This is a genomic window from Lentzea cavernae (assembly GCF_014653695.1).
GTDB lineage: Bacteria > Actinomycetota > Actinomycetes > Mycobacteriales > Pseudonocardiaceae > Lentzea > Lentzea cavernae.
Genome location: NZ_BNAR01000014.1, coordinates 137,406 through 250,921, shown reverse-complemented (window position 1 = coordinate 250,921; position 113,516 = coordinate 137,406). Strand labels below are relative to the sequence as shown.

Genomic DNA, 113,516 nt, shown 5'->3' with positions numbered 1-113,516 from the left:
GTGCCAGTTCGCGGTCCACCAGGTCTGGGGCGCGCAGGCGGGCGTCCACCGATTCCGCCCTTGCCGAGGTGACCACCAGGGCGAGGTTGGGGCGGGAGATGGCCGTGCGCAGCATGTCCAGGACGACGGTCGCGACCGGTGGTGGCGCTGTGGGCAGCAGGGAGTCGATGTCGGTGAGGAGCAGGACGGTGGGCTGCTCGGGGACGCCCGCGATGGCGTCGCCCAGTTGTTTCGCCATGGCGCCCGGTTCCAGGACGGCGATGCTCGGGGCGGCCAGTTCGACGACCCTGGCGTCGGTGGCGCGGGCGACGGCGCGGACCAGCGTCGCCTTGCCGACGCCTTCCGGGCCGCTGATCATGGCCGCGAGGCGGGCGGAGGCGCCGAGCTTCGTGAGGAGTTCGGGCTGGCGGAACATCAGCTCCAGCCACTCGGTCAGCCTGCGGGCCTGTTCGCGCTGGCCCACGAGGTCCGCGACGGGTAGCGCCTCGTGCTTCTCCTGCACGACGACGGGGGTCATCTCGGCGGCGGGGGCCTGGGCCGAGCGCCAGCCCACGACGCTCGACGGCTGCACGGCCACTGGGCCCGCCGGGTCGGTCGAGGTGATGGTGATGAGCTCGTTGGTCCACGTCATGCCGATGGCGTTGGACAGCTTGCGGCGCGTCTCGGAGACGTTCGCGCCGGGCGGCGGCGCGAGGTCCTGGGGCAGCAGCGAGACGTTGTCGCCGACGGTGAGGACCTTGCCGGTCAACGCCATGCGCACGTGCTCCGGCGTGAGAGCGGTGGTGGCGAGGCGGGAGCCCGCGACGGTGATCGAGCGGGCGGCCGTCACCTGGACCGGGGCCACGACGATCTCGGAACCCTCGACGACGCCGAGGTTGGTCAGCGTCACGTCGTCCACCAGGACCACGCCCGGCGGCTGCTCGCCCGAGGCGGCCAGCGCGGCGCTCACGCGGGCGCCGGTCAGCCTCACCGCGTCCCAGGCGCGCAGGCCCAGGGCGTCGAGCACCTCGGGGTGGAGGCGGACGACACCGCGCCGGGTGTCCAGAGCGGACGGGGACAGGCGAGCCGTCAGCGTGATCACGCCGACGACTCTAGTTCCTCCCGGCGAGCCCGCCGGTTTGCCTGATCCGGGTAGAAGCGAACGGGCCGGACACGATGAACGTGTCCGGCCCGCGGTGTCGTCGAGCGATCAGCGCTTCGGTTGGCGCCGAAGGCCCAGCTGCCGCCACGAACGACGGCGCCCGTTGGTGCCGGGCGCGCCGTCCACCGCCGTCGTGGAGGTGGGAACGTCACGCCGCGGGCGGCGCACCGCGCGCATGGCGGCGCCGGCGACGCGACCGCGCAACGGCTGGCGCAGGCCGAGCCGCCGAGCGGCGACCCCGTGCGCGCGCTTGATCGCGCGGCGGTCCGCACCGGTGACGGTCCAGGCCTCCGGGTGCTTCGACAGCCACAGGTACCGGCGCACCGAGTAAGGCAGGTGCGCGAGGTACACGACCATCGCGATGATCAGCGCCACCAGCGGGTAGGTGATGATCGCCGCGGCCAGCAGGCCGACGGCGACCAGCAGAGGCGCCACCGCGCGCGGCGGCACCTTCACCGTCTTCACGGACAACGTGGGGATCCGCGACACCAGCAGCATCGCGACCAGGACGGTCCACGCGCCGACGACGTAGGGGTTGTTCCACCAGCCGTCGGACCGGACCTGCTCCTCGATGATCAGGGGCAGCAGCAGCAACAGGCCGCCTGCCGGAGCGGGGACGCCGACGAAGAACTCCTTCGCGAACGGCGGTTGTTCCTTCTCCAGCAACGTGTTGAAGCGGGCCAGGCGGACCACCATGCAGACCGCGTAGATCAGCGCGATGACCCAGCCCGCGCGGTTGCCCTCGAACTTCCAGAGGTAGATCGCGAGGGCGGGCGCGACGCCGAACGAGATGGCGTCCGCCAGCGAGTCGAGTTCCGCGCCCATCTTCGACGTCGCGTCCAGCAGGCGGGCGATGCGGCCGTCGAGGCCGTCGAAGACGGCGGCCGCCGCGATCGACGCGATGGCCGCGCCCCACATGCCGACGTTCGCGAAGTGCACGGCGGACAGGCCCGAGCACATGGCGAGGACCGTGATCGCGTTCGGCAGCAGGCGAACGCCGGGCCCGCTGGGTGCCACTTACGCCTCCGGGAGTTCGGCGAGAACGGTCTCGCCGCCGATGGTGCGCTGGCCGGCCTCGACCAGGACACGGCTGCCGCGCGGCACGTAGAGGTCCACGCGCGAGCCGAAGCGGATCAGGCCGTAGGTCTGGCCGGCGGCGACCTTCTCGCCCTCGGCGACCTCGCACACGATGCGGCGGGCGACCAGGCCGGCGATCTGCACGACCACCAGGTCGTGGCCGTCGACGGTGCGCAGCCACACGGTGTTGCGCTCGTTCTCCTCGGAGGCCTTGTCGAGGTCGGCCGAGAGGAACTTGCCGGGGTGGTACGAGACCTGGACGACCTCGCCGTCCGCGGGCACGCGCTGCACGTGCACGTCGAACACGGAGAGGAAGACGCTGACGCGCGTCATCGGCTGGGAGCCGAGGCCGAGCTCGGCCGGCGGGACGGCGTCGACCACGTGCGAGACGGTGCCGTCGGCCGGGGCCACGGCGAGGTTCGGACGGGTCGGCGTCACGCGCTTCGGCTCGCGGAAGAACCACGCCACCCACGCCGTGACCAGCGCGAGGACGACGCCCAGGCGCTTGAAGCGCAACCGGACGAGGAGGGTCGCGATCGCCGCACCGGCGACGAACGGGCGCCCTGCCGGGTGCATCGGCGGCACCATGCCGCGCGCGAGTTCGAGGAAGTGGGAGACGGGCTTCTCGCTGCTCATCGTGTCTGTGGGTTCCGTAGCGTCGGGGGATTGTCGGGCGGCACAACGCTACGGCAACACCCCAAACCGCCCACCGGGACTGCCGGAGAAGACAAGTGGCCGGTGGGCCCGTGCATCCCCCGACGAATGCGCGGGCCCACCGGCACCTGCGGATAGTGTAATCCCCGTCACATGGGGTGAACAACGTCGCTGGGTGAGCGTTCCGTCACAGTGTGTCGACGCCCAGGGCCTGCAGCCGGAACCGCACCTCGGGCACGCGGTTAGCGTCGCGCACGGCGGGCGCCACCAGGTCCTCCGGGTGGACCGCAGCTCCGTCCGGCATCCGCAGGACGAACAGCCCGCCCCAGTTGAGTTCCAGCGTCGCGCGGTTAGCCGTCACGAGCTGGTCAGCCACCATGCACCCGAGCAGTTCCGTCACGGCGTCGACGGCGGCGTCGTGCACCGCCTCGGAGGTCAGCGACCCGTCCACCGGGCGTCCCGTGAGGTCGTGCAGTCTGCCGTGTTCCAGCGCCGTCAGCACGGCTCCGAGGGTGTCGCCGATCTTGCTGACCCTGCCCGCGTGCCGCAGCCCGTCGGCCTGGCGGCGCACGAGCAGGGGGCCGGTCAGTCCTGCGAGCTGCTCCCAGGTGATCGGCGGCCCCTGCACGTCGACCAGCGCCGCGACCGCCTCGGGCGGCGTGCCGTCCAGCAACGCCCAGGCGGACCGCTCGTCCACGGCCTCGGCGACACCGAGCGCCGGGAAGAGCCGCGCGATCGTCGCCACCCGCTCGCGGATCGGCGGGTGGCTGTCGAACACCGACGACGGCTCCTGCGCGGCCAGCAGGGGCTCGATCTCGCGCAGCTGGTGCACGCGCCGCGGGTGGTCGAGGTAGGCGCGGAACCCCTCCAGCAACGGCGGGGTGCGCCCGGCGAGCACCGCCAGCGAGACGTACCAGCGCAGGTAGTCGTTCCAGGCCTCGCCGAGCGGACCGGTCCGCAGCAACGAGCGCGTCGTCGCCTCCCGTCCGGCCGCCGCCACCGACACCTCGTCGGCGAACTGCTCGTGCTTGCGGCTCTCCGAGGCCGCGACCAGCGCGTACAGCCGGGCCCACGCGTAGAGGACGCCGGTCGCGTCGAACCGCCCGGCGCCGAGACCGAGGGCGACCTTCGCGCGGAACGTGAACGCGGAGACCCTGGTGTGCCCGCCGCCGTAGTGGCCCAGCTCGTGCGCCAGCACCGACCTCAGCTCGCCGATGCTCATGCCCGCCACGAACGGCAGGCCGAGCTCCAGGTAGCGCGTGCCGTGGCGTTCCCACACGCCCGCGTTGGGCTCGCTGACCAGGCGGATGTCGTCGGGGCCGCGCGTGCCGGCGATGCGCGCCAGCTCGTCGGTGTGCCGCCAGAGCTCGGGGTGCGTCGCGCGCGTCAGCGCGATGCCGCTGGGCTTCGGGCTCGTCCACGCCGCGATCGCCATCGCCACCAGCGGGGGCCCGCCCAGCACGAGCGCCAGCGCGCTCAGGACCAGCCCGCCCTCGACGTCGTCGCGCTGGAAGAGCGTGAACGCCAGCCCTCCCAGGCCGGCGAACAACACCACCGCGAGCACGAAGAACCCGCCGAGCACCACGAGCGCGAGTGCCGCTCTCATCTCCTGCTTCCCCCAGGTCGTCCGGAACTACTGCAGGTATCTCACGGTGACCTCGGATCCCGCAGCCAGTTCGGTGACCTCCTCCGGAACCTCGATCAGGCAGTTGGACAGCGCGAGCGCCGACAGCAGGTGCGATCCCGGCCCGCCGACCGGCGTCACGACCTGGCCGGACGACGGGTCGTGCAGGCCGCGCCGGAACTGCGTCTTGCCCGCGGGGGACGTCAGGCCGCTCGTGATCGCCGCACGCGCGGTGGGGCGTTCCGGCCGCAGGTGGCCCATCGACGCCAGCAGCGCCGGCCGCACGAACACCTCGAACGACACCTGCGCGCTCACGGGGTTGCCCGGCAGCGACAGCACCGGCACGCCCTCGTACCGGCCGGAGCCCTGCGGCCCGCCCGGCTGCATCGCGACCTTGGTGAACTGCACGTCGTGGTCCGCCAACGCGTCCTTGACCACCTCGTACGCGCCCGCGCTCACCCCGCCGGACGTCACGATCACGTCCACCGCGCCCAGGTACGGCTTCAACGCGTGGTGGAACGCCTCGACGTCGTCGGGCACGAACCGCAGCTGCGTGGCGACGCAGCCCGCGTCCCGCACGGAGGAGGCGAGCATCATGCCGTTCGACTCGTAGATCTGGCCCATCTCGAGCGGCCTGCCCGGTTCGACCAGCTCCGAGCCCGTCGACAGGACCAGCACGCGCGAACGGCGGCGCACCGGCAGTTCGGGGAGCCCCAGCGCGGAGGCGAGGCCGAGCGTGGACGGGCGCAGCACCGTGCCCGCGGCCAGCACCGCGTCGCCCTTCTGCACGTCGTCGCCGCCGGTGCGGATGTTCTGGCCGGGCACGACGGCCCGGTCGATCGTCACGGTCTCCGTGCCGCCGTCGGTCCACTCGACCTGGACCACCGCGTCCGCGCCCACCGGCACGGGGGCGCCGGTCATGATCCGCTGCACGGTGCCGGGCTCCAGCGGGTTCAGCTCCGTGCGGCCCGCGGGGATGTCGTCGGCCACGCGCAGGCGGACCGGGAGCTCACCGGCCAGGTCGGCGGCGAGCACCGCGTACCCGTCCATCGCGGAGTTGTCGAACGGCGGCAGGGCCAGCGGCGCGATGACGTCGGCGGCGAGCACGAGCCCGAGGCACTCCTCGAGCGGGAGCTGCAGCACGGGCATCAGCCCGACGAGCTCCGCGACGCGCTGGCGGTGTTCGGCGACAGTGGTGGGGGACACGACTGCATACTGCCAACGTCGCGGTGACCGTGACGACCGCTGTGCCCCGTTCGCTCCCGGAGGTGTTGTTCGTGCAGGTCAGGACCAGGCACACGCCCACGTTCGGCGTGGCGAGACTCGTCCTCGCACCCGGCGAGGCGGTGCTGGTCGACCCGCTGACCATCGCGGCGACGAACTACGGGCTCTCGGTCGTGGTCAAGGGCCTGGTCGCGCTGTGCACGGCCGGCGCGGAGGGCGGCTGGATCGACACGGCGCCGGTGCTGCCCGGCGACCTGCACCAGGTCGAGCTCGACGGGAACCACGGCTGGTGCGTGGCCCGGCACAGCTGGATCGCGTCGAGCAGCACGGTGGCGATGAACCCGGAGGCGCCGCCGATGAAGGCGATCTTCGGGGGCGCCGAGGGCTTCATGAACTACGCGCACGGCAAGGGCGCCGTGGTGCTCGCCTGCTACGGCGCGCTCGACCTCGTGACGCTGGAAGCCGGAGAAGCGGTGACCATCAGCAGCGATCACGTCGTGGCGTTCGCGGACACCGTGCAATGCCGTCTTCGGCCGTCGGTGCCCGATGGCGTGCAATCCATTCAGACGGGTGAGGGCCTGGTGTTCGACTTCGCCGGTCCCGGCGCCGTGCTGACGCAGACGCGCGGACCGCGGCGGCTCACCACCTGGTTGCGCGCCAACGGAGTCAGCCCGTTCATGACTCCGTAAGGAGGTATCCGCGTGAGATTTCTTCTTTTAGCGTTGCGTACTGCGCTTTGCGTGAGTGCGTGATCTGAAGGAGGACGTCTTGGCTCTCGGTACCGTCAAGTGGTTCAACTCCGAAAAGGGATACGGCTTCATCGCAACCGATGGCGGGCCCGACGTGTTCGTGCACTACTCGGCGATCCAGATGGAAGGCTTCCGGACGCTCTCAGAAGGCGACCGGGTGGAGTTCGAGGTGCAGGCCGGCCGGGACGGGCGCAGTCAGGCGTCGGACGTGCGCCGGGCCGGTTAGCGACATCCTGATCACAGCTTTGACCAACCCCGGGCAGGCCGATCCGGCCGGACGTTAGGCTGCCTCGCGTGTCGGAGGACCTGAGCGGACGGCGAATCGCGCATTACCGGATCGACGGAGTGCTCGGCCGTGGTGGCATGAGCGTGACGTACCGGGCAACGGACGTGAGGTTGGGCCGGAAAGTCGCGCTCAAGGTCATCGGTGAGCACCTGGCGCCCGACGCGGAGTTCCGCGAGCGGTTCGTGGACGAGGCGCGCAACACCTCGGCGATCGACCACGCGAACATCGTGCCGCTGTACGACTTCGACGAGGTCGACGGCCTGCTCTACATCGCGATGCGGCTCGTGGACGGCCAGGACCTGTCCGGGCACATCAAGGAGGGCCCGCTCACGCCCGCGCGCACGTTGTCGCTGCTCGCCCAGGTGGCCGAGGCGCTCGACATGCTGCACGGCAAGGGCCTCGTGCACCTCGACGTGAAGCCGGCCAACGTGCTGGTCACGCAGAAGGAGGGCGTGCGCGAGCACGTCTACGTCGCCGACTTCGGCCTGACCCGCCGCGGCGCCACCGGCCACCGCACCCGAACGGGTGATTTCCTCGGCTCGCCGACCTACGCGGCGCCGGAACACCTGCGCGGCGAGCCCGTCGACGGCCGCACCGACCAGTACGCGCTCGCGTGCATGCTCTTCGCCTGCCTGTCGGGGCGCCCGCCGTTCCAGGGCGGCGTGCAGGAGGTCATCGCGGGCCACCTGGGCAACGCCGTTCCCTCGCTGTCGCAGGTCGTGGCGTTGCCGCCGGCCATCGACGAGGTGATCCGCAAGGGCACCTCGAAGGACCCGGCGCAGCGGTTCGCGAGCTGCGCCGAGCTCATCGCCGCCGCCCGCGTCGCTCTCGCCGGGGTCGCGCAGGGCTCGGCTCCCGCTCAACTCGGGCCGCAGTCCGGCTCGTTCCCCGCCCAGTCGCCGGTGTCCGGGCCGATGCCCGCGCAGCAGGGGCAGTACCAGGGCGGCGGGTACCAGCAGCCGTTGCAGGACCCGGTCCGCCTGCGCCCGCCGAACCAGGTGGGCGTGAGCGCGTTCACGTCCGGCAAGAAGGAGCGGCCCGCGTGGTTCGCGCCGGTCATCGCGGCCGTCGTGGCGATCGTGGTGATCATCGTCGTGGTGGTGATCCTGTCGCCGGGCGACGAACCCGCACGCCAGCCCAAGACGAGCTCCGCGCCGTCGCTGAACATCGGCGACGAGCCGACCTCGCGCAAGCCGCTGCCGACCTCCGTGCCGGTGCGCACGACTCGCTGAGAGTCGTCTGGCAGTCGCCCGGGTTCGCTTGCACTCGTCGTGTCCGAGTGCTAAACACGAACTAGCACTCGGCACGTTCGAGTGCCAAAGCAGTGAGGCTGGGACGGTGAGGCCCTCTCGTCGATCAGACGGGGGAGTCGTCCGTCGCGGGCACCAACCTGGCCACTGCACCGTGTTCCGCTGTGGGCGTGCGCCCGCAGTGGCCCAGAATCCACAAAGGCGGAGGAACACACCGCAATGGCCAAGATGATTGCGTTCGACGAGGAAGCCCGTCGCGGACTCGAGCGCGGGATGAACATCCTCGCTGACGCCGTCAAGGTGACGCTCGGCCCCAAGGGCCGCAACGTCGTGCTCGAGAAGAAGTGGGGCGCGCCGACCATCACCAACGATGGCGTCTCCATCGCGAAGGAGATCGAGCTCGAGGACCCGTGGGAGAAGATCGGGGCCGAGCTCGTCAAGGAGGTCGCGAAGAAGACCGACGACGTCGCGGGTGACGGCACCACCACCGCGACCGTGCTCGCCCAGGCACTGGTCCGCGAGGGCCTGCGCAACGTGGCCGCGGGCGCGAACCCGCTCGGCCTCAAGCGCGGCATCGAGCAGGCCGTCGATGCCATCGCCGAGCAGCTGCTGAAGAACGCCAAGGAGATCGAGACGAAGGAGCAGATCGCTGCTACCGCGTCCATCTCCGCCGCTGACCCCACGATCGGCGAGCTCATCGCCGAGGCGATGGACAAGGTCGGCAAGGAAGGCGTCATCACCGTCGAGGAGAGCAACACCCTCGGTCTCGAGCTCGAGCTCACCGAAGGCATGCGCTTCGACAAGGGTTACATCTCCGGTTACTTCGTGACCGACCCCGAGCGCCAGGAAGCGACCCTCGAGGACCCGTACATCCTGCTGTTCGGCTCCAAGATCTCCACGGTCAAGGACCTGCTCCCCCTCCTCGAGAAGGTCATGCAGGGCGGCAAGCCGCTGCTGATCATCTCGGAGGACGTCGAGGGCGAGGCCCTGGCGACCCTGGTCGTCAACAAGATCCGCGGCACCTTCAAGTCCGTCGCCGTCAAGGCGCCCGGCTTCGGCGACCGCCGCAAGGCCATCCTCCAGGACATCGCCACCCTCACCGGTGGCCAGGTCATCACCGAGGACGTCGGCCTGAAGCTGGAGAACGCCGACATCTCGCTGCTGGGCAAGGCCCGCAAGGTCGTCGTCACGAAGGACGAGACGACCATCGTCGAGGGTGCCGGTGACGCGGAGCAGATCCAGGGCCGCGTCAACCAGATCCGCGCCGAGATCGAGAAGTCGGACTCCGACTACGACCGCGAGAAGCTCCAGGAGCGCCTCGCCAAGCTCGCCGGCGGCGTCGCCGTCATCAAGGCGGGCGCGGCCACCGAGGTCGAGCTCAAGGAGCGCAAGCACCGCATCGAAGACGCGGTCCGCAACGCCAAGGCCGCCGTCGAGGAGGGCATCGTCGCCGGTGGTGGCGTCGCGCTGCTCCAGGCCGCCGAGGCCGCCTTCGCGGGCCTGAAGCTCACGGGCGACGAGGCCACCGGTGCCAACATCGTCAAGGTCGCCGTCGAGGCTCCCCTCAAGCAGATCGCGGTCAACGCCGGTCTCGAGGGTGGCGTCGTGGTCGAGCGCGTCAAGTCCCTCCCCTCTGGCGAGGGCCTGGACGCCGCGACCGGCGAGTACAAGGACCTGATCAAGGCCGGCATCATCGACCCGGCCAAGGTCACGCGCTCCGCGCTGCAGAACGCCGCGTCCATCGCCGCCCTGTTCCTGACGACGGAAGCCGTCGTCGCGGACAAGCCGGAGAAGAATGCGGCCCCGGCCGCGCCGGACGCCGGCGGCATGGACTTCTGAGTCCTACCGCTCCGCTCCACCTCCGAAAGGCCCGGCTCGCCACGGCGAGCCGGGCCTTTCGGCGTCTCCAGGGCGCGCGGTGGGTGGTGGGCCGAGCCGTGGTGGGCGGTGAGCGAGCCGGGGTGGGCGAGAGGGCCGGTGGGGGTGGCGGAGGAGGTACCGGTTGCGAGCCCAGGGCCACTTGAGGCGGGTGGGGGGCTCGCTCGTGCTGTGGGGTGGCCGGCGCTGGGTGAGGGGGTGCGGGAAGGCGGCCGGGGGGGAGATGAGAGGAGATACGCGCGAGGTGGGCGGCGCAACCGGGAGGATGCGGCCGACGTGGGGTGCGATGGTGGGGCGTGGCGCCCCAGACAGGGCGCACAGCGAGGTGAGAGCGGCGTGCGGCGCTCGCGGCAATTGGGCACGGCGAAGGTGCGATGCGGCGAGCCGGGGACGTGGCCTGGTGGGGCGCGGTGAATGGGGGCGCGGCGAAGCGTTGTGCGCGCGGCGAGGCGGGAACGTGGCCTGGCGGGGCGAAGCCGCCCTCCGCCCAACGCAATGGCGAAGCCGAGCCGTGTGAACCTCTTCCGCCCGGTCAAGCGGTGGTGAAGCAACCACGACGGCGATTGGGGCTTGACTTTGGGTGCGAGGCCTTGAACTTGACCACTCGGCCGGGCTTCACAATCCCGGCTTTTCCAGGCCGAGGAAGGCCTCGCAAGGGCCCCGAAGTCAAGCCCCAATCGCAATCGTCGCGAAGCGGCGATGAATCGACCCGGCTCGTCACAACACGCGCAACCACCTGCACAACCGCCGGTAAAACCCCAGAACCCCAGTAAATCCGCCGAACTCCACCAAACAAATCCGCCGAACGAAAACGTAAAAGAATCAAAGCATGATCGTGGGCGTCACAACAGTCCGCCCAGGCTCCCCACGAGAATTCACCAAATGCACCAGAATCTGCGTGGTCCCAGCCGGCACATCAGGCAACACAAACCGCCCACCATCATCAGCCCGAGTGCAAGAAGACTGGTGATCGGCCACCCGGACCTCCACCTCGTGCTCCCCGGCCGGCACCAGCCACCCGTCGATCCGGTGCCGGGACCCGGTCGAGGTGAAGTTCACCATCAACGTCAGGTTGTCCACGGTGAACGTGATCGTGCCGGTCTGCCCCCCGCGCACCCCGGCGAACGATCCGGCGCGTTCCCACCGGGCCACCTCCACGTCCAGCGATTCCAGGGCGATCGCGAACTTCACGCGGTCCACCAGGTCGGCGGGCGGCGGGTCCAGTTCGTCGACGAGCCTGTTCAGTTCCGAGAGGACTGCGGTGTCCTCGGGGCCCCTGCGGTCGTCGCGCGGGTCGATCTCGTTCACCGCGATCCTCCTTCCGTCTCCAGGTAGTTGCGCAGCAGTGTCAGACACCGTCCCCTGGTCGGACCGATGCTGCCGTGGGGCATGGCCAGTGCCTCGGCGACTGCCCTGTACTCCGCGCGGCCCGCGAGCACGGTGAGTCGGAGCAGTTCCTGGCACCTCGTGGTGAGGCGGCCGAACGCGAGCCACAGGCGGCGGTCGCGGTCGTCCATCAGCGTCACGTCCTCGGGCAGGCCGGTGTCGGACTCGAGCTGTTCGGCGTATTCGTCGGACAGGTGCGTTTCACGCTTGTTGGGTGTCCAAGTTCGGCGCGCTTCACGCCTCGTCGTGACCACCAGGTAGCCGACCAGGGCTTTGGGCTCGTTGATGTTCTCGATGTTCTTCAAGAACGCGAGCCACACGGTCTGCACGACGTCCTCGGCCGCGGCGCGGTCGAGGCCCTGACCGCGCGCCACGTGCCACAGCAGCGGGGTCAGTTCGTCGACCAGGACGTTCAGCGCGTCCCGGTTGCCCTCACGTGCCGCCTCCACGCACACCGCATGACGTTCGGTGCCTTCAAGCCCGTCCCACGGCGGACGGTCATCCGCCGTGTGCAGCTCGTCCATGCAGCACCTCCGATCGGCCGCCCTTGTCAGCGCCGTCCGCCAACTCATGAAGGGCTAACTGGGCGGTAGATACAAAATTCACTCGATTGGAGCAGCACTACCGCCAGGATGTCTCTCATCTTCCTCCGGGCACGCCAGCGGCCCGTGATTCCCCCTCCGGGTCACGGGCCGCCAGTGGTGGGAGCCGCGCCGGCCGGCACCCCTCGAACCGGCTGACGCGGACTCCACGCCTGAACAAAGCGCTCGTTGTGAAAGAGCGGTGTCCAGGCGAGCAGATACGCGTCTGACGCACGAACACGCGCCGAGGCTCCCGATTCACGAAAGCACACGTTATGGTCTAGACCATGCCGATTCTCGAAGTGATCGCACTGGACGCGAAGGACGCCGAGGCCGCTCAGGCGGGCGGCGCCGACCGGCTCGAACTGGTCGCCGACATGGCCTCCGACGGCCTCACGCCGTCGATCTCCACCTTCAAGGAGGTCCAGCAGTCCGTCGACATCCCGATCCGCGTGATGCTCAGGGACGCCAACGGGTTCGCGCCCGCCAACCTCAAGCACCTGCGCCGCCAGGCGTGGGAGCTCAGGGAAGCCGGCGCCACGGAGTTCGTGCTCGGCTTCCTCGACGCGGGCGGCGAGATCGACGAGGGCGTGACGCTCAACCTCGTCGCCGAGCTCGAGGGCTGCGCCTGGACCTTCCACCGCGCGCTCGACAACTCCAACGACGTCTTCCGGTCCTGGGAGGTCGTTAAGACCCTCGGCTGCGACACCGTGCTCGCGGCGGGCAGCGTCAAGGGCGTCGAGGACGGAATCGGCAACCTGAAGGAACTGGCCGCCCAGGCGCCGCCCGCGCTGCTCGTCGGTGGTGGTCTGCAGGCCCGTCACGTGCCGGAACTGCTGGCAGTGGGCGTGAAGGGTTTTCACGTCGGCAGCGCGGTCCGTCCGTCCGGGTGGGACTCGGCGGTCGATGCCGCGATCGTTAGGGAATGGGTCAATCGTCTGGTCTAGACCCTTGACCGAGACCGTTCTACAGTCACGTTGCTTCATGTGAAATAGCTGTTGCAACATACGCAACGTGAAGGGCGCGACGATGCGGTTGAAGACACTCGCGGCGGTGCTGGGCGTGGGCGCGGTGGTCGCCTGCGCACCGGTGCAGTCGGGACCGACGAACTCGGGCACGGACGAGCAGACCGGGCAGCTGCGGGTGTGGCTGTTCGACGAGGTCAACCGGGCCCCCAAGGAAGCCGTGGTCAAGGAGGCGATCTCCGAGTTCCAGGGCAAGCACGCCGGCGTGACCGTCGACGTGCAGTACATCCAGGTGTCCAGCCGGGCTGAGCGCTTCAAGGCCGCGTTCAGCGACCCGAAGAGCGCGCCGGACGTCGCCGAGTTCGGCAACACCGACCTCGCGGGCTACGTGTCCGCGGGCGGCTTCTCCGAGCTCGACCTGGGCAAGTGGGACGAGTCCAAGGACCTGGTCCCGACGATCCTCGACACGGCCAAGGTCGACGGCAAGACGTACGGCGTGCCGTGGTTCGTGGGCGTGCGCGCGTTGTACTACCGCACCGACGTGTTCACCGAGCTCGGCCTCAAGCCGCCGACGACGTTGGACGAGATCGCGACGACGGCCCGTGAGATCAGGCAGAAGAAGCCGGAGCTCATCGGCATCTCGGCCGGTGGCAAGTACCTGTTCGCCGCGCTGCCCTTCATCTGGGCGCAGGGCGGGGACCTCGCGAAGTCCGACGGCGGCAAGTTCACCGCCACGATCGACAGCGCCGAGGCCAAGGCCGGTATTGCCAAGTACACCGAGCTGATCAAGGACGACATCTGCCCGCCCGCCACCTGCGCGGGCAACGGCGGTGACGCGAGCGTCGAGGCGTTCCGCGCGGGCAAGGCCGCGATGACCATCGGTGGCGACTTCAACCGCAAGTCCGTGGACGCGTCGAGTGCGGCCGGCAAGTACGGCGTCGTCCCGCTGCCCGGCAAGGACAAGGGCTCGGTCGCGCCCGCGTTCGCCGGCGGCAACCTGCTCGGCGTCATGAAGGGCACGCAGCGCAAGACGCTCGCCAACGAGTTCACGCAGCTGCTCGCCTCGAAGAAGTACCAGCAGAAGATGTACACGGCGATGGGCAACCTGCCGACGTTCGCCGACGTGCAGAAGCAGGTCGCGGACTCCGACAAGTTCCTGGAGCCGTTCACCAAGACGCTGCAGTCCGGCACGAAGTTCGTCCCCGTCACGCCGGCGTGGGCGAAGATCGAGGCGCAGACCGTGGTGCCGACGATGCTCCAGGAGATCGTCACCGGCGCGAAGAACGTCGACACAGCGACTGCCGACGCCGCCAAGACCATGAACGCGGCCTTCACGTCGTGAGTGTGACCGCCAAAGGCCAGGGGCGGACCGCGTTCGCCTACCTGGCTCCAGCGCTGCTGATCCTCGGGGGCCTGCTGGCCTACCCGATCTACCAGCTGGTGCTCATCTCGCTCTACGACTACGGCCAGGAACAGGTCAGCGGCGGCGCGCCACTGGAGTTCCTCGGTCTCGGGAACTACCAGAAGCTGCTGGGGGACCAGCAGTTCTGGACGGTGTTCGGGCAGACCGTCGCGTTCGCGGCGGTCTGCGTGGTCGGCACGTTGCTTGTGGGCGCGTTCCTCGCAATCCTCGCCACCCGCGTGCGCACGTGGGTGCGCATGACGTTGTTCCTGGCGGCGCTCGGCGCGTGGTCCACGCCCGCCGTCGCCGGGTCGACGATCTGGCTCTTCCTGTTCGACGCGAACTTCGGGTTCGTGAACGAGGTCCTGGGCATCCAGGGCTTCTCCTGGACGTTCGACAAGTGGACGGCGTTCGGACTCGTTGCCGCACAGGTGATCTGGTGCTCGTTCCCGTTCGTCATGGTGACGCTCTTCGCGGGCATCAAGGCGATCCCGGGCGAGGTGCTGGAGGCCGCCGCGCTGGACGGCGCGTCGGCGTTCCGCACGGCGTGGAGCGTCACGCTCCCGTTGCTGAAGCCGATCATCCTCGTGGTGACGATCCAGTCGATCATCTGGGACTTCAAGGTCTTCACGCAGATCTACGTGATGACGAACGGCGGCGGCATCGCCGGGCGCAACCTCGTGCTCAACGTCTACGCCTACCAGCAGGCGTTCGCGGCGTCGGAGTACGGCCTCGGCGCGACCATCGGCGTCGTGATGACCGTGCTGCTGCTGGGAATCACGATGTTCTACCTGCGTGCGCTCAAGAAGTCGGGGGAGGTCCTGTGAGGCGCTGGCTGACCGAGGGCTTCGTCCTCATCGTCGCCGCGGTGGTGGCGTTCCCGCTGTTCTGGATGGTGCTGAGCGCCTTCAAGCCGGAGGACGAGATCATCTCGGCCGATCCGGTGCCGTGGACGACGCGGCCGACGCTCGACAGCTTCACGCGGGCGCTGACCGTCGCGAACTTCGGGCGATACTTCATGAACAGCATCATCGTCGCGTTGATCGTGGTCGCCCTGAGCATCCTGATCTCGTTCCTCGCGGCGACCGCGCTCACCCGCTTCCGGTTCCGCAGCCGCACGACGTTGCTGATCATGCTGCTGGTCGTGCAGATGGTGCCGGTCGAGGCGTTGACCGTGCCGCTGTTCTTCCTGATGCGGTCCGTGGGTGACAGCGTTCCGGTCTTCGGCCTGAACCACCTGGGCTCGCTCGTGCTGGTGCACCTGGCCTTCAGCCTGCCGTTCGCGATCTGGATGCTGCGGGGCTTCGTCGCCGCGGTGCCGGTGGAGCTGGAGGAGGCCGCCACCCTGGACGGCGCCTCGCGGTTCCGGTTCCTGTGGCAGGTGCTGTTCCCGCTCGTCGCGCCCGGCCTGGTGGCGACGAGCGTGCTGTCGTTCATCCACGCCTGGAACGACTTCCTGTTCGCCAAGACGTTCATCATCTCGGCCGTGGAGAACCAGACCCTGCCTCTGGCGCTCCAGGTGTTCGTCAAACCCGACCAGAACGATTGGGGCGCGATCATGGCGGGCTCCACCCTGATGACCATCCCTGTACTGATCTTCTTCGTGCTCGTGCAACGCCGGCTCGTGTCCGGCCTCGCGGGGGCGGTGAAGGGATGAACCTCCTCCCTCGTCCGGTGTCCTACGTGGACGGTGGGCGGCTCTGCGAGTACCAGGGCTGGGAGACCGTCCTCGTCGACGGTCCTCCCGGCGGCTACCGGCTGCTGTCGTCCGACGACGGCGTGCTGATCGAGGCGAACGACGCGGCCGGCGAGATGAACGCGCTGCAGACGTTGCGGCAACTCCTGGGCGCACAGGCGTTCCGGGCCGCGGGGGACAAACCCGCGGTCATCCCGGCCTGCGAGGTCGTCGACCACCCGCGCTTCCCGTGGCGTGGCGTGATGCTCGACGTCTCACGGCACTTCCTGCCCAAGCGGGAGGTGCTGCGCTACGTCGAGCTGCTGTCCGTGCACAAGCTCAACGTCCTGCACCTGCACCTCACCGACGACCAGGGCTGGCGCTTCGAGGTCAAGCGGTACCCGAAGCTCACCGAGGTCGGGTCGTGGCGGGAGGACTCGCGGTTCGGCGACCGGCGCTCCGCGGGCATGAAGGGCCGTCCGCACGGCGGTTTCTACACGCAGGACGACCTGCGGGAGATCGTCGAGTACGCACGGGCGCGGCACATCACGGTGATCCCGGAGATCGACGTCCCGGGCCACTCGCAGGCGGCGATCGCGGCCCACCCGGAACTGGGCGTGCACGGCGGCGGTGTCTGGACCGACTGGGGCGTCAACGAACGCGTGCTCAACACCGACGAGTCCACAGTGGACTTCTACCGGAACGTGTTCGACGAACTGATGGACGTCTTCCCGGCGGAGGTCATCGGACTCGGCGGCGACGAGGCGCCCGGTCACGAAGACGGCGTGCTGGTCCGGGCCATCGCGGAACACATCGCGAGCAGGGGACGGCGGCCGTACGGGTGGGACGAGGTCTTGGACGCACGTCCGCTGCCTTCGAACGCTGTCGTCGCGTCCTGGCGCGGGGTCGAGAACGGTGTCACGGCGCTCGGCGCGGGCCACGACGTGGTCATGTGCCCCGAGCAGCACGTCTACCTGGACTACCGGCAGTCGGAGTCGCTCGACGAGCCGATTCCGGTGGGCACGGTGACGACGCTGGAGGACGTCTACGCGTGGGACCCGGTGCCCGAAGGGCTCACGGGCGAGGAACCAGGGCGGTTGCTGGGCGCGCAGGCGAACATCTGGACCGAGCACCTCGACTCGGCCCGGCGGGTGGACTACGCGGCGTTCCCGAGGCTGGCCGCGTTCGCCGAGGTCGTGTGGTCCCCGGCGGAGAAGGATCCCGGTTTCGTGCAACGGCTGCGGGAGCACCACCTGCCGAGGCTCGACGCCCTCGGGGTGGAGTACCGGCCCCTCAGCGGACCCCACCCGTGGCAACGACTACCCGGCGTTCCCGGTTTTCCACGGTGATCACATCGCGGCGTCTTCCTCGGGCATGAGGAGCCAGGCGGCGACGTAGAGGACCGCTCCGGTGCCGAACCCGAGCAGCGTCGCCGCCACGAGGATGATCCGCAGGATCGCGGCGTCCACGCCGATCATCTTGGCGGCGCCACCGCAGACGCCGGCGAGCATCTTGTCGCTGCGGCTCCTGCGGAGCTTCTTGACCTGGGCTGTCGCGTCGTTGAGCACGTTGTTCGTCATGCACCAAGAATCGCGATTTCACGCCCGGCGCACATCAGTGACGACCCCGAATCCAACCCTGATCCCGGACCCCGGGGTCAGTCGAGGCAGAACTCGTTGCCCTCGACGTCCTGCATGACGATGCAGGACTCGTTCTCCTCGTCGGCCTCCATCACGCGCACGCACACCGCGCCGATCGCTTCCAGCCGGACGCGCTCGGCCTGCAACGCGGACAGGCGCTCCACACCCACGAGTCCGGTGCCCGCCCGCACGTCGACGTGCACCCGGTTCTTGACGGTCTTGCCCTCGGGAACGCGCTGGAAGTAGAACCGCGGGCCCTCGCCGGACGGGTCGGCGCAGGCGGACCACGACCCGTCGCTCTCGGGCAGGGCGTCGTACCCGAGCACCTGGCTCCAGAACTCGGCGACGCGCACGGGTTCCGCGCAGTCGAACGTGACCTGGATCTTCCTCAGCGAGCCCATCGGCCCAGGCTAGTCGTACCCTGAGCCCCATGGAGTCCCCCGGGGAACTGGCGTCAGGGCTCGACCGCGCGGGGTACCTGCCGGACGGCGGGGTGGCCACGGCGGCGTTCCTCGCGGTCCGCATGGGCCGGCCGTTGTTCCTCGAGGGCGAACCCGGCACCGGCAAGACCTCGCTCGCGCTGGCCCTCGCCAAGGCGATGGACGTCCCGCTGATCAGACTGCAGTGCCACGAGGGCATCGACGCCACCCAGGCGCTGTACGACTGGGACTACCCGCGCCAGCTCATGCACCTGCGCGTCCTGGAGACGCGCGGCGAGGTGGACGAGGCCTCCCTCTACACACGACGGTTCCTGCTGGCCAGGCCGCTGCTGCAGGCGCTGGAGAACGCGCCGTGCGTGCTGCTCGTCGACGAGATCGACAGGGCGGACGACGAGTTCGAGGCGTTCCTGCTGGAGGTGCTGTCGGAGAACGCCGTGAGCATCCCGGAGTTCGGGGAGATCAGGGCCACGACACCGCCGCTGACCGTGCTGACCTCGAACCGGACCCGCGAGGTGCACGACGCGCTGAAGCGCCGCTGCCTCTACCACTGGCTGGAGCACCCCTCGCTCGACCGCGAGGTCGCGATCCTGCGCCGCACCCTGCCCGGCCTCGACGACCGGCTCGCGGTCAAGGTCGCGGAGGCCGTTCAGCAGATGCGCGGCCTGGACCTGCTCAAACCACCGGGCGTCGCGGAGTCGCTGGACTGGGCGCGGGCGCTGCAGGCCCTGGGGCGTGCGGAGCCGGACGCGGAGACCCTCGGCGCGGTCCTGAAGTACCGGGAGGACGCAGAACGCGTGATCGGGAGCACAATCGTCAGGTGACGGCAGCCTGCGTGGAGTTCACGAGCGTCCTGCGGGGCGCCGGACTTCAGTGCGGGCCCGACCGCGTCCAGGCGTTCCTGCGGGCCACCGAGCACGTCGACCTGTACTGGGCCGGGCGCCTCACGCTGTGCGCCGACCCGGACGACCTGCCGCGCTACGACGCCGTCTACCGGGCGTACTTCGGCGGCACCCCGCCCCGTCCACGCGCGACGGTCGAACTCGACTCGATGACCGTCGGCGTCGCCGCGTCCGACCTGGAAGTGCTGAAGCACAAGGACGTCTCCGAGTTCAACGCGGCGCCGCTGATCGCCAGGCTGAACCCCCTGCCGCCGCGCAGGCGGTCGCGCAGGCTGCGCAAGGCCCGTCGCGGGCGGATGGACCTGGCCCGCACCGTGCGCGCGATGATCGAGACCGGCGGCGAGATCGCGTTGCCGCGCCATCGCCGCAGGGGCTCCAAACCACGCCGGCTCGTGCTGTTGATCGACGTGTCCGGCTCGATGGCGGCCTACTCGGACGCGTTGCTGCGGTTCGCGCACGTCGTCGCGCACGCCATGCCCGCCGAGGTCCGCACGATCGGCACCCGGCTGACCCGCGTGACCCGTCAGCTGCGGGAACGCGACCCGGAACGCGCCGTGAAGGCCGCCGGGCGGGCGATCCCCGACTACGAGGGCGGCACCCGGCTCGGTGACGCGCTGCGGCGGTTCAACCAGCAGTGGCGGCAACGGGGTGCGGTGGTCGTGCTGTTCAGCGACGGCTGGGAACGCGGCGACCCGACCCTGCTGGCGACCGAGATGGCGCGGCTGCGGCGGGTGAGCCACAAGGTCATCTGGGCCAACCCGCACGCGGGCAAACCGGGCTACCGGCCTGTGCAGAGCGGTGTGGTGGCGGCGCTCCCGCACGTCGACGTGATGGTCGCCGGGCACAGCGTGCAGGCTTTGGAAGAACTGCTGAAGGAGGTGCGCCGTGCGTGATGTCCTCTACGACCTCGCCGGACGGGTGGCGAACGGGGAGACGGTCGGGGTCGGCACGGTGGTCGCGACCTTCAGCTCGGCGCCGCGGCCGGCGGGTGCGGCGATGCTCGTGACGCAGGACGGCGAGGCGGTCGGCAGCGTGTCCGGCGGCTGCGTCGAGGGCGCTGTCTACGACCTGGCGCAGTCGTTGGACAGCCCGGTCCTGCAGCGGTACGGGGTGAGTGACGACGACGCGTTCGCGGTGGGGCTGACCTGCGGCGGGATCATCGACATCTACGTCGAGAAGATCAGCGCCGAGACGTTCCCGCAGCTCGCCGAGGTCGTCGAGACGGTCCGCGCCGAGGAGCCCGTGGCCGTTGCGACGGTCATCGAGCACCCGGACGGCATCGGCCGGCGCATGGTCGTCTGGCCCGACCGCCGCGACGGCAGTCTCGGGAGCGCGCGGATCGACGACGCCGTCGCGGACGACGCGCGCGGCATGCTCGCCTCGGGGCGCAGCGGGGTGCTCCAGTACGGACCGGACGGGCAGCGGCGCGGCGAGGGCATGAGCGTCTTCGTGAACTCCTTCGAACCACCGCCGCGCATGCTCGTGTTCGGAGCGATCGACTTCGCCGCCGCGATGGCCCGGCTCGGCGCGTTCCTCGGCTACCGCGTGACCGTGTGCGACGCACGGCCGGTGTTCGCGACGCGCAGCCGTTTCCCGGAGGCGGACGAGGTCGTCGTCGCCTGGCCGCACAAGTACCTCCAGGCCGAAGCGTCCAAGCTCGACGAACGCACGGTGATCGCGGTCCTCACCCACGACCCGAAGTTCGACGTGCCGCTGCTGGAAGTCGCGTTGCGACTGAAGGTCGGTTACGTCGGGGCGATGGGATCGCGCCGCACGCACGAAGATCGCCTGCAGCGGTTGCGGGAGGCGGGGCTGACCGAGTCAGAACTGGGGGCTTTGGCCTCGCCGATCGGCCTGGACCTGGGCGCGCGGACGCCGGAGGAGACGGCGGTGTCGATCGCGGCCGAGATCATCTCCTTGCGGTGGAAGGGATCCGGCAGGCGTCTGGTCGATCTTGGTGAACCGATTCATCACTGATCGGGTTGTTGAACTCGCAAACAGGGAGCAAGCTGACGTGACCCTCGTCACCTCAAAGGCCCACCACCCTGGGAGGGTTCAATGCACATCTCGGTCAACGTCGACGGAGTGACATACGCCGACGAGGTCGAACCCCGCCTCCTGCTCGTGCACTACCTACGTGAGCGATTGGGCAAGACCGGCACCGTCGTCGGTTGCGACACCGGCAACTGCGGCGCCTGCACGGTCCACCTCGACGGCCACAGCGTGAAGTCGTGCCAGATGCTGGCCGTGCAGGCCAACGGGCACGACGTCACCACGATCGAAGGCCTCGCCCGCGACGGCAAGCTGCATCCGGTGCAGGAGGCGTTCCACTCGAACCACGCGTTGCAGTGCGGTTTCTGCACGCCCGGCATGATCATGCAGGCCATCGACCTGCTCGCCGACGAGTCCGATCCCGACGACGAGACCGTGCGCAAGGGTCTCGAGGGCAACCTCTGCCGCTGCACGGGTTACCAGAACATCGTGCGCGCGGTGCAGGACGCCGCCCAGCGGATGAAACCCGGCGCGGGCCCCGTGCAGGAGCAGCACAGCGACGAGCACGTCACGTCGAAGCAGCCGGTAGGTGGCGAATGACCGCCACAGCCGAGCCGGAGGTCGGGAAGGCCCGGCTCCGCAAGGAGGACGCGCGCCTGATCACCGGCCAGACCAGGTGGACGGACAACCTGCAGCTGACCGGCATGCTGCACATGGCCGTGCTGCGCAGTCCCGTCGCGCACGCCCGCATCACGAACATCGACGTCAGCCGCGCGACGTCGATGCCCGGTGTCGCGGTGGTGCTGACCGGTGAGGACCTCGCCGCCGAGCAGGGCTCCCTGCCCTGCGCCTGGCCGATCACCGAGGACATGAAGTCGCCGCCCGCGCCCGCGCTGGCCGTCGACCAGGTCAACTTCGCCGGCGAGGCCGTCGCCCTCGTGATCGCCGACAGCGCCTACCACGCCGCGGACGCGCTGGAGGCGATCGACGTCGACTACGAGGACCTCCCGGTCGTGCTCGACCTGGAAGTAGCCTTGCGGGACAACGACCTCGTGCACCCGGACCTCGGCACGAACAAGAGCGCGACGTGGATCTTCGACTCCGCCGAGGCGGGCGCGGGGACCGACGTCGAGGCCGAGATCGCGGCCGCCGAGGTCGTGATCGAGCGGACGTTCCGGCAGCAGCGGCTGATCCCGGCGTTCATGGAACCGCGGTCGGTCGTCGTGGACTCGAGCGCGGGCATGTTCACGGTTTGGTCGGCGACGCAGATCCCGCACATCCTGCGGTGGATGCTGTCGGCCGTCACGGGCATCTCCGAGAGCAAGCTCCGCGTGATCGCGCCGGACGTCGGTGGTGGGTTCGGCGGCAAGCTCCAGGTCACGCCGGAGGAGCTGCTGTGCCTGCTGGTCGCCCGCAGGATGGGCCGCCCGGTCAAGTGGACGGAGACGCGCACCGAGTCGATGCTGTCCGCGCACCACGGCCGCGACCAGCTGCAGAAGATCACGCTGGCCGCCCGCCGCGACGGCACCGTGACCGGCCTCAAGGTCGAGCTGCTCGCCGACATGGGCGCCTACCTGCGCCTGGTCACGCCGGGTGTGCCGATCCTGGGCGCGTTCATGTTCAACTCGATCTACAAGTTCGCCGCCTACCGGTTCGTGTGCACGAACGTCTTCACGAACAAGGTGCCGACCGACGCCTATCGCGGTGCCGGACGGCCCGAGGCCACGTTCGCGATCGAGCGGATGATGGACGAACTCGCGGTCGAGCTGGACATCGAGCCGATGAAGATCCGCGAGAAGAACTGGATCAAGCACGAGGAGTTCCCGTTCACCACGGTCGCCGGGCTCACCTACGACTCCGGCAACTACGAGGCCGCCACGGCTCGTGCGATGGAGTTGTTCGGGTACGACGACATGCGTGAGGAGCAGGCCCGTCGTCGTGCGGACGGTTCCACCGTGCAGCTCGGCATCGGGATCTCCACGTACACCGAGATGTGCGGCCTCGCGCCGTCACGGGTGCTGGGCGCGTTGCGTTACGGCGCGGGCGGGTGGGAGACCGCGTCGATCCGCATGCTGCCCACCGGCAAGGTCGAGGTGATCACCGGGACCTCGCCGCACGGGCAGGGCCACGAGACGGTGTGGTCGCAGATCGTCGCCGACCGGCTCGGGGTCCCGTTCGAGGACATCGAGGTGCTGCACGGCGACACGGCGACGTCGCACAAGGGCATGGACAGCTACGGGTCGCGTTCGCTGGCGGTCGGTGGCACGGCCCTGGTGCAGGCCGCGGACAAGGTGCTCGCGAAGGCGCGGACGCTGGCCGCGCACATGATGGAGTGCGACGAGGCGGACGTGGAGTTCGCTTCCGGCTCGTTCTCCGTCCGTGGCACGTCGACGGTGCGTGCGCTGGGTGACGTGGTGCTGGCCGCGCACGTCGCGCACGACCTGCCCGAGGGCATGGAACCCGGCATGGACGCCGACGCCACGTTCGACCCGGACAACTTCTCGTACCCGCACGGAACCCATTTGTGTGCAACCGAAGTCGACACCGAGACGGGCATGGTCAAGATCGTGCGGTACGTGGCCGTGGACGACGTCGGCACGGTCGTGAACCCGTTGATCGTCGACGGTCAGGTGCACGGTGGACTCGCTCAGGGCATCGCGCAGGCGTTGTACGAAGAGGCCACGCACGACGAGATGGGCACGCTGACGTCGGCGACGTTCGCCGACTACCTCGTGCCTTCGGCGGCCGACCTGCCCGCGTTCCTCACCGACCGCACGACGACCCCGGCGACGTCGAACCCGTTGGGCGCCAAGGGAGTCGGCGAGGCGGGCACGATCGCCTCGACACCGGCGGTGGTGAACAGCGTGCTGGACGCCGTGCGGCACCTGGGCGTGCGGGACATCGAGATGCCGATGTCGCCGGAACGCGTGTGGACCGCGTTGCAGGGCCGTCCGGACGAAGGTGCCGGCGAAGTGGCCGCGGGCGGGCTCGGTTCTATCGACGCGCAGGGAGGACAGTCGTGATCCCGGCGGAGTTCAAGTACCTGTTCCCGTCCAGTGTGGACGAAGCCGTGCGGATGCTCGCGGAGGAGGGCGAGGACGCCAAGGTCATCGCGGGCGGGCAGTCGCTCGTGCCGGTGCTGCGGATGCGACTGGCCGCACCGACGGCGTTGATCGACATCGGTGGGCTGACCGAGCTGACGGGCGTGCGCGACGACGGCGACTCGTTGCTGATCGGTGCCATGACCACGCATTACGAGGTGCAGCGCGATCACCTGGTCCACGACCACGCGTTGTTGTTGAAGCTGGTCACGGACACCATCGCGGACCCGCAGATCCGGCACCGCGGCACGTTCGGCGGCTCGCTGTGCCACGCGGACCCGGCAGGCGACCTGCTGGCACCCGCGCTGGCGCTGGACGCCGTGATGATCATCGCCGGTCCTGGTGGACGGCGTGAGGTGCCCGCGTCGGAGTTCTTCGTCGACTACTTCACGACGGCGCTGGCCCCCGACGAGATCCTGCTCGACGTCCGGGTGCCGAAGCACACGGGCTGGAGCGCGCACTACGAGAAGCTCAACCGGGTCGCGCAGGCGTGGTCGATCGTCGCCGTCGCGGCGGCCGTGCAGGTGCGTGACGGCGCCATCTCCGCCGCCCGTGTGGGCCTCACGAACGTGGGGTCCGGGCCGGTGCGGGCGGTGGACGTGGAAGCCGCCCTGGTCGGGCAGGAGCCCTCGGCCTCGGTGATCTCCGAGGCGGCTCTGCGGGCGTCCACGGGTGACGGCTACAAGGACAACCTGGCGCGAGTGCTGACCGGACGTGCGTTGACGGCGGCGGTCGCGGGATGAAGTTGACGCATTCGTTCCCGTCACCGGCGCCCGCCGAGGAGGTGTGGGAGGCGCTGCTCGACCCCGAACGGGTGGCGCCGTGCCTGCCCGGCGCCACGCTGACCTCGGTGGACGGCAAGACGTTCAGCGGGGAGGTGAAGGTCAAGCTCGGCCCGGTGCAGCTGCTGTACCGGGGCAGCGGCGAGTTCGTCGAGGTCGACCCGGTGCTGCGCCGCGCCGTCATGAAGGCCGCGGGCAAGGACACCCGCGGCAACGGCACGGCGTCGGCCCTGGTGACCTTCCAGGTGGGGGACGAGGTGGTGGTCGAGACCGACCTGGCGATCACGGGCCGTCCGGCCCAACTCGGTCGCGGCCTGATCTCCGAGGTCAGCGGCAAGCTCGTCGGCCAGTTCGCGGAATGCCTGGCGAGCACGCTGAGATCAGTGGATCCTGACGAGGTGGCGCAACAGCAGCATCTCCGAGTGGTCCCCGACGAGCCGATCGACCTGATCGACACGGCAGGCGTGCCGGTGTTGAAGCGCGTGCTGCCGATCGCGGCCGCAGCGCTGGCGGTCGTGCTCTTCGTGGTCGTGCGACGCAGGCGGCAGCGCTGAGGCGTGGGGTCCGGTGGCCGGCATTCGTGCTGGCCACCGGCCTTTTGCTGTCCGCGTGCACCGGCTCGCCCGTGGTGGTCACCTCGGCGACCCCCGTGCCCGCGCCCAGCTCCTCAGGCCCGCCACCACCGCGTTCGTTCGTGCTGACCGCCGGTGGTGACGTCCTGATCCACCCGGCGCTGACCGACCAGGCCGTCGCCGACGGGGGACCGGCCGGCCGCGACTTCCTGCCGTTGTTCTCGGGCATCCGCGACACCCTGAAGGCCGATCTCTCCCTGTGCCACCTCGAGGTGCCGCTGGGCCCCAAGGAGGGCCCGTTCTTCGGCTACCCGGCCTTCCTGGCACCGCCGGAGGTGGCGAAGGGCCTGGTCGACGTGGGCTACGACTCGTGCTCGACCGCCTCGAACCACACGCTGGACCGCGGTGCCTCGGCCATCACCACGACGCTGGACGCGATGGACGCCGTCGGCCTGAAGCACACCGGCTCGTTCCGCACGCAGGAGGAGGCGGCGGCACCGCTGATCCTCGACGCCGGTGGCGTTCGCGTCGCCCAGCTGTCCTTCACCTACGGCTTCAACGGCATCCCGCTGCCCCAGCCGTGGCGCGCGAACCAGATCAACGCCGACAAGATCCTCGCCGACGCCCGCGCCGCCCGTGCCGCCGGCGCCGAGGTCGTCGTGCTGTCCGTGCAGTGGGGCAACGAGTACCAGCACGAGGCCACCGCGGACCAGAAGGCCCTGGCCCGGCAGCTGCTCGCCGACCCGGCCCTGGACCTGATCATCGGGACGCACGTGCACGTGGTGCAGCCGTTCGAGAAGATCGGCGGCAAGTGGGTCGCCTACGGGCTGGGCAACGAGGTCGCCCGGCACGCCGAGCCCCGCGGCGTGACCGAGGAGGGGGCGATCGCCCGGTTCAAGTTCGAGCAGGGGCCCTCCGGGTGGTCCGTCGTGGAGGCCTCCTACACGCCCACGCTGGTGGAGCTGGGGCCGCCGATCCGGCTGGTCGACCTGACTCGGGTGCCGGCGTCCGCGCGGCGGACCGAGGCGATCAACCGGACCGAGGGGATCGTGTTCAGCATGGGGGCGGCCGAGCAGGGGTTGAAGCGCGGCAAGCCCTAGATCGCTTGAAGGTGTGTAATTGCGTCCGGGATTGGAGCTCCTCCATGTGCGACGGTGGAGGAGACGGAAGGAGACGCGGTGACCGCACTACCTGATAGGCCTCCGAGGCGTCTGCTTGCTGTTGCAGCGGGTCCGATGACCGTTGCTCAGTACGCCGCGCTCGGAGAAACCGAAGACGGCTATACAGAATTGGTGAACGGCCGTCTGATCATGTCCCCCAGCCCCATCCCCGAACACAACGTGGCCCACTTCAGGTTGGCCACACAGCTCTCCAGCCAACTGCCCGTTGACCTCGAGGTGATCCAGGACATGGATGTGAACCTGGAACTGGTCGACCCAGGTAGACCCGGCTTCGTTCGACGCCCGGATCTGATCGTCGTGCGACGCAGTGGCCTCAAGCGGCGAAAAGCTGAGGGCGGTCTCCTCAGGGCTTCAGAAGTCGTGCTCGCCGTGGAGGTGCTTTCGCCGAGTTCGCGGAACATCGACTACCGCGCCAAGCGTGACGAATACGCGTGGGCGGGCATTCCGTTCTACTGGATCATCGACCTCGACGAGCCGGTCTCACTGGCCCCGATGCACCTGGCCGGAGAGTTCGGCTATCAGGAGGGGCCCGCCGAAACCAGGATCTACGAGGCGGTCGAGCCGTTCCCGTTGAAGATCCAGGTGGATCGACTCATCGACTGAGTTCGCTCAGCACCCTGTCGTACCGATTAATCCAGGACTCCGTGATCACATCGTTCACGAACTCCTCGACGCGGTCCGGCACGGGTGCCTTGGTGAGCACCGGCAGGTACCCGTCCACGGGCGTGAGCGAGTCGCTCGTGACGTCCCCGTCCAGCAGCTGCAACGTGGCCAGCCCGCACGCGTAGTCGAGCTCGGGCAACGCGGCGGCGAGGGCCACCCCGGCCGCCATCCCGACTGAGGTCTCCAACGCCGACGACACCACGCACGGCAGCCCGCACGCCTCGGCCACCTCCAGCGCCTTCCTCACCCCGCCCAGCGGCGCCACCTTGATCACCGCGATGTCCGCGGCACCGGACACGGCCACCTTCAGCGGGTCGTCGGCCTTGCGGATCGACTCGTCCGCCGCGATCGGCACGTTCACCCTGCGCCGCACCGCCGCGAGCTCGTCCAGGGTGTGACACGGCTGTTCCACGTACTGGAGTCCGCCGGCGGCCTTGTCCATGGCCCTGATCGCCGCGACGGCCGTGTCGACGTCCCACAGCATGTTCGCGTCGACCCGCACGAACCCGTTCGGCCCCAGCGCGTCCCGCACCGCTTCCAGGCGGGCGCAGTCCTCCGCCAGCGTCGACTCGGCGACCTTCACCTTGGCCGTCGAACAGCCGGAGCGCGCCACGATCTCGTGCGCCCGCTCGGCGCTGACCACCGGCACGGTGCAGTTGACCGGGACCCGCGACCGGACCGGCGCCGGCCAGCCGTCGTTCGCCGCCTCCAGGGCGCACGCGAGCCAGGCCGCGGCCTCGGCGTCGTCGTACTCCTCGAACGGGCAGAACTCGCCCCACCCGGCAGGTCCTTCGAACAGCAGACCGGTCCGCCGGGTGATGCCGCGGAACCGGGCTCGCATCGGGATGGAGTAGATGTGCACGACCCGATTCAAGCGCACTGCTGCAGCTCCAGCGAACGCCCGCCCCCGCGCAGGTTCACCGAGCCGACGGGCTGCACCCCGAGCAACGTGCACACGATCTGCTGAACAGCCGCAGCGCTGAGCTGCGAGACGTCGGTCGACAGGTTCACGTCGAGACCGTTCGCGACGCGGTCGATCGTGGCGGGCGCGGCGTCGAACGGCACCTCGGTGGACAGGCCGCGGTTCTGCTCGGCGCCGGTCGGGCCCTGGGCGAGCAGGCCGACGACGTCGAACCCGCTCAGGCTGCCCTCCGGCCTGCCGACCGGGACCACCCGGCCGTTGGACTGGACCCAGAAGAGCGACGGCGAGGTGTTCTCGACGGGGCCGCTGGGGGCTTCCAGGCCGGGGATCGGGTCGGTCGGGCGGATGCCGCACGCGGTGAGCACGACGAGGACGAGCGCCGCCAGCCCGAGCTCGCGCAACGCCCTGGGCGCACGCTTGCGCTCGGGTTCCAGCCTGCGCCCTTGCTCGGGTTTCGGTGCACGCTCGCGTTCAGGGCTCAACGCACGCTTGCGCTCGAGTTTCTGTGCACGCTCGTGCTCGGGTTCCAGCGCACGCCTGCGCGCAAGCCCCAGTTCATGCTCGCGTCGAAGACCCGGCCCGCGCTCGCGCTCAGGTCCCAGTGCACGCTCGCGCTCAAGTCCTGTTCCGCACTCGCGTCGAAGTCCCAGCCCATGCGCACGCAACGCCCTCGGCGCAAGCTCGCGCAGGGGTCCCCTCCCAGGGGTCCCCCTGATTCCATTCTCCCAGGCAGCACCGACAGTTCCCGGCCTCACGCCTCACCGCCCAACGGCAGCCGCAGCGTGAACAACGCCCCACCCCCAGGCCGGTTCGCCGCCACCAGCGTCCCCCCGTGCAGCCGCGCGTTCTCCCACGCGATCGCCAGCCCCAGCCCCGACCCCTCCGACCGCCCCCGAGCGGAGTCGGCCTTGTAGAACCGCGCGAACACGTGCGGGAGCACCTCGTCGGACAAGCCGGGCCCCGAGTCGGCGACCTCGATCACCAGCGACGACTCCGACACCGACAGCACCAGCGACACCGGCGGCGAGCCGTGCCGCAGGGCGTTGCCGACCAGGTTCGCCACGATCACGTCCAGCCGCCGCGGGTCCAGGCGGGCCCGCACGCCGTCGGGCAGGGAGGCGGAGACCTCGGAGAAGCCGCGCATCCGCAGGCAGGTGCGCACCACGTCGGCCACGTCGACGTCGTCGAGCGCCAGGGCCGCCGTGCCCGAGTCGAAGCGGGTGACCTCGATCAGGTCGTTCACCAGCCTGGTCAGGTTCAGGGTCTCCCGGTTCACCAGTCGCGCGGCCTGTCCTGCCACGCCGGGCAGGGAGGCGGTCTCGGCGTCGAGGACGTCGGTCACGGCCGTCATCGCGGCCAGGGGCGTGCGCAGTTCGTGCGACACGTCCGCCACGAACCGCCGGGCGTCCGACTCCATCCGCCGCAGCTCGCCGACGTGGTGTTCGAGCGCGGTGGCCGTGCTGTTGAACGTCGACGCGACGGACGCCAGTTCGTCGCGCCCGCGCACCGGCACGCGGGCGGACAGCTCGCCCTGGCCGAGCTTCCACGCCGCCAGCTGCAGCTCCCGCACGGGGCGCAGCACGCCGCGGGCGGCCAGGAAACCCAGTCCCAGGGCCAGGACCAGCACCGCGCCGCCGATGAGCCACGCGTTGCGCGCGAGCTCGTCGACGAACTCGATCTCCGACGTGAACGGCCGCAGCACGTACACCTCGATGCCCGACGGGCCGCCTGAGGTCACCCGCACCTGCATGCCGACCACGAGCCACACGGCGCCCGCGTACGACACGCGCTGCCAGCCGACGCGTCCGGACGAGACGAGGGAGCGCAGTTCGGCGGTGATCACGGACGGGTCCATGCCGCCCGCGGACAGCCCGTTGCCATACGCCCTGGCCGAGCCCTCACGCCCGGAGGTCCGGGCGGCGATGCGTTCCAGGGTGGCGGCGTCCACGGCGCGCGCGGGCAGCGGGTAGAGCTGTTCGACGCGGTTCGTCGTCTCGATGACGGCGTTGTCCTGGGCGCGCTGCACGATCGCGTCGCGCGCCCGCACGTACCCGGCGCCGGCGACGGCCGCGGCGGTCACGATCGTGAGCAGGGTGAACGCGAGCAGCAGCCGCAGGCGGAGCGTCACAGCGGACCGAAGCGGTAGCCGAAGCCGCGCACGGTCTGCACGTACACGGGTGCGGCGGCGTCATCCTCGATCTTCGAACGCAGCCGTTGCACGCACGCGTCGACCAGCCGCGAGTCGCCGAGATAACCCTGGTCCCACACCGATCCCAGCAACTGCTGGCGCGACATCACCCTGCCCGGTGAGGAGGAGAGCTCCAGCAGCAGCCGAAGTTCGGTGGGCGCCAACGAGACCGGCTTGCCGAACCGCGTCACCACGAGGCCGTCGCGGTCGATCGTCAGGTCGCCGTGGCGCTCGGCCACCACCTCGGTGACCGGGGCGGACGACCGGCGCAGCACGGCCCGGATGCGGGCCTCCAGCACGCGCGCCTGCGCCGGCTTGGCCACGTAGTCGTCCGCGCCCGCCTCCAGGCCGGCCACCACGTCGATGTCGTCGTTGCGCGCGGTCAGCATGATGATCGGCAGGTCACCGGAGGCGCGGATGCGGCGGCACACCTCGAACCCGTCCACGCCCGGCAGCATCAGGTCCAGCACCACGACGTCGGGCGTGACGCTGCCCAGCAGATCGAGGCCTTCCTCGCCCGTGCGCACCGCGTCCACGGTGTGTCCCTGGTAGGTCAGGGCGAGCGACAGTCCCTCGCGGACCGCCTCGTCGTCCTCGATCAGCAGTACGCGCGGCATGTCCTCCAGCCTTCCGGACGGGTCTCATGGGGACGTTCGTGCGACGTCATCGTTGCGTAACGACCGTCCGTGCGCAGTTGTTGCACGGCCATCACGCCACGCGGACACGGGTTCGACAGCCTCGGCGACATGCGAAAAGCCCTACTGGCGACGACCTTCGCGGCCGTGGCGATGATCGCCACCGTCACCCCGGCACTGGCGATCAGAGGGGGAGCCGAAGCCCCGGCGCCCTACCCGTTCTCGGGGTCGCTCCAACGCCCCGACTCACCCCGCGCGGACGGACACACCTGCGGCGTCACGCTCGTCGCACCGCAATGGGCGGTCACGGCGGGCCACTGCACCGTCAACAACCCCAGCCGCGCCCAGGTCGGCAGGCCGAAGGGCTGGTCGGTCCGGCTCGGCTCGCTCGATGCGGGCAGCGGCGGCGAGGTGATCGAGGTCGAGCGGTTCGTCACGTACTCGCCGTCCCCGGTCCACGAAGGCGACATCGGCCTGCTGAAGCTGAAGAAGCGCGCGAGGACCCAGCCCGTCGCGCTGCCGTCGGCCAGGCCCGCCGACGGCACGGCGACGCGGATCCTCGGCTGGGGCATGACGTGCGCCGACCGCGAACCGCGGTGCTACCCGCAGAAGCTGCGCGAGGCGGACACGGTGGTCCAGTCCGCCGCGCTGTGCGAGCGCAGCGGGATCTACGTCGAGCGCGAGTTGTGCGTCGGCGCACCGGACGGCAGCGTCGCCGCGACGAACATGGACTCGGGCGGTCCCGGACTCGTCCGCGAGGGCGACCGCTGGGTGATCGCCGGTGTCGTCAGCGGCAGCAACGGCGACGACCAACCCGTTCTGTACACGGACGTCCACCACTTCAAGGGCTGGATCGACGACGTCGTCACCGGCCGGATCAACCCGCCGGACACCCCCGTCCCGAACCTCGAAGGCGCCGCGTCACTGGGAGGCGCGTGCTCCGCGTCGGTCGTGAAGACCGGCAGGACGAAGAACGACGACCCGGCACTGCTGCTCACCAACGGCCACTGCGTTCCCGAACGCCCCGCGCCCGGCCAGACGCTGCGGGACGTCGCGGTCGACCTCCCGGTGACCATCGGCGACCGCCAGGGCTACCAGCAGGCCAGGGCCAGGACGACCAAGCTGCTCCACGCGACCATGACCGGCACCGACACGGCGCTCTTCCAGCTCGACCAGACCTACGCGCAGCTCAGGGCCAAGGGCGTCAAGGTCTTCACGCTCTCGGACCGGTCCGCCAGGCCGGGAGAGCGCGTCGACGTCATCTCGTCGGGCAACGGCAACCGCTTCAGCTGCACGATCGAGGCCGTCGTCCCGCACCTGCGCGAAGAGGGCTACACGCAGGACAACGCCTACCGCTACGACCCGCAGTGCACGCCGTCGCACGGCGGCTCGGGCTCACCGATCGTGCTGAAGGACGGCGTCACGGTCGTCGGCGTGCACAGCACCGGCAACGACAGCGGCGAGCAGTGCACGGCGAACAACCCCTGCGAGGTCGCGGCGGACGGCACGGTGACGGTGCGCCAGGGCGCCCGCTACGGCCAGCAGGTCAGGCACCTGGCAGCGCGTACCTAGTCCAGGGCGGCGGTGTGGCGGAGCTGCTCGGGAGTCGGATCGGAGACGAGGACGCGCAACGCGTCCGCGAACTGGTCGAAGCGCCGGTCGAACTCGGCCAGCTCGCGCGACGGCTCCGCGACCAGCGCCGCCCGCCCCGCCCTGGGCGGCGCGGTCGCCAGCGCGTCACGAACGGGCTGGGCCCGGCGCAACGCCACGAGCAACGTCCAGAGCCGTTGCTCGACCAGCGCCACCTGCACCGGGTCGCCCGTCACGCGCAGGAAGTCGGAACGGGCCGCCGTGGCCCGGCGCTGCTGCGCCGGGCAGGTGAAGTCGGCGGACCGGACGACCTGCGCGTCCGGCGCCGATCTCGCGAGCGACTCCTCCGAGCGGAACCGCCTGACGGGCACGGTCCCCGCCGGGTCCCACATCCACCAGGACGTCATCCGACCAGGTCGTCCGCGTCGACGATCTTGTAGGCGTAGCCCTGCTCGGCCAGGAACCGCTGCCGGTGCGCGGCGTAGTCGGCGTCGAGCGTGTCGCGCGCGACGACCGAGTAGAAGTGCGCCTGCCGGCCGTCGCCCTTGGGCCGCAGGATCCGGCCGAGGCGCTGGGCCTCCTCCTGGCGCGACCCGAACGTGCCGGACACCTGGATGGCGACGGACGCCTCGGGCAGGTCGATGGAGAAGTTCGCGACCTTCGACACGACGAGCGTGCGCAGCTCACCCCTGCGGAACCTGTCGAACAGCTCCTCGCGTTCCTTGTTCTTCGTCGATCCCTTGATCACCGGCGCGTCCAGCTCCTCACCGAGCTCGTCGAGCTGGTCCAGATAAGCACCGATCACCAGCGTCGGCTCGCCGGGATGCCGCTCCAGCACCCGCTTGACCACCGGGATCTTCGTCCTGGCCGTCGAGCAGAGCTTGTAGCGCTCCTCGGGCTCCGCCGTCGCGTACTGCAGCCGCTCGTTGTCCGTCAGCGTCACCCGGACCTCGGTGCACTCGGCGGGCGCGATCCAGCCCTGCGCCTCGATGTCGCGCCACGGCACGTCGTAGCGCTTCGGGCCGATCAGCGAGAAGACGTCGCCCTCCTGGCCGTCCTCGCGGACCAGCGTGGCCGTGAGGCCGAGCCGGCGGCGCGACTGGAGGTCGGCGGTCATCCGGAACACCGGCGCGGGCAGCAGGTGGACCTCGTCGTAGACGATCAGGCCCCAGTCGCGCGAGTCGAACAGCTCCAGGTGCTTGTACTCGCCCTTCGACTTGCGGGTGATCACCTGGTAGGTCGCGATCGTGACCGGCCGGATCTCCTTGCGCTCACCCGAGTACTCGCCGATCTCCTCCTCGGTGAGCGAGGTGCGCGCGATCAGCTCCCGCTTCCACTGCCGGCCCGCCACGGTGTTCGTGACCAGGATCAGCGTGGTCGCCTGGGCCTCGGCCATCGCCGCCGCCCCGACCAGCGTCTTGCCGGCGCCGCAGGGCAGCACGACGACGCCCGAGCCACCGGCCCAGAACGTCTGCGCGGCCAGGCGCTGGTAGTCGCGCAGCTTCCAGCCGTTCTCCTCGAGCTCGATCGGGTGCGCCTCGCCGTCGACGTACCCGGCGTGGTCCTCGGCCGGCCACCCGACCTTGAGCAGCAGCTGCTTGAGCCGCCCGCGCTCGCTGGGGTGCACGACGACGGTGTCGTCGTCGATCCGCGCCCCCATCATCGGCGCGATCTTCTTGTTGCGCAGCACCTCTTCGAGCACCGCGCGGTCGTTGGAGTGCAGCACCAGCCCGTGCGCGGGGTTGTTGGCGAGCACCAGCCGGCCGAACCGGCCCATCGTGTCGACCACGTCCACCAGCAGCGGCTGCGGCACCGGGTAGCGGCTGAACCGCACCAGGGCGTCGACCACCTGCTCGGCGTCGTGCCCGGCCGCCCGCGCGTTCCACAACGCGAGCGGCGTCACGCGGTACGTGTGCACGTGCTCTGGAGCCCGCTCCAGCTCGGCGAACGGCGCGATGGACGTGCGCGCGTCGTCGGCGAGCGGGTGGTCGACCTCGAGCAGCAGCGTCTTGTCCGACTGGACGATCAAAGGGCCATCGGTCACGCCGACAAGTCTCCCTGACGACGCCAAATGCGTTCGACCTGCGTCAACTGGCGACCGCAAGTGTGAGTCGACACACGCAGCCAACACGACGTGTCGTACGTTCTCGGCCATGAGCACCGAGTCGACTGATCCCGTCGAGCCCCCGGCCGTGGTGAGCCCGGCTCCGGACGAGGCCGAGACCGACGAGTCGCCCAAGAAGAACAACTGGCTGAAGTTCGTCATCGTCGGCGTGCTGGCCGTCGTGCTGGTCGGTGGTGGCGTGTGGGCGCTGACGTCGCTCAACAGCACCGGTGCCGGCGACTGCGTGAGCGCCTCGCCGAAGGACGCGGACAAGCCGGACGGCGAGTGGAACCTCTCGTCGGAGGGCTGCAACGACGCCGCCGCCACGCACCGGGTCGCCGTGGTGCTCAAGAGCGCCGAGGACCAGTGCCCCGCCGAGGGCCTGTACGAGCCGGTCAAGTCGGGTGACGAGACCCTGTGCCTCATGCCCAACCTCATCGAGGGCAAGTGCTACAACTCGGGCGACGACGGCGTGTTCAAGCAGGAGGCCTGCACGCCCGAGTCCCCGGTGAAGATCGTCAAGAAGGTCGACGGGCTGCCCGAGGAGGGCACGGTGTGCCCCGAGACCGCGGGCGAGTGGCGCTTCAGCGAGCCCGCCTCCGTCTACTGCATGGGTGTCCCAGAAGGATCCTGACCAGAAGGATCCTGATCGGGTGAACTCGGTTGAGTTGAACCCCGTCTGACGCCGATACCCAGGCCATGAAGAAGGTCGGCCTGGGTTTCGCCGTTGTCCTCGCCCTCGTGCTGCTCGGTGGATTCGTCCTGAACCAGCTCGGCGACGTGGCCAAGACCGCGAAGGCCGGCGACTGCGCGCGGATCTCCGGCGCGCTCGACAGCCCGAAGTACCAGGCCCTCGACTGCGGTTCGGAGCAGGCGAACGTCAAGATCGCCAAGGTCCTCGACTGGAACGAGAAGACCTGCCCGTCCGGCGGCATGGACTACTCGACGTACACGGGTGAATCCACCCTGTGCCTGATGCCGAACTTCGTCGAGGGCGGCTGCTACGGCCAGGACACCGACGCGGGCATCGCGAAGGTCGACTGCGCCACCAAGGACTCGGTGAAGGTCGCCAAGGTGTTCACCGGCAAGGCCGACCGCGCCGCCTGCGGGGCCACGCGCGCCGCGGTCTTCCCGGAACCCGCGATCACCTTCTGCCTCGAGCGCGGCGACCAGAAGCAGTGACCGGTCGCACCGCGACCCTCCAGGGGATCCAAGTCACCGTAACGTTTCCGTAAAGCCCGAGCGCTTTGCTGCGCCGCGTGGCACTCTCTGCTCCGGCTGTGTCGGGGGGCATGGGCCATCTGGGGTATTTCGGAAATGAGAGAACCGCATGAGCACGACTGAATCCGCTTCGCCCGCGTCCGCGCCGGAGCCCACGCAGGAGCCCGCGCCGAAGAAGTCGAGCATCGGCAAGCGGATCCTGACCTACGTCGTCGGCCTGGTCGTCGTCGGCGCCGCTTTCTACGCGTTCAACTACTTCACCAGCGACGTCGCGCAGGCGAAGGTCGGTGACTGCGCTTCGGTCACCGGCACGTCGACCAGCCCGGAGTACAAGGCCGTCGACTGCGGTGCCGCCGACGTGAACTACGTGATCGGCAAGACCGGTGGCACCGGCGAGGTGTGCGGCAACGGCTACGACGAGTACACGCAGACGCAGCGCCGCGGCCCGAAGACGAAGCTGTGCCTCGCGCCGCTTCTCGCCGAGGGCAAGTGCTACGCCGAGAACGTCGGCGGTGTCGGCGCGAAGGCCGTCGAGTGCAACGAGTCGGCCGCGTTCAAGGTGACCAAGGTCGTCAAGGACGCCGCCGCACCGCAGTGCGCGGAGGGCGAGGAACCGCAGTCCTTCCCCGAGGCGAAGCTCCAGTACTGCTTCGGCGCTCCCGCCTAGCGGGGTCTGGCCACGGAAACCGGAGTCGTGTCCCACGGCTCCGGTTTCGCTGTCTTTCGCGTGACTCTTCCGAGAGGAATCCCCAGTGACCGACCCCAATCAGCCACAGCAGCCAGGGCCCTACGGGCCGCCTCCCGGTGGTCAGCCGCAGCAGCCCTACGGTCAGCCGAACCCCTACGGGCAGCCGCCCCAGCAGGGGTATCCGGGCCAGCCGGGAGATCCGTACGCCCAGCCCGGTCAGTACGCCCAGCCCGGCCCGTACGGACAACCGGGTCAGTACGGCCAGCCGGGACAGCCCGGTGACCCGTACGCCCAGCAGAGCCCCTACGGCCCGCCGTCCGGCCAGATGCCCGGCCAGCCCCTGGGCCAGCCGATGCCCTACGGCCCGCCGCCCAAGAAGAGCGGCGCCGGCAAGGTCATCGGCTCGATCGTCACCATCGTCGTGCTCGTCGGCGTCGGCATCCTGGTGAAGGCCCTGATCAGCGGTGGTCTGAGCAGCATCACCGAGCCGTCGGCCAAGCCGGGCGAGTGCGCGAGCGTCACCGGCACGACGTTCAAGCCGAACTACAAGAAGGTCGACTGCAACGCGCCCGAGGCGAACTACATCATCGCCAAGGCCATGAAGTCGACGACGGAGGCGTGCCCGAGCGAGGACTACGCCGAGTACACCGAGTCCGGCCGGCGCAGCTCGTCGCTGAAGCTCTGCCTCGTGGAGAAGCTCGAAGAGGGCAAGTGCTACGAGGAAGAGCTCGTGAAGATGAACATGGAGGGAATGAAGGTCGTCGACTGCTCCAAGGGCGACAACCAGTTCGCCGTCCAGAAGGTCCTGAAGATCGAAAAGGTCGTCAAGGCGGCCACCGCGGAGTGCGGTGAGGCGACCGCCATTTCGTACAACGAACCTTCACCGGGCATCACTTACTGCGTATCGGCGCTCGGCGGACGGTAACCGAAAACCGGAAATGGGCGGGCCGAACTCCGGCCCGCCCATTTCCCATGCCCGAATGCAACTAATTCGTGGTGCCCGGTGGCAGCAACTGCTGCACGTCCAGACGCCCTGAAAGCACGTCCTCGGTGTCCATCATGTCGGCGACGCGCTGGAGCCGGATCGGGTTCAGCGACAGCGGGAACGTGCCCACGGACACGAGCGCGGCCGTCGGCTGGTCGACGTCGGCGTAGCTGGTCAGCGAGTCCTGCACGCTCAGCTTGTTGGCCTGCGCGCGCTGCTGGGCGTCGCGCAGCACGTCCCGGAACACCTTCAGCGTCTTCGGGTTCGTCTCGGCGAACTTCTTCGACGACGCGTACCCGGACATCGGGAAGTCCAGTGTCGGGCCGCGCGCGGTGTCGGTGAGGATCTTCGCACCGATCTTGCGCTGCGCCTTCGTGATGAAGGGCTCGATCATGAAGGCCGCGTCCACCGTGCCGGACGTCAGCGCGCCCTCCATCTCGGCGAACGGCATCGACCTGAACTTGATCTTCTGCTTCTCGACCGCGGCGGTGTCCAGCACGGCACGCGTGGTCAGCGCGCCGATGTCGGCCTCGCTGGGCACGGCGATGGTCGGCGACTGCTTCTTGCCGGGGTCGTCGTAGTCCGACGTGGCGGAGGTGACCAGCGCCATCGAGTTCGGACCGGCCTGGTAGGCCTCGCCCTGCAGCTGCAGTTCGGTGCCCTCGGCGACCGCGCGGAAGAGGCTCACGTGGGTCGCCCACGTGAGGTCCAGCGTGGCGTCGAGCTGCTTGATGGCCTCGGCCTCGCTCGGCTGGTTGACCAGCGTGACCTGCAGGCCGGCCTTCTCGAACAACTTCTCGGTCAGCGCGATCCGCAGCGGGGCCACGTCCACGACCTGGAGCACGCCGATGCGGATGACGTTGCGTTCCATGTCCGCGGCGCCGCCGTTCGACGAGCCTCCGAACAGGCCGCAGCTCGCGGTCAGAACACACGTGGTGAGCACTGCGGCAAGCCGCAGAGCTTTGGCTCGGGTAGCCATGGCACCTCTCGCCGGTAGGCCTTGGGTAACTTCGATTTGATCAGTGAGTGTCACCACAGACCAGGCCGTCCGCAGCCCCAACAGGGCGTTCGGACGGACGCGGGGCGTGCCGACAACCGGGGATGTTAACCACCTGAACGTATGAAACGACACCCCATCTCGATACGGTGAGTGCTTCTGGAGACTTCCCCAAGGGTGGGGGTGACCATTACCCTTCCGGCTCGGGTGGCACAGGTCGTAGTAGACCTACGTGTCTTCAGACGGGGTAGGGCGCCTCACCGGGCGAACGACCTCTGTGCTGCAATTCGGCCCGTTTGACGAGTCCATGCTCGGTCCTGGGGAGAGACCGGGACACTGCTGCTGGAAGAGGAAGCCCAGAGTGGCCCGACGTGAGAGAGGTCCCAGCCAGTTTGGCGTGGGTGACACCACACGCTCCGAAAGGCCCGAATCGGGTGACGGACTGGCTGCGCTGGGTAACGGACCGATGGACGTGACACCGAACCCGGTGAAGCACGACAACGGTGCCGGAACCGGTTCAGGATCTGCCCGATCCGCGGGGTGGCGCCTGCGCAACTGGCGGTTGCGCACGAAGCTGCTCGCCGTTCTGCTCATCCCGACGGTCTGCGCGCTCGCCCTGGGTGGTCTGCGCGTGCGCACCGACCTCCAGGCCGCGACGGAGTTCAACAACCTCGCGAACCAGATCCGCCTCGAGACCGCTGTCGCGGACCTGGTGCAGCAGCTGCAGCGCGAACGCGACCTGTCGGTCAGCTACGTCGCCTCGAACAAGAAGGTCGACCGGGTCGTCCTGGAGCGCCAGCTGCGCCGCGTGAACGACACCAGCGAGGCGTTCCGCAACAAGATCTCCGAACTCAGCTCCGACCTGAACCCCGCCGCCGTGGAGCGGTTCCAGGTCGCGTTCAACCAGCTCGAACGCCTGAACAGCCTCCGCAACTCGGTGCGCGACACCCAGTACCCCGCCGAGGCCGTCCAGCGCACCTACTCGGAGTCCGTCGAGACGCTCATCAACCTCGGTGAGCAGACGATCTCCGAGATCAACGACCCCGAACTGGTGCGACTGCACCTGACCACGAACGCCATCGCGCGCATCAAGGAGCAGGAGTCGCTCAAGCGGGCGATCCTCCTGGACGTCTTCCAGCGCAAGGCGTTCACGCCGTCCCAGCTGCGGTCCCTGCAGGCAGCGGACGCCGAGCTCGAAGCGGCCCGCAACGACTTCCGCAAGTCCGCGACGCCCGACCAGGCCAAGATCTACGACGACACCGTCACCGGCCTGATCGTCGACAACGCGAACGACATGCAGGAATCGGCGATCAACCAGCAGGCGGGCGCGAAGGACTTCACGCAGGTCACGCCCGAGAAGTGGGACATCGCCGCCACGCTGACGGTCAACCTGACCCGTGACGTCGAGAACCTGCTGGTCGAGCAGCTGCAGACCAAGACCGACGACCTCGCCGGCGACACCCGCACCAGGGCGTACGTCGAGTCCGGCGTCGTGCTCGCGATCCTCGCGCTCGCGCTGCTCATGGCGCTGTTCGTCGCCCGCTCGATCCTCAACCCGCTGCGCACGCTGCGCCGCACCGCCCTCGACGTCGCCGACCACGGTCTCCCGGACGCGGTCGAGCGGATCCTCGCGGACCCGGACCCGGAGAACGCGGCGAAGAACGCCGTCGAGCCGGTGCCGGTGCACACGCGGGAAGAGGTCGGCCAGGTGGCGCGCGCGTTCGACGCGGTGCACGGTGAAGCGGTGCGACTGGCCGCCCAGCAGGCCCTCCTGCGTGACAACGTCAACGCGATGTTCGTCAACCTGTCCCGCAGGTCGCAGGCCCTGGTCGAGCGCCAGCTGAACCTGATCGACCGGCTGGAGCAGGACGAGCAGGACCCGGACCAGCTGGCCTCGCTGTTCGAGCTCGACCACCTCGCGACCCGCATGCGCCGCAACTCGGAGAACCTCCTGGTCCTCTCGGGCACCGACCTCTCGCGTCGCCTGACCCGGCCCGTCCCGGCCGCCGAGGTCCTCGGCGCCGCGGTCTCCGAGGTCGAGCAGTACGCCCGCGTGCAGGTCGGCCAGACCCCGGACCTCACGGTCCAGGGCCGCGCGGTCAACGACCTCGTGCACCTCATCGCCGAGCTGCTGGACAACGCCACGGCGTTCTCCGACCCGGTCACCAAGGTCACCGTTCGCACGGCCAAGACCCGCAAGGGCGAGCTGGCGATCGAGATCCAGGACCGCGGCGTGGGCATGGGCGACCAGGAGATCATCGACGCGAACGACCGCCTGGCGGACCCGCCGGACGTCGACGTCGCCGTCTCCCGCCGGATGGGTCTGTACGTGGTCGCGCGGCTCGCCAAGCGCCACGACATCAAGGTCCGCCTGCGCGGCAACGAGGACATCGAGGGCGGCACGACGGCACTGGTGATCGTGCCGGAGACGCTCATCGCGATCCCCGGCCAGGCACCGGTCTCGACCCCGCCCTCCGGTTCCGGTGGGCTCGCCTCCGCGTTCGGCATGTCGCCGTCCGCGTCGATCCCGGCCATGCCGCCGGTCTCGTCGCCGATGTCGCCCATGTCACCGATGTCGCCGGCCGAGCACACGACGGAGATCGGGACCACCGCGACGAGGGCCAGCGGCATCGCGGGCGCCTTCGGCGGTGCCACCGGTGTCCAGCCGCGGGTCGACGAGTCGAGCCCGAGCATCCCGGTCAACTTCGTGCCGAGCTCGATCACCGACACCGGTGCGGGCGCGACCGCGATCCCCGTCTACAGCGACCCGCCGATCGAGGACGTGACGCCGTCCGAGCGGTGGCGCCGCGACCAGCTCGCGGCGGTGGAGCCGGAGAGCTCGTTCGAGTCGACCCTCTTCACGGCCTACGAGGACCGCAACGAGGAAGCCGGCGAGATCTCCTTCGAGCCGGGCTACGAGACCACGCAGTTCGTGCCGATCCCGCCGATCGAGGACGAGCCCGCCTCGTCCAACGGCGTGTCGCGGGCCTCGGTCGACGAGGGCCGGCTCGACATCGGGATGGGCCACCGCAACGGCACCTCGGACGCCTCGCGCAAGAAGCTCGAGCACGACCTGGACGCCCCGACGGAACGCCTGCCGATCTACGAGGCGGTCCTGTCGCAGTGGTTCCAGGCCGTGGGCAGCGAAACGTCCGCATCGGCCGCTCAGCCGGTCCCTGCGGGCTCAGAGGACGACGCACCGGCCGCCACCAACGGACACGTCGAGTCGAGGCTCGGCGGGACCGGCAAGGGCTCGGTCGAGTACATCGACGAGCCGCCGACCGTCCCGCCGCTCTCGGACGGGCCGGAACCGGAGCTCCCCACCCGATCTCGCAAGCCTGTTCCGGCGGTGGCACCCACCACCACGTCGGCCGCTGGTCTTCCGGTGCGCACGCCGCGCTCGAAGGTCCAGCCGGCGGTCGAGGAAGTACCCGCACCCGCCGAGCAGGAGCGAGTTGTGGAACCCGAGCCCGTTGTGGAGGAGACTCCAGCGGCGGCACCTACTTCCGAATCGGCTTGGCAATCGCCTGCCGATGAGGGATGGCATGCGGCTCAGGCGTTGTTGAACAAGGCGCCGGAGACGAAGACCACGGCAGGATTGCCGAAACGGACACCGAAGGCTCAGCTCGTGCCAGGATCAGCTGCACCCAAGCAGCCGTCCCTGTCCACGACGGCACAGCGCCCGCCGCTGCCGCCCCGCACCGCTGACGCGGTGCGCGGACGGATGTCGAGCCTGCAGAGTGGTGTCAAGCGAGGCCGGCACGCATTGATCGAGGCATACGCTGGTGACCAGTCGAGCCGGCAGAACGAGGAGCAGGAGTGACGACCGCAGCGCAGCCAGGCAGCTTTGGTTGGCTTATCACCGACTTCGTGCGGAGGGTGCCCGGTGTGGCACATTCCGTTGTGGTGTCCGCGGACGGGCTGTTGCTCGCGGGATCCCAGGGCTTGCCCCGGGACCGCGCAGAGCAGCTCTCCGCGGTCGCGTCCGGACTGGTCAGCCTCACCCAGGGTGCTGCCCGCTGCTTCGAAGCAGGCGGGGTCAACCAGACGGTCGTCGAGATGGAGCGGGGCTACCTGTTCCTCATGTCGATCAGTGACGGTTCTTGCCTTGCCGTCCTTGCGGCACCCAACTGCGACATCGGCCTCGTGGCCTACGAGATGACGCTGTTGGTGGAGAGAGTCGGTCAACAACTCACCCCTGAGCTGCGCGCGCAGCTTCAGGGCGTGGTCCGTCGCTAGACCTCATCTGAAGTTCAGGGGTGAGAACCAATGGCTGGTAGATCTGGCGCTAGAGGCCGGGGCTTCGGTAGAAACTTCAACTACCAGGAGTGGGCTTCTGGTGGGTTCCAGTTCGACGAGCCTGACGCGATACCCCAAGAACCAGAGGAAGCTGAGGACGCACCCCTCGATGAGCGGGTTACAGGGCAAGGGCTAGGCGATATGTCTCAGCGTGAGGTGGACGACTCGTCGTCGTATCCGTACGACGACGTGCCGAACCGATTCGACATCGACGGGTACGGCTCCGGGCTGTTCGGTGGCCCGGGAGCCGACCTCTTCGGCCAGCACGAGATGCCGGACGCGGTGCCGGAACAACTGCCGTACACCACCGGCTCGCACCCGGTGTACAGCACTGGCGGGCAACCGGCGTACAACACCGGCGGGCAACCGGAGTACAGCACCGGTGCGCAGCCTCAAGTGCGCCCGGAGGAGAATGCTTCGGCGGACTCGGGTTCACTGGTGCGGCCTTACACGCGTACCGGTGGACGCACACGACCTGATTACGACCTTGCTATCGAGGCGCTGATCTCCACCAGCGAAAAGGGCCTCGAACGGGATGCGGCAGTTCTTCCCGAGCACAGGTCGATCTGCGGGCTGTGTGTGGACACGCGGTCGGTGGCCGAGGTCGCGGCACTCCTACGCTTGCCTCTTGGCGTCGTGCGGGTGCTGATCGGCGACATGGCAAGCATGGGTTTGGTTTTGATTCACCAGGGCGGTCTGGTCGTGGGGGACCGGCCTTCCATGGATTTCCTGGAGAGGGTGCTCAGTGGGCTTCGCAGGCTCTAGTCCCCAGGGCGCCGAGGGCGCACGGAAGCCGACGACGTCTGCCAAGATCGTGGTGGCGGGTGGCTTCGGTGTGGGCAAGACGACGTTCGTCGGCTCGGTGTCCGAGATCGTCCCGTTGACCACCGAGGCGGTGATGACCGAGGCCAGCGCGGGGGTGGACGACCTCTCCGCCACGCCCAACAAGGTCACCACGACCGTCGCGATGGACTTCGGCCGCGTGTCGCTCGACAGCGACCTGATCCTGTACCTCTTCGGTACACCGGGTCAGCACCGGTTCTGGTTCATGTGGGACGACCTCGTACGGGGTGCCATCGGCGCCATCGTGCTGGTCGACACCCGCCGCCTGGCCGACGCGTTCGCCTCGATCGACTTCTTCGACGACCGGCAGCTGCCGTACGTCGTCGGCGTCAACTGCTTCGACGGCCTCCTGCACCACAGGCTGGAGGACGTGCGCGAAGCGCTGACGATCGACGAGTCGGTGCCGATCGTGACGTGCGACGCGCGCAACAGGCAGTCGACGAAGCAGACGCTCATCACGCTGGTGGAGCACGCGATGCGCCAGTGGATGTCCGTCCGCGCGGGCTGAACTCCTTCCGCCGGAGTACAACCGCATCACGGCTGAACGAGGCGAGCGCCACCTTCGGGTCGGCGCTCGCCTCGTCGTCGTGTCCGCCGGCCGCTAGCCGATGTGCAGGCCTACACCGATGCCGATGAAGAGGCCGTCGAGCAGGCCGTGATGGTGGTGGTGCCAGTCGTCGTCCCAGTCGTGCCAGTGGTGTCCGACGCCGAGGCCGAGACCGATGTCCCGTTCGTCGGTGGCGCCGGACTGGACGACTTCGGCTTGCGCGCGGTCGGTGTCCTGGACCGTGTCGGCCGACGCCGTGCCGGACGAGAACGGCAGGGCGAAAGCCAGGGCTGTGAAGACGGCGGCTACCTGGAGCGCCGGCCTTGAGCTGACCATTGTGGGAGTCCTCCTCGGTCGATGCGGACGTCTTCGGGGACGTCCACACCAACCGACGCTAGGTCGCGACACGGCCACGCAAGGGTGATCGGCTGCCCCGGAAGGGGGATGACCGACTGTCAGTCCTCGTCCACCAAAGCGGCGGAGGTGACGCGGTGGAGGGGGAACCTGAGCACCTCTCCGTAACTGTGGTCGTATCCCTCGAGCACGCCACCGCCGACCACGTGCGGCTCGATCACGCGCTGTGCCGCCGTGCCGTGGGAGTCGACGAACCCGACGAGCACCCTGCGGCGCGCCCGTGCGGCCTGCTGGAGCAGCGACAGGGTGGCCGACGGACCGGCGCCCAGGTTGCCGGGGACGGCGACGCGTTCACCCCTTGGTGTCGCGGCGGCGCGATCTCCCGCCCTGACCAGCCGGACGAATTCACCCAGCCGTTCGTCGGCGGGCACTGCGGGTGACACCGGCTTGCGGGCGGTGCGCTGCCTCGGGGTGGTCCGGCGGCCGCCCGGTCGCAGGTCGAGGACCTGGCCGTCCGGGCCCTCCGCGGCCGGGGCGAACCCCGCCGAGCGCAGCCCGTCCAGCACGTCCGCCAGCGGCAACGGGCTGACGACGACGGTCGGGGCGATCCGGCGCAGCTCCAGCCGCGCGGCCTCGGGGTGTGCGAGGACCTCGCTGATCAGCACCGGGTCGTCGCAGCGCAGGAACGAGCCCGCGGCCCCGCCGCGCAGCCTGCCGTGGCGGCGCGCGGCGTCGTCGATCAGGTAGGACAGCGACTGCGGCACGGGCGTGCGCGAGCGGATCTTGAAGAGTTCCTGCAGCTCGTCGGCGGTGCGCCCGGCGTCGAGGGCGCGGCGGACGGTGGCCTCGCTGATCCGGTAGACCGTGGCGCTGCCGGCCGACTCGACGTTCGCGACCAGCGCCATCTCGTCCGCGAGGTCCGGTTCGAGACGGCCGGGGGCGACGACGGTGAGGTCGGCCTGCACCAGCACGTGGTCGAGCGGCGCGGGCAGGGCGTCGCCGAGCGTCTTGGCGGCGTGACCGGGCCCCTCGTCGAGCAGCACGCGGCCCGCGGTGGTGATCGCGCCGAGGGCCAGCACGCCGACCGCCGTGCCCTCCTCGACGGTCCAGCGCACCAGTTCGTCGCGCTGCCGCCCGCCCCGGCGCGGTGCGCGCCAGCCGAGCAGGGCGGCCAGGTCGGCGGGGTTGGAGATCGCGGTGCCCTTGGGGAACGCGGCCAGGGTGTCGAGGACCCACCGGCGGTCGCGCGGGGCCTGGGCGCGGCGGATCTCGTCCGCGAGCGGGGTGAAGAGCTTGTCCTTCTCGTCGCGGCGGCCGATCAGTGCGGGCAGCCGCGGCAGCTCCAGCCAGGCGTGCGCGACCGTGGCCCAGCGGACCTCGGCGGTCGCGGCGAGCCAGACGTCGGCCTTGGTCGTCGGCACCCACTCCGGTTCGGTGGCCTCGGTGTTCGCGACCAGGTCGGCGCCGACCACGAGCTCGATCAGCAGGGCGGCGCGCTGCTCGTCGACGCCCAGGTCCTTGGCGACCTTGCGCAGGTCGCGGACGCCCAGGCCGCCCGTCCGCAGCACCGGCGGCGGTTCGGCGGACCAGCTCGTGATCAGGTTCTCGACGTGCCGGACGAGCTCCAGCGCCTCACCGCCGCCGGTGGCGTCGATGCCGTTCTGGGGCAGGACGGCGGTCTTGGGCTTCGGCTCGGTGACCTGGATCGGGCCGAGCGGGCGTTCGCCGCGCAGTGCGAGGCCGATCTCGCGGGGCAACTCGACCGTGCCGGGGTCGCGCCGCAGCAGCAGACCGCGGGCGAGCAGGCGCTGGACCGGGGTCTCGGCCTTCTCGAGCGGCACGACCCTGGAGGCGTCCTTGGTGTCGCCGATGGGAGGGCCGGCGGCGAGCTTCTGCAGGACCCGCTGCTCGCCCTCGGTGATGCCCCCGAGGTCGTAGGTCTGCCCCGTCCTGCGGCCCAGTCCGCCGGGGTGGGCGCCGAACGCCTCCCTGGTGACGGGCGGGACCGACAGCGCGTCGTCGTCGCCCCACGCCAGTGCGAAGGACCTGAGCCTCGCGACCGCCTGCTTGAGCGGCCGTGGCTTCACGTCCGGCCCGAGGACCTGCGTGAGTGTGGCCAACGCCACGGGCTCGGAGTCGCCGCCCTGCACCACCAGCGCTTCGAGCACGGCGAGCGTGAACGTGTCGAGGTCCTCGCAGGCGCGCGCGATCGACGCCCTGGTGCCGACCCGTGTCGCGAGAACGGACATATCAGCAGGTGGGGGCGTCGCCAGGTCAGGACGCGCGCGCAGCAGCGCGACGAGAGCAGCGTCGTCCTGGGCGCGCAGCCAGTCGGCGAGAGTGGTGCCGGACATTCTCACCACGGTATATGGGCCGCTGGAGATCTCGTCGTCCTCTGTCACACTTGTCGCGTCATCTGGCACCACCGAGGAGGAGAACGTGGCGAAAGGACGCCCTGGACGGGTCGACCCGCACTGGCCGGAGGGCGCGGACGGCAGCCATCCCGTCACGGAACTGACCAGTGACCTGCAGGGTGCGCTCTCGCCGTTCGGCACGGTGACGTTCCCGCTGCCGTCGGAGGACCTCCCGTACAAGCACCCGGTGACCGAGATCAACAAGTCCTGAGTGGATTGTCAGGCCGGTCTTAAGACTCGCCGAGTCGGGTGAGTACCGCAAAGGGCCCGGGGATAGGCTCGTTTCCCGCTTGTACTTCGTGGGAGGACGACGATGCCGGTCCCCGGCCCTGGTTACTCGATCACCGTTCGTCTGGAGGCGCCGCCGTCAGCGAGCGCCGCGGGTGACCTCACCTCGGCCGTCGGCCGCGCCGGTGGCGTGATCACGGCGTTCGACGTCGTGGAGTCGCACAACGACCGCGTCGTCATCGACCTCACGTGCAACGCGCTCTCCGCGAACCACGCCAAGGACATCACCGACACGCTGGAGACGTTGCCCGGCATCGTCGTCCGCAAGGTGTCGGACCGCACGTTCCTCGTGCACCTCGGCGGCAAGATCGAGATCGCGTCGAAGGTGCCGCTGCGCAACCGCGACGACCTGTCCCGCGCGTACACGCCCGGTGTGGCCCGTGTGTGCGAGGCCATCGCCAAGAACCCGGACGACGCGCGCCGCCTGACCATCAAGCGCAACACCGTCGCCGTCGTCACCGACGGTTCGGCCGTGCTCGGTCTGGGCAACCTCGGCCCCGCCGCCGCCCTGCCCGTGATGGAGGGCAAGGCCGCGCTGTTCAAGAAGTTCGCCGGCGTCGACGCCTGGCCGGTCTGCCTGGACACCCAGGACACCGAGGAGATCATCCGCGCGGTCGAGCTCATCGCTCCCGTGTACGGCGGCATCAACCTCGAGGACATCTCCGCGCCGCGCTGCTTCGAGATCGAGGCCCGCCTGCGCGAGAAGCTCGACATCCCCGTGTTCCACGACGACCAGCACGGCACGGCGATCGTCGTCGTCGCCGCCCTGCGCAACGCTTTGCGCGTCGTGAAGAAGGACATCAAGGACTGCCGCATCACGGTCTGCGGAGTCGGCGCGGCCGGGTCCGCGATCATCCGCCTGCTGCAGGCCCAGGAGCCCGGCGACATCATCGCCGTGGACGTCGACGGAATCGTGCACCGCGATCGTCCCGGCCTGGACTCGAACCTGAAGTCGATCGCCGCGTCCACGAACAAGGACAACCAGGCCGGTCGCCTGCACGACGCCCTGGTCGGCTCGGACGTGTTCATCGGCGTCTCGGCCCCGAACCTCTTCGGCGCGGAGCAGGTCGCGACGATGGCCAAGGACGCCATCGTGTTCGCGCTGGCCAACCCGGACCCGGAGATCGACCCGATGGAGGCCCAGCAGCACGCCGCCGTCGTCGCGACGGGCCGTTCGGACTTCCCGAACCAGATCAACAACGTGCTGGCGTTCCCCGGCGTCTTCCGCGGCCTGCTGGACGCGCACGCCCGCACCATCACCGACGCGATGCTCCTGGCCGCCGCGCAGGCCATCGCCGACGTGGTGGACGGGGACCGGTTGAACGCGTCGTTCATCGTGCCGTCGGTCTTCGACAACACCGTCGCCCCGGCCGTGGCCGAAGCAGTCCGCAAGGCCGCCACTTCCTAGGGATTTCGGCACGGGCTCTCCGGCGGGGCCGGGCATACGATCGCCGTATGACCAAGCAGTTCACCCACCTGGACTCCCACGGTGCGGCCCGGATGGTCGACGTCTCCGGCAAGGAGCAGACCACCCGGACCGCCGTGGCCACCGGGATCCTGCACACGACCGCGGAAGTGGTCGAGTTGCTGGGCGCCGACGGCCTGCCCAAGGGCGACGCCCTGGCCACGGCCAGGATCGCGGGCATCATGGCCGCGAAGCGCACCTGGGAACTCGTGCCCCTGTGCCACCCGATCGCACTGTCGTCGGTGGTGGTGGACCTGGCGCTGGCCGCGGACTCCGTCCTGATCACCGCCACCGTCCGCACCACCGACCGCACGGGCGTCGAGATGGAAGCCCTCACAGCGGTCTCCGTCGCCGGCCTCACCCTGCACGACATGGTGAAGTCCGTCGACCCGGCCGCGTCGCTGGACGCGGTGCGCGTGGAGCGCAAGGAAGGCGGCAAGTCCGGCCTGTGGGAACGCCCGTGACCGGCTTCAAGGCCGTCGTGGTCACCGCTTCCAACCGCGCCGCCGCCGGTGTCTACGAGGACCGCAGTGGTCCGATCATCGTCTCGTGGCTGGCCGAACGGGGCTTCTCGGTCTCGTCGCCGGTCGTGGTGCCGGACGGGGAGCCTGTGCGCGAGGCCCTGGTCGCCGCCGTTTCCTCCGGTGCGGATCTCGTGTTGACCACCGGTGGTACCGGGATCAACCCGACCGACGGGACCCCTGAGGCGACCCGTGCCGTGGTGGACTACGAGGTGCCCGGGCTGGCCGACGTCATCCGGATGTCCGGGTGGCCGCGGGTTCCCGGCTCGGTGTTGTCCCGTGGTGTGGCCGGGGTGGCGGGGAGGACGTTGATCGTGAACCTGCCGGGGTCGACCGGTGGGGTGCGGGACGGGCTCGAGGTGTTGTCGTCCGTTGTGGAGCATGCGCTCGACCAACTGCGTGGAGGTGACCATCGATGAGCGTGGTGCTGCGGGCCGTCGTTACTTCGGAGCCGTTGTCGGTGGAGGAGCACGCTGAGCTGGTTTCGTCTGACCGGGCCGGTGCGGTGGTCACCTTTTCCGGGGTGGTGCGGGATCACGACGGTGGGCGGTCGGTGCTCGAGTTGGAGTACCACTCGCATCCGTCTGCTTCCGATGTGGTGGCTGAGGTTGTGGCTTCTCTTGCTGAGAAGTACTCCGGGGTGCACGGGATCGCTGTTTCGCACCGGGTTGGGCCGTTGAAGATCGGGGATGTGGCGTTGGCCTGTGCGGTCGCCGCTGAGCATCGGGGGGAAGCGTTTTCCCTTTGTGCTGACCTGGTGGATGAGGTCAAGGCTCGGTTGCCGGTGTGGAAGCGGCAGGTTTTTGCCGGGGGCGACGACGAGTGGGTCAACTGCCCCTGATGGGTCGAGTTGCGTTGACCTGTTCCGGTTCCAGCGGGGTTGGTCGCGTTCCTGGGGCCGGGTCGCCTTGCGAGGGTGCTTGCGCAGGTCGTGACGAATCACAGGCTGGCGATTGGGGCTTGACCTTGAGCCTCTGGCGGGGCGCTGAGACGGCCGGAAAAGCCGGGCTGAAAAGCGCCCGGCCGTGCCCGATGAGGGGTAGCACCCCGCCCCTCAAGGTCAAGCCCCAATCGCAGGACCGGGGTGCACCGCTACCCAGAGCTTTACGTTCGGACGGCTCGCTGCGCATCGCGACGCCAGGTTTCGTCCGAGGTTGCCTTTGCGTTGTCGGCTGACCGGTTGGCACCGCGCGGGTGCGGCTGCGATGGCTGGTGCCGGTTCCAGCGGAGGGGTCGCCTGCCGTGGGAGAGGTCGGCTTGGGTGGGTGGTCGCCTGCCGTGCTGGCATCCATCGGCCCGGCCCGGCCCGGCCCGGCCCGGCCCGTCCTCTTGCCCGACGCCGCCGCCCCTACCCCGGAAATGCAGGCAGGGACCTCACCGTCGGGGGGTAACGGTGAGATCCCTGGTCCTGGTCAGCCCACGTGTACAAGGGCTGGCGATCATGCGGCCTGTCCGGCCTGAGCGTCAGCTCAGATCTGGATCTTGTGGCCCGGGAAGATGAGGTCCGGGTTCGTGAGGAAGTCCTTGTTCTTCGCCACGATGGCCTGGTAGCCGCCTTCGACCTTGTTGGCGTCCGCGATCTTCGACAGGGTGTCGCCCGCCTTGATCTCGTAGTTGCCGTTCGGGTTCGACTTCGACGCTGCCGCGACGGGGGCCTGCTGCACGGGGGCGGCGGCCTGGCGCTGCTGCGGCTGGGCCTTGCGCTGCTGCTGGGGGGCCGGAGCGGCCTTCGGGGCCACGCCCGTGTAGTTGCCGATCCGCTTGCTGCAGGACGGCCAGGCGTTGGGGCCCTGGCCCGCGAGCACTCGCTCAGCGACGGCGATCTGTTGCTCGCGGGACGCGTTGGCGGGGTTGCCCACGCCGCCGTAGCCGTTCCACGTCTGCTGAGTGAACTGCAGACCGCCGTAGAACCCGTTGCCGGTGTTGGCGGCCCAGTTGCCACTGGCCTCGCACTGCGCGAGTGCGTCCCAGTCCATTCCCTGGGCGTTGGCGGTGCCAACGGCCAGGCCCAGCGGGGCGCCGGCGATGATGCCGACAGCCGCGACCTTGGCGATAGTGCGAGCGGCGGAACTCTGCTTGCCCTGCTTGCCACGGTTGAAAGCCATGTGCCTCTCGGTCCACCACACCTGCTGCCAGGAACTCGGGTTCGGGGCCCGGTGCGTTCCTGCGTCCCAGTCCGGCGGTTTCTCTCGCTCGGGGTTGTTCCGGAGTACCCGTCGGACTGGGTTCGGTGCTGGGTGCTCCGGTGGTGCTCTTGGCTGGTTCGGGCCAGCCGAGGAGCGACCGTACGTAACCGCCGAGGCCGAAAACAAATGTTTCGAGCTGTGATGCGCATCGCAGTAACGGTTTGGTTTGTTGTCCAGAAGCTACAAAAGCGCAGCTCATAGGCTTCGTTATCGGTCCGTTTCCAATCCGAGATCGACCGAGATCTATCACGGAAAGTGAGGCGTGGCTCACGCGTGTTAAGCCATCGGAGGGCCTCGGTCCACGCCTGAGCGGCGCCCCGGAACGTGCGCCGGCGGACCGCGAACCGGGGCGGAGCGGACGCTGTTCGATGATGTCGGCATGAGCAGGGAGTCCCGCCTGGAGGCGTTGCACCGCGCGTTGCTCGAGAAGGCCGGTCAGCCGGTGCTGTTCGGGGATCTCGTCCTCGCGGTGTGGGGTGAGGAGCCGCCGTCGGGGCCGCTGCCGGCGTTGCGCAGCCTCGTGCGCAGGCTGCGGCAGTCCGTCGACGACGAGATCGTCACCGACGCCTCCGGCTACCGGCTCGTCGTGCGACCGCCTGGCCCGCAGCAGCTCCCCGCGGACCTGCCGGACTTCGTCGGGCGCGAGGAAGAACTCGCCGCGCTCTCCGCCTCGAACGCTCCGGTGCTCGCGATCACCGGTCCGCCCGGCATCGGCAAGACGGCGCTCGCGATCAGGCTCGCGCACCGGGTCCGCGACCGCTTCCCGGACGGCCAGTTGCACGTCAACCTGCGCGGATTCGCCTCGGGACCGGCCGTCACCGTGGAACAGGCGCTCGGCCGCTTCCTGCGCGCGCTCGGCGTGCCGCCCACGAAGATCCCGCTCGACCTCGGCGAGCAGATCGAGCTCTACCGTTCCAAGCTGCGTGGTCGCCGCGTCCTCGTGGTGCTCGACAACGCCACCGGACTCAGCCCGCTCGTACCGGACGTCGACGGCTGCACAGCCATCGTGACCAGCCGCAACGAGCTCGCGAACCAGGTCGGGCTGGGCGTGCTGACCGAGGACGAGGCAGGCACGCTCCTCGACCGGTGGCAGATCGACGGTTCGCCGCAGGACCGCGCCGAGCTGATCAAGCTCTGCGCGCACCTGCCGCTCGCGCTCAGGATCGCGGGCGCGCAAGTCGTCGACCGGCACCTGTCCGACTACCTCGCCGACCTGCGCGGCGAGGGCAGGCTCGACGCGCTGGAGATCGAGGGCGACGCGGCGGTGCGGGCGACCTTCGACCTGTCCTACCGGGCCCTTCCAGAGCGCGCACAGCACCTGTTCCGGTTGCTCGGCCAGGTTCCCGGCGCGGACTTCGGCGTCGAGGCGGCCACGGCACTGCTGGGCGAAGACGCCGCGGAGCCTCTAGGGAACCTCGTCCACGCCAACCTCGTGCAGCGCGCGCAGGACCGGCACGGCCTCCACGACCTCCTGCGCCTCTACGCGCTCGGCCTCGGCGCACCCGAGCCGAGACGGCTGTACGAGTACTACCTGGCCAACGTGGACGCGGCAGGCCGGCGGCTCAACCCCGAGGTGTTCCGGATGGAGCTGCCGCGACTGCCGGACGACCTTCCCCGGCACGACATGAGCGACGAGCCGGACGCACTCGCCTGGCTGGACACCGAGCGGGCCAACGTCGTCGCGGCCGTGCTCGCGGCGACCGGCCGGCCGATCGCCTGGCAGCTGGCCGACGCGATGCGCTCCTACTTCCTGCACCACGCCGGGAACGCGGTCGAGTGGCTCACCACCGCCCAGGCGGGGTTGCGGACAGCGCAGCACCTCGGTGACGTCAGCGCGGAGGCGAGCATGCACGGATCGATCGGCCTCGCGCACTGGCGATCCGGCCGGTTCACCGAAGCGCTGCCCGAGTACGCACGAGCGGTCGCACTGGCCCGGCGGCAGAACGACCTGAACTCCCTGCAGTCGTACGTCGGCAACTTCGGCATCGTCCACTGGGAGCTGGGCAACCTCGCCGAGGCCGCCGAGGCCATGCGGGAGGCGCTGTCCATCACCGGCAACCCCAACACGTTGCACAACCTGAGCGCGGTTCTCGACGAACTGGGTCCGCTCGACCTCGCGCTGTCCTACGGCGAGCAGGCGCTGGAGATCTCACGCGCGCAGGGCATGACCGCGGGCGTGTTCTTCTGCTTGCGGAACCTTGCCAACACGCACCACTTCATCGGTGACCTCGACCGGATGGAGCGCAGCCTGGAGGAGGCGATGGCGCTCGCCACCGCGGAGCTCGAGCACCTCAACGCGAGCACCCTCGGAAACCGGGCGCTCCTGCGGATCGACCAAGGGCGTCTCGCCGAGGCGGAGAGCGACGCCAGGCAGGCGATCGAACTCGCCCTTGCCAGGGAGGAGGAGATGAACCAGGCGGACGGCCACATGATCCTCGGCATCGTGCTCGAACGACAGGGACGACTCGCGGAGGCCGTCGCCGTGCACGAGAGGGCGTTGGCGATCTGCCGCAACGCGGGATTCGCCAGGGGTGAGGTGCCGTCGCTCGTCGGGCTGGCGGCGGATCACCGCGCGATGGGAGATCTGGCCACCGCGCTCCGATACGCCACGGAGGCCGACGAACGGGCCGAGCGCGCACAGCTGCGCGTCAGGCGGGTCGACGCGCTGGTCGAGCTGATGGAGATCCATGCGGCCGCCGGTGACGTGGCCGAGGCCGAGCGGTATCGGCTGGAGGCGTTGGACCTCGCCCGTGTGACCGGGCGCAAGGCGTGGGAGCGGCGGCTGAGCGAGGGCCCGGCACGGTGATCACATCAGGATCGAAGCGGCGGAAGCCGGCTCAGCCGCCCGCGAACGGCGGCAGCACGTCCAGCTGAGAGCCCGCGGGTACGCGCGTAGACGTGTCGCGCACCGCGACCCCGTCCAGCAGGAAGCTCGACGCCGCGAGGACCTTGCCGAGCTTCGAGCCGTGCCGTTCGCCGATGGCCGAGACCACCAGGGCGACGGTGGGCTCGGAGGAGTCGAGCAGCAGGTACTCGTCGGCCACCCCGGCCGCGGCCCGCGCACCCGCGAAGTAACGGATGTTCACGGCGGTGCTCACTGTCATCCTCCGATGGCGCTCATGGGGCGGTCGGGCTGGGAGAAGCCCGCGTCGTTGATGCCGTGACCGGCCGCCTTGGTCCACATGTTCGCGCGCCAGGCGTCGGCGATCGCGGTGTCGGGGGAGCCGTCGCGCAGCAGTGCGCGCAGGTCGGTCTCGCCGTTGCTGAACAGGCAGTTGCGGATCTGGCCGTCCGAGGTGAGCCGGGTGCGGTCGCAGGCGGCGCAGAACGGCCTGGTCACCGACGCGATCACGCCGACGACCGCCGGGCCGCCGTCGACCAGCCAGCGCTCGGCCGGAGCGCCACCGCGCGGAACCTCCGACGGGGTCAGCGTGAAGGCGGACGAGAGCTTCGTGAGGATCTCGTCGGCCGTGATCATGTCCGTGCGCGTCCAGCCGTGCTGCGCGTCCAGCGGCATCTGTTCGATGAACCGCAGCTGGTAGCCTTTCTCGACGCAGAACCGCAGCAGCGGGACGGCCTCGTCCTCGTTCATGCCGCGCATCAGCACCGAGTTGACCTTCACCGGCTCGAGCCCGGCCTCGCGGGCGGCGTCGAGGCCGTCGAGCACGTCCGTGATGCGGTCGCGCCTGGTCAGCGTCGCGAACTTCTCCGGGTCGAGGGTGTCGAGCGAGATGTTGATCCGGTTCAGGCCGGCGTCCTTCAACGACCGCGCGCGCCGGGCGAGCCCGATGCCGTTCGAGGTCATGGACATGCGCGGGCGCGGCTCGAGCTCGGCCGTCGCGGCGATGACCTGCTCCAGGCCCCGGCGCAGCAGCGGCTCGCCGCCGGTGAACCTGATGTCCGTGACGCCCAGGTCGACCACGGCGATGCGCATGAGCCTGATCAGCTCGGCGTCGGTGAGCAGCTCGTCCTTCTGCAGCCAGTCGAGGCCCTCGGCGGGCATGCAGTACGTGCAGCGCAGGTTGCAGCGGTCGGTCAGCGAGACCCGCAGGTCCTTCGCCACCCGTCCGAACCTGTCGACGAGCAGGGGCGAGTCCGGACGTGCGGAGGCGTCCGGAGTGCCGCGCACGATCGGGATGCCCAACTCCACAGCTGTCACCTTGTTCAGCTTAATGAACAACTCGTTGTAGATGCCTCCATAGACGAGCTTTCTCACGTTCCGCCCGTTTGGAGCACCATCACAAGGAATTGTCTTACTGGCTAAGATGTTCCACATGGAACCAGAAGCGCTGGAGCGGTTCACCTGGTACATGCGGGAGCAGAGCGCCCTCACCGTCATGTTCCACGCGCGGGTGGCCGAGCAGATGGGCCTGTCCGCGACCGACGAGAAGTGCCTCGATCTCGCCATGCGGGCGGACGGGCCGCTCACCGCGGGCCGGATCGCCGAACTCTCCGGCCTCTCCACCGGTGCCGTCACGGGCGTGATCGACCGCCTCGAGCGTGCCGGATATGTCCGTCGTGTCCGCGACCCGCACGACCGCCGCAAGGTCCTGGTCGAGGTCACGGTGGGGGACGTCGACAAGTTCGGCGCGCCGTTCGAGAAGGCCCGCGACAGCCTCGTCGAGGTGCTCGGGCACTTCGACGGCGCCGAACTCCAGGTGATCGAGCGTTATCTCCAGCTCCAGATCGAGACGTTTCGCAAGCGCGTGATCGATACTTAGACCCATGTGGCACTACTTGATGGACATGGACGGCGTCCTCGTGCACGAGGAGCACCTGATCCCGGGAGCGGACGAGTTCGTCGCGGAGCTGCGTGCGTCCGAGACGCCGTTCCTCGTGCTCACGAACAACTCCATCTACACGCCACGGGACCTGCGGGCACGCCTGCATCGCACCGGCCTGGACATCCCGGAGAAGTCCATCTGGACGTCCGCGCTGGCCACGGCCAAGTTCCTCGACTCGCAGCGCCCGAACGGCTCGGCGTTCGTCATCGGCGAGGCCGGCCTCACCACCGCGCTGCACGAGATCGGCTACGTGCTGACCGACCGCGACCCGGACTACGTGGTGCTCGGCGAGACCCGCACCTACAGCTTCACCGCTATCACCAAGGCCATCCGCCTGGTCGAGGAGGGCGCGAAGTTCATCGCGACCAACCCGGACGCCACCGGCCCGTCGCGCGAGGGCTCGCTGCCCGCGACCGGCGCCGTCGCTGCGCTGATCGAGCGCGCCACCGGACGTGAGCCCTATTACGTCGGCAAGCCGAACCCGTTGATGATGCGCTCGGCCCTGCGCACCCTCGGCTCGCACTCCGAGCAGGCGCTGATGATCGGCGACCGCATGGACACCGACGTGCGCTCGGGCCTGGAAGCGGGACTGTCGACCATCCTCGTGCTGTCCGGGGTCTTCAGCGCCGAGAGCGCGGAGATGTTCCCGTACCGCCCGACGCGCGTGCTGAAGTCGATCGCGGAGCTCGTCGGTCACTCAGCGGACCCGTTCGGCGACTGGACTGACCACTGACGCGGGAGGGTTCATCACCTATCGTCGCGGAGGTGGACACGGATCGACGCCCGATGTACGTCGTGGGTGACGTGCACGGGCACCTCTCGGAACTGATCAGAGCCCTGCACGTCGCCGAACTGTGCGACGAGGAAGGGCACTGGACCGGCGGCGAGAGCGAACTGTGGTTCCTCGGCGACTTCGTCGACCGCGGGCCCGACGGCGTGGGCGTGATCGACCTGGTCATGCGCCTCGGCGAGGAGGCGGCGGAGGCGGGCGGCACGGTCAGCTCGCTGATCGGCAACCACGAGGTGCTGCTGCTCGGCATGTACCGGTTCGGCGACGACCAGGTGCCCGACAGCCTCGGCCCGCGGTCGTTCGCGCGCAGCTGGCTGCTCAACGGCGGCCTGCGCAGCGACCAGGACAGGCTGACCGACGAGCACGTCGAGTGGCTCACGTCGCGGCCGGTGCTGAAGCTGCGCGACGACCACCTGCTGATGCACTCCGACACCGTGGCCTACCTCGAATGGGGGGCCTCGATCGAAGAGGTCAACGAGTCCGTCCGGCAGGTGCTCAAGGGCGACGACCTCGTCGACTGGTGGGAGTGCTGGCGCAAGATGACGACGCGCTACGCGTTCCGCGGTCCGCAGGGCCCGGAAATCGCGGACGAGCTGCTCGCGACCCTCGGCGGCAGCCGGATCGTGCACGGCCACAGCGTCATCGCCGACCAGCTCGGGGTGCCGCCGGACCAGATCGACGGGCCTCTCGTCTACGCCGACGACAAGGTGCTGGCGATCGACGCGGGCCTCTACAGCGGCGGTCCGTGCCTGGTCGTGCCCTTGCCATACGCGCAAGCCTGACTACCGTCTGGGGGATGACCTCCAGCTACTCCTCGGGAACGTCCGCCGCCCCGCTACTGGGCGACACGATCCACGCGAACCTCGCGGCGACCGTCGCGAGGTTCGGCGACCGCGAGGCGCTCGTCGACAAGGCAGCGGACCGGCGGTGGACGTACGCGGAGCTCGCGCAGGAGGTCGACCGCGCCGCCGCCGGGCTGCACTCGCTCGGCGTGCGCAAGGGCGACCGGGTCGGGATCTGGGCGCCGAACTGCGCGGAGTGGGTGTTCGTGCAGTACGCGACGGCCCGGATCGGCGCGATCCTGGTCAACGTCAACCCGGCGTACCGGGTGCACGAGCTGGAGTACGTGCTGAACCAGGCGGGCATCCACACGCTGGTGTCCGCGCGGTCGTTCAAGACCTCGGACTACGCGGGGATGATCGACGAGGTCCGGCCGCGCTGCCCCGAACTGCGGAACGTCGTGTTCGTCGACGATCCACAGTGGACCGGAGACGAGCTCCCGGACGTGGAGCTCGACCGCGACGACCCGATCAACATCCAGTACACGTCCGGCACCACGGGCTTCCCCAAGGGCGCGACGCTCTCGCACCACAACATCCTCAACAACGGCTACTTCGTCGGCGAGCTGGTCAACTACACCGAGAACGACCGCATCTGCGTGGTGCCGCCGTTCTACCACTGCTTCGGCATGGTCATGGGCAACCTCGCCGCCACCAGCCACGGCGCGTGCGTCGTGATCCCGGCCCCGGCGTTCGATCCGGCGAAAACCCTTGCGGCCGTTCAGGAAGAACGCTGCACCTCGCTCTACGGCGTGCCGACGATGTTCATCGCGATGCTCGACCTGATCGACGGCTACGACCTGTCGTCGTTGCGCACCGGCATCATGGCGGGCTCGCCGTGTCCGGTCGAGGTCATGAAGCAGGTCGTCGAACGCATGGGCATGAGCGAGGTCTCCATCTGCTACGGCATGACCGAAACCTCCCCCGTGTCAACGCAAACGCGCGTGGACGACTCCCTCGACCGTCGCGTCGGGACGGTCGGCCGCGTCGGCCCGCACCTCGAGGTGAAGATCGTCGACCCGGAGACCGGCCGCACGGTGCCGCGCGGCGAGCCGGGGGAGCTGTGCACGCGCGGCTACTCCGTGATGCTCGGCTACTGGAACGAGCCGGAGAAGACCGCCGAAGCCGTCGACAGCGCCGGCTGGATGCACACCGGCGACCTCGCGGTGATGGACGCCGACGACTACGTCAACATCACCGGCCGCATCAAGGACATGGTGATCCGCGGCGGCGAGAACATCTACCCGCGCGAGATCGAGGAGTTCCTCTACACCCACCCGGACGTGCTCGACGCCCAGGTCGTCGGCGTGCCCGACGCCAAGTACGGCGAGGAGCTGGTGGCGTGGGTGCGCCTGCGCGACGGCTCGACGGAGCTGACCGCCGAGGCCGTGCGCGAGTTCTGCACGGGCAAGCTCGCGCACTACAAGATCCCGCGGTACGTGCACGTGGTGGACGAGTTCCCGATGACGGTCACCGGCAAGATCCGCAAGGTGGAGATGCGGGCGAAGTCCGTGGAGCTGCTGAATTTGGACGACAGCACGAAGCACGCCTAGGTGCTGTCCTGCAAGTTCGTTCGGTGACAGGCGCGGGCGAGCGACTCGGAGACGGCGCCGCGCTGGTGGCCACCGCGGTCGAGCACGCGCGTGTCGCAGGCTGCGAGTGGCTGCACGTCGACTTCGACGACCACCTGACCGGCTTCTACTTCGAGTCCTGCGGTTCCACCCCGACGAAGGCCGATCTCATCTCCCTCTGACGCAGGGCCGAAGGACCTATTGCGGGCGCGCTACTGCGGGCGGAGCATCAGTGCACTCCGCCGAAAGGAGGCGCGCATGCTCACCGCCACCAGGACCACGACGATGCTCCCCGTCGAAGACCCCGAGCGCGCTGGCCGCTTCTACGCCGACGTGCTCGGCCTCAAGCCCCTCACCACGACCGCCGACGGCACGCGGATCTTCGCCCTCGGCCAGGGCGACTCGCTGGGGCTGAGGCCTGCGGAGAAGGGTGCGCAGTCCGGTCACACGGCCATCAGCTTCGAGGTGCCGGACATCGAGGGCGAGATCAGGGAGCTCGAGGACAGGGGCGTGCGCTTCGAGGACTACGACCTGCCCGACTTCAAGACCACGAACCACGTCGCGGACATGGGCGGGGAACGCGCGGCGTGGTTCCTCGACACCGAGGGCAACGTCCTGTGCCTGCACGAGCTGTCGGACGGCGAAGCCTGAAGGCTCGTGCCACCCCGGTCTCCCGCGCCTCGCCCGGCGGGACGCGGGAGACCCTCACGGAACCTCGACGATCTCCTTGCCCAGCGGCACCAGCGAGACCTTCACGAGCTTGAAGTTCGCGACGCCCAGCGGGATGCCGATGATCGTGACGCAGAGCGCGATGCCGGTGATGACGTGGCCGATCGCGAGCCACACACCGGCCACGACGATCCAGATGACGTTGCCCAGCAGCGAACCGGTGCCCGCGCCCGGCTTGTCCACGACATCGCGGCCGAACGGCCAGAGCGCGTAGTTCGCGATGCGGAACGACGCGATGCCCCACGGGATCGTGATGATCAGGATGCAGCAGATGACGCCGGCGACCGCGTAGCCGACGGCCATCCAGAAACCGGCGAGCACCAGCCAGATCACGTTCAGGATGAGGCGCATGCCTCCAATCTAAGCTGATCGCATGAAGTGGGGTGTGATCGCAACAGGCGGAATCGCGCAGGCCGTGACCGCTGACATGCTGAAAGTCGAGGGCGTCACAGTTCTCGCGGTGTCCTCCCGCGACGTCACGAAGGCGCAAGCGTTTGCCGACCGGTTCGGCATCGAGCGCGCGTACGGCGACTACCGCGACCTGCTCGCCGACCCCGACGTCGACGTGGTCTACGTCGCCACGCCGCACGGGCAGCACCACGAGGTCACGCTCGCGGCGCTCGACGCCGGCAAGCACGTGCTGTGCGAGAAGGCCTTCGCGCTCACGGTCGCGGACGCCGAGGAGATGGTCGAACGGGCGCGGTCGAAGAACCTCTTCCTCATGGAGGCCATGTGGACGCGGTTCAACCCGTTGATCCGCAAGGTGCACGAGGCCGTGGCCGCCGGTGAGATCGGCGAGGTGCGGATGATCCGCGCGGACTTCGGTTTCGCGCACACCTTCAGCCACGAGGACCGCCTGTGGGCCAAGGAGGCCGGCGGCGGGGCGACGCTCGACCTCGGTGTCTACCCGGTCGCGTTCACGCACCAGATGCTCGGCGTCCCGGCGCACGTCCACGCGCACGGCAGCCTCGCACCGACCGAAGTGGACGCTGACGCGGGCATCTTCCTGGCCTACGACAACGGTGCCCACGCGTTGCTGAGCTGCTCGCTCGTCGCGAACACCGGGTGCAGGGCGGAGATCGTCGGTACCAAGGGCCGCATCGACATCGCCGACCCGATGTTCAACGCCACGAAGGCCACCATCAACGGCGTCGAGCACACCATCGAGGACGAGGGTTACACCCACCAGATCCGCGCGGTCGAGGAGTACGTCACCGCCGGGGTCACTCAAAGCCCGTTGATCACCTGGGACAACACCCTGGAAGTCTTGCGCACGCTGGAGGAAGTGCTGCGCCAGCTCGGCGTCTCCTACCCGGAAACCGTCAGGTAGATCAGCGCCACGTTCAGCACGACGACCGCGAACGCCACCAGCCAGGCGGCGAACGTGACGGAGCGCCGGTTCGCGTACGTACCCATCACGGACCGGCGCGCGGTCAGCCAGACCAGCGGCACCAGCGCGAACGGGATGCCGAACGACAGCACGACCTGCGACAGCACCAGCGCGAACGTCGGGTCGACCCCGAACGCCAGGATCGCCAGCGCGGGCACCAGCGTGATCAAACGCCTGGCGAGCAACGGGATCCGCACCCGCAGCAGGCCGTCCATCACCACCGCGCCGGCGTAACAACCGACGGCGGTGGACGCGAAACCCGACGCCAGCAGGCCGAGTGCGAACAGCAGCGCGATCCCGCCGCCCAGCGTGGAGCCGACGGCCGCGTGCGCGCCCTCCAGGGTGTCCACGCCTTCCTTGCCCTGCAAGGCGGAAGCCGCGAGCAGCAGCATCGCCATGTTGACCGCGCCCGCGAGCACCATCGCGACCACGACGTCGACCTTCGTCGCGCCGAGCACCGACGGGTTCTTCCCGTGCCGGTCCCGCGCCAGCGCGGAGTGCAGGTAGACCGCGTGCGGCATCACGGTCGCCCCGAGCATGCCCGCCGCGAGCAGCACGCTGTCCGCGCCGTCGAAGCGGGGCACCAGACCGGAGGCGGCGCCGGAAACCGACGGTGGCGCGACGAAGAGCCCTGCCATGAACCCGACCGCGATCACGACCAGCATGGTGGTGATCACGCGCTCGAACGGCTTCTGCCCGCGCTTGTCCTGCACCAGCAACAGGATCGTCGACACCACGCCGGTGATCACGCCGCCGAGCAGCAGCGGCAGGTCGAAGAGCAGGTGCAGCGCGATCGCCCCGCCGAGCACCTCGGCCAGGTCTGTCGCCATCGCGACGACCTCGGCCTGCCCCCAGTAGGCGAGCCGCAGCGGCCGCGGCAGGTGCTCGCGCACCGCCTCCGGCAACGACCTGCCGGTCACCAGGCCGAGCTTCGCCGACAGGTACTGCACGAGTCCCGCCATGACGTTCGCGACGACGAGCACCCAGACCAGCAGGTACCCGTACGTCGCGCCCGCCGCGGTGTTGGTGGCCACGTTGCCGGGGTCGACGTACGCGATCGCGGCGACGAACGCCGGACCGAGCAACGCCGCACCCGCGCGCAGACGCGCCGACACAGCGACCACCAGGACACCTCCCCTTGTTGCAGGATTATTGCAACAAGGGGCTCCAGGGCCTAACTCATGCGTTCATCGTCACTCTCGCGACCCGCACGACGGCGTCCATCGCGCCGTCCAGGTCCCCGCTCGGCATCAGCAGGTGGCTCAGGGCGAGACGCACGGTCGTCTCCGCCGTGAGCCGCACGTGCCTGCCGGGGAAGTGCCGGCTCAGGTGCTGCTCGACGACCTCGGTCGCGTGGAAGAGGATCGGATGGCCGCGGATCGTGATGAACGGCAACAGGTCCTCGGCGTTCTGCCCGGTCAGCACGGCCGAGACCAGCCGGTCCTTCTCGGTCTGCTCGAAGGTGAAGCGGAACGCCGACCGCATCGCCTCCCACGGGTCGGGGTCGTCCTGCAGCCGGGTCGCGATCCCGGTCAGGTACTCCTCCGTCTTGTGGACCGCGACGGCCTGGACGAGCCCCTCCTTGTTGCCGAACTCGTTGTAGACGGTCTGTCTGCTCACCCCGGCGCGACTGGCGACCTCGATCATGCGCAGCCCGTGGAAGCCCCGGGCCGCCAACAGGTCGGCGGCCGCGTCCAATAAGAGCTCGGTGATGTCGCTCACCACTTCACCTTTACACAGTTATGGCTTTTGTAAAGACGTAGAGTCGTGTTCTGTGCCGTTCACCGTGGGCTTCGACCTGGACATGACCCTCATCGACCCGCGACCGGGCATGGCCGCCGTCCTGAACGAGGTGGGCGCCCGCACCGGGCACGACCTCGACGGCGAGCACTTCGCGGCGAACCTCGGCCCGCCCCTCGACATGATCTACCGCGACATGGGCGTGCCCGAGGAGGAGATCCCGGAGCTGGTCTCGCTCTTCCGCGCGCTGTACCCGGACGTCGTGATCCCGGCGACGGTCGCGCTGCCGGGAGCCGCCGCCGCGCTGCAGGCCGTGCGCGAGCTGGGCGGCCAGACCATGATCGTGACCGGCAAGTACCGCAAGAACGCCGCGCTGCACCTGGACGCGCTGGGCTGGGAGGTCGACCACCTCTACGGCGAGCTGTGGTCGACGGGCAAGGCCGAGTCGCTCAAGCTGCACGGCGCCGCCGTCTACGTGGGCGACCACGTCGGTGACATGCGCGGGGCCGAGGCGGCGGGAGCGCTGGGCGTCGGCGTCGTCACCGGGCCGTGCTCCCGCGCCGAGCTGACCGAGGCGGGCGCGGCCGTCGTCCTGGAGGACCTGCGGGAGTTCCCGCAGTGGCTCAGGACCTCTTCTGCCGCGACTTCCTGACCACCGCGATGATCCCGAGCCCGAGGCCTGCGGCCGGCAGGTAGGTGGCCGCGACGTTCAGCCACACGGGCAGGTCGCCGTGGCCCAGCGCGAAGAGCACGAAGACCGCGATGATCGCCAGTACGCCCACGGCGAACAGGCCGATGGCCAGCGGCATCAACTTCGGAGCGGTCATGTGACCAGCGTAGTCGCGCTAACGGAGGTGCCTTCGCCAAGGTCTTCTGGCTACTCTGGTGGGACGCGTCCTGGGTACGCCCTGGGCGCGTTCGTCGTGCAAGAGCTGAGGGAATGGTGAGCGCGGTGCCGACCGGCAAGGTCAAGTGGTACGACACGGAGAAGGGCTTCGGCTTCGTCACGCAGGACGGTGGCGAGGACGTCTACGTCCGCAAAGCGGCGTTGCCTCCCGGCGTCGACGGCCTCAAGGCCGGCCAGCGCATCGAGTTCGGCATGGCGGAAGGCCGCCGCGGCCCGCAGGCGCTGTCCGTGCGCCTGGTCGACCCGGCTCCCTCCGTCGCGGAGGCGCGCCGCCGTCCCGCCGAGGAGCTGCACGGCCTGATCGAGGAAGTGATCCGGCTCCTCGAGAACAAGGTCCAGCCCGACCTGCGCCGCGGCCGCTACCCGTCCGACAAGAAGACGATGAAGCTCGTCGCCGAGGCCGTCCGCGTGGTGGCGCGGGACCTCGATCCGTAAAAGGATCGGCGTCATGTCTGACGCGGATCGGATCGTCGAGTTCGTCTACGAGGTCGGCCAGCTCAAGCGCCTGCCCAGAGCGGGGTGGCTCTTCGCCGGGGTGCAGAACCCCGAATCGGTGGCCGCCCACTCGTTCCGGGTGGGCGTGCTGGCGTTCGCGCTCGCCATGCAGGAGGGCGCGAACCCGGACAGGGCGGCGACCCTGGGCCTGTTCCACGACGTGCCGGAGGCGCGCATCGGCGACATCCCGTACGTCGGCAAGCTCTACCTCGACGTGAAGGTGCCGCCGGAGGCCGTGGCGCGCGACCAGGTCCGGCACCTGCCCGCGCCGCTGGCCGCGCACATCGAGGCACTGGTGGCCGAGCACGAGGCCGCCAAGGACATCGACCACACGCCCGAGGCGCGCTGCTCGCGTGACGCGGACAAGCTCGAGTTGTTGTTGCAGGCCAGGGAGTACCAGGCCGCGGGGGTCTCGAAGATGGAACGCTTCATCCAGACCATGCAGGCCTCGGTGGTCACCGACACCGGCAAGGCGTTGATGGACTCCGCGCTCCGCATCGCACCGAGCGAGTGGTGGGAAGCTTTCGGGCGACGCTAGTTCGTGACCTCGACGGCCCAGTAGCCGCGCAGCAGCGGCTGGCCGGTGTCGAGGACGGCCGCGGCGGCCTCGTGGATCTCGATGCCCATCAGCTGGTCGGTCTTGTCGGGCAGGGCGAGGGTGTAGGTGAAGTTCTCGCCCTTGCCCAGCAGGCCGGTGCCCGTGGTCTTCTCCTCGCCCTTCGCGTCCCGGTAGAGGAACACGGCCTCCCACAGGCCGTCGGCGAGCTGGCCGTCCACCGAGATCTGCACGACCTTGCCCGCCGGGACCTTGAGCTTCGCGGGCTGGGTCTGCTCCGCGCAGTTGTTGCCCTCGACGTCGCAGTAGACCGCCGGCTCGACCCTGATGGTCTTGCCGTTCGCGTGGAACGTGACCTCCGGGTAGTGGCGGGGGAGCGAGCACCCCGTCAGCACGAGAACGCTGGCGGCCAGGACGGAAGCAAGTCGACGCACGTCAGCAGCCTACGGGGTCACCGGGGCAGGCCTGCGGACCAGTCTGTGCAACGAGGTTCCGTTGCGGTACATCCACGTCTGCGCCAGACCCAGCGCGAGGAGCACGGCGAGCACCGTGAAGCCGACCCAGAACGTCGCGGGCAGCAGCACGCCGAGAGCGCCGCCGAAGACCCACGCGAGCTGCAGGATCGTCTCGGAGCGGCCGAACGCCGACGCCCGCGACTCCTCCGGCAGGTCGTCCTGGATCACCGCGTCGAGACTGATCTTGGCCAGTGACGACGCCGTGGCGCCCAGCAGGCCGACGATCGCGGCGGTGACGAGGCCCGGCAGCGCGGCGGCGACGATCGTGGCCGCCAGTGCCGTGGCGACGCAGGCGATGACCACCTCGTCCGGCTTGCCGAAGTGCTGGCGCGCGCCGATCGCGTTGCCGAGGAAGCTTCCGACACCGGCCGCGCCGGCGATCACGCCCAGCAGCAGGAGCTGCCCGACCGCGTCCCCCTCGGTCTGCTCGCGGATCACGAACGCCGCGAACAGCGTCAGGAAGCCGGTCAGCACGCGGATGGACCCGTTGCCCCACAACGAGACCACGACGTGCCGCGACACGCGGTGCTTGGCGGGCCTGGCCGTCAGCGTCGCGGGGACCTCGCCCTCGGTCACCTCGACCCACGACGGGATCTTCATGCACAGCCACGCGTTCACACCGCACAGCACGGCGGTGAACCACAACGCGCCCGGCGAGCCGAACAGGTTCGCGAAGCCCGCTGCGAACGCACCGAACACGCCGCCCGCGGCCAGGCCGAAGATGGTCATGCGGGCGTTGGTCTTGGACAGCGTGATGTCCGGTGGCAGCACGCGCGGGGTGATCGCGGACTTGAGCACGGTGAACGACTTGCTGAGCACCATGCTGCCCAGCGCCGCCGGGTACAGCAGCCAGTTGTCGAAGTTCAGCGCCATCACGACCGACAGGCCGATCCGCAGCACGCACGACGCCGCCAGGGCGAGCCGCCGCCCGCGCTGGATCTTGTCGAGCAGCGGGCCGATCACCGGCGCGATCAACGCGAACGGCGCGACCGTGATCAGCAGGTAGAGCGCGACCTTGGTCTTGGACTCCGCGCTGGCCGCGGAGAAGAACAGCGTGTTCGCCAGAGCGACGGCCATCGCGGCGTCGGCGGCGTAGTTCATCATCACCGAGTAGGTGACCGACGTCATTCCGGACTTCCCGGCGCCGTCGGCGCGGGCCGCCCGCCGGAACGCCGCGACCGCCTGCTGCGAGAGCTGCTTGCTGCGGAACCACGCGACGCGCGTGACCGTGAGCTTGCGCGGCGGCTTGGGCGTCGGCGTCGTCTGCTGGTCGGAGTTGGGCAGCGGCCGGGTGTTCTGCGGACGGCGCGGAGGCGGCTGGAAACCGTGTTCGGACGGCGTCTCGCGACGCTCCCGCGGCCGGTACTCGTCGTCCTGCCAGGGGTAGCGCTTCGGAGTCTCTTCGTCACTCCACCCGCGATCGCCCGTCACACCGTCAATCCTGCCCCATCCCGTTGAACCTCACCCGGAAGATGGTCGGCCAGTTCTTGCCTGTGACCAGGAACTCGTTGGTCCCGGGCACGTGCGCGATGCCGTTGAGGACGTCCACGTCGCCGCTCGGCTTGAGCGAGGACAGGTCGTAGGTGTCGGTCACCTTGCCGGTGGACGGGTCGATGCGGACGATCTCGTCGGTCTTCCACACGTTCGACCAGACCTTGCCGCCGACGCACTCGAGCTCGTTGAGCTGAGTGAGGGGCTGCCCGTCCCGCGTGACCTGCACGCTCCCGGTCTCGGCGAACGTCTTCGGGTCGCGGAACGTCAGCTTCGCGGTGCCGTCGCTCATGACCAGGCGCTGACCGTCGTCGCAGATGCCCCAGCCCTCACCCCGGTAGGAGACGCGGCGGAGCTCGCCGAGCGTCTTGCGGTCGCGTTCGATCGCGACGCCGTTCTGCCACGTGATCTGCCAGATGGTGTCGCCGACGACGGTGATGCCCTCACCGAAGAAGTCCGGCGGGAGGTCGACCTTCTTCTGGACGTCGCCGGTCGACGGGTCGAGCGCGCGCATCGTCGACTTGCCCTCGAGGCCGGTGCCCTCGTAGAGGACGCCGTCGACCAGTTCCAACCCCTGGGTGAACGCCGACGTGTCGTGCGGAATCTTTTGCAGGACTTCTACCTGCGGTTTTGTTTCTTGAGGCGTCGAACACGCGGCCAGGACCGCGACGATGACCAGCCAGACGGGTGAGCGCACCCAACGGAGGGTGGCACGAGTTTTCGTCCCGGCGAAGACCTGCGGCACAATTCATGACGTGACCGCGACTGAGATGCTCCTCGATGCCGTTGATCTCGCCCGCGCAGCCGCGCAGGAAGAGGCCGGCATGGAACGTGTCGGCGCTCATGTGGGGGTGTCCGCCGAGGACGAGTACTCGGTGACGCACCTGTTCGACGCCGAGCACGCCGGCTACCGCGGCTGGACCTGGGCGGTGACCGTCGCCCACGCGGGCGAGGGCTCCCCGGTCTCGGTCAGCGAGGTCGTGCTGCTGCCCGGCCAGGACGCCCTGGTCGCCCCCGAGTGGGTGCCGTGGAGCGAACGCGTCCGCGCCGGTGACCTGGGCGTCGGCGACCTGATGCCGCCGCGCGACGACGACCCGCGCCTGATCGAGGCGTACGTGCACTCCGACGACCCCGCGGTCGAGGAGGTGGCGCTGGAGATCGGCCTCGGCCGCACCCGCGTCCTGTCCCGCGAGGGCCGCCTCGAGGCAGCCGACCGCTGGGCGGGCTCCGACTTCGGTCCGCGCTCCGACATGGCCCGCAGCGCCCCCGCGCACTGCGGCACCTGCGGCTTCTACACCCGCGTGGCCGGCGCGTTCGGCGCCGCGTTCGGCGTCTGCGCCAACGAGATCGCCCCGGCGGACGGCCACGTCGTGCACGTCGAGTACGGCTGCGGCGCGCACTCGCAGGTCGAGGTCGACATCAGCCCGATGGTGCCGGTCGCCGACCTGGTCTACGACGACGCGCAGCTCGACGTTCTGGACGTCTCGGAGTGAGTGATCCGTTCGGCACCGAGGTCCTGCGCACCTCGGTCCTGGCGGCGTGGCGTGGTTCGCCCACCCGCTTCCGCGAGGACGCGAACGCCGAGGAGGACCTCCGCCTCGGCGGTTACCGGGACCGCCTGCTCGTCGAGCTCGCCCAGAACGCGGCCGACGCGGCGGGTGCCGAGCCCGGTGTGTTGCGGATCACCCTCGCCGACGGCGAGCTCCGCGCGGCCAACACCGGCGCTCCTCTGACCGCTGCCGGTGTCGCCGCACTGGCTTCGCTGAGGGCGTCCTCGAAGGAGTCCGGCGTCGGCCAGTTCGGTGTCGGCTTCGCGGCCGTGCTGGCCGTGTCGGACGCGCCGCGCGTGGTGTCGGTTTCCGGTGGCGTGGAGTTCTCCGCTTCTCGCACTCGCGCCGAGGTGCCGGACCTGGCGTCCGAGCGCGGCGGCGACGTGCCGGTGCTGCGCCTGGTCTGGCCGGTGTCGGAGGACGTGCCGGACGGGTTCACCACCGAGGTCCGGCTGCCGCTGAAGGTCGAGCTGTCCCTGGACGACCTGGCCGCCGAGGTCCCCGACCTGCTGCTGGCGCTGCCCGGTCTGCGCCGCATCGAGGTCGGTTCCCAATCGTGGGAGCGCTTCGTCACGGCGGACGGCGTGGTCACCGTCGGCGCGTCGCGCTGGCTCGTGGAGCGCACCGTCGGTGAGCTGCCGTCCGAACTCGTCCAGGGTGTCGAGCACCGTCCTCAGTGGACTGTGTCGTGGGCGTACCCGCTGGACGCGGCGCTGGGCGAGGACGTGCTGCACGCACCGACCCCGACCGACGAGCGCCTGTCGTTGCCCGCCCGCCTGATCGCCACGGTGCCGGTCGAGCCCTCGCGCCGCCGGATCCTGCCCGGACCGGCCGCGTGGACGGTGCTGGACGCCGCCGCGGCCGCCTATCCCGCTTTGGTGGCACGGATTCCGGCAGTGGAGCGGACCGCCCTGGTGCCGCTGCCCGGCTTCCCGCTGTCCGAAGTGGACGATCGCCTGCGGGTTGCCGTGGTGCGTGCTTTGTGTGCTTCCGCTTGGCTGCCGCTGGCTTCCGGTGAGTGGATCGAGCCTGCACGGGCTCGGGTGCTGGACGTCGGTTCCGAGGAGCTCGTCGACCTCGTCGAGGACGCGCTGCCGGGGCTTCTGGACGCTGAGCTGTCGGCTCCCGTGCACGCTCGCGCGTTGGCAGCGCTGGAGGTGCCGCGGGTTTCCACCGCTGAGGTCGTCGCGGCGTTGGCCGAGGTTTCCGGCGATCCCGGTTGGTGGCGTGACGTCTACGCGGCCTTCGCGCCTCTGGCCGAGGTGGATCCGGACGTGCGCGAGGCGTTGGCCTCGCTGCCCGTGCCGCTGGCCGATGGTCGTGTCGTCACCGGGCCCCGCACGACCCTGATCGCCGACGAGCCGTTGCCCGGCCTGCGGGTCGTGCACCCGGACGCCGTGCATCCGCTGCTGGTCCGGCTCGGTGCGGTGGAGGCCGGTGCCGCCGAGCTGCTGGCCGATCCCTCGCTGCGCGAGAACGTGGCTCGGTCGCTGGAGGACGCCGAGGCGGGTCTCGACGGCCTGGACCTGGTTGAGACCGTGCTGCGGTTGGTGGACCTGGGTGGCGTGCGGGCCGGCGAGGAACCCTGGCTGGGCGCCCTCGCCCTGCAGGACGCCGCCGGTGAGTGGCACCGCGCCGACGAGCTGCTACTGCCCGACTCCCCGCTGGTCGGCGTGGTCGAGTCCGACGCGTTCCCGGTGCTGTCCAAGGAGATCGCCGACTCGTACCCGCGTTCCGCGTTGGTCGCGGTCGGTGTGGTGGACGGGTTCTCGTTGGTGGTCGACGACGAGCCTTCCGGGCCGGATCACGACCTTGCCGACGAGGCTGCTTGGTGGTCGTCCGTGCCGGACGAGCCCCGGCGCGTGGTGGCTGTTCGGGATCTGGATCTTGTTGCTGACTGGCCTGCGGCGTTGCGGTTGCTGGCCTCCGACCCGGTGACGTGGCGCGCTGTGACCGAGCCTGATGGGTACACGGGGTGGTGGATCGCTCGGTACGCGTCGCTGGCCGGGGCTGCTCCGCGGTCGTACCGGTTGGCTGGAGCCTCGTCGCTCGCTGGGCTGTTCGATGTTGTTCCGGATGTCGAGTTGCCTGAGCACGTGTTGCGGGCTGCGGGTGTGCGGGCGTCGTTGGAGGTTTTGGACGACGACGATGCGGAGTTCGTGCTGGATCGGTTGGGGGATGCCGACCGGGTCGTTGCTGATGCTGTTGTGCTGCGGGCCTATGCGGCATTGCCTGAGGGGGACTTCGCGCCGCCTGCTCGGGTGCGGGTGTTGTCGGGTGAGGTCGTTGCCGCTGAGGACGTTGTGGTGATGGACCACCCCTGGTTGCTCGGGGTGGTGCCTGCTTCTCGGGTGTTGCTGGCGGACGGGTCTGAGGAGTTGGCCGACCTGTTGGATCTGGCGTTGGCCTCTGAGGAGTTCTCCGGGTCTCCCGATCATGTCGGGGAGGTTGTGGCGTGGGGGGATCTCGGGGCGGTTCGGATGGCTTGTGAGCTGCTCGAGGTCGCGCTGCCCGATGGGGTTGTGGTGGTGCACGAGGCGTTGGTGGTGGATGGGCAGCGGGTGGAGTGGTGGATGGTTGAGGGGGTGCCGCATGCTGCTGATTCGCCTGAGGGGTTGGCTCGGGCTTTGGCCTGGGTTTCTGGGCGGTGGGGGGATCGGCACACGTTCGTGGCTTTGATCACTGATCCATCGGCTGGGACTTTGTTGGGTTGATTTGGTTGTCGCCCTTGGGTTGCGTGCGGCCTGTCACCTGGCGTGCTTCCCCTGGGGCTCTGCCCCAGACCCCGGCAATCTGAGATGGGGGCCTGCGCCGTGAGCAGGCTGATGGCACGCCTGTTGCTCAGGGCGGCTGCGCGTTGCTTAGAAGGGTGCGTTGGCGGTGGGGTCCCATCACGAGCCGCACCAGGAGCTGGCCACACCTGAGGGGTGAGGTCAAGTCGACGAAAAGCGTGTCGACTTGACCTCACCCCTCAGGTGCAGCAAGAGCTGTGGTGCGACTCGTGATGGGACCCCACCGCCCAAGCCTCTTGGTAAGGACGGCTCGCCTGCGGCGTCGCGTGCCCGTGCCCGTGCCGGTGCGGCTCGCGGCTAGCTCGCCACCTCTGCCGGTTCCTGCAGCGCCTCCGCCGGGGTCTGCTTCCGTCGCCTCAGTCGTGGCTTGGCGATGTCGCCGCGCCTCACCAGGATGATCCACGCGGTGATCGTCACCAGCATCGACACGGCTCCGCCGATGATGATCGGGGCTCTGCCGTTGATCTCGCCCAGCCAGCCCATCAGTGGGCCGCCCAGCGGGTTGCCGCCAAGGAACACGAGCATGTAGATGCCCATCACGCGGCCGCGCATCTCTGGTTCGACGGCCAGTTGGATGGTGGCGTTGGCGGTGGTGTTGAAGGTCATCATCGCTACGCCCACCGGGATCATCATCAGGCCGGTGAGGAGGATCGTGGGCATGAAGCCGGAGATGATTTCGAGGATGCCGAAGATGACGCCGGAGCCGATGAAGACGGTGAGTTTCGGGGTTTTTCGTTTGGCTGCCAGGGTTGCGCCGGCGAGGGTGCCCACGGCTATGAGGGTGGAGAGCAGGCCGTAGGCGTCTGCGTCGCCGCCGAAGACGTTGCGGGCCATGATGGCGAGGGTCATGTAGAAGTTCATGCCGAAGGTGGCGATGAAGAACACGAGCAGCATGACCGTCATGAGGTCTGGGCGGCTTCTCACGTAGCGCAGGCCTGAGAGGAGTTGGCCCTTTTCTCGCGGTAGGGGGTCGGAGCGCAGCAGTTGTGCTGTGCGCATCAGCCAGATGCCGCCTACCACGCCTATGAAGCTGATGGCGTTGGCCAGGAAGACCCAGCCGGTGCCTATGGCCACGATCGTGAGGCCTGCGATGGCCGGGCCGATGATGCGGGCCAGGTTGAACATCATCGAGTTGATGGCCACGGCGTTGGTCAGTTGGTCGCGGCCGACCATTTCGACCACGAACGACTGGCGCACCGGGGTTTCCACTGCGGAGAAGGCGCCCAGCAGCAAGCAGAGCAGGTAGACGTGCCAGAGCTCTACGACGCCGGTCACGTCGAGGATGCCGAGCGCCAGGGCGCAGAGGCCCAGGGCGGACTCGAGCCAGAGGAGGAGTTTGCGCTTGTCCATGCGGTCGGCGAGGACGCCGCCCCACATGGAGAGCAGCAAGACAGGGAGGAACTGGAGGGAGGCGGCGAAGCCCAGGGCCACGGGGGAGCCGTTGGAGAGTTCCAGGACCAGCCAGTCCTGAGCGACCCGCTGCATCCAGACGCCGACCAGGGAGATGATCTGGCCGGAGGCGTAGAGGCGGTAGTTGTATATGCCTAACGATCCGAACATTCCGGTACGACGAGGTGGCGAACTGTCCGCTCCACCACCCGCGTAACCCGACACGTTCTTACTGACCCGCCATCCTGTCGATGATCTCGGCGGCGCGGGTGAGCACTTCCCGTTCCTCCGGGTCGAGCTCGGCCAGCCTCTTGTCCAGCCAGGCCTCGCGGGCCGCTACCTCGTCCTGCACGTACGACAAGCCTTCGCTCGTCAGCTCGACGATGGCTTGACGGCCGTCGGTGGGGTGCGGGCTGCGCGTGGCGAAGCCGAACTCCTCGAGGGCCGCTATCACGCGCGTCATCGACGGGGGCTGCACGCCTTCCTTCGACGCCAGTTCGCCCGGGGTCAGCGGTCCGCACTTGTGCAGGGTGGACAGTGCTGACACCTGGGTGAGCGACACCGACGAGTTGGTGCGCTGCGCCCTCAGGCGGCGGTTGAGGCGAACGACGGCAAGCCGGAGCCTGCTCGCCAGTCCGTGCTGATCGGTCGCCACGTAGTTAGCATACCTCACGAAATAGTTTCCTGCCGAAAGGTCAGGTCAGCAGGCTCTGGATCGGTCCCAACGAGAAGTAGACGACGAAAGCGGCCGCCACGATCCACATGAGCACGTGAATTTCGCGAGCTTTGCCCGTGAGGGCCTTGAGCAGGACGTAGCTGACGAAGCCGGCGCCGATGCCGTTCGCGATCGAGTAGGTGAACGGCATGACGACGATCGTCAGGAACGCGGGCAGGGCGATGGTGAAGTCGGTGAAGTCGATCTCGCGGATCTGCATCATCATCAGCGCGCCGACGATCACCAGCGCGGGTGCGGCCGCCTCGATCGGCACGACCTCGTAGAGCGGGGTGAAGAACATCGCGAGCAGGAAGAGCGCGCCGGTCACGACGTTGGCGAGGCCCGTCCTGGCGCCCTCCGCGATGCCGGACGCCGACTCGATGTAGACGGTGTTCGACGAGCTGGAGGCGGCGCCACCGGCCACGGCGCCGAGGCCGTCGACGAACAGGGCCTTGCTGACGTTCGGCAGCTGGCCGTCCTCGCGGATGAGGTTCGCCTCCTTGCCGAGGCCGGTCATCGTGCCGACGGTGTCGAAGAAGTCCGTCAGGACGAGCGTGAAGACGATCAGCGCGGCGGCCAGCGCCGGGAGCCTCGTCCAGGCGCCGAACGACACCTCGCCGAGCAGGCTGAGGTCCGGGACGCCGAAGACCTGGTCGGGCAGGGCGGGGTAGCCGAGGTTCCAGCCCTTGGCGTTGACGCCGGCGGACGGGCCCGCCTTGACGAGTGCCTCGAGGACGATCGCGAAGATCGCCGTCGCGACGATGCCGATGAGGATCGCGCCCTTGACCCTGCGCGCGAACAGCACGCCCGTGACGACGAGTCCGACGACGAAGACGAGGGTCGGCCAGCTCGCGATCGAGCCGTTGATGCCGAGGCCGACCGGCACGGTGGTGTTCGCGGCGTCGGGCAGGCGGCGGACGAAGCCCGCGTCGACCAGGCCGATGAACGTGATGAAGAGGCCGATGCCGACCGCGATCGCGGCCTTGAGCTCGTTCGGGACGGCGTTGAACACCGCGGTCCGCACACCCGTGAGGACCAGGAGCAGCACGACGAGACCGTTGACCAGGATGAGGCCCATCGCCTCGGGCCAGGTGACCTTCGCCGCGACGGAGACGGCGACGAACGAGTTGATGCCGAGGCCCGTGGCCAGCGCGAACGGGTAGTTGGCGATCAGTCCGAAGAGGATGGTCATCACGCCGGCGACCAGCGCCGTCACGGCCGCCACCTGCCCGACGGGCAGGATGTTGCCGAGCACGTCGGGGTGCGAACCGGGGCCCGTCGGGGCGAAGCTGCCGATGATCAACGGGTTCAGCACGACGATGTACGCCATGGTGAAGAAGGTCACGACACCGCCGCGCACTTCGCGCGACACGGTCGACCCGCGCTCGGAGATCTTGAAGAACCCGTCCAGCATCTGGTCTCCTAACGATGTGTCCGAACGCGACTCCGCCCCACCGCACCCGCCGGCGCTGCCGCACAGGCTGGCAGACCCCGTGCCCGTCGTGCTGGGTGGTACCGCGCTGTGGTTCCTCGGTTTTCTGGTCGTGCTGGTCGTCGACCGCTCGAACAGCACCCTGATCTGGACGACCCTGTCCGGCGGTCTGCTCGGGATCATCGGGTACGGAGTCTTCTACTGGCAACGCCGGGCGGCGAGGCGAGGGTCACGCGGGGCCCAGCAGGGCCTCGACGACGTCTAGTCCGTCAGCTTCGGGTGTCCGGTACCGGCCCAGGTGACCCAGACTGTTTTGAGCTCCTCATCGACGACGTACCAGATGCGGCCGGCGGACGTGACCTCGTACTGCCATTGATCGAACACGACACCGTCGTGTGTGTGATCTCGCAAATCGCCCTTGAGCAGGTGTTGCCGGTTCGGGTTCACAGTGGAGGCGGGGTGCTCGCTCAGCACCACCCACGCATCCCATGCGTTCGACGCCGCGGTGCGGCAGAGTTCCTCCCAGCCTTTGGCTGCGGCTGTCGTGCCAAAGCGGACTGCGTAGCCCCCAGGGCGTGGAGGCGGCGTCATGTGCGCGCCGCGTTTTGCTGGCAAGAGTTCACATCTCCATCGGGTTCGGCACAGGACCGAAGTCCCCGGTGGTCGGCTCGCTGAGCGTGCGATGCAGTTCGGGGTCCGCGTGCACGATCGCCGTGTTGGCCCACTCATGCACGACCTGCGCGAGCACGGACCACTGGCCGAGTTCCGCGGACACCGCGATAGCTTGGACGAACTCCTGGACGAACTCCGCGCGGTCCGACTTCGGCAGCACCGAGATCCACGGGAACTCGTCGAGCAGCGCATCCGCGACTGCGTCAGGACCCGCGTGCCTAAACAGCGAACGCATGGCGCGCGCAGCAGTGACGGCTCCGCTGTGTCGATACGCATGATGGTCGGCGCGGACGAGCATCAGGTCGGCTCCGTCGCGACGCTTGACGCGCACCTCGTGCTGGTCGGCGATGGCGGCGACGCTCTTCGGGTCGCGAGCGAGCTCGCTCCATTGCACTTCACTTGTGATGCTCACCCAGGAATTCTGAACTTGTTCAGCATTGCTGGCAACTGCGCGATCGGGTGTGATCGCGATCATGGTCCTGACCACCGACTGGGTTCGCTTGCTGATCGTCTGCGTGGTCTTCACGGTGGCTGCCGCCGCGATCGCGTGGTCCACCCGGCTCACCACCCCGAAACCGTTCCTCAAGGCGGCGGCCCGCGCTGTCGTCCAGCTCGCGGCCGTGTCCGCCGTGATCACGTTCGTCCTCACCCACCTCGGGCTCACGTGGGCGTTCCTGGTCATGATGGCCGCCGTCGCCACGGCGACCTCCGCCCGCCGCACCGACACCGGCCGCAAGGGCTTCTGGGTGGCGCTCCCGATCCTCGTCGGCACCGTTCCCGCGCTCGGCCTGCTGCTCGCCATCGGCCTGCTGCCGGTGAAGGGCATCGCCCTGATCCCCGTGGGTGGCATTCTCATCGGCGGTGCGATGACCGCCACCACGCTGTCGGCGCGGCGGGCCCTCGACACGTTCAGGGACCGCCACGGCGAGTACGAGGCGGCTCGCGCCATGGGTTTCCGCGAACGCGACGCGGTTCGCCTGGTCATCCGGCAGTCGGCCGCGGAGGCACTGGTCCCGCCCCTCGACCAGACCAGGACGGTCGGGCTGGTCATCCTTCCGGGCGCCTTCGTGGGAATGCTGCTGGGCGGGGCGCCGGTCTGGCAGGCGGGCGCCCTCCAGATCGTGGTGCTGCTGGCGTTGCTGGCCGTCGAGGCCGCCGCCGTCGCGATCGTCGTCGAGCTCATCGCGAGGGGTCTGATCAGGAGGGCTTCCCAAGAAAGCGAAGTTAGGCTAACCTAAGTCTCGTCGCTTCGTGGTGGGAGCGGCAGTCAGTTCGGGAACGGACGAGGCCCCCCTCTGGGCAGAGGGGGGCCTCGTCGTTTTCAGCAGTGGGAGCTTGTCGGAGCATCCACTGCCGAAGCATCAGGGCAGCAGCAGGCCGTTCTGGCCCGAGCGCGCCGCCTCGAAGCGGGCGGAGACGTCCTCCCAGTTGACGACGTTCCACAGCGCCGAGATGTAGTCGGCCTTGAGGTTGCGGTACTGCAGGTAGTACGCGTGCTCCCAGATGTCGAACGCGAGCAGCGGCGTGACCGCGATCGACAGGTTGGAGTGGTGGTCCTTGAGCTGCAGCGTGATCAGCTTCTGGCCGATCGGCTCCCACGCGAGGATGCCCCAGCCCGAGCCCTGGATCGACGACGCGGCGGCGTTGAGCTGGCCGCGGAACTTGTCGAACGAGCCGAAGTGCTCGTCGATCGCGGCCGCGAGCTCGCCGACCGGCTTGTCGCCGCCGTTGGGGGAGAGGTTCTTCCACCACACCTGGTGCAGCGCGTGGCCTGCCAGGTGGAACGCCAGCGTGGTCTCGAGGCCGACGATGGAGCCGAACGACTCCTTGTCGCGGGCTTCCTCGATCTGCTCGATCGTGTCGTTCGCGCCCTTCACGTAGGCCGCGTGGTGCTTGCCGTGGTGCAGCTCGTTGATCTCACCGATGATCGCCGGCTCGAGGTCGCCGTAGTCGTAGTCGAGATCCGGCAGCACGTACTGGCCCATGTCAGCTCCTGCACTCTCTTGGTATTTGCAACCTACTAGCAATAAGGGTCAGTAAACCAGTTGCACATGGCCGTACCTTCGAAAGCGTGTCCGTGCTGACAGCCAGGAATATTTCGCTGTCGTTCGGTCCGAGGACCGTGATCTCGGAGGTTGATTTCGATGTTTCGCCTGGTGACCGCGTCGGCCTGATCGCGCCCAACGGTGTCGGCAAGTCCACGTTGCTCCGTCTGCTCTCCGGTGAGCTGCAGCCCGAATCCGGGTCTGTCTCAAGCACCGGGACCGTCGCGCACCTGACGCAGGAGACCCTCCACGTGACTGGAGAGTCGCTCCGCGACCACCTCGCCCGCCGCACCGGCGTCGCGCAGGCCGAGCAGTGGCTGCAACGGGAGGCCGAAGCCCTCGCGGAAGGCGGCGGCGCGGGGTACTCCGACGCGTTCGACCACTGGACCGCCATCGGTGCTGGTGACTTCGGCGAACGCGCCGACGTCGTCTGCGAACGCCTCGGCCTGGCCGCGGACCTGCTCGACGGCCGGGAGCCCGATGAGCTGTCGGGCGGCCAGCAGGCGCGGCTGCGGCTCGCGGCGGTGCTGCTCACCCGTGCCGACGTGCTGCTGCTCGACGAGCCCACGAACGACCTGGATGCGTCCGGGCTCGACCTCCTGGAGTCCCACGTGCGGGGCTACCAGGGCGCGATCGTGCTGGTCAGCCACGACCGGGAGTTCCTCGCCCGCACCACGACCGCGATCGCCGAGCTCGGCGAGTTCTCGCACAAGATCACCGTGTTCGGTGGCGGCTGGGACGCGTACGTCGACGAGAAGGCGAACGCGGAGCGCCGTGCGCACGAGGAGTACGAGGCGTACTCGGCCAAGCGCGACTCGCTGGTGCAGCGCAGCAGGCAGGTCAAGGAGTGGTCGCGGCAGGGCGTGCAGCGGGCGAACAGCGCGAAGGCGCGCCGGGACGAGCCGGACAAGAACGTCCGCGCCGGACGTGCGCAGGGCGCGGAGAACCTGACCGCGAAAGCGTCCGTTGTGGACCGTCAGCTCGCACGGCTGGAGGAGGTCGAGGAACCGCGCGAGGCGTGGCAGCTCCGCCTCACCCTGCCGACGGCCGGGAGGGGCAGCTCCGTCGCGTTCACGTTGCGCGGGGCCGTGGTCAGCCGCGGAGACGTGACGCTCGGGCCGATCGACCTCACGATCGGCGCCGGCGAGCGGTGGCGAATCACCGGACCCAACGGCTCCGGCAAGTCGACGTTGCTCGGCGCGCTGCTCGGCCGCATCCCGTTGCTCGAGGGCGACCGGTCGATCGGGCCGGGTGTGGTCGTCGGCGAGGTCGACCAGCTGCGGGCCGAGTTCGCGAGCGACGAGAGCGCGTTGCGGATCGTGGCGGACGCGACCGGGCTGCAGGACGTCGAGGTGCGCACGCTGCTGGCCAAGTTCCGGCTCGGCGCCGACGCCGTGCTGCGGCCGGCGCGCGAGCTCTCACCGGGCGAACGCACCCGCGCCGGACTGGCGTTGCTGCAGGCTCGCGGCACCACATGTTTGGTGCTCGACGAACCTACGAACCACCTCGACCTCCCGGCCATCGAACAGCTCGAACAGGCGCTCGACACGTACGGGGGAACGTTGTTGCTGGTCACGCACGACCGGCGGCTCGCTTCGGCCGTGCGGGTGGATCACGAGATCAACGTCCGCGACCTTCTCACGTTTCCTCGTGTGAAGGGTGGAAGATATGAGGCATGACCACCGAGGAGGACTGGCCGGTCGAACAGACCTGGTCGATGCGCAACACCCACTGGCACGCCTATGTGGAGCACACGTCACTCGACCACGCCTCTCCCCGGCAGGTTCGGCTCGAACGCACCCCTGAGGAAGTGCTGACGTCGCCGGCCGAGGTCGCCGCGTGGCTCGAGGTCAACCTCCGCAGCGCGACCAGGCCCGAGGAGACCGGCAAGAAGAGGGTGAAGGACGAACGCGACTTCACCGACTCGAACCGGGTGCACGCCTCGCTGGCGTCGCGCGGCGAGTCGATCTACACCGGGGTGAAGGGCGAGCTGACGCTGGCGGTCGAGGCCGTCACGCCGGACGAGTGCCGGATCTCGCACGACGGCGCGGACGTGGCGCCCCTGAAGGCTGGACGCCGCCGCTAGGTCCGAGCTGGCAGAACGCGAACGGCAGGCCGGTCACGGAGACCGGCCTGCCGTTCGCGTTCTGCCGACAGCGCCTAGCCGACGTGCCACGTGTGCACGGGCTCGCCCGCGTGCATGAGCTCCATGTACCGCTTGAGCATGCCGGACAGGGCCGCGTCCCTGGACAGGCCGCGATCCTCCAGCAGCGCAACGGTTTCCCGCTGCCACGACGACCCCGTGCGCCGGGCGAGGCAGCGCTGCTCGATCACGCCGAGGTAGCGCTCACGGGCCTCGTCGGAGACGCCGCAGTCGCGCAGGCCGTCGTGCGCCATCGGCAGGAGCCGCCGCAGCACCAGCTCGTCCGGCGGGATCCAGCCGATGCCCGGCCAGTACAGCTGGGCGTTCATGCCGTGCCGGGCACCGGTGTAGAGGTTCTCCTCCGCCGCCTGGAACGACATCTGCGTCCACAGTGGACGTTCCTGGGCGGTCAGCGCGCGCTGGGCGCCGTAGAAGAACGCGGCGTTGGCCATCGTGTCGAGCACCGTGGGACCCGCGGGCAGGACCCGGTTCTCGACGCGCAGGTGCGGCACGCCGTCGACGACGTCGTACACCGGGCGGTTCCAGCGCCAGATCGTGCCGTTGTGCAGGCGCAGCTCGGAAAGGCGAGGCGCGCCACCGGCTTCGAGGACCTCCAACGGGTCCTCGTCGTCGGTTTCGGGCAGCAGGCTCGGGAAGTAGCGCACGTTCTCCTCGAACAGGTCGAAGATCGACGTGATCCACCGCTCGCCGAACCACACGCGCGGGCGGACGCCCTGGTTCTTCAGCTCGTCCGGGCGGGTGTCCGTGGCCTGCTCGAACAACGGGATCCGGGTCTCGTGCCAGAGCGCCTTGCCCAGCAGGAAGGCCGAGTTCGCGGCGATCGCGACCTGCACGCCCGCCAGGCACTGCGCGGCGTTCCAGTGCGAGGCGAAGTTCGTCGGCTCGACCTGCAGGTGCAGCTGCACCGACGTGCACGCGGCCTCCGGCAGGATCGACTCCGCGTAGCTGTCCAGCTTCTCCGGCCCCTTGCCCGGCATCGCCGGGCCCTCCATGCGCAGCACCATCTCCTCGCCGCGGGCCTTGAAGATGGTGTCGTTGAGGAGCGCGTACCGCGGTGACTCGGAGAGCCACTTGCGGTCGAAGTGCCGCTCCCGCAACGTGGGCAGCACGCCGATCATCGCCAGGTTGGCGCCCACGTCGTTGGCCTTGGAGTCCGCGCTGTCCAGGGACTGGCGCAGCTCCTCCTCCAGGCCGAGCATCTCACCCCCGGCGAGCTCGCGCGGGGGGACGTTGATCTCGAGGTTCTGCTGTCCCAGCTCCAAGGTGTAGGAGGGGTCGTCGATCTTCTCGAGGACCTCCGAGTTCGCCATCGCCGGCCGCATCGCGTCGTCGACGAGGTTCAGCTCGATCTCGAGCCCCATCTGCCTGCGGGGGAAGGAGAACGTGTCTTCGGCCAGCATCGTGGCCAGTGCGTCGAGACTCCGCTGCATCTTCTCGCGATAACGCTGGCGGTCGTCTCTGGTGAAAGTGCGGCTGGACACTTCACTTCCCATGCCGCTACCCCTTCGCTCGGCGCCGGTGGGCGCGGGCCAGGCGGAACGCCAAAAGTGACACAGCGGAAACCGTCTTTACATCGCCCAAATCGGTGCTCTCTGTCACGTCGAGGTAACAACCAGCGATCATCCGCTGGTCGGGCGCGTGCGGTACCGCCCTCCGGACTACCTCGCCTGTTCCACCTCGTGCCGGATGCGAAACTTCCCGCGTGGCTGACGTGATCGAGATCAACGACCCGGCAGACCCCCGGCTGGACGACTTCCGCGACCTGTCGACGGCCGACCGCAGGCCCGACCGGCCGGGAGGACGAGGTCTCGTCATCGCCGAGGGCGTCGTCGTGGTGGAACGCCTGCTGGCCTCGCCGTACCCGGTGCGCGGGTTGCTCGGCGTGCGGCGCCGGGTGGAGGCTCTTGACCTCGCTGACCTGGACGTTCCCGCCTACGTGACGTCGGCGGAGGTCATGGCGGAGGTCGTCGGTTTCCACCTGAACCGGGGCGTGCTCGCGGCCGCGGACCGGGCTCCGGCGGTGTCGTTCGACGCCCTGGTCTCCGGCGCCCGGCGCCTGGCCGTGCTGGAGGGCGTGGGCGACCACGAGAACCTCGGTTCGATCTTCCGCAACGCCGCGGCACTGGGCGTGGACGGCGTCGTCCTGGGCCCCGGCTGCAGCGATCCGCTGTACCGGCGCAGCGTGCGCGTGTCGATGGGCCACGTGCTGCGCGTGCCGTTCGCTACCACGGATGAGTGGCCCGCGGCGCTGAACATGTTGCGACAAAAGGGTTATACCGTTGCCGCTCTGACGCCGCGCCCGTCCGCCCTGCACCTCGCGGACGCGGGGCTGCGCGGCAGGCGGGTGGCCGTGCTGCTGGGCTCGGAGGGGCCTGGCCTCACCGACGAGGCGATCGACGCCGCGGACGTGGCGGTGCGCATCCCGATGTCGTCGGGCGTGGACTCGCTGAACGTGGCCACCGCGGGCGCGGTGGCGTTCCACGCCCTGCTTTAGAGCAGCGTCAGGATCAGCGCCAGCCAGGCGACCAGCACCCCGGTCACGACGCCGTACGCGACCCAGCGCCACACCGGCACCTTGCGCCCGAGCCACACGCTCGGCGCCAGCCCGCCGACCACCAGCACGTTGGCGACGAGCGCGAGCCACCGGCTGGTCTCGCCCAGGCCGAGCGACAGCGACACGACCGTCACCGCGACGATCGCGGCCGTGATGACGCTGACCGTCAGCCCGGTGCCCCACGGGGTCGGCTCCGGCTCCTCCTCGGCCGCGGTCAGCACGGCGGCCTCCGCCACGGCCTCGGCGGAGGCGGTCACGGGAGGCTTCGCGGTCTCCGGCACGTCGACGGTGAGCAGTTCGCCGCTGACCGGGTCGGTGTAGCTGACGGGGGAGTTCATGACCGCCGCGATCCTGCCGGCGAGCTGCTTGCCCCTGCGCGCGACCAACGCGCTGGCCACGCCCTCGGCGGGCGTCTCGGTGCGCACCACCGCGTCGGCCACCTTCGCCCACTCGTGCAGGGCCTCGGCCAGGTCGGCGCCCAGGGGCAGGCTGTGCGGGTCGACCTCGCGCTCACCGGACTCGTCTTCTCCGGCGAGCACGGCGCGGCCGTCCCGGACTCGCAACTCCACTGCGCCTCCTCGATCTGGCTTTCGCGCAGAAACCTATCGGACCGGGAGGCCGAGAAGAACGAATGAGTCGTGAGGTCGCGTTCGCGCCAGATCCCCATTGGCGCGAACGCGACCCGCAGGCCTAGGCGAGTGAGTCGCGCCAGGCCGTGTGCAGGGCGGCGAACCGGCCCCGCTCACCGATCAGCTCCGCGGGGGAGCCGTCTTCCACCACAATGCCACCATCGAGCACCAGCACGCGGTCCGCGATCAGGACCGTCGACAGGCGGTGGGCGATGATGAACGCCGTCCGGTCCGCCAGCACCGTTTCCAGTGCTGCCTGCACGGCGCGTTCGGTGGGCACGTCCAAGGACGATGTTGCCTCATCCAGGACCAGCACCGCCGGGTCCGCGAGGAACGCGCGGGCGAACGCGACCATCTGGCGCTGGCCGGCGGACAGGCGGCCGCCCCGTTTGCGGACGTCGGTGTCGTAGCCGTCCGGGAGGGCGGCGATGAACTCGTGCGCGCCCACCTCGGCCGCGGCGGCCTCGATCTCCGCGCGGGACGCCGACGGGCGGCCCAGTGCGATGTTGTCCGCGACCGAGCCGGAGAACAGGAAGTTCTCCTGCGTCACCATCGTGACGGCCCGGCGCAGGTCCGCGTCCGCGACCGAGCGCAGGTCGGTGCCGTCGAGCCGCACCGAACCCGTCGACGGGTCGTAGAAGCGGGCCACGAGCTTCGCCACGGTGGTCTTGCCCGCGCCGGTCGCGCCCACCAGGGCCACGGTCTGGCCCGCCGGCACGTCCAGGGCGAACCTGGGGAGCACCAGCCGGGACGTGCCGGGGTACTGGAACTCCACGTCGGCGAACCGGACCGCGCCCCGTGCGTGCGGCAGCGTCACCGGCTTCGCGGGTTCCGGCACCGACGGCTGCTCCTCCAGGACGCCGGAGATCTTCTCCAGGGCGGCGGTGGCGGACGAGTAGGAGTTCGCGAACATCGCCAGCTCGTCGAACGGGTCGTAGAAGCGGCGCAGGTACAGCATGAACGCCGCCAGCACGCCCAGTTCGACCGCGCCGTCGGCGACCCGGAAGGCGCCCCAGGCGAGGACCACGGCGAGCGACACGTTGCCGATCGCGCGGATCGTGGAGACGAACGTGGCCATGACGCCGAGGGCGTCGGTGTTCGCGTCGCGGAACTGGCCGTTGAAGCCCGCCATGATCTGCTCGTTGCGGGGCTGGCGGCGGAACGCCTGCACCGCGCGGATGCCGTTCATGGACTCCACGAACTGCACGATGATCTTGGCGATCGCGCCGCGCGTGCCCCGGTACGCCTCCATCGAGCGGCGCTGGAACCAGCGCCACAGGAAGAACAGCGGCACGAAGCCCGCGATCACGACCGACGCCAGCGGGGCGTCGAGCCACAGCAGGATCGCCGCGATGCCCACCACGGACAGCGCCGCGTTGAACAGGCTGTCCAGGCCCTCCTCGAGCAGGTCCTGCAACGAGTCGACGTCACTGGTCAGCCGGGCGATGACCTTGCCGGACGTGTACGACTCGTGGAAGCCGACCGACAGGCCCTGCGAGTGCCGGAAGATCCGGCCACGCAGGTCCAGCAGCAGGTCCTGGCCGACGCGGCCGGAGACCCGCAGGAACGCCCAGCGCAGGAACGTCATCAGCAGCGCGCAGACCGCGTAACCGACGACGCACCAGATCAGGATCGACGGGTTGCCGCCCACCGCGTCCGGAATGCCCTTGTCGATCGCGGCCGCGATCAGCAACGGGCCCGCGAGAGCCGCCACGTTGCCGCTGACGACCGCGGCGATCGCCAGCGACGTGCGGGCGATGTGCGGGCGCAGCAACGAGCCCAGCAGCTTGCGCGAGCGCGCCTGCAGGCGAAGGCCCGTCGAGTGCGAGATCTCGTCGATCTCCTCGGCGGCGACGCCGCGCCATTCCTCCTCTGCCGCAACGGGTGCGACAACTTCACTCACGACGCCACCTCCTCTTCGACCAGGTCTTCGTCCATGCTGGACAGAAGCCGCTTGTACTCCTCGTTGGTGTCGAGCAACTCCCGGTGCGAGCCGATCGCCTCGATCTTGCCGTCGACCAGCAACGCCACGCGGTCCGCGAGCTGCACGGTCGACGACCGGTGCGCCACGACCAACGCCGTGGTGTCGCGCAGCACGCGCCGCAGCGCACCCTCCACCTCGGCCTCGGTGTGGACGTCCAAGGCCGACAGCGGGTCGTCCAGCACCAGCACCGCCGGCCTGCCGACGACCGCGCGGGCCAGCGCCAGCCGCTGCCGCTGACCACCGGACAGCGACAGGCCCTGCTCGCCGATCCGGGTCGCGAGACCCCACGGCAGCGCGTCCACGAACTCCTCGGCCTTGGCCACCCGCAACGCTTCGCGCACCTGCGCCTCGGTGACGTCCGGCAGGCCCAGGCCCACGTTCTCGGTCACCGACGCGGAGAACAGCACCGGTTCCTCGAACGCGGTGCCCACGACGGTCCGCAGGTCCTCCAGCGAGAAGTCCCGCACGTCGACGCCGTCGATCGTGATCCGGCCGCCCGTCACGTCCGCCAGGCGCGGCACCAGGGCGGTCAGCGTCGTCTTGCCCGACCCGGTCGCGCCGACGAGCGCCAGCGTCTCGCCGGGACGCAGGTCGAGGTCGACGCCCGACAGCACCTCGCGGCCGTCCTCGAACGCGAACCGCACGCCCTCGAAACGCACGTGCCCGCGCAGCGGCGTGGGCAGCGGCGCGGGCGAGGCGGGGCCGGTGATCGTGACGGGGGAGTCGATGACCTCCCAGTAGCGTTCCAGCGCCGAGGCGGCCTGGTTCGTCTCCGCCAGCAGCCAGCCGATGGAGTCGATCGGCCAGCGCAGGTACGCGCTCACCGCGACCGCCGCGACCAGCGTGCCGACCGTCATCCAGCCGTTCACGATGCCGACCGCGCCGACGCCGAGCATGCCCGCGATCGACAGCTCCGGCAGCACGATCAGCACCGACCACAGCGCGGCCAGGATCGAGATCTTGTTCAGCTCCGTCGCCCGCAGGTCGCGCGCCTGAGCCAGGAACCTCTTCGACAGCTCGGGCCCGCGCCCGAACGCCTTGAGCACCCGGATGCCGAGCACCGACTCCTCGACCGTCGTGGTCAGGTCGCCCGCCTGGTCCTGCGCCCGGCGTGCGACGACCTTGAACTTCGCCTCGAAGAAGTACGAGATGACGATCAACGGCAGCGCACCGCACAGCGCCACGACCATCAGCCACGGCGAGAGCGCCGCGATGATCCCCAGCCCGATCAGCACGACGGCGCTGTTCACGATCAGGAACACGATCGCGAACGCGACGAACCGCCGCACGGTCGTGAGGTCGTTCGTCGCGCGTGAGAGCAGCTGACCGGACTGCCACCGGTCGTGGAACGCCACGGGCAGCCGCTGGAGGTGCTGGTAGAGGTCGAACCTCATGCGCGCCTCGACCTCGGCCGCGGGCCGGGCGACGACCTTGCGCCGGAGGTAGAAGAGCGCCGCCTCGGCGAGCCCGAGCACCAGCACGCCCAGGATCAGCCACGGCAGCGGACCGGTCTGCTTGTTCTGAATCGGGCCGTCGACGATGCGCTGCGTGAGCAGGGGGATGCCGAGTCCGCACAGCATCGCGAGCATCGTCGCCGACAGCACGACAGTCATCCGTGCGCGGTGCGGCCGCACGTACGGCCACAACCTCCGCAAGGTCTGAATTGTCGAGTTACGTTGATCGCTCACGCGACGAGCCCCCTCCAGGTCGTCTCCAAAGTACGAAGTCAGACCCACGTTCAGCATCCGGTTTTTCGCCTCACCGGAGCCTTCAGGCTCGACTTAGGTCGAGGTCAAGGGCACGATGACCACCATGACGCGGTTTCTGCGGACCGAGCAGACGATGGCGTTTCCACACGGACGGCTCATCGGCTCACGCGACGGGGTGAACTACGTCCTCGCCCCGGACGGCTGGGACCACCTGGCGGGCCCGCGCCCCAGACACGCGACGCCCGTGTCCCGCGAGGACGCCGAGGACTGGTGCGAACGCGAGGGCTGGGACCTGAACCTGCTCGATGAGGTGCCGGTCACGACCGCTTGAAGGTGAACAGGCCGACCAGCCCGTAGGCGACGGCCGCGAGCAACGCCTCGGCGTGGTGCCGGTTCGAGAACCACCCGATGACGGGTTCGTGCACCTTGAAGTAGAGCCCCACGCCCAGCACGATCGGCCCGAGCAGGATGATCGGCCACACCGGCCGCACCCCGAAGACCCACAGGATGGGCCCGGCCAGCACCAGCGACGACACGAGCGCGATGGGCAGCCCGATCAGCACGAGCAGCAGGAACGTCGACATCGACGTGCTGTCGAGCCACGACTTCAGGAACCCCGACTCGTAGGCCCACGTCCACCCGAGCACCAGCCCGGCCCCGACGGCCATCGACAGGACGACCCGGAACAACAGCCGGCGTCCTGCCCTACCCGTCTTGCCCGCGGTGCTCTGCTCCGTCACGCCTCTCACCGTAACCAGCGGTCACCGCCGAGGCCAAGGCGTACCCGGCTCCTGCCGCGATCGTGACCACGAGGACACCGACGACCTCCGGCGGCCGGGCGCGCATCCCCACGACGGTCAGCCCGCCGGCCAGCGCCAGCACGACCGAGCCGATCGGTCCCAGGACGGTGGTCGGCCAGACGGGCCTCCACCGGCCGAGCCGCAGCAGTGCCCACGCCACGACCGCCCACACGACAGCCGAGATCGGCGCCACCCACAGGTAGACCACGCCGACGCACCCGATCGCGCTCGAACTGAAGGTGCCGCACAGCGAGCGACCGATCGGAACGAACGACATCCACCACGCCCCCGCGCACACCGCTCCCACCACCGCTGCCGCGACCACCCTCATGACTGGATGATGACGACTCCTGCGGTGCGCCTACATGAGCACAACTACGCAGATGGCGTCTGGTCCTGCGCGGCGTTCCGCCCCGCCGCCAGCGCGGCGACCGCATGGGCGACGCACGCCGTGATCACCATCGCCGTCGTGATGACCGGACCGCGTTCCGCCTGGTACAGGTCAAGGTGCTCGTAGATCACGTAGTAGGTCGCCACGAGCAGCAGGACCCACAGCACGGGCGCGGCCCCCGCCGCGTACCAGCCGCGTCGCTGCCGCAGGAACCGGAACCCGGCCGCGAGCAGCATCCCCGCCACCACCGACCAGAACAGGAACTGGAGCGGGAACACCAGCAGGAGCTCACCGCACAGGGCTCGGCTCGGCCCGCCGTTGCAGTACCGGGTCGTGAGGGTCAGGGTGACCAGGAACCCGCCGCCGGCCACCGCTCCGGTGACGGCTCCGACGACCGCGCGCAACAGCATGTGCCCACACGTACCTGATCAAGGTGCGCACCGGACCGGATCAGTGCGAACTCTCCACAGGACCTTCACGACGCGCGCCCGTCAGCACGGCGATCAACGCGTACAGCGCGGCGAACACCGCGAACGCCAGGAAGGTCACTCCCAGCAGCAACACCATCGCGACCACCGCCATGAGGGTCGCGGGCACGGCCACCAGCCATGCCCGCGACACCTTCAGCGATCGCAGTGCGAGCCCGCCCACCACCGACCCCGCCACGGCGAAGATCGGTATCGAGGTCACGAAGGCCCCGAGGCAGCCCCAGTTGTCCTTGGTGCAGACCGTTCCCGAAGCGAGGAGCTCGAACATTCCCCACCAGGCCAGCCCGAGGAGTGCACCCACTCCGGCAGCCAGCGCGACACGACGTCCCACGGTGTCAGTTTCTCACTCAGCGGTTCGACCGCACGCCCAGTAAAACGTCTTCCCACGAAGGGACGATGGGGTGGTTCTTCTTCCCCCGCTTCGGAGGAGGGTCCTTGCGGACCGGCTTCTCGGCTGCGGGCTCCTGCTCCTTCTTCACCGGCGGTGCCGGCGGAGCGGGGGCAGGCGCGGGCTCCGGTTCGGGCTGCTTCTCCTGAACCGGCTTCTCCGCCACGACCGGGGTCGAGACGGGTGCGGTCGCCTGAGCCGGCACCGGAACGGGCAGCGGCTCGGGCTCTTCGAGAACGGGGATCGGCGGCAGGACCGGAGTCGCCTCCAGAGCCTGCCGCGCGAGCTGCGTCACCGGCCGGACCGTGCGCAGCGTCCGGTTCGGGTTCGGGTCCATCAGGTCGACGGCCACGTCGTCGAGCGCCGTGACCGTGCCGCCCTGCGCACCTGGGTGGAACGCCCAGTGCGCGCGGTTGTCCGAGCGCCCGGTCGTCCAGTGCAGCTGCACGATCCAGCGGCCGTCGTCGCCCTTCCACGAGTCCCACTTCGTGTCGGACAGGTCGTGGCCGCGCAGGCCGAACGAGTGCGCGACGACCTCACCGAGCGTCTGCACGTCCGGGCCGTCCTCGCGGACGGGGTGCGCGCGCTGGGCCAGGTCGGCCGTGCGCGAGCGCTCCAGCAGGACGGGGTAGGCGAAGCGCTCGATGCGGTGGGTCTGCATGCCGGAGGCGGCGGCGACCTGTTCGATCGACTCGCCGGCGCGGATGCGGGCCTGGATCTCGCGCGGCCGCATCTGGGCCTCGCCGGACTCGATCTGCATCTGGCCGAGGCGCGCCAGGTCACCTCGCAGGGCCGCCCGAAGACGCTCGTCCGCGGGGAGCGTGAAGCGCTCGCCGCGGTTTTCGGGGTCCTCGAGGATGACGGACTTGCCGTCCTCGTCGAGCCCGATGACTCGCAGCGCTCGCATCGTGGCCTCCCTGAATTCGCACCTCGCCAGCAGACAACGTTAGGACAACGAGCCGTCCATGAGTGGGAGACTCGCCGATATCTCTACGTGATCTTGCCAGTTCACGAGGGTTGCCGCACTCCCGTTTCCGGAAGGTTCACCTGGACCACCAGGCCTCCTCCTCCGTTCGGACGAGCCTTCGCCGAGCCGTGGTGAGCCCGCGCCACGGACTGCACGATCGACAGCCCGAGACCGGATCCGGCGGTCCCGGTCCGGTCGCGCAGACGTCGGAAGGGCTCGAACAACCCGGGTACTGCCTGGGCAGGCACGGTGGGACCGGTGTTGGTGACGACGAGTTCTTGATCAAGCTGCACGGACACCGAGCCGCCCGGCTTGTTGTAGAGGAGGGCGTTGCGCAACAGGTTGCCGACGAGCTGGGCAAGTAGGACCGGGTCACCGTCGACCAGATACCTGCGAGTCCGAACCGCAAACGTGACCTTTTTCTCCGCCGCGAGCGCCGCGCAGGACTCGATTTCGTCCTCGACGACCTCGTCCAGCCACACCAGCTCACGCGAGGTGAGCCCGCGGTCACTGCGAGCGAGCAGCAACAGCCCGTCGATGAGCTTCTCGCTCCGTTCGTTCGTGTCGAGCAGGTGCGCTCCGAGGCGGCGGATGTCGTCGGACGCGTCCGGAGCACCCAGCGCCACCTCGATCAGCGTCCGCTGCACGGCCAGCGGCGTGCGCAGCTCGTGCGAGGCGTTCGCGACGAACCGCTTCTGACTGTCGAACGACGACGCGAGCCGGTCGAGCATCCCGTCGAAGGTGTCCGCGAGCTCCTTGAGCTCGTCCGGCGGCCCGTCCAGCTCGATGCGGTGGTCCAGCCGCTCGGCCTCCAGCCGGTGCGCGGTCGAGGTGATCGAGTGCAGCGGCGCCAGCACCCGTCCCGCCACGACCCAGCCGAGCCAGACCGCGAGCACCGCCGCCACCAGCAACGCGATGATCGACTGCCACAGGACCGTGCTCATCGTGTCCGCGGCGAAGTCGGCGCCGTTGACCACCATGGTGTCGACGGGGAGTTGTCCCGCCTCGACCGCCGCGATGCCCGGATACGCCCCGGTCACCCCGGTCATCCCGGAATCGGCGGGGAGGGCGCGGGAGACCGCCATGCCCTCCAGCGGCATCCACTCGGCGAGCAGCCAGTAGTTGAGCCCGATCAGCGCGACGCCCGCGATCAGGAACACCCCGGCGTACCAGGCCGTCAGCCTGGTGCGGAGCTTCACGAGCCGAACCGGTAGCCGGCGCCGGGCACGGTCTGGATGACCTGCGGCGCGCCCAGCTTGCGGCGCAGCGTCATCACCGCCACTCGCACGGCGTTGGTGAACGGGTCCGCGTGCTCGTCCCAGGCCTTCTCCAGCAGCTCCTCCGGACTCACCACGTTGCCCTCCGCTCGCATCAGCACCTCCAGCACGGCGAACTCCTTAGGCGAGAGCGGCAGGAACCTGCCCTCCCGCATCGCCTGGTGCCGGGGCAGGTCCAGCGTCACCCCCGCCCGTTCGAGCACCGGCGGCAAGGCGGGACGAGCCCGCCGGCCCAGCGCCTGCACGCGGGCCACGAGCTCGGCGAACGCGAACGGCTTCGTCAGGTAGTCGTCGGCGCCGAGCCCGAGCCCGGCCACCCGATCGTCCACTTCGGCCGCCGCCGTCAGCATCAGCACCCGCGCCTCGCCACCGGTCGCGTGCACCGCCTTGCACACCTCGTCACCGTGCACGAGGGGCAGGTCGCGGTCGAGCACCACGACGTCGTACGCGTGCACCCCCACGCGTTCCAACGCCGCCTCGCCGTCGTAACAGACGTCGACCGCCATCGAGAACCTGCGCAGCCCCTCGGCGATCGTGTCCGCGAGCAGCTGTTCGTCCTCGACCACCAGCACACGCATGGCGCCCATTTTCCGCGCAACGGGCATAAGCGCCGGATAAGCCCTTTCGCTTAACGCCGCCGAATGACGGCCTCCGTAGACCTGTCCCCATGAAATCCACCATCGCAGTGCTGCTCGGCCTGCTGCTGGCGCTGACCGCCTGCGGGTCGAAGGACCAGCCGTCCGACGCCAAGAAGGACGAGAAGGGCGACTCGATCCAGTTCGCGAAGTGCATGCGGGAGAACGGCGTCGACATGCCCGACCCGGAGTCGAGTGAAGCCGGCGTCGGCATCGCGATCGGCGGTGAGGGCGGCATCGACCCCGAGAAGATGAAGACCGCGCACGAGGCGTGCAAGAAGTACCTGCCCAACGGAGGCGAGTTCAAGCCGCCGTCGCCCGAGGAGCAGGACAAGATGCGGCAGCAGGCGAAGTGCATGCGGGACAGGGGTTACAACTGGCCCGACCCCAAGTTCGAGGGCGGCGGCATGGCCGGTGAGGCGATCGAACTGCCCGACATGGAGGACGAGAAGGTCAAGCAGGACATGAAGGACTGCGGCATGGGCGAGGGCATGGTCGCGGCGAGGCCCGTCGGATGAAGCGCCGCGTGAACAGGAAGATCCTCGTCGCAGCACTCGTCGCCGCGGTGGTGCTCGGCACCGGTGGAGTCGTCGTCCTCACGAGGATCGCGTCCAACCAGGCCAACGCGGCTCCGCTGCGCAACGACCCCTCGAAGACCGCGGCCGTGAAGAAGACGAACCTGGCCGACCAGCAGCAGATGACCGGCCAGCTCGGCTTCGGCGCGGAACGAGCGCTGGCCAGCCGGAAAAGTGGCACCGTCACCGGGCTGCCGAAACAGGGCGATGTCATCGACCAGGGCAAACCGGTGTTCCACTCGGACGCCAAGCCGGTGCCGCTGTTCTACGGCCAGATGCCCCTCTTCCGCGACCTCGAGACGGGCATGTCGAACGGACCCGACGTCAAGGTGGTGGAGGAGAACCTCGCCGCACTGGGGTTCAAGGACTTCGGCACCCCCGACGAGAAGTTCACCTACTACACGGCCACCGCGCTGAAGAAGTGGCAGAAGGCGAACGGCCTGGAGCAGACCGGGAAGCTCGGGTCCGGCGACGTGGTCGTCCAGCCGGGAGCGATCCGCGTCTCGTCGCTGAACGCGCAGCTCGGCGCGCCCGCAGGCGGCGACCTGATGAAGGTCACCGGCACCGAACGCGCGGTGACCGTCGAGCTCGAGCAGTCCAAGCAGCGCCTGGCCAAGCAGGGCGAGAAGGTCGAGCTGTCGATCTCCGGAGGCAAGACCACCACCGGCACGATCACCGGCATCACGCGCACCACCGGCGATGCGAGCCAGGGCTCCAAGCCGAAGATCGTCCTGACGATCGCGGTCGACGACCCCAAGGCCGCCGAGGGCATCGAGACCGGCAGCGTCACCGCGTTGTTCACCGTCTCGAAGAAGCAGAACGTCCTCGCGGTCCCGATCGGCGCGCTGCTCGCGCTGACCGAGGGCGGCTACGGCGTGGTCACCGAGGACGGCAGGACCATCCCGGTCACCGTCGGCATCTTCGCCAAGGGACAGGTCGAGGTGCAGGGCGAGGGCTTGGCCGAGGGCATGAAGGTGGTGACCACCGAGTGATCACCGTCGACCACGCGAGCCGGACGTATCCCGGTGGTGTGCAGGCGTTGCGCGACGTCTCCCTGACGGTCGGGGGCGGGGAGATGCTCGCGATCGTGGGACCGTCCGGCTCGGGGAAGTCGACGCTGCTGCACCTGATGGGCACGCTCGACAAGCCGACCGCCGGCAAGGTCGAGATCGACGGCAACGACGTCTCCACCATGTCCGACAACGCCTTGTCGGCACTGCGGGCGCGCACGATCGGGTTCGTCTTCCAACAGTTCTTCCTCACGGAAGGGTTGTCCGCCATCGAGAACGTGGCCGCGGGGCTCGTCTACGCCGGTGTGCCCCGGTCCAAGAGACGGTCGATGGCGATGTCCGCTTTGGACAGAGTCGGCCTGATCCACCGCGCGTTGCACAAGCCGCACGAGCTCTCCGGCGGTGAACGCCAGCGGGTCGCGATCGCGCGGGCCGTGGTGAACACGCCGGGGATCCTGCTGGCCGACGAGCCGACCGGCAACCTGGACACGAAGAACGGCGCCGGGGTGCTGGAGTTGCTGGAGAGCCTCAACTCCGACGGCACCACGATCGTGATGATCACGCACGACCGGGACATCGCGGCGTGGGCTCCCCGCCGCGTCGAGGTCCGCGACGGGGTGATCGTGTGATCGACCTGCTGCGCCTCGGTTTCTTCGGCATGCGGACCCGTCCGATCCGCGCCGTCCTGTCCGCTCTGGGCATCGCGATCGGCATCGCCGCCGTGGTCGCCGTCGTCGGCATCCCGGCCTCCAGCGCCGCCGCCCTCTCGGCGAAGATGTCCAAGCTGGGCACCAACCTCCTGACCGCCGCGCCCGGCCAGGACTTCTTCGGCCAGGACGCGAAGCTGCCGGAGACGGCGGTGCCGATGGCCAAGCGGATCGGCGCGGTGTCGTCGGCCAGCGCCACGGGCAAGATCAGCGCGAACGCCCGCAAGAACGACCTCGTGCCGTCCAGCGACACGCTCGGCCTGCAGGTGCAGGCGGCGGAGCAGGACCTGCTCAAGGTGCTGGACGCCGAGGTCCGCGCGGGCCGCTGGCTGTCGTCGGGCGAGAAGTCCGTGGTGCTCGGGGGCACCGCGGCCTCGCGCCTGGGCGTGGACAAGCCCGGTGTGCAGCTGTGGATCGACGGGCAGTGGTTCACCGTCGTCGGCATCCTCGGGCCGCTGCCGCTCTCGCCGGAGATCGACAGGTCGGTGCTGATCGGCTGGGACGCGGCCAAGGAGGCGTTCGGGTTCGAGGGCAACGCCAACACGGTCTACGTGCGCACGTCGCCGGACCAGGTCGACAACGTCCGCGATCTGCTCGGGCCGACGCTGAACCCGGAGAAGTCCAACGAGGTCAAGGTTTCCCGGCCGTCCGAGGCGCTGGAGGCGCAGCAGCTGGCCGAGAGTTCCTACAACGCGCTGTTCCTGGGCTTGGGCGGAGTCGCGTTGTTGGTGGGTGGCGTCGGCGTGGCGAACACGATGGTGATCTCGGTGCTGGAACGCCGCCGCGAGATCGGTCTGCGACGGGCGCTCGGGGCGACCCGGCGGCAGATCAGGTGGCAGTTCCTCACCGAGTCGGTGTTGCTGTCCGGGCTCGGCGGACTGGTCGGCGTGATCGTGGGAATCGCGGTCACGGCCGGATATTCGATCAGTCAGCAATGGCCCGCGGCACTGCCGTGGCCGGCCCTGCTCGGGGGAGTGGGCTCGGCGATCCTCATCGGCGCCATCGCCGGCGTCTATCCCGCGGTGCGGGCGGCACGCCAGTCGCCCACGGAAGCACTTGCCTGAAAAGCCCTGGGGTGCACCGAGAACTTCGTTCGGTGCACCCCAGGTCGCTGCCTCGCGTCAGATCAGAGCTGGCCGACGACCCAGTCGATCGCCTGCGTGAGGATCGTGACGTCGTTCGGCTCGATGGCCGGGAACATCGCGACCCGCAGCTGGTTCTTGCCGAGCTTGCGGTACGGCTCGACATCCACGATGCCGTTGGCGCGCAACACCTTCGCCACGACAGCGGCGTCCACGTCGTCGGAGAAGTTGATCGTGCCGACGACCTGCGAGCGGTCAGCGGCCTTCTCGACGTACGGCGTGGTGTACGCGGTCTTCTCGGCCCAGGTGTAGAGGCGGTCGCTCGAGTCCTTGGTCCGCGCGACGGACCAGTCGAGGCCACCGTTGCCGTTGATCCAGTCGATCTGGTGCGCCAGCAGGAAGAGCGTGGCGACCGACGGCGTGTTGTACGTCTGGTCCTTCGTGGAGTTGTCGAGCGCGGTCGGCAGCGACAGGAACTCCGGCACCCAGCGGTCCTTGAGCTCCTCGACGCGGGCCAGCGCGGCGGGCGACATGAGCGCGAGCCACAGGCCGCCGTCCGAGGCGAACGACTTCTGCGGCGCGAAGTAGTAGACGTCGAAGTCCTCTGCCTTGACCGGCAGGCCACCAGCGGCGGACGTCGCGTCGATCGCGATCAGCGCGTCACCGGAACCCTCGATGCGCGTGACGGGCATCGCCACACCGGTCGAGGTCTCGTTCTGCGCCCAGCCGACCAGGTCGGCGCCCTCGGCGTAGAAGAGCTCGGGCGTGGTGCCCGGCTCCGCCTTGGTGACCAGCGAGTCCTTCAGGAACGGCGCGGTCTGCGTGACCTTCGCGAACTTGGAGGAGAACTCACCGTTCGTGAAGTGCTGCGCCGTCTCCCGGACCAGCCCGAACGACGCCGCGTCCCAGAACGCGGTGGTGCCACCGTTGCCGAGCACGACCTCGTACCCGTCCGGCAGCTGGAACAGCTCGCGCAGACCGGAGCGGACGCGGCCCACGAGGTTCTTGACGGGCTTCTGCCGGTGGGAGGTGCCGAGCAGTGCCGCACCCTCGGTGGCGAGGGCCTGCACGGCCTCGGGACGCACCTTGGACGGTCCACAGCCGAAGCGGCCGTCAGACGGCTTGAGCTCGGCGGGAAGCACCAACGAGGTCGGATCGGCGGTCTGGGTCATGTGGTCACGCCTCCGGGGCGATTGACGAGCTTCAGGGACCTGACCGGCGCCGTTGCCGGAGTTCACAGTGTTGCAGGCCGGTGGCCGGGAGGTGACAGCCGGGTGTCCTGGGTCACTGCGGACGTCACTGCAGCATGCCTCGATCCATCGCCGTGGTGACCGCCGCCGTCCGATCCGAGACGCCCAGCTTGTTGAACACCCGCAACAAGTGGGTCTTCACCGTCGCCTCCGAGATGAACAACGCCCGCCCGATCTCACCGTTGGACAACCCCTTCGCGACCAACTTCAGCACCTCGGACTCGCGCGCCGACAGAGGCGGAGTCCGGACCTGCCCGACCACCTTCGCCACCATCGACGGAGCCAGCACCGTCTCCCCGCGCGCAGCCGCCCGGATCGCCGCGATCAGGTCCTCGGTGGTCGAGTCCTTCAGCAGGTAGCCGGACGCCCCGGCCTCCACCGCGCGAAGAATGTCCGAATCGGTCTCGTAGGTCGTGAGCACCAGCACCCGAGGACCGGTCCCGACGATCCGAGCGGTAGCCGCCACACCGTCCATTTCGGGCATCCGCAGGTCCATCAGCACGACGTCCGGCTTCAAAGCGGCGGCCTGGGCAATGGCCTCCTGGCCGGAGCCGGCGTCGCCGACCACCTCCAGGTCGTCGCCCACGAGCATGCCACGCAGCCCCTGACGCACCACCGGGTGGTCGTCCACCAGCAGGATCCTGATCACAGCGGCACCTCCACCAACACCGACGCCCCCTCGTCCGAGAACAACGTGAGCGTGCCACCCACCTGTTCGAGCCTTGCGCGCATCCCGCGCAGGCCGAAGCCCTCCGGGGCGTCGCCGAAGCCGCGGCCGTCGTCGCGCACCTCCAGGGAGACGCCGTCCTCGTCGAACCTCATCACGACGTCCACCCGCGTGGCCCCGGAGTGCCGGGCGACGTTGGTCAGGGCCTCCTGCACGGTCCGCAGCAGCACCACCTCGACCGAGGTCGCCAACGGGCGGGCGTCTCCGATCACCCGGAAGGAGGACGGCAGTGACACCCCGGAGACCAGGCGCCGCACCGCGTCCTCCAGGGAGGAACCGTCCAAAGGCGACGGTGCGTTGGAGGCGACCAGGGCGCGGGCCTCGCGGAGGTTCTCCCGTGCGGTCTGCAGGGCCAGGTCGACATTCGGTTGTGCGGCCTGCAGCAGGGTGATGATCGAGGTGAAGCCCTGGGCCAGGGTGTCGTGGATCTCGGCGGACCAGCGGGCCCGTTCGGCCTCGAGCGTGAGGGCTTCGATGCGTTCGAGCAGTTCGCCGCGTTGCCGGTTCTGCTGCGCGATGCGGCTCACCGCCCAGCCGAACGCCTGGGAGAAGCCGACGATCAGCAGTGCGCCCGGCCACGGGAGGGCGGGGTCGGCGCCGGCCAGCCAGGTCAGGAGCTGCGGTGTGAAGACGAAGACCACCATGGGGAAGAACGCCCAGGTCACCGGCATCATCATGTAGATCTGCGGCACGAGTCCGAAGAGTGCGAACGTGGCGTTGCCGGTCAGCCAGACCGCAGGGGCCCAGAGGGCCAGCGAGCCGGCCGCGAAGACGAGGCCGCGCCAGTCCTCGATGTTCTTCCTCATCAGCCGCAGGCCGTACCCGACGAACCACAGGGAGTTCAGGACGAGCAACCCCACCGCCGTGAGCCGGTCGGCGAGGGGGTTGGCGTCCACGAGGATCAGCGCGATGGTGGTGACCTGGGTGAGTCCGAAGAGCAGGTACCAGGTCGTCAGCGGCTGGTGTTGCTCCACCTGAAGGTCCTGCCGACGAGCACCAGGCCCACGATCGTCCACGCCCCGAGCACCAGCGCGATCTTGCCGAGCTCCCATGATCCCGCCGCCTCCATGACCGCGTAGTCGTCGTTCAGTGCGAACACCGAGCGGAAACCCTGGCACACCCACTTCAGCGGGAAGAACGATCCCACCGTGCGCAGCGACTCGGGCAGCGCCGACTGCATGATGAACACACCGCTGAGGAACTGCAGCACGATGTACGGCAGGTTCAGCACGCCCGCGGCGTTGCGGGTGGACTTCGCGATGGCGCTCAGCGCCACGCCGATCAGCGAGCACGCGACGACACCGAGGGTGAAGACCCAGGCGAACGTCAGCCACTTCTCCGCGCTGGTCGGCAGTTCCAGGTCGAACCGCAGCACGCCGACGGCCAGCAGCAGCACGGCCTCGAAGAGGCTCGACACGAAGACCAGGATGATCTTGCCGAGGAAGTAGGACGCGAACGGCATCGGCGTGCCGCGCAGGCGCTTGAGCGTGCCGTCCTCGCGGTCGGCCACGACGCTCATGCCGAGCCCGACGAACGACGTCGAGATGATGCCGGCGCCGATCATGCTGGCCGCGAACATCTGCGCGGCGGCGACCTCCTTCACGTACACGGTGCCGAGCAGCAGCATCAGCAGCGCCGGCAGCGAGATCGTGAAGATGAGGTTCTCCTTCTGCCGGAAGAACTCCCGCAGCTCGGTCGCACCCCTCGAGAGACCGAGTGACAGGGTCGAGGGCAGAGCAGCCGTCTTCGAAGTGGCCGCCTCGGACAGGACGGGGGTGGTCATTTGATCAGCTCCAGGTAGACGTCTTCCAGCGACGGGCGGGTGACGGTCAGCTCGGCCAGTTCGCCGTGGCGGGACAGGTCGGCGATCGCCTTGGTGGGCTCGGAGGTCCTGATCTCCTGATAGCCGCGGTCGGACATCCAGCGCACGGTCGCGTCGGCGTGTGCGCGGCCGCCGAGCGTCTGCGGCGTGCCCTCGGCGACGATCCGGCCGCCGGCGAGCACGGCGACGCGGTCGGCGAGCGCCTCGGCCTCGTCGAGGTAGTGCGTGGTCAGCAGGATCGTGGTGCCCTCGGCGGCGAGCAGCTTGATCAGGCCCCAGAACTGGCGGCGCGCCTCGGGGTCGAAGCCGGTGGTCGGCTCGTCCAGGAACACGAGCTCCGGGCGTCCGATGATGCCGAGCGCCACGTCGAGGCGGCGCCGCTGGCCGCCGGACAGCGTGCCGGCGCGGGACTTCGCCTTCTCGGTGAGCCCGACGAGGTCGATGACCTCCTCCGGGTCGCGCGGGTCGCCGTAGTACTTGGCGTAGTGGTGGACGGCTTCGCGCACGGTCAGCGTGGCGGCGTCCGTCGCGCTCTGCAGGACGATGCCGAGCTTCGAACGCCACTCGCGACCGGCCTTGGCCGGGTCGACGCCCAGCACGCTGACCTCACCGCCGTCGCGGTCGCGGTGCCCCTCCAGGATCTCGACGCTCGTGGTCTTGCCGGCGCCGTTCGGTCCGAGGACCGCGAAGACCTCACCGCGGGCGACGTCGAGGTCCACCCCTGCCACCGCCTGGTGGTCTTTGTAGGCCTTCCGCAGGCCCCTCACTCGGATCGCGTTCATGTCGTAAATCCTGCGATTTCGAGGGGGCTGCGCGGGACGACCGTGCCGCTGACCCCGGTTGTCAACCGGTCGGTGGACACGCGGTCGTGTTTCAGCCGTGTTTCCACTCCGGGAAAGCGCGCTTTCGCGTGCTAGAACGGCGAAGTGCATCTGACGCCGCATGAACGCGACAAGCTCCTCGTGCACGTCGCCGCCGACGTGGCGCGGCGCAGGCTCGAACGCGGTGTCCTGCTCAACTACCCCGAGGCCGTCGCGTTGATCACCGACCACGTGCTGGAGGGCGCGCGGGACGGCCGCACGGTCAGCGAGCTGATGGAGAGCGGCCGCACGGTGCTCGCGCCGGAGCAGGTCATGCGGGGCGTGCCGGAGATGATCGACTCGGTGCAGGCGGAGGCGACGTTCCCGGACGGCACCAAGCTCGTCACCGTGCACCACCCCATCGCGCCGTCCGCCGGTCCGGCGCCGGGGGAGGTGGTCGTCGGGTCCGAACCCGTCGAGCTCAACCCCGGACGCCCGCGCGTGACGATGGTCGTCGTGAACGTCGCCGACCGGCCCGTCCAGGTCGGCTCGCACTTCCACTTCGCCTCGGTCAACACGGGGCTGTCGTTCGACCGCGAGGCCGCGTTCGGCTACCGCCTCGACATCCCGGCGGGCACCGCCGTGCGGTTCGAGCCCGGCGTCGAACGCGAGGTCGCGCTGGTTCCGCTGGCAGGGTTGAGGATCGTCCGGGGGTTGCAGCGATGATCGACCGCGAGCGTTACGCCGAGCTGCTCGGGCCGACGGTCGGCGACCGGATCCGGCTGGCCGACACCGACCTGTTCATCGAGGTCACCGAGGACCGCTCGCGCGGCGCCGGCTCCGGCGACGAGGTGATCTTCGGCGGCGGCAAGGTCATCCGCGAGTCGATGGGGCAGGGCGTCGCGACGCGCGCCGAGGGTGCTCCCGACCTGGTCATCACAGGTGCGGTGGTCCTCGACCACTGGGGTGTCGTCAAGGCGGACGTCGGCGTGCGGGACGGGCGGATCGTCGCGATCGGCAAGGCGGGCAACCCGGACACGATGGACGGCGTCCACCCGGCGCTGGTGATCGGCCCGTCGACGGAGATCCTGTCCGGCAACGGCAAGATCCTCACCGCGGGCGGCATCGACTGCCACGTGCACTTCATCTGCCCGCAGATCGTGGACGAGGCGCTGGCGTCCGGGCTGACCACGTTGATCGGCGGCGGCACCGGCCCGGCGGAGGGCACGAAGGCCACCACCGTCACGCCCGGAGCCTGGTACCTCGACCGCATGCTGACGTCGATGGACCACATGCCGGTCAACGTCCTGTTGCTGGGCAAGGGGAACACGGTCTCGGAGGAGGGTCTGCGCGAGCAGCTCGCCGGCGGCGCGGGCGGGTTCAAGCTGCACGAGGACTGGGGCACCACGCCCGCCGCGATCGACGCCTGCCTCCGCGTTGCCGACGAGTCCGGTGTGCAGGTCGCGATCCACACGGACACGTTGAACGAGGCCGGTTTCCTGGAGTCCACTGTGGACGCCATCGCCGGACGGTCGATCAACGCCTACCACTCCGAGGGCGCCGGAGGCGGGCACGCGCCGGACATCATCCGCGTGGTCTCGCTGCCGAACGTGCTGCCGTCGTCGACGAACCCGACGCGCCCGCACACCGTCAACACCCTCGAAGAGCACCTCGACATGCTGATGGTGTGCCACCACCTCAACCCGTCGGTGCCGGAGGACCTGGCGTTCGCGGAGTCGCGCATCAGGCCGACCACCATCGCCGCCGAGGACCTGCTGCACGACCTGGGCGCGATCTCGATGATCTCCTCGGACTCGCAGGCGATGGGCCGCGTCGGCGAGGTGATCATCCGGACCTGGCAGACCGCGCACGTGATGTCGTCGCGGCGGTCGCTGGACTCGAACCTGCGGGCTCAGCGGTACGTCGCGAAGTACACGATCAATCCCGCCGTGGCGCACGGGATCGCGGACGAGGTCGGCTCGGTCGAGGTCGGCAAGCTCGCCGACCTGGTGCTGTGGGAGCCCAAGTTCTTCGGCGTTCGGCCTTCGGTGGTGCTCAAGGGCGGGTTCATCGCGTGGGGCGCGATGGGGGACGCGAACGCCTCGATCCCGACCCCGCAGCCGGTGTGGGCGCGGCCGATGTTCGGTGCGACGGCCGGTGCGGCGTCCTCGGTGTTCTTCGTGGCGCCGTCGGCGATCGAGGCGGGTGTGGGGGAGCGGTACGCGCGGCGGGTGCTGCCGGTCTCGTCGACGCGGTCGGTGACCAAGGCCGACATGGTGCTGAACGACGCGATGCCGGACGTGCGGGTCGACCCCGACAGCTTCGCCGTGCACGTCGACGGTGACCTCGTCGAACCGTCGCCGGTCTCCGAACTGCCGATGGCACAACGGTACTTCCTGTTCTGATGCTGACCGCGCTGATCCTCGCCGACTCCCGCTTCCCCGGCGGCGGCCACGTGCACTCCGGTGGGCTGGAGGAGGCTGCTGCGCGCGGGCTGGTCACCGACGAGCCGTCGCTGGAGTCGTTCCTGCGCGGTCGTCTGGCCGGTGCCGGGTTGCTGGCGGCCGGGTTCGCGGCCGCCGCGGCTCGTGGAGAGGACCTCGGGGTGCTGGACGCGGAGCTGGACGCCCGCACGCCGTCCCCCGCCCAGCGCGAGGCGTCGCGGGCGCAGGGGCGGGGGATGCTGCGCGCGGCTCGTCGTGCCTGGCCTTCCGACCGGCTGGCCCTGCTGCCCCGGGACCCGCACCAGCCGCTGGTGATCGGCGTGCTGGTCGGTGACGCCTTCGAGGCCGCGTTGACCTGCGCTTATCTGGCCGTGAGCGGGCCGGCGTCGGCCGCTGTCCGGTTGCTGGGGCTGGATCCGTTCGGGGTGAACGCGATCGTGGCCGCGTTGCCCGTGCAGGACGTCGCCACGCGGGCCTGTTCGGAGCTGCCCGCCCTGGGCTCGCCTGCCTTGGATCTCTTGGCGGAAGCACATCTACGACGTGAAGGGGTGCGTCTCTTTGGGAGCTAACCACGGGCCCGACCCGCACGATCACCACCACGGGACCGCGCCGCGCATCGGCATCGGCGGGCCGGTCGGCAGCGGCAAGACCGCGCTGACCGCGGCGCTGTGCCGGGCGCTCGGGTCGCAGCTGTCGCTGGCGGTCGTCACCAACGACATCTACACGACCGAGGACGCGGACTTCCTGCGGCGGGCCGGGGTGCTCGACCCGTCGCGGATCGAGGCGGTGCAGACCGGGTGCTGTCCGCACACGGCCATCCGGGACGACATCACCGCGAACCTGGACGCCGTCGAGCGGCTGGAGGACCGGCACTCCGGGCTCGACCTGGTGATCATCGAGAGCGGCGGGGACAACCTGACGGCGGTGTTCTCGCGGGGGCTGGTCGACCGGCAGATCTTCGTGGTCGACGTGGCCGGCGGCGACAAGGTGCCGCGCAAGGGCGGGCCCGGCGTGACGACCGCCGACCTGCTGGTCATCAACAAGATCGACCTGGCGCCGCACGTGGGCGCGGACATGGAAGTGATGATCTCCGACGCGCACCGGATGCGCGGGGACCTGCCCGTCATCCCGCAGTCGCTGGTCGAGACGCCGGACGCGCCCGAGGTGGCGAAGTGGGTGCTGGCCCAGCTGTGAGGGCTTCCGCTCGGTTGGTCGTGTCGTTGGACTCGCACGGCAACAGCGTCGTGCGGGTCCTGCGGTCCCAGTCGCCCCTGACGCTGGTGCCCGCCCGTCGGGTGGGGCCCGTGGCGCTGGTGCACCTGGTTTCGTCGGTGACGGCACCGCTGGGCGGCGATTCGTTGTCGCTGACCGTCGAAGTCGGTCCTGGAGCCTCGCTCGAACTGCGAGGTGTCGCGGCGACCCTGGTGCTGCCCGGTTCGTCCGGTGAGGCCTCTTCGTCTCTTGTTCGGTTCTTCCTGGAGGGCTCACTTCGTTATCTGCCGGAACCGACCGTCGTGACTCGACGTGCGAACCACACCGCGGTGGTGGAGGCCGAATTGGACGGTCACGCTGAGTTGCTGATGCGCGAGGTCCTGGTGCTCGGTCGCGCGGGTGAGGCAGCGGGCGCGCTGTCCTCGTCGGTGCGCGCAACCCGTTGCGGCAAGCCGGTGTTGCACCAGCAGCTCGTCGTTGGTGACGCTTTTGTTGACTCGTCGGCCGCCGGGCTGGCGGGCAAGCGAGTCGTCGGAACGGAGCTGGTCCTGGACTCGGTGCCGCGTGCTTGCGGCGGCGGGGAGTGGTGGAGCGTCGTTCCGTTGGCAGCAGGCGGAACCCTTGCCACCGCACTGGGTGATGACGTGGTCACCGTCACACGGGTGCTCGATGCCATCTGACTCGATCACGGACTCGATCCAGAACTGTTCTTTGCACGGACAGTCACCGTTCAGGTGGTGGTCATCACCGCGCAGGCGGTTTCGGGATCGGGTCGCCGTGCGTATGGTCGCGAGTCCAGGGACCACGAGTTCTGCCGCCGCTTGGAGGTTCGCCGATGACGGAGACCACGAACATCGCACTACCGGCGATGCGCGTGTCCTACGAGCAGGGCTCGCTCAGCGAGTCGGAGCTTGCCGCCACCTGGCACGACCAGCTCCAGCTGTGGCTGGACCAGGCCTCCGGTGCGGGCTTGGCCGAACCCAACGCGATGGTGCTCGCGACGACCGACGTGAAGGGTCGGCCCTCGTCGCGGACCGTGTTGTTGAAGGGGCTGGACGCGCGTGGGGTGGTGTTCTTCACCAACTACACGTCGAACAAGTCCCACGACCTGATGGCCACTCGGTATGCGTCTGCGACGTTCCCGTGGTTTGCGATGCAGCGGCAGGCGCACGTGCGCGGGGTCGTGGAGAAGGTCGGGCCGGTGGAGACCGCTGAGTACTGGAACTCCCGGCCGCGTGGGTCGCAGATCGGGGCTTGGGCTTCGCCGCAGTCGCGGGTGGTTTCTGGACGGTCTACTTTGGATTCTGCTCTTCACAAGATCGAGCGGCAGTTCGCCGACACCGAGAAGATTCCTGTGCCGCCGCATTGGGGTGGGTGGCGGATTCGGCCTGAGGAGGTCGAGTTCTGGCAGGGGCGGCGGGATCGGATGCATGATCGGTTGAGGTTCCGGGATGGGCGGGATGGGTGGGCTTTGGAGCGGGTTGCTCCGTAGCTCGTCTGGTTGTTGGCTTTTGTGTGGGGCGTTTCCCTGTGGGCGGGGAGGCGCCCCTTTTTTGTGGTCACCTTGCGTGCGGCCTGTTGCGGTTGCGTGCTTCCCCTGGGGGCTCTGCCCCCAGACCCCCGGCAATCTGATCCGGGGGGTGGCGCCGCCGGTGGGTTGATGGCACGCCTGTTTGTGCTGGGCGGCTGGCTGTTGCGTTGGCGGTGGGGTCCCGTCACGAGTCGCACCAGGAGCTGGCCACATGCAGGTAGGGGTGTCAACTCGACGAAAAGCGCGTCGAGTTGACACCCCTACCTGCATGCAGCAAGAGCTGTGGTGCGACTCGTGACGGGACCCCACCGCCCAGGCCTCCTGCTAAGGACTTTGGACGGCTCGCCTTCGGCTTCGCTTGGGTGGGCTGCTCGCCTTCGGCATCGCGTGCGGGGGGTCACGTGCCTCTGGTGCGGTGGCTGGGAACCTGACCTGGGAGTCAGGCGTCCTTCGGGTGGCGCGAATGTCCGGTTCCCGGCTTCGTCATACTGGGATTTCAGCAACAGCTAGCTACGAGGTGCGATTTCACGTGTGCGGAGTGCTCGGACTCATCTGTTCCACCGAAGCCACTGCGGCCTCCGCGCGCGCCTCTGTGGCTTCGGCGTTGCGTTGTCAGCGGCATCGGGGGCCGGACGAGCAGGACACGTGGGCTGACAAAGAGGTCATCTACGGGTTCAACCGGCTTGCCTTCATCGACCTGGAGCACTCCCACCAGCCGTTGGTGTGGGGGCCGCCGGAGAACCCGACGCGGTACACGCTGAACTTCAACGGGGAGATCTACAACTACAAGGAGCTCCGGGCCGAGCTCATGCGGAAGTTCGGGGCGCAGTTCCGGACCAACGGTGACGGTGAGGCCATCGTCGCCGGGTACCACTTCCTCGGGGCCGACTGGGTCAAGATGTTGCGCGGCATGTTCGCGTTCATGATCTGGGACGCGCAGGAGCGGGTGGTGTTCGGTGCGCGGGACCCGTTCGGGATCAAGCCGCTGTACTGGGCTGCTGGGCCTGGTGGGGTGGGGTTCTCGTCGGAGAAGAAGAGCCTGCTGCAGCTGACCGGGGTTCTGGGGATCAGTCAGGAGCTGGACCAGACGGCGTTGCAGCACTACCTGGTGTTGCAGTACGTGCCTGAGCCCGAGTCGTTGCACAAGGCGATCCGGCGGGTGGAGTCCGGGACGTCGTTCAAGGTGTCGCCTGGTGGGCAGGTGCTGTTCAACCGGTACTTTAAGCCCGTGTTCTCGCCTCGGCCGGTGAACGGGGCGCACGAGGCTGAGGCGTTGTACGAGCGCATTGCGGACGTGATGCGTGATTCGGTGGCCAAGCACATGATCTCCGACCCCGACGTGACGGTTGGGGCGTTCCTGTCGGGCGGTATCGACTCGACGGCCACGGCCACGTTGGCGAAGCAGCACAACCCGAACCTGATCGCGTTCACCAGCGGGTTTGATCGCCAGGGGTACTCGGAGGTCGACGTCGCCGCGGAGACGGCGGCGGCCATCGGGGTGCGGCACGTCGTGAGGACCGTGTCGGCGGACGAGATGATGGAAGAGCTGCCGCTGATCATCTGGTACCTCGACGACCCGGTGGCGGACCCGGCGTTGGTGCCGTTGTACTTCATCGCGAAGGAAGCGCGTAAGTACGTCAAGGCCGTGTTGTCCGGTGAGGGTGCGGACGAGTTGTTCGGCGGGTACGTGATCTACCACGAGCCGTTGTCGCTGTCGCCGTTCGAGAAGGTGCCGGGCGGCGTGCGGAAGTTGATGGGCGCGGTGTCGAAGTCCATTCCGGAGGGTGTGCGCGGGAAGGACCTGCTGCGGCGCGGTGCGCTCAGGTTGGAGGAGCGGTACTACGGGAACGCTCGCAACTTCAGCGACGCGCAGGTGCGTGCGGTGTTCCCGGGGTATGTCGAGGGCATCGGGTTCCAGGACGTCACGGCGCCTTGGTACCGCGAGTCGGAGTCGTGGGACCCGGTCGCGCGCATGCAGCACATCGACCTGTTCACGTGGTTGCGCGGCGACATCCTGGTCAAGGCCGACAAGGTGACGATGGCCAACTCGATCGAGCTGCGCGTGCCGTTCCTCGACCCCGAGGTGTTCCGGGTCGCGGCCGAGGTGCCGCTCGACCAGAAGCTCACCGAGGGGACGACCAAGTACGCGCTGCGCAGGGCGCTGGCGAAGATCATTCCTCCGCACGTGCTGAACCGGCCCAAGCTCGGGTTCCCGGTGCCGATCCGGTTGTGGCTGCGCGACGAGATGTACGACTGGGCGCGCGGGATCATCAACGACTCGCAGACCGGGCACCTGCTCGACAAGAACGCGGTGCTGGACCTGCTCGCCGAGCACAAGTCGGAGCAGTTCGACCGGAGCCGGCAGCTGTGGAGCGTGCTGTGCTTCATGATCTGGCACGGCATCTTCGTCGAGGGCCGGATCAGCCCGAAGGTGCCGGAGCCGGTGTACCCCGTGCGCGTCTGACGCCGTCGAGTGGTGTTGGCGACAAGTCCACGTGAAAGGCCTGTTAGTTGCCATAGGCTAACCAAGTGGCCACTGTGGGGAGAAGCGCGCGCTCGACGTTCGTGATCGACACGCGACCGTTGAAGATCGTCGCTTATCGCAGGCTGTGGATCTCCACGATCATCACGGCGGTGGGCTCCCAGCTCACCGCCGTCGCCGTGCCCAAGCAGGTCTACGACCTCACCGGGTCCTCGGCGTGGGTCGGCATCGCGGCCGGTGTGGCGCTCGTGCCCCTGCTCGTGTTCGGGCTGTGGGGCGGCGCGATCGCGGACACGGTCGACCGCCGCAAGCTGCTGCTCGTCACGAACATCGGCATCGCGGTCTCGTCGGTGCTGCTGTGGGCGCAGGCGGCGATGAACGTCGGCTCGGTGTGGCTCGTGATCGCGTTGCTCGGGTTGCAGCAGGTGTTCTTCGCGGCCAACGCGCCGGCGCGCTCGGCGTCGATCGCCCGGCTGGTGCCCGCCGAGCTGTTGCCGTCGGCGGCCGCGCTCGGGTCGACCGTCATGCAGTTCGGTGCGGTGCTGGGGCCGTTGCTCGCGGGTGCGTTCATCCCGGTCGTCGGGTTGTCGACGCTGTACCTGGTGGACGCGATCGCGCTCACCGCCACCGTCTACGCGGTGTGGAAGCTGCCGCCGCTGCCTCCGCTGGACGGGGTGATCCGGCGCGCCGGCCTGCGGGACGTGCTCGACGGGTTCGTCTACCTCTGGGCCCAGAAGGTGCTGATGGCGAGCATGCTGCTGGACATCATCGCGATGGTGTTCGGCATGCCGCGGGCACTGTTCCCGGAGATGGCCCAGCACACGTTCGGCGACCCGCCCGGCGGTGGGTTCGCGCTCGGTGTGTTGTTCGCGGCCATCCCCGTCGGCGCGGTCATCTGCGGTCTCACGTCCGGGTGGATCTCGAACATCAACAGGCACGGAGTCGCGCTGACGCTGGCCGTCGTGGGCTGGGGCCTCGCGATCGCGGGCTTCGGGCTCGCGGGCTCGCTGTGGGTCGCGGCCGCGTTCCTGGCGCTGGCGGGTGCGGCGGACATGGTGTCGATGGCGTTCCGCGGCGCGATCCTGCAGTCGGCGGCGACCGACGAGATGCGCGGACGGATGCAGGGTGTCTTCATCGTCGTCGTGGCGGGTGGGCCGCGCATCGCGGACCTGTTGCACGGCACCGGTGGCGCGGCGATCGGCACGGCCGCGGCGGTGTCGATCGGTGGCCTGCTGGTCGTCGTGGCGAGCGTGGCCATGGTCGCGCTGCTGCCGGCGATCTGGCGCTACCGCGTCAGTTCCGCGAGCTGATCTCCGCCGGGGCCGGCTCGGTGATCTTCACGTCGGCGCCCCAGTCGGAGAAGCGCGCCTCGTCGACGATCCGCGTGCCCTGGAACTGCGTGTAGAAGGCGATGCGGACCGGGAGACCACCGTCGTTCAGCTCGATCTCACCGGTCGAGCCCGCGACCTGCTGGTCGAGTGCGATCTTGACCTCGTTGCGCAGGCCCTCGTCGGTGAGGGCGTCGTAGGCCTTCTTGTAGTCGACGGAGATCGCGTACCGGGTGGTGCCCCCGACCTGCGTGGTCAGCTTGAGCTCCCCGCCCGCCGCCATCACCGGCAGGTGGTACGTCGTGAAGGCGGCCTGCTGGAAGACGACGTCGTGGAAGCCGAGCAGCGTCGTGGTGAAGTCGTCGTCGACCTTGCGGTCGAGCTTCACCCACGGCTTGTCGGCGGGCAGGCCGAAGAGGGCGGCGGGCAGCTTCACGAACGCGCTGTCCCCGGCCGTCGAGACCAGGCGGAGCTCCACCGGTTCGCCGCCGGTCTGCACGGGACGGGTGGTGGTCGCGTCCATGCTCGGCACCTCGCCGCCGAGCCGCACGCTGCCGTTCGACGGGTACCGCACGCCGCCCCCGGTGACGGGCGGCGCGATGGTGAAGCGGTAGGAGCCCTTCTCGCCGACCGACTTGGTCACTGCGGCCACCAGGCTCTTCACGTCGCGGTGCTGCGGCGCGTCGTCGCTCGCGGGTTCGGACGAGGAGCAGGCGGTCAGCGCCAGGGCGGCGATGATCGCGGTTGCCGCGAGTCTCATCGTGCAATTGTTACACCAATTGGGTGAGGTCAACGTCCGTTCGTGCTGGTGGCCAGGCACAACGGGCAGAATCTTCGGGCATGGCTGAAGCGACTCCACAAACGGAGCAACCAGAGCTGAAACGGGCGATCGGCCCGAAGCTGCTGCTGTTCTTCGTCGTCGGCGACATCCTCGGTACCGGCATCTACGCCCTCACCGGCAACGTGGCCGGCAAGATCGGCGGCGCTCTCTGGCTGCCCTTCCTGCTCGCGTTCGTGGTGGCGTTCCTGACCGCGTTCAGCTACCTCGAGCTGGTCGGGAAGTACCCCCAGGCCGCCGGCGCCGCGCTGTACACGAACAGAGCGTTCAAGATCCACTTCCTGACGTTCATGGTCGCGTTCGCCGTCATGTGCTCCGGCATCACGTCGGCCTCGTCGGCGGCGCTCGCCTTCGGCCGGACCTACCTGCGGCAGCTGCTGGTGGAGTTCTTCGACGTCGCGCTCAGCCCGGAGTCGCTGGTGTTCACCGGGCTCGCGATCATCTTCATCGGTGGTCTCGCGCTGATCAACTTCCGGGGTGTGTCGGAGTCGGTCAAGGCCAACGTGGTGCTGACCTGCATCGAGCTGTCCGGTCTGGTGATCATCATCCTGATCGGCGCCTGGGCGGTCGTGAACGGGGACGGTGATCCCAGCAGGCTCACCGACATCCACGTGCCGTCCGGCAGCAACGTGATGCTCGCGGTCACCTCGGCGACGGCGCTCGCGTTCTTCGCGATGGTCGGCTTCGAGGACTCCGTGAACATGGCGGAGGAGTGCAAGAACCCCGTCAAGATCTTCCCGCGCGCGATGCTGTGGGGCATGGGCATCGCGGCCCTGATCTACGTGCTCGTCGCGCTCACGTCGTCGCTGCTGATCCCGTCCGACGAGCTCGCGAAGGCGAGCAGCGGCGCGTTGCTGAAGGTCGTCACCGTCGGTGCGCCGGGCTTCCCGCTGTGGATCTTCGCGTTGATCGGCCTGCTCGCGGTCATCAACTCGGCGCTGATCAACATGCTGATGGCGTCGCGCCTGCTGTACGGCATGGCGAACGAGAAGATCATCCCGTCGTTCTTCGGCGCCGTGCACCCGTTCCGCCGCACGCCGTGGATCTCGATCGTCTTCACGACCGGCGTCGCGGTGATCCTGGTGTCCACGGCGGACATCGGCAAGCTCGGCGGCACGACGTCGTTGCTGCTGCTGATCGTCTTCACCATCGTCAACGTGGCGTGCCTGGTGCTGCGTCGCGAGCCGTCCGAGCACAAGCACTTCCGGGCGCCGACGTGGGCGCCGGTGCTCGGCGCGATCACGTGCGCGTACCTCGCGATCCCGTGGACGTCCGGCCGCCCGGCCGACGACTACAAGATCGCGGGTTACCTGCTGCTCGCCGGCCTGGTGCTCTGGGGCATCAACCGCGTGCTGCACGGCAAGGTGGAGACCCACCCTGAGAACCTCGGCAAGTAGGAACCTCGGCAAGTAGTCCTAGTCCAAGAGGTGCTTGAGGAACCGGTCGGGATCACCCAGGAAGTTGCGGGTGAGCCTGACCGGTTCCGCCGTGTCGTAGGAGATCTCGTCGATCGTGTCGGTGATCTCCAGGATCGTCGCGCCCGGTGCCGCGAGCAGGATCGGCGAGTGCGTGGCGATGATGAACTGCGAGCCCTCGGCGACGAGCTCGTGCATGCGCCGCAGGACCGTGAGGCATCCCTTGACGGACAGCGCGGCCTCCGGTTCGTCGAGGACGTAGAGGCCCCTGCTGCCGAACCGGTGGTTCATCAGGTCGATGAAGCTCTCGCCGTGCGACCGCTCGTGCAACGACTTCCCGCCGTACGACGCGTGAATCCCCCCGCCGATCCGGTCGATCTCGGTGGCGACGTTGTAGAACGACTCGGCCCGCAGGAAGAACCCGGTCCTGGGCTTCTTGACGCCCCAGCTCAGGATCAGGTGGTCGCCCAGCGACGACTCGGTCGCCTTCGTCGCGAAGCGGAACGACTGCGTGCCGCCCTCCGCGTTGAACCCCGCCCCCACCGCGATCGCCTCTACGAGAGTCGACTTGCCCGCACCGTTGTCGCCGGTGAGGAACGTGACGGGCGTGTGGAGTTCCAGCGGGTGCTTGATGAGGTGCTGGACGGCCGGCAGCGTGAACGGATATCGGTGCGTGTCGCTGACCTGGTCGACGCGGATCTGACGGATGAACGTCACGCGAGGCGCGCCAGTTCGACCGGGTCGTGCGCGCTGAAGACCTCGACCTCACCCTGTGCCTTCAGTTCGCGCAGACGTTCCACATTGGACAGGCGCTGCTCGCGGATCGTCTCGGTCTGGTTGGCGGTGAGCTTGAGGGCGAAGATGTTGCTGGGCGGCGTCTCGACCTCGCCGCGGTAGAAGTACGCGTCACCGGCGTGCAGCAGCCAACCGTCGTCGGAGCGGACCGCGATGCCGGTGTGGCCGCGGGTGTGGCCGATCAGCGGCACCATCAGGACGTCGTCCGGGAGACCGGGCACGTCCTTGACGGCCTGGAACCCGAACCAGTCCTCGCCCTCGGCCTTGTGGGTCTGGAAGGTGACGCCTTCTCTTTGCGCCTTGGGATAGCGGGCGCGTTCCTTGGTGTTGCGCGGGTTGGAGGCCGCTTCCAGCTCGGTGTCCAGCACGTGCACGGTGGCCTTGGGGAAGTCGCGCAGGCCGCCCGCGTGGTCCAAGTCGAGGTGGGTGAGCAGGACGTGCTTCACGTCGTCGGCCGTGTAGCCGCGTTTCTCGACGTGGCTGATCGCCGTCTCGGTGATGTCGAGCACCGGCCTGAGCAACTTGCGGCTCAGCCCGTCGATCGTCGCCTTCGGGTCCATCACCTCGTTCACGCCGAAGCCGGTGTCGACGAGGATCAGGCCCTGGTCGCTCTCGATCAGCAGGCAGTGGGCCACGAGACCGCCCGCGACCAGCGGCGGCCGGAACGTGGCGCAGTTGAGGTGGTGAACCTTCATGGGCAAATCCTTCCGCGGGCCCCGTAGGCTTCAGCCTCATGTTGGGGATCTCGTACGAGGGTGCCACCGCCGTGATCACGACTGTAGGGGCGGGGCTGAGGTCCTTCGAAGTGGACGGCGTTCCGTACGTCGAGACGTTCGGGGCTGACGAGAAACCGCCGATGGGTGCCGGGACCGTGCTGGTGCCCTGGCCCAACCGGACCGCCGGCGCGTCCTGGGTGCTGGACGGGGTGCGGCAGCAGCTCGAGGTCACGGAGCCTGCTCGGGGGAATGCCGTTCACGGGCTGGTGCGGCGTCGGCCCTGGTCGGTGCTGGAGCACACCGGGTCGTTGGTGTCGTTGCGGGTGTTGATCGAGCCTCAGGCCGGGTGGCCTGCTGCCCTGGACGTCACGGTGTCCTATGCGCTGGATGATCGCGGGTTGACCGTTACGCACGGGGTTACGAATGTCGGGGAGGTGGCGACGCCGTTCGGGGTCGGTATGCATCCGTACCCGCGTGCTGGGAATGCTTCGACTGATTCGTGCACCTTGACGTTGGCCGCTACGACTGTGTTGCCGTTGGATCGTGAGCGGATGGTGCCCTCGGGGCCGGCTGTGCCGGTGGAGGGGACCGAGTTCGATTTTCGCGGTGGGCGCGGGTTGGACGGGATGAACCTGGACACGCCGTTCGGTGGGTGTGAGCCTTCTGAGGACGGGCTTGTGCACCACACGCTGGTTTCCGCGGGTGGTGGGGTTGAGGTGTGGGCTGATCCGGCGTTTCGGTGGGTGCAGGTTTACACGCCTGATTCGTTTCCGGGGAGGGGGCGGGCTGTGGCTGTTGAGCCGATGACTTGTCCGCCGGATGCTTTGAATTCCGGGGTGGATTTGATTTGGGTGTCGCCTGGGGAGTCTTGGGGGGCGCGGTGGGGGATTCGGCCGTTGGGTTGATTGTGGCGGTTTGGCTGTGGTGCGCGGCTTTGTGGGTGGGTTGGGTTGGGTGCGGCGGGTTGCGGTTGCGTGCTTCCCGG

At 69.3% G+C, this 113,516-nt stretch carries 116 protein-coding genes and 1 pseudogene (1 of these 117 only partly in view); 64 read left to right on the top strand and 53 right to left on the bottom strand.

The features are described from left to right. The 5 genes from IE307_RS35680 to moeA all read right to left on the bottom strand — a co-directional run. Window positions 1-1,081, bottom strand: partial view of an AAA family ATPase gene (locus IE307_RS35680; RefSeq protein ID WP_191303805.1) — the 5' portion only. It extends 1,073 nt beyond the left edge of the window; only the first 1,081 of its 2,154 coding nucleotides appear in the window; its start codon is at window positions 1,079-1,081; its stop codon lies beyond the left edge, outside the window. A gap of 108 nt (window positions 1,082-1,189) precedes the next feature. Next, window positions 1,190-2,158: a CDP-diacylglycerol--serine O-phosphatidyltransferase gene (gene pssA / locus IE307_RS35675; RefSeq protein WP_191303804.1), complete on the bottom strand. Its 969-nt coding sequence runs from the start codon at window positions 2,156-2,158 to the stop codon at window positions 1,190-1,192. Beyond that, window positions 2,159-2,854, bottom strand: coding sequence for a phosphatidylserine decarboxylase (locus tag IE307_RS35670; protein ID WP_191303803.1), 696 nt, complete (start codon window positions 2,852-2,854; stop codon window positions 2,159-2,161). It lies immediately after the preceding gene. Between the two features lie 205 nt (window positions 2,855-3,059). Next, a complete protein-coding gene (locus tag IE307_RS35665; RefSeq protein ID WP_191303802.1) occupies window positions 3,060-4,478 on the bottom strand; it encodes a M48 family metallopeptidase in 1,419 nt (472 codons plus the stop codon). Between the two features lie 27 nt (window positions 4,479-4,505). Beyond that, a complete protein-coding gene (moeA, locus tag IE307_RS35660; RefSeq protein WP_268250445.1) occupies window positions 4,506-5,702 on the bottom strand; it encodes a molybdopterin molybdotransferase MoeA in 1,197 nt (398 codons plus the stop codon). A gap of 71 nt (window positions 5,703-5,773) precedes the next feature. Here moeA and IE307_RS35655 point away from each other — a divergent pair, with 71 nt between their 5' ends. The 4 genes from IE307_RS35655 (at window position 5,774) to groL (ending at window position 9,844) form a co-directional block, all read left to right on the top strand. Further along, window positions 5,774-6,409 (top strand): AIM24 family protein, encoded by a 636-nt coding sequence (locus IE307_RS35655; protein WP_191303840.1) that lies wholly within the window; start codon window positions 5,774-5,776, stop codon window positions 6,407-6,409. 79 nt (window positions 6,410-6,488) lie between these two features. Further along, window positions 6,489-6,695 carry a cold-shock protein gene (locus tag IE307_RS35650; RefSeq protein ID WP_030470913.1) on the top strand — a complete coding sequence of 69 codons (207 nt, stop codon included), beginning with the start codon at window positions 6,489-6,491 and terminating at the stop codon, window positions 6,693-6,695. A 68-nt stretch (window positions 6,696-6,763) separates the two neighbouring features. Beyond that, window positions 6,764-7,987: a serine/threonine-protein kinase gene (locus IE307_RS35645; RefSeq protein WP_191303801.1), complete on the top strand. Its 1,224-nt coding sequence runs from the start codon at window positions 6,764-6,766 to the stop codon at window positions 7,985-7,987. 237 nt (window positions 7,988-8,224) lie between these two features. After that, the gene (groL, locus tag IE307_RS35640; RefSeq protein WP_191303800.1) at window positions 8,225-9,844 is read left to right on the top strand and encodes a chaperonin GroEL; all 1,620 of its coding nucleotides are present in this window, start codon (window positions 8,225-8,227) and stop codon (window positions 9,842-9,844) included. Window positions 9,845-10,705: 861 nt separating this feature from the next. Here the strand turns inward: groL and IE307_RS35635 are convergent. Next, on the bottom strand, window positions 10,706-11,182 hold the full coding sequence (locus IE307_RS35635) for a carboxypeptidase regulatory-like domain-containing protein (protein WP_169746023.1): 477 nt from the start codon (window positions 11,180-11,182) through the stop codon (window positions 10,706-10,708). Window positions 11,183-11,187: 5 nt separating this feature from the next. Then, window positions 11,188-11,793: an RNA polymerase sigma factor gene (locus IE307_RS35630; protein WP_191303799.1), complete on the bottom strand. Its 606-nt coding sequence runs from the start codon at window positions 11,791-11,793 to the stop codon at window positions 11,188-11,190. A gap of 344 nt (window positions 11,794-12,137) precedes the next feature. Here IE307_RS35630 and IE307_RS35625 point away from each other — a divergent pair, with 344 nt between their 5' ends. The 5 genes from IE307_RS35625 to IE307_RS35605 all read left to right on the top strand — a co-directional run bounded on the left by IE307_RS35625 (window position 12,138) and on the right by IE307_RS35605 (window position 17,241). Continuing rightward, window positions 12,138-12,797, top strand: coding sequence for a copper homeostasis protein CutC (locus tag IE307_RS35625; RefSeq protein ID WP_191303798.1), 660 nt, complete (start codon window positions 12,138-12,140; stop codon window positions 12,795-12,797). Between the two features lie 82 nt (window positions 12,798-12,879). Further along, window positions 12,880-14,157 (top strand): extracellular solute-binding protein, encoded by a 1,278-nt coding sequence (locus IE307_RS35620; RefSeq protein ID WP_191303839.1) that lies wholly within the window; start codon window positions 12,880-12,882, stop codon window positions 14,155-14,157. Between the two features lie 2 nt (window positions 14,158-14,159). Next, a complete protein-coding gene (locus IE307_RS35615) occupies window positions 14,160-15,044 on the top strand; it encodes a carbohydrate ABC transporter permease (RefSeq protein ID WP_229905401.1) in 885 nt (294 codons plus the stop codon). After that, window positions 15,041-15,874: a carbohydrate ABC transporter permease gene (locus IE307_RS35610; RefSeq protein WP_229905400.1), complete on the top strand. Its 834-nt coding sequence runs from the start codon at window positions 15,041-15,043 to the stop codon at window positions 15,872-15,874. Before IE307_RS35615 ends, IE307_RS35610 begins: the two co-directional genes overlap by 4 nt. After that, window positions 15,871-17,241: a beta-N-acetylhexosaminidase gene (locus IE307_RS35605; RefSeq protein ID WP_191303796.1), complete on the top strand. Its 1,371-nt coding sequence runs from the start codon at window positions 15,871-15,873 to the stop codon at window positions 17,239-17,241. The genes IE307_RS35610 and IE307_RS35605 overlap by 4 nt, the downstream gene beginning before the upstream one ends. Here IE307_RS35605 and IE307_RS35600 read toward each other — a convergent pair whose 3' ends face one another. Both IE307_RS35600 and IE307_RS35595 read right to left on the bottom strand, forming a co-directional pair. After that, the gene (locus IE307_RS35600) at window positions 17,242-17,472 is read right to left on the bottom strand and encodes a PspC domain-containing protein (protein WP_191303795.1); all 231 of its coding nucleotides are present in this window, start codon (window positions 17,470-17,472) and stop codon (window positions 17,242-17,244) included. 77 nt (window positions 17,473-17,549) lie between these two features. Next, the gene (locus IE307_RS35595; protein WP_191303794.1) at window positions 17,550-17,933 is read right to left on the bottom strand and encodes a VOC family protein; all 384 of its coding nucleotides are present in this window, start codon (window positions 17,931-17,933) and stop codon (window positions 17,550-17,552) included. Window positions 17,934-17,962: 29 nt separating this feature from the next. Here IE307_RS35595 and IE307_RS35590 point away from each other — a divergent pair, with 29 nt between their 5' ends. The 9 genes from IE307_RS35590 (at window position 17,963) to IE307_RS35550 (ending at window position 27,102) form a co-directional block, all read left to right on the top strand. After that, entirely contained in the window at window positions 17,963-18,793 is an 831-nt protein-coding gene (locus IE307_RS35590) for an AAA family ATPase (RefSeq protein ID WP_191303793.1), read from the top strand. Next, complete coding sequence (locus IE307_RS35585) at window positions 18,790-19,764, top strand: vWA domain-containing protein (RefSeq protein WP_191303792.1); 975 nt, start codon at window positions 18,790-18,792, stop codon at window positions 19,762-19,764. Before IE307_RS35590 ends, IE307_RS35585 begins: the two co-directional genes overlap by 4 nt. Continuing rightward, window positions 19,757-20,848 carry an XdhC family protein gene (locus tag IE307_RS35580; protein ID WP_191303791.1) on the top strand — a complete coding sequence of 364 codons (1,092 nt, stop codon included), beginning with the start codon at window positions 19,757-19,759 and terminating at the stop codon, window positions 20,846-20,848. The genes IE307_RS35585 and IE307_RS35580 overlap by 8 nt, the downstream gene beginning before the upstream one ends. 81 nt (window positions 20,849-20,929) lie before the next feature. Next, window positions 20,930-21,463, top strand: a complete 534-nt coding sequence (locus IE307_RS35575) for a (2Fe-2S)-binding protein (protein ID WP_191303790.1) — start codon at window positions 20,930-20,932, stop codon at window positions 21,461-21,463. Further along, entirely contained in the window at window positions 21,460-23,886 is a 2,427-nt protein-coding gene (locus tag IE307_RS35570; protein ID WP_191303789.1) for a xanthine dehydrogenase family protein molybdopterin-binding subunit, read from the top strand. Before IE307_RS35575 ends, IE307_RS35570 begins: the two co-directional genes overlap by 4 nt. Further along, window positions 23,883-24,707, top strand: a complete 825-nt coding sequence (locus IE307_RS35565; protein WP_191303788.1) for an FAD binding domain-containing protein — start codon at window positions 23,883-23,885, stop codon at window positions 24,705-24,707. Before IE307_RS35570 ends, IE307_RS35565 begins: the two co-directional genes overlap by 4 nt. Then, window positions 24,704-25,300, top strand: a complete 597-nt coding sequence (locus IE307_RS35560) for an SRPBCC family protein (protein WP_191303787.1) — start codon at window positions 24,704-24,706, stop codon at window positions 25,298-25,300. The genes IE307_RS35565 and IE307_RS35560 overlap by 4 nt, the downstream gene beginning before the upstream one ends. A gap of 26 nt (window positions 25,301-25,326) precedes the next feature. Then, entirely contained in the window at window positions 25,327-26,418 is a 1,092-nt protein-coding gene (locus IE307_RS35555) for a CapA family protein (RefSeq protein ID WP_229905399.1), read from the top strand. Window positions 26,419-26,553: 135 nt separating this feature from the next. Beyond that, entirely contained in the window at window positions 26,554-27,102 is a 549-nt protein-coding gene (locus IE307_RS35550; protein ID WP_191303786.1) for a Uma2 family endonuclease, read from the top strand. On the opposite strand, the gene IE307_RS35545 is transcribed toward IE307_RS35550, so the two are convergent. The 4 genes from IE307_RS35545 to IE307_RS35530 form a co-directional block, all read right to left on the bottom strand. Then, window positions 27,092-28,024, bottom strand: coding sequence for an o-succinylbenzoate synthase (locus IE307_RS35545; protein ID WP_191303785.1), 933 nt, complete (start codon window positions 28,022-28,024; stop codon window positions 27,092-27,094). The two genes, IE307_RS35550 and IE307_RS35545, sit on opposite strands and share 11 nt — an antisense overlap. Before the next feature lie 8 nt (window positions 28,025-28,032). Beyond that, window positions 28,033-28,566, bottom strand: coding sequence for a GerMN domain-containing protein (locus IE307_RS35540; protein WP_191303784.1), 534 nt, complete (start codon window positions 28,564-28,566; stop codon window positions 28,033-28,035). Between the two features lie 269 nt (window positions 28,567-28,835). Beyond that, window positions 28,836-30,212 carry an ATP-binding protein gene (locus IE307_RS35535; protein ID WP_191303783.1) on the bottom strand — a complete coding sequence of 459 codons (1,377 nt, stop codon included), beginning with the start codon at window positions 30,210-30,212 and terminating at the stop codon, window positions 28,836-28,838. Further along, window positions 30,209-30,889, bottom strand: a complete 681-nt coding sequence (locus IE307_RS35530; RefSeq protein ID WP_191303782.1) for a response regulator — start codon at window positions 30,887-30,889, stop codon at window positions 30,209-30,211. The genes IE307_RS35535 and IE307_RS35530 overlap by 4 nt, the downstream gene beginning before the upstream one ends. A 129-nt stretch (window positions 30,890-31,018) precedes the next feature. Between IE307_RS35530 and IE307_RS35525 the strand changes: the two genes are divergently transcribed. After that, on the top strand, window positions 31,019-32,479 hold the full coding sequence (locus tag IE307_RS35525; protein WP_191303781.1) for a trypsin-like serine protease: 1,461 nt from the start codon (window positions 31,019-31,021) through the stop codon (window positions 32,477-32,479). Here the strand turns inward: IE307_RS35525 and IE307_RS35520 are convergent. Both IE307_RS35520 and IE307_RS35515 read right to left on the bottom strand, forming a co-directional pair. Beyond that, window positions 32,476-32,904 carry a hypothetical protein gene (locus IE307_RS35520; RefSeq protein WP_191303780.1) on the bottom strand — a complete coding sequence of 143 codons (429 nt, stop codon included), beginning with the start codon at window positions 32,902-32,904 and terminating at the stop codon, window positions 32,476-32,478. The genes IE307_RS35525 and IE307_RS35520 overlap by 4 nt on opposite strands. Further along, on the bottom strand, window positions 32,901-34,541 hold the full coding sequence (locus tag IE307_RS35515; RefSeq protein ID WP_191303779.1) for a DNA repair helicase XPB: 1,641 nt from the start codon (window positions 34,539-34,541) through the stop codon (window positions 32,901-32,903). Before IE307_RS35515 ends, IE307_RS35520 begins: the two co-directional genes overlap by 4 nt. Before the next feature lie 109 nt (window positions 34,542-34,650). Between IE307_RS35515 and IE307_RS35510 the strand changes: the two genes are divergently transcribed. The 4 genes from IE307_RS35510 to IE307_RS35495 all read left to right on the top strand — a co-directional run bounded on the left by IE307_RS35510 (window position 34,651) and on the right by IE307_RS35495 (window position 37,435). Next, a complete protein-coding gene (locus tag IE307_RS35510; protein WP_191303778.1) occupies window positions 34,651-35,235 on the top strand; it encodes an LppU/SCO3897 family protein in 585 nt (194 codons plus the stop codon). A gap of 65 nt (window positions 35,236-35,300) precedes the next feature. Then, the gene (locus IE307_RS35505) at window positions 35,301-35,783 is read left to right on the top strand and encodes an LppU/SCO3897 family protein (protein WP_191303777.1); all 483 of its coding nucleotides are present in this window, start codon (window positions 35,301-35,303) and stop codon (window positions 35,781-35,783) included. A gap of 148 nt (window positions 35,784-35,931) precedes the next feature. Then, window positions 35,932-36,489 (top strand): LppU/SCO3897 family protein, encoded by a 558-nt coding sequence (locus IE307_RS35500; protein ID WP_191303776.1) that lies wholly within the window; start codon window positions 35,932-35,934, stop codon window positions 36,487-36,489. An 85-nt stretch (window positions 36,490-36,574) separates the two neighbouring features. Continuing rightward, on the top strand, window positions 36,575-37,435 hold the full coding sequence (locus IE307_RS35495; protein ID WP_191303775.1) for an LppU/SCO3897 family protein: 861 nt from the start codon (window positions 36,575-36,577) through the stop codon (window positions 37,433-37,435). A 61-nt stretch (window positions 37,436-37,496) separates the two neighbouring features. On the opposite strand, the gene IE307_RS35490 is transcribed toward IE307_RS35495, so the two are convergent. Further along, window positions 37,497-38,474, bottom strand: coding sequence for an ABC transporter substrate-binding protein (locus tag IE307_RS35490; RefSeq protein WP_191303774.1), 978 nt, complete (start codon window positions 38,472-38,474; stop codon window positions 37,497-37,499). A gap of 484 nt (window positions 38,475-38,958) precedes the next feature. Here IE307_RS35490 and IE307_RS35485 point away from each other — a divergent pair, with 484 nt between their 5' ends. The 4 genes from IE307_RS35485 (at window position 38,959) to IE307_RS35470 (ending at window position 44,142) form a co-directional block, all read left to right on the top strand. After that, window positions 38,959-42,315, top strand: a complete 3,357-nt coding sequence (locus IE307_RS35485; RefSeq protein WP_229905398.1) for a nitrate- and nitrite sensing domain-containing protein — start codon at window positions 38,959-38,961, stop codon at window positions 42,313-42,315. Beyond that, a complete protein-coding gene (locus IE307_RS35480) occupies window positions 42,312-42,731 on the top strand; it encodes a roadblock/LC7 domain-containing protein (protein ID WP_030470879.1) in 420 nt (139 codons plus the stop codon). Before IE307_RS35485 ends, IE307_RS35480 begins: the two co-directional genes overlap by 4 nt. A 216-nt stretch (window positions 42,732-42,947) precedes the next feature. Continuing rightward, window positions 42,948-43,556, top strand: coding sequence for a DUF742 domain-containing protein (locus tag IE307_RS35475; RefSeq protein WP_229905397.1), 609 nt, complete (start codon window positions 42,948-42,950; stop codon window positions 43,554-43,556). Then, window positions 43,537-44,142 (top strand): GTP-binding protein, encoded by a 606-nt coding sequence (locus IE307_RS35470; RefSeq protein WP_030470877.1) that lies wholly within the window; start codon window positions 43,537-43,539, stop codon window positions 44,140-44,142. Before IE307_RS35475 ends, IE307_RS35470 begins: the two co-directional genes overlap by 20 nt. Before the next feature lie 93 nt (window positions 44,143-44,235). On the opposite strand, the gene IE307_RS35465 is transcribed toward IE307_RS35470, so the two are convergent. Continuing rightward, window positions 44,236-44,517 carry a hypothetical protein gene (locus IE307_RS35465; protein ID WP_191303771.1) on the bottom strand — a complete coding sequence of 94 codons (282 nt, stop codon included), beginning with the start codon at window positions 44,515-44,517 and terminating at the stop codon, window positions 44,236-44,238. Window positions 44,518-44,636: 119 nt separating this feature from the next. Beyond that, window positions 44,637-46,889: a helicase-associated domain-containing protein gene (locus tag IE307_RS35460; RefSeq protein WP_191303770.1), complete on the bottom strand. Its 2,253-nt coding sequence runs from the start codon at window positions 46,887-46,889 to the stop codon at window positions 44,637-44,639. 85 nt (window positions 46,890-46,974) lie between these two features. On the opposite strand from IE307_RS35460, the gene IE307_RS35455 reads away from it, so the two are divergent. The 4 genes and pseudogenes from IE307_RS35455 (at window position 46,975) to IE307_RS47685 (ending at window position 50,064) form a co-directional block, all read left to right on the top strand. Further along, window positions 46,975-47,160: a hypothetical protein gene (locus IE307_RS35455; protein WP_090065798.1), complete on the top strand. Its 186-nt coding sequence runs from the start codon at window positions 46,975-46,977 to the stop codon at window positions 47,158-47,160. A gap of 102 nt (window positions 47,161-47,262) precedes the next feature. Beyond that, on the top strand, window positions 47,263-48,645 hold the full coding sequence (locus IE307_RS35450; protein ID WP_191303769.1) for an NAD-dependent malic enzyme: 1,383 nt from the start codon (window positions 47,263-47,265) through the stop codon (window positions 48,643-48,645). A 47-nt stretch (window positions 48,646-48,692) separates the two neighbouring features. Then, window positions 48,693-49,166, top strand: coding sequence for a cyclic pyranopterin monophosphate synthase MoaC (gene moaC / locus IE307_RS35445; RefSeq protein ID WP_191303768.1), 474 nt, complete (start codon window positions 48,693-48,695; stop codon window positions 49,164-49,166). Then, window positions 49,163-50,064 (top strand): annotated as a pseudogene (locus IE307_RS47685) (molybdenum cofactor biosynthesis protein MoaE). Before moaC ends, IE307_RS47685 begins: the two are co-directional and overlap by 4 nt. Window positions 50,065-50,692: 628 nt before the next feature. Here the strand turns inward: IE307_RS47685 and IE307_RS35430 are convergent. Continuing rightward, window positions 50,693-51,328, bottom strand: coding sequence for a transglycosylase family protein (locus IE307_RS35430; protein WP_191303766.1), 636 nt, complete (start codon window positions 51,326-51,328; stop codon window positions 50,693-50,695). Between the two features lie 460 nt (window positions 51,329-51,788). On the opposite strand from IE307_RS35430, the gene IE307_RS35425 reads away from it, so the two are divergent. Further along, window positions 51,789-54,215 (top strand): tetratricopeptide repeat protein, encoded by a 2,427-nt coding sequence (locus tag IE307_RS35425; protein ID WP_191303765.1) that lies wholly within the window; start codon window positions 51,789-51,791, stop codon window positions 54,213-54,215. A 31-nt stretch (window positions 54,216-54,246) separates the two neighbouring features. Here the strand turns inward: IE307_RS35425 and IE307_RS35420 are convergent, their stop codons facing one another. Together IE307_RS35420 and moaA are read right to left on the bottom strand one after the other, a co-directional pair. Further along, window positions 54,247-54,513 carry a MoaD/ThiS family protein gene (locus tag IE307_RS35420; RefSeq protein ID WP_191303764.1) on the bottom strand — a complete coding sequence of 89 codons (267 nt, stop codon included), beginning with the start codon at window positions 54,511-54,513 and terminating at the stop codon, window positions 54,247-54,249. Then, window positions 54,510-55,568 carry a GTP 3',8-cyclase MoaA gene (gene moaA, locus IE307_RS35415; RefSeq protein WP_229905395.1) on the bottom strand — a complete coding sequence of 353 codons (1,059 nt, stop codon included), beginning with the start codon at window positions 55,566-55,568 and terminating at the stop codon, window positions 54,510-54,512. The genes IE307_RS35420 and moaA overlap by 4 nt, the downstream gene beginning before the upstream one ends. Before the next feature lie 115 nt (window positions 55,569-55,683). Here moaA and IE307_RS35410 point away from each other — a divergent pair, with 115 nt between their 5' ends. The 6 genes from IE307_RS35410 to IE307_RS35385 all read left to right on the top strand — a co-directional run bounded on the left by IE307_RS35410 (window position 55,684) and on the right by IE307_RS35385 (window position 60,044). Beyond that, window positions 55,684-56,130 carry a MarR family winged helix-turn-helix transcriptional regulator gene (locus IE307_RS35410; RefSeq protein WP_191303762.1) on the top strand — a complete coding sequence of 149 codons (447 nt, stop codon included), beginning with the start codon at window positions 55,684-55,686 and terminating at the stop codon, window positions 56,128-56,130. A gap of 4 nt (window positions 56,131-56,134) precedes the next feature. Next, window positions 56,135-56,926 carry an HAD-IIA family hydrolase gene (locus IE307_RS35405; RefSeq protein ID WP_229905394.1) on the top strand — a complete coding sequence of 264 codons (792 nt, stop codon included), beginning with the start codon at window positions 56,135-56,137 and terminating at the stop codon, window positions 56,924-56,926. A 53-nt stretch (window positions 56,927-56,979) separates the two neighbouring features. Next, a complete protein-coding gene (locus tag IE307_RS35400; protein WP_191303835.1) occupies window positions 56,980-57,765 on the top strand; it encodes a metallophosphoesterase in 786 nt (261 codons plus the stop codon). Window positions 57,766-57,779: 14 nt separating this feature from the next. After that, the gene (locus IE307_RS35395) at window positions 57,780-59,375 is read left to right on the top strand and encodes an AMP-binding protein (protein WP_191303761.1); all 1,596 of its coding nucleotides are present in this window, start codon (window positions 57,780-57,782) and stop codon (window positions 59,373-59,375) included. A gap of 23 nt (window positions 59,376-59,398) precedes the next feature. Beyond that, window positions 59,399-59,575 (top strand): GNAT family N-acetyltransferase, encoded by a 177-nt coding sequence (locus tag IE307_RS35390; protein WP_191303760.1) that lies wholly within the window; start codon window positions 59,399-59,401, stop codon window positions 59,573-59,575. 76 nt (window positions 59,576-59,651) lie between these two features. After that, window positions 59,652-60,044 (top strand): VOC family protein, encoded by a 393-nt coding sequence (locus IE307_RS35385; RefSeq protein ID WP_191303759.1) that lies wholly within the window; start codon window positions 59,652-59,654, stop codon window positions 60,042-60,044. A 54-nt stretch (window positions 60,045-60,098) separates the two neighbouring features. Here the strand turns inward: IE307_RS35385 and IE307_RS35380 are convergent, their stop codons facing one another. Next, on the bottom strand, window positions 60,099-60,473 hold the full coding sequence (locus tag IE307_RS35380; protein ID WP_191303758.1) for a YccF domain-containing protein: 375 nt from the start codon (window positions 60,471-60,473) through the stop codon (window positions 60,099-60,101). Between the two features lie 22 nt (window positions 60,474-60,495). Between IE307_RS35380 and IE307_RS35375 the strand changes: the two genes are divergently transcribed. Next, the gene (locus IE307_RS35375; protein WP_191303757.1) at window positions 60,496-61,452 is read left to right on the top strand and encodes a Gfo/Idh/MocA family protein; all 957 of its coding nucleotides are present in this window, start codon (window positions 60,496-60,498) and stop codon (window positions 61,450-61,452) included. On the opposite strand, the gene IE307_RS35370 is transcribed toward IE307_RS35375, so the two are convergent. After that, window positions 61,431-62,636 (bottom strand): Nramp family divalent metal transporter, encoded by a 1,206-nt coding sequence (locus tag IE307_RS35370; protein WP_229905393.1) that lies wholly within the window; start codon window positions 62,634-62,636, stop codon window positions 61,431-61,433. The two genes, IE307_RS35375 and IE307_RS35370, sit on opposite strands and share 22 nt — an antisense overlap. A gap of 55 nt (window positions 62,637-62,691) precedes the next feature. Further along, a complete protein-coding gene (locus IE307_RS35365) occupies window positions 62,692-63,234 on the bottom strand; it encodes a TetR/AcrR family transcriptional regulator (RefSeq protein WP_191303756.1) in 543 nt (180 codons plus the stop codon). 52 nt (window positions 63,235-63,286) lie between these two features. Between IE307_RS35365 and IE307_RS35360 the strand changes: the two genes are divergently transcribed. Continuing rightward, window positions 63,287-63,904, top strand: coding sequence for an HAD family hydrolase (locus IE307_RS35360; RefSeq protein ID WP_191303755.1), 618 nt, complete (start codon window positions 63,287-63,289; stop codon window positions 63,902-63,904). Here IE307_RS35360 and IE307_RS35355 read toward each other — a convergent pair. Then, the gene (locus tag IE307_RS35355; RefSeq protein WP_191303754.1) at window positions 63,876-64,079 is read right to left on the bottom strand and encodes a hypothetical protein; all 204 of its coding nucleotides are present in this window, start codon (window positions 64,077-64,079) and stop codon (window positions 63,876-63,878) included. The two genes, IE307_RS35360 and IE307_RS35355, sit on opposite strands and share 29 nt — an antisense overlap. Window positions 64,080-64,204: 125 nt before the next feature. Here IE307_RS35355 and IE307_RS35350 point away from each other — a divergent pair, with 125 nt between their 5' ends. Together IE307_RS35350 and IE307_RS35345 are read left to right on the top strand one after the other, a co-directional pair. After that, window positions 64,205-64,594 (top strand): cold-shock protein, encoded by a 390-nt coding sequence (locus IE307_RS35350; protein ID WP_191303833.1) that lies wholly within the window; start codon window positions 64,205-64,207, stop codon window positions 64,592-64,594. A 13-nt stretch (window positions 64,595-64,607) separates the two neighbouring features. After that, a complete protein-coding gene (locus IE307_RS35345; protein WP_191303753.1) occupies window positions 64,608-65,192 on the top strand; it encodes an HD domain-containing protein in 585 nt (194 codons plus the stop codon). Here IE307_RS35345 and IE307_RS35340 read toward each other — a convergent pair. From IE307_RS35340 to IE307_RS35330, 3 genes are read right to left on the bottom strand one after another with little or no spacing between them, the layout of a single operon-like run. Next, window positions 65,189-65,644: a DUF2771 family protein gene (locus IE307_RS35340; RefSeq protein WP_191303752.1), complete on the bottom strand. Its 456-nt coding sequence runs from the start codon at window positions 65,642-65,644 to the stop codon at window positions 65,189-65,191. The two genes, IE307_RS35345 and IE307_RS35340, sit on opposite strands and share 4 nt — an antisense overlap. A gap of 9 nt (window positions 65,645-65,653) precedes the next feature. Next, window positions 65,654-67,156, bottom strand: a complete 1,503-nt coding sequence (locus tag IE307_RS35335) for an MFS transporter (RefSeq protein WP_229905392.1) — start codon at window positions 67,154-67,156, stop codon at window positions 65,654-65,656. Between the two features lie 4 nt (window positions 67,157-67,160). After that, complete coding sequence (locus tag IE307_RS35330; RefSeq protein ID WP_191303751.1) at window positions 67,161-67,913, bottom strand: glutaminyl-peptide cyclotransferase; 753 nt, start codon at window positions 67,911-67,913, stop codon at window positions 67,161-67,163. Between the two features lie 73 nt (window positions 67,914-67,986). On the opposite strand from IE307_RS35330, the gene IE307_RS35325 reads away from it, so the two are divergent. Both IE307_RS35325 and IE307_RS35320 read left to right on the top strand, forming a co-directional pair. Next, entirely contained in the window at window positions 67,987-68,709 is a 723-nt protein-coding gene (locus IE307_RS35325; protein WP_191303831.1) for a DUF3027 domain-containing protein, read from the top strand. Continuing rightward, a complete protein-coding gene (locus IE307_RS35320; protein ID WP_191303750.1) occupies window positions 68,706-71,480 on the top strand; it encodes a sacsin N-terminal ATP-binding-like domain-containing protein in 2,775 nt (924 codons plus the stop codon). The genes IE307_RS35325 and IE307_RS35320 overlap by 4 nt, the downstream gene beginning before the upstream one ends. A gap of 375 nt (window positions 71,481-71,855) precedes the next feature. On the opposite strand, the gene IE307_RS35315 is transcribed toward IE307_RS35320, so the two are convergent. The 3 genes from IE307_RS35315 to IE307_RS35305 are packed head-to-tail and all read right to left on the bottom strand — an operon-like array spanning window position 71,856 to window position 75,076. Beyond that, the gene (locus IE307_RS35315) at window positions 71,856-73,118 is read right to left on the bottom strand and encodes an MFS transporter (RefSeq protein WP_191303749.1); all 1,263 of its coding nucleotides are present in this window, start codon (window positions 73,116-73,118) and stop codon (window positions 71,856-71,858) included. A 58-nt stretch (window positions 73,119-73,176) separates the two neighbouring features. Then, window positions 73,177-73,620, bottom strand: coding sequence for a MarR family winged helix-turn-helix transcriptional regulator (locus tag IE307_RS35310; RefSeq protein WP_191303748.1), 444 nt, complete (start codon window positions 73,618-73,620; stop codon window positions 73,177-73,179). Window positions 73,621-73,642: 22 nt separating this feature from the next. After that, the gene (locus IE307_RS35305; protein WP_191303747.1) at window positions 73,643-75,076 is read right to left on the bottom strand and encodes an NCS2 family permease; all 1,434 of its coding nucleotides are present in this window, start codon (window positions 75,074-75,076) and stop codon (window positions 73,643-73,645) included. A gap of 16 nt (window positions 75,077-75,092) precedes the next feature. Between IE307_RS35305 and IE307_RS35300 the strand changes: the two genes are divergently transcribed. Then, window positions 75,093-75,359: a DUF2530 domain-containing protein gene (locus IE307_RS35300; protein WP_229905390.1), complete on the top strand. Its 267-nt coding sequence runs from the start codon at window positions 75,093-75,095 to the stop codon at window positions 75,357-75,359. Here the strand turns inward: IE307_RS35300 and IE307_RS35295 are convergent. Then, a complete protein-coding gene (locus tag IE307_RS35295) occupies window positions 75,356-75,709 on the bottom strand; it encodes a hypothetical protein (RefSeq protein ID WP_229905389.1) in 354 nt (117 codons plus the stop codon). The two genes, IE307_RS35300 and IE307_RS35295, sit on opposite strands and share 4 nt — an antisense overlap. A 4-nt stretch (window positions 75,710-75,713) precedes the next feature. Further along, the gene (locus tag IE307_RS35290; RefSeq protein WP_191303842.1) at window positions 75,714-76,322 is read right to left on the bottom strand and encodes a DUF6247 family protein; all 609 of its coding nucleotides are present in this window, start codon (window positions 76,320-76,322) and stop codon (window positions 75,714-75,716) included. Here IE307_RS35290 and IE307_RS35285 point away from each other — a divergent pair. Continuing rightward, window positions 76,294-77,004, top strand: coding sequence for an ABC transporter permease (locus tag IE307_RS35285; RefSeq protein WP_308436430.1), 711 nt, complete (start codon window positions 76,294-76,296; stop codon window positions 77,002-77,004). The genes IE307_RS35290 and IE307_RS35285 overlap by 29 nt on opposite strands. A 123-nt stretch (window positions 77,005-77,127) precedes the next feature. Here the strand turns inward: IE307_RS35285 and IE307_RS35280 are convergent, their stop codons facing one another. Beyond that, on the bottom strand, window positions 77,128-77,751 hold the full coding sequence (locus IE307_RS35280) for a superoxide dismutase (protein WP_189156131.1): 624 nt from the start codon (window positions 77,749-77,751) through the stop codon (window positions 77,128-77,130). 86 nt (window positions 77,752-77,837) lie between these two features. Between IE307_RS35280 and IE307_RS35275 the strand changes: the two genes are divergently transcribed. Together IE307_RS35275 and IE307_RS35270 are read left to right on the top strand one after the other, a co-directional pair. Further along, window positions 77,838-79,490 carry an ABC-F family ATP-binding cassette domain-containing protein gene (locus tag IE307_RS35275; protein ID WP_191303744.1) on the top strand — a complete coding sequence of 551 codons (1,653 nt, stop codon included), beginning with the start codon at window positions 77,838-77,840 and terminating at the stop codon, window positions 79,488-79,490. After that, complete coding sequence (locus IE307_RS35270) at window positions 79,487-79,897, top strand: hypothetical protein (protein WP_030467775.1); 411 nt, start codon at window positions 79,487-79,489, stop codon at window positions 79,895-79,897. The genes IE307_RS35275 and IE307_RS35270 overlap by 4 nt, the downstream gene beginning before the upstream one ends. A gap of 74 nt (window positions 79,898-79,971) precedes the next feature. On the opposite strand, the gene IE307_RS35265 is transcribed toward IE307_RS35270, so the two are convergent. Continuing rightward, on the bottom strand, window positions 79,972-81,468 hold the full coding sequence (locus IE307_RS35265) for a glutamate-cysteine ligase family protein (protein ID WP_191303743.1): 1,497 nt from the start codon (window positions 81,466-81,468) through the stop codon (window positions 79,972-79,974). Window positions 81,469-81,677: 209 nt separating this feature from the next. On the opposite strand from IE307_RS35265, the gene IE307_RS35260 reads away from it, so the two are divergent. Then, window positions 81,678-82,469, top strand: coding sequence for a TrmH family RNA methyltransferase (locus IE307_RS35260; protein ID WP_191303742.1), 792 nt, complete (start codon window positions 81,678-81,680; stop codon window positions 82,467-82,469). Here the strand turns inward: IE307_RS35260 and IE307_RS35255 are convergent. From IE307_RS35255 to IE307_RS35245, 3 genes are all read right to left on the bottom strand, one after another. Beyond that, complete coding sequence (locus IE307_RS35255; protein ID WP_191303741.1) at window positions 82,466-83,098, bottom strand: DUF2537 domain-containing protein; 633 nt, start codon at window positions 83,096-83,098, stop codon at window positions 82,466-82,468. The two genes, IE307_RS35260 and IE307_RS35255, sit on opposite strands and share 4 nt — an antisense overlap. Window positions 83,099-83,219: 121 nt before the next feature. Beyond that, the gene (locus IE307_RS35250) at window positions 83,220-85,061 is read right to left on the bottom strand and encodes an ABC transporter ATP-binding protein (protein WP_191303740.1); all 1,842 of its coding nucleotides are present in this window, start codon (window positions 85,059-85,061) and stop codon (window positions 83,220-83,222) included. Continuing rightward, a complete protein-coding gene (locus tag IE307_RS35245; protein WP_229905388.1) occupies window positions 85,058-86,797 on the bottom strand; it encodes an ABC transporter ATP-binding protein in 1,740 nt (579 codons plus the stop codon). Before IE307_RS35245 ends, IE307_RS35250 begins: the two co-directional genes overlap by 4 nt. Window positions 86,798-86,954: 157 nt before the next feature. Here IE307_RS35245 and IE307_RS35240 point away from each other — a divergent pair, with 157 nt between their 5' ends. Continuing rightward, window positions 86,955-87,182: a hypothetical protein gene (locus IE307_RS35240; RefSeq protein WP_229905387.1), complete on the top strand. Its 228-nt coding sequence runs from the start codon at window positions 86,955-86,957 to the stop codon at window positions 87,180-87,182. On the opposite strand, the gene IE307_RS35235 is transcribed toward IE307_RS35240, so the two are convergent. From IE307_RS35235 to IE307_RS35205, 7 genes are all read right to left on the bottom strand, one after another. After that, complete coding sequence (locus IE307_RS35235) at window positions 87,169-87,591, bottom strand: hypothetical protein (protein WP_191303738.1); 423 nt, start codon at window positions 87,589-87,591, stop codon at window positions 87,169-87,171. The two genes, IE307_RS35240 and IE307_RS35235, sit on opposite strands and share 14 nt — an antisense overlap. After that, entirely contained in the window at window positions 87,557-87,982 is a 426-nt protein-coding gene (locus tag IE307_RS35230) for a hypothetical protein (protein WP_191303737.1), read from the bottom strand. The genes IE307_RS35235 and IE307_RS35230 overlap by 35 nt, the downstream gene beginning before the upstream one ends. Window positions 87,983-88,026: 44 nt before the next feature. After that, complete coding sequence (locus tag IE307_RS35225) at window positions 88,027-88,452, bottom strand: hypothetical protein (protein WP_191303736.1); 426 nt, start codon at window positions 88,450-88,452, stop codon at window positions 88,027-88,029. Window positions 88,453-88,492: 40 nt separating this feature from the next. Continuing rightward, window positions 88,493-88,861 carry a hypothetical protein gene (locus IE307_RS35220; protein ID WP_191303735.1) on the bottom strand — a complete coding sequence of 123 codons (369 nt, stop codon included), beginning with the start codon at window positions 88,859-88,861 and terminating at the stop codon, window positions 88,493-88,495. Window positions 88,862-88,877: 16 nt separating this feature from the next. Next, the gene (gene sepH / locus IE307_RS35215; RefSeq protein WP_191303734.1) at window positions 88,878-89,825 is read right to left on the bottom strand and encodes a septation protein SepH; all 948 of its coding nucleotides are present in this window, start codon (window positions 89,823-89,825) and stop codon (window positions 88,878-88,880) included. Between the two features lie 101 nt (window positions 89,826-89,926). Further along, on the bottom strand, window positions 89,927-91,084 hold the full coding sequence (locus IE307_RS35210) for a sensor histidine kinase (protein WP_191303733.1): 1,158 nt from the start codon (window positions 91,082-91,084) through the stop codon (window positions 89,927-89,929). Then, window positions 91,081-91,740: a response regulator transcription factor gene (locus IE307_RS35205; RefSeq protein WP_191303732.1), complete on the bottom strand. Its 660-nt coding sequence runs from the start codon at window positions 91,738-91,740 to the stop codon at window positions 91,081-91,083. The genes IE307_RS35210 and IE307_RS35205 overlap by 4 nt, the downstream gene beginning before the upstream one ends. Window positions 91,741-91,829: 89 nt before the next feature. Between IE307_RS35205 and IE307_RS35200 the strand changes: the two genes are divergently transcribed. Genes IE307_RS35200 through IE307_RS35185 form a run of 4 tightly spaced genes read left to right on the top strand, consistent with a single transcriptional unit; the run spans window position 91,830 to window position 95,153 of the window. After that, on the top strand, window positions 91,830-92,315 hold the full coding sequence (locus IE307_RS35200) for a hypothetical protein (RefSeq protein WP_191303731.1): 486 nt from the start codon (window positions 91,830-91,832) through the stop codon (window positions 92,313-92,315). A gap of 8 nt (window positions 92,316-92,323) precedes the next feature. Continuing rightward, the gene (locus tag IE307_RS35195) at window positions 92,324-93,364 is read left to right on the top strand and encodes a peptidoglycan-binding domain-containing protein (protein WP_229905386.1); all 1,041 of its coding nucleotides are present in this window, start codon (window positions 92,324-92,326) and stop codon (window positions 93,362-93,364) included. Then, the gene (locus IE307_RS35190) at window positions 93,361-94,011 is read left to right on the top strand and encodes an ABC transporter ATP-binding protein (protein ID WP_191303729.1); all 651 of its coding nucleotides are present in this window, start codon (window positions 93,361-93,363) and stop codon (window positions 94,009-94,011) included. Before IE307_RS35195 ends, IE307_RS35190 begins: the two co-directional genes overlap by 4 nt. Continuing rightward, window positions 94,008-95,153: an ABC transporter permease gene (locus tag IE307_RS35185; RefSeq protein WP_373306066.1), complete on the top strand. Its 1,146-nt coding sequence runs from the start codon at window positions 94,008-94,010 to the stop codon at window positions 95,151-95,153. Before IE307_RS35190 ends, IE307_RS35185 begins: the two co-directional genes overlap by 4 nt. Window positions 95,154-95,215: 62 nt before the next feature. Here the strand turns inward: IE307_RS35185 and serC are convergent, their stop codons facing one another. The 5 genes from serC to IE307_RS35160 all read right to left on the bottom strand — a co-directional run bounded on the left by serC (window position 95,216) and on the right by IE307_RS35160 (window position 99,752). Continuing rightward, the gene (gene serC / locus IE307_RS35180) at window positions 95,216-96,343 is read right to left on the bottom strand and encodes a phosphoserine transaminase (RefSeq protein ID WP_191303728.1); all 1,128 of its coding nucleotides are present in this window, start codon (window positions 96,341-96,343) and stop codon (window positions 95,216-95,218) included. Between the two features lie 124 nt (window positions 96,344-96,467). Beyond that, complete coding sequence (locus IE307_RS35175; protein ID WP_191303727.1) at window positions 96,468-97,070, bottom strand: response regulator transcription factor; 603 nt, start codon at window positions 97,068-97,070, stop codon at window positions 96,468-96,470. Continuing rightward, entirely contained in the window at window positions 97,067-98,122 is a 1,056-nt protein-coding gene (locus tag IE307_RS35170; protein WP_191303726.1) for a sensor histidine kinase, read from the bottom strand. Before IE307_RS35170 ends, IE307_RS35175 begins: the two co-directional genes overlap by 4 nt. Beyond that, window positions 98,101-98,931 (bottom strand): ABC transporter permease, encoded by an 831-nt coding sequence (locus IE307_RS35165; protein ID WP_191303725.1) that lies wholly within the window; start codon window positions 98,929-98,931, stop codon window positions 98,101-98,103. Before IE307_RS35165 ends, IE307_RS35170 begins: the two co-directional genes overlap by 22 nt. After that, a complete protein-coding gene (locus IE307_RS35160) occupies window positions 98,928-99,752 on the bottom strand; it encodes an ABC transporter ATP-binding protein (RefSeq protein ID WP_191303724.1) in 825 nt (274 codons plus the stop codon). Before IE307_RS35160 ends, IE307_RS35165 begins: the two co-directional genes overlap by 4 nt. Window positions 99,753-99,896: 144 nt before the next feature. Between IE307_RS35160 and IE307_RS35155 the strand changes: the two genes are divergently transcribed. The 8 genes from IE307_RS35155 (at window position 99,897) to IE307_RS35120 (ending at window position 108,749) form a co-directional block, all read left to right on the top strand. Continuing rightward, on the top strand, window positions 99,897-100,496 hold the full coding sequence (locus IE307_RS35155) for an urease subunit gamma (protein ID WP_191303723.1): 600 nt from the start codon (window positions 99,897-99,899) through the stop codon (window positions 100,494-100,496). Continuing rightward, a complete protein-coding gene (locus tag IE307_RS35150; protein WP_191303722.1) occupies window positions 100,493-102,175 on the top strand; it encodes an urease subunit alpha in 1,683 nt (560 codons plus the stop codon). Before IE307_RS35155 ends, IE307_RS35150 begins: the two co-directional genes overlap by 4 nt. After that, complete coding sequence (locus tag IE307_RS35145) at window positions 102,172-102,783, top strand: urease accessory protein UreF (RefSeq protein ID WP_191303827.1); 612 nt, start codon at window positions 102,172-102,174, stop codon at window positions 102,781-102,783. The genes IE307_RS35150 and IE307_RS35145 overlap by 4 nt, the downstream gene beginning before the upstream one ends. Then, window positions 102,773-103,408 carry an urease accessory protein UreG gene (gene ureG / locus IE307_RS35140; protein WP_308436429.1) on the top strand — a complete coding sequence of 212 codons (636 nt, stop codon included), beginning with the start codon at window positions 102,773-102,775 and terminating at the stop codon, window positions 103,406-103,408. The genes IE307_RS35145 and ureG overlap by 11 nt, the downstream gene beginning before the upstream one ends. Continuing rightward, window positions 103,405-104,106 (top strand): urease accessory protein UreD, encoded by a 702-nt coding sequence (locus IE307_RS35135; protein ID WP_191303721.1) that lies wholly within the window; start codon window positions 103,405-103,407, stop codon window positions 104,104-104,106. Before ureG ends, IE307_RS35135 begins: the two co-directional genes overlap by 4 nt. A gap of 155 nt (window positions 104,107-104,261) precedes the next feature. Beyond that, window positions 104,262-104,918, top strand: a complete 657-nt coding sequence (pdxH, locus tag IE307_RS35130) for a pyridoxamine 5'-phosphate oxidase (RefSeq protein ID WP_191303720.1) — start codon at window positions 104,262-104,264, stop codon at window positions 104,916-104,918. Between the two features lie 568 nt (window positions 104,919-105,486). Next, complete coding sequence (asnB, locus tag IE307_RS35125) at window positions 105,487-107,421, top strand: asparagine synthase (glutamine-hydrolyzing) (RefSeq protein ID WP_191303719.1); 1,935 nt, start codon at window positions 105,487-105,489, stop codon at window positions 107,419-107,421. A 65-nt stretch (window positions 107,422-107,486) separates the two neighbouring features. Then, window positions 107,487-108,749 (top strand): MFS transporter, encoded by a 1,263-nt coding sequence (locus IE307_RS35120; RefSeq protein WP_229905385.1) that lies wholly within the window; start codon window positions 107,487-107,489, stop codon window positions 108,747-108,749. Here IE307_RS35120 and IE307_RS35115 read toward each other — a convergent pair. Further along, window positions 108,733-109,527 carry a hypothetical protein gene (locus IE307_RS35115; protein ID WP_191303718.1) on the bottom strand — a complete coding sequence of 265 codons (795 nt, stop codon included), beginning with the start codon at window positions 109,525-109,527 and terminating at the stop codon, window positions 108,733-108,735. The genes IE307_RS35120 and IE307_RS35115 overlap by 17 nt on opposite strands. A gap of 80 nt (window positions 109,528-109,607) precedes the next feature. Here IE307_RS35115 and IE307_RS35110 point away from each other — a divergent pair, with 80 nt between their 5' ends. Continuing rightward, on the top strand, window positions 109,608-111,002 hold the full coding sequence (locus IE307_RS35110; RefSeq protein ID WP_191303717.1) for an APC family permease: 1,395 nt from the start codon (window positions 109,608-109,610) through the stop codon (window positions 111,000-111,002). An 18-nt stretch (window positions 111,003-111,020) separates the two neighbouring features. Here IE307_RS35110 and IE307_RS35105 read toward each other — a convergent pair whose 3' ends face one another. Together IE307_RS35105 and IE307_RS35100 are read right to left on the bottom strand one after the other, a co-directional pair. Next, entirely contained in the window at window positions 111,021-111,737 is a 717-nt protein-coding gene (locus tag IE307_RS35105) for an AAA family ATPase (protein ID WP_191303716.1), read from the bottom strand. Then, window positions 111,734-112,510 carry an MBL fold metallo-hydrolase gene (locus tag IE307_RS35100; protein ID WP_191303715.1) on the bottom strand — a complete coding sequence of 259 codons (777 nt, stop codon included), beginning with the start codon at window positions 112,508-112,510 and terminating at the stop codon, window positions 111,734-111,736. Before IE307_RS35100 ends, IE307_RS35105 begins: the two co-directional genes overlap by 4 nt. Before the next feature lie 38 nt (window positions 112,511-112,548). Between IE307_RS35100 and IE307_RS35095 the strand changes: the two genes are divergently transcribed. Then, entirely contained in the window at window positions 112,549-113,436 is an 888-nt protein-coding gene (locus IE307_RS35095; protein ID WP_191303714.1) for an aldose 1-epimerase family protein, read from the top strand. The last annotated feature ends 80 nt before the right edge of the window (window positions 113,437-113,516 follow it).

Coding starts and splice junctions, on each gene's coding strand:
- IE307_RS35325 (WP_191303831.1), top strand. CDS start 67,987: ATGCTCCTCGATGCCGTTGATCTCGCCCGCGCAGCCGCGCAGGAAGAG.
- IE307_RS35160 (WP_191303724.1), bottom strand. CDS start 99,752: ATGAACGCGATCCGAGTGAGGGGCCTGCGGAAGGCCTACAAAGACCAC.
- IE307_RS35100 (WP_191303715.1), bottom strand. CDS start 112,510: ATGAAGGTTCACCACCTCAACTGCGCCACGTTCCGGCCGCCGCTGGTC.
- IE307_RS35490 (WP_191303774.1), bottom strand. CDS start 38,474: ATGGCTACCCGAGCCAAAGCTCTGCGGCTTGCCGCAGTGCTCACCACG.
- IE307_RS35425 (WP_191303765.1), top strand. CDS start 51,789: ATGAGCAGGGAGTCCCGCCTGGAGGCGTTGCACCGCGCGTTGCTCGAG.
- IE307_RS35355 (WP_191303754.1), bottom strand. CDS start 64,079: ATGACCGCTCCGAAGTTGATGCCGCTGGCCATCGGCCTGTTCGCCGTG.
- IE307_RS35205 (WP_191303732.1), bottom strand. CDS start 91,740: ATGCGTGTGCTGGTGGTCGAGGACGAACAGCTGCTCGCGGACACGATC.
- moaC (WP_191303768.1), top strand. CDS start 48,693: ATGACCAAGCAGTTCACCCACCTGGACTCCCACGGTGCGGCCCGGATG.
- IE307_RS35225 (WP_191303736.1), bottom strand. CDS start 88,452: ATGCTGTTGCGCGCGGTCGTCGGAGCCGTCACCGGAGCGGTGGCCGGC.
- IE307_RS35670 (WP_191303803.1), bottom strand. CDS start 2,854: ATGAGCAGCGAGAAGCCCGTCTCCCACTTCCTCGAACTCGCGCGCGGC.
- IE307_RS35420 (WP_191303764.1), bottom strand. CDS start 54,513: ATGACAGTGAGCACCGCCGTGAACATCCGTTACTTCGCGGGTGCGCGG.
- IE307_RS35560 (WP_191303787.1), top strand. CDS start 24,704: ATGAAGTTGACGCATTCGTTCCCGTCACCGGCGCCCGCCGAGGAGGTG.
- IE307_RS35525 (WP_191303781.1), top strand. CDS start 31,019: ATGCGAAAAGCCCTACTGGCGACGACCTTCGCGGCCGTGGCGATGATC.
- IE307_RS35500 (WP_191303776.1), top strand. CDS start 35,932: ATGAGCACGACTGAATCCGCTTCGCCCGCGTCCGCGCCGGAGCCCACG.
- IE307_RS35375 (WP_191303757.1), top strand. CDS start 60,496: ATGAAGTGGGGTGTGATCGCAACAGGCGGAATCGCGCAGGCCGTGACC.
- IE307_RS35395 (WP_191303761.1), top strand. CDS start 57,780: ATGACCTCCAGCTACTCCTCGGGAACGTCCGCCGCCCCGCTACTGGGC.
- IE307_RS35380 (WP_191303758.1), bottom strand. CDS start 60,473: ATGCGCCTCATCCTGAACGTGATCTGGCTGGTGCTCGCCGGTTTCTGG.
- IE307_RS35230 (WP_191303737.1), bottom strand. CDS start 87,982: ATGAGGGTGGTCGCGGCAGCGGTGGTGGGAGCGGTGTGCGCGGGGGCG.
- IE307_RS35590 (WP_191303793.1), top strand. CDS start 17,963: ATGGAGTCCCCCGGGGAACTGGCGTCAGGGCTCGACCGCGCGGGGTAC.
- IE307_RS35460 (WP_191303770.1), bottom strand. CDS start 46,889: ATGTCCGGCACCACTCTCGCCGACTGGCTGCGCGCCCAGGACGACGCT.
- pdxH (WP_191303720.1), top strand. CDS start 104,262: ATGACGGAGACCACGAACATCGCACTACCGGCGATGCGCGTGTCCTAC.
- IE307_RS35405 (WP_229905394.1), top strand. CDS start 56,135: ATGTGGCACTACTTGATGGACATGGACGGCGTCCTCGTGCACGAGGAG.
- IE307_RS35605 (WP_191303796.1), top strand. CDS start 15,871: ATGAACCTCCTCCCTCGTCCGGTGTCCTACGTGGACGGTGGGCGGCTC.
- IE307_RS35345 (WP_191303753.1), top strand. CDS start 64,608: ATGTCTGACGCGGATCGGATCGTCGAGTTCGTCTACGAGGTCGGCCAG.
- IE307_RS35265 (WP_191303743.1), bottom strand. CDS start 81,468: ATGGGAAGTGAAGTGTCCAGCCGCACTTTCACCAGAGACGACCGCCAG.
- IE307_RS35200 (WP_191303731.1), top strand. CDS start 91,830: ATGAAATCCACCATCGCAGTGCTGCTCGGCCTGCTGCTGGCGCTGACC.
- IE307_RS35450 (WP_191303769.1), top strand. CDS start 47,263: ATGCCGGTCCCCGGCCCTGGTTACTCGATCACCGTTCGTCTGGAGGCG.
- IE307_RS35520 (WP_191303780.1), bottom strand. CDS start 32,904: ATGACGTCCTGGTGGATGTGGGACCCGGCGGGGACCGTGCCCGTCAGG.
- IE307_RS35410 (WP_191303762.1), top strand. CDS start 55,684: ATGGAACCAGAAGCGCTGGAGCGGTTCACCTGGTACATGCGGGAGCAG.
- sepH (WP_191303734.1), bottom strand. CDS start 89,825: ATGCGAGCGCTGCGAGTCATCGGGCTCGACGAGGACGGCAAGTCCGTC.
- IE307_RS35305 (WP_191303747.1), bottom strand. CDS start 75,076: ATGCTGGACGGGTTCTTCAAGATCTCCGAGCGCGGGTCGACCGTGTCG.
- IE307_RS35270 (WP_030467775.1), top strand. CDS start 79,487: ATGACCACCGAGGAGGACTGGCCGGTCGAACAGACCTGGTCGATGCGC.
- IE307_RS35665 (WP_191303802.1), bottom strand. CDS start 4,478: ATGAGAGCGGCACTCGCGCTCGTGGTGCTCGGCGGGTTCTTCGTGCTC.
- groL (WP_191303800.1), top strand. CDS start 8,225: ATGGCCAAGATGATTGCGTTCGACGAGGAAGCCCGTCGCGGACTCGAG.
- IE307_RS35095 (WP_191303714.1), top strand. CDS start 112,549: ATGTTGGGGATCTCGTACGAGGGTGCCACCGCCGTGATCACGACTGTA.
- IE307_RS35115 (WP_191303718.1), bottom strand. CDS start 109,527: ATGAGACTCGCGGCAACCGCGATCATCGCCGCCCTGGCGCTGACCGCC.
- IE307_RS35630 (WP_191303799.1), bottom strand. CDS start 11,793: ATGGACGAGCTGCACACGGCGGATGACCGTCCGCCGTGGGACGGGCTT.
- IE307_RS35280 (WP_189156131.1), bottom strand. CDS start 77,751: ATGGGCCAGTACGTGCTGCCGGATCTCGACTACGACTACGGCGACCTC.
- IE307_RS35510 (WP_191303778.1), top strand. CDS start 34,651: ATGAGCACCGAGTCGACTGATCCCGTCGAGCCCCCGGCCGTGGTGAGC.
- IE307_RS35600 (WP_191303795.1), bottom strand. CDS start 17,472: ATGACGAACAACGTGCTCAACGACGCGACAGCCCAGGTCAAGAAGCTC.
- IE307_RS35505 (WP_191303777.1), top strand. CDS start 35,301: ATGAAGAAGGTCGGCCTGGGTTTCGCCGTTGTCCTCGCCCTCGTGCTG.
- IE307_RS35240 (WP_229905387.1), top strand. CDS start 86,955: ATGACGCGGTTTCTGCGGACCGAGCAGACGATGGCGTTTCCACACGGA.
- IE307_RS35165 (WP_191303725.1), bottom strand. CDS start 98,931: ATGACCACCCCCGTCCTGTCCGAGGCGGCCACTTCGAAGACGGCTGCT.
- IE307_RS35550 (WP_191303786.1), top strand. CDS start 26,554: ATGACCGTTGCTCAGTACGCCGCGCTCGGAGAAACCGAAGACGGCTAT.
- IE307_RS35385 (WP_191303759.1), top strand. CDS start 59,652: ATGCTCACCGCCACCAGGACCACGACGATGCTCCCCGTCGAAGACCCC.
- IE307_RS35485 (WP_229905398.1), top strand. CDS start 38,959: ATGGACGTGACACCGAACCCGGTGAAGCACGACAACGGTGCCGGAACC.
- IE307_RS35465 (WP_191303771.1), bottom strand. CDS start 44,517: ATGGTCAGCTCAAGGCCGGCGCTCCAGGTAGCCGCCGTCTTCACAGCC.
- IE307_RS35315 (WP_191303749.1), bottom strand. CDS start 73,118: ATGTTCGGATCGTTAGGCATATACAACTACCGCCTCTACGCCTCCGGC.
- IE307_RS35430 (WP_191303766.1), bottom strand. CDS start 51,328: ATGGCTTTCAACCGTGGCAAGCAGGGCAAGCAGAGTTCCGCCGCTCGC.
- IE307_RS35620 (WP_191303839.1), top strand. CDS start 12,880: ATGCGGTTGAAGACACTCGCGGCGGTGCTGGGCGTGGGCGCGGTGGTC.
- IE307_RS35150 (WP_191303722.1), top strand. CDS start 100,493: ATGATCGACCGCGAGCGTTACGCCGAGCTGCTCGGGCCGACGGTCGGC.
- IE307_RS35570 (WP_191303789.1), top strand. CDS start 21,460: ATGACCGCCACAGCCGAGCCGGAGGTCGGGAAGGCCCGGCTCCGCAAG.
- IE307_RS35110 (WP_191303717.1), top strand. CDS start 109,608: ATGGCTGAAGCGACTCCACAAACGGAGCAACCAGAGCTGAAACGGGCG.
- IE307_RS35530 (WP_191303782.1), bottom strand. CDS start 30,889: ATGCCGCGCGTACTGCTGATCGAGGACGACGAGGCGGTCCGCGAGGGA.
- IE307_RS35575 (WP_191303790.1), top strand. CDS start 20,930: ATGCACATCTCGGTCAACGTCGACGGAGTGACATACGCCGACGAGGTC.
- IE307_RS35595 (WP_191303794.1), bottom strand. CDS start 17,933: ATGGGCTCGCTGAGGAAGATCCAGGTCACGTTCGACTGCGCGGAACCC.
- IE307_RS35625 (WP_191303798.1), top strand. CDS start 12,138: ATGCCGATTCTCGAAGTGATCGCACTGGACGCGAAGGACGCCGAGGCC.
- IE307_RS35400 (WP_191303835.1), top strand. CDS start 56,980: ATGTACGTCGTGGGTGACGTGCACGGGCACCTCTCGGAACTGATCAGA.
- serC (WP_191303728.1), bottom strand. CDS start 96,343: ATGACCCAGACCGCCGATCCGACCTCGTTGGTGCTTCCCGCCGAGCTC.